This window comes from Roseibium sp. HPY-6 (assembly GCF_040530035.1).
GTDB lineage: Bacteria > Pseudomonadota > Alphaproteobacteria > Rhizobiales > Stappiaceae > Roseibium.
Map to the genome: position 1 here is coordinate 2,227,213 of NZ_JBEWCD010000001.1, position 112,439 is coordinate 2,339,651.

Sequence of the window (112,439 nt, forward strand, 5' to 3'; positions counted from 1 at the left end):
ATCTTCCCAGTGAACCCGGCCCTGTCCGGTGCGAACGTTGTCGTAAAGCACGGTTTTCGCGTCACCGAGGTCCTTGTAGCGGTAACCCGCATCAATGGAGAAGTTGTTGTTGACCGCATATTCGGCACCGGCCATCAGCGCCCACGCAAAGTTCCATTCCCCGTTCGTGCCGCGATAGACACCGTCCGCCTGGCCCGGGTTGATGGATGCGGCGTTATCGGTCCGCACGTAGGCTGCACCGATACCGGCGCCCACATATGGCGTGATCCGGTTCCAGGTTCCGATATCGATGTAGGCGTTCACCATGGTGGTCCAGACATCGATGTCGGCGAATTCTTCAGACTGCAGGTTCGTACAGGTTCCGCAATCCGCATAACCGATGGCTTCGGCCGGCGTTTCATAGTCCAGCGTGATATCAGCGCGCAGATACTGATTGAACTGGTAACCAACACCGACACCGATCATCCAGGCGTTGTCCATGCTTTCGCCATCGAACCGCAAGTCGGTAGCACCTGGCTCCTGGAAGGACCCGGTCGGGTCACCATAGATCTTGTAGCCAATGTCACCGCGAAGATAAAAACCGCCGACGGCCGGGACCTCGGGGATGTGCTCAATGACCGGAGCCGGCAGATCCGCTGCAAAACCAGCAGATGAAAGCGCGACTGCAAAGCCGGTCAAAGACAAACGCTTGAAAAATGTGTTCATGTCCTCGTCCTCTTCCAGTGAGCGTCCGCGTTTTCGGGTGCCGGACACATCAAACTTGAAAGCATATTGACGGGAATTCATTAAAGGTCGCTTAACTGTGTTCTTTAACCGAACTTTTTTACCTTAAGAGATCCTTAACAGGAGAAGAACACATCAAGCTGACGCCAAATCGCACCTTACGGAACGATATCAGCGCCACATGTCATTTGGAAAAGTCTGATCAGGCCGCGACCGAAGCGACTACACCGGCAATGTCATTCACGACTTGTTTAACAAGGTCCGCGTCGTCCCCTTCGGCCATAACGCGAATGAGCGGCTCCGTACCCGAGGCGCGAATAACCAGGCGCCCGGAATTGCCCAGACGTGCTTCTCCATCCTCGATCGCGGATTTGACCTGGTCCTGCTTCAACGGCTCACCGCCGCTGTATCGGACGTTCTTGAGGATCTGCGGGACGGGCTCGAACCGGCGGCAGACTTCGGATACAGGCCTGTCCTGATCCTTAACGCAGGCAAGAACCTGCAGCGCCGCAATCAGGCCGTCGCCTGTCGTTGCGAAATCGGAAAGAACGATATGACCAGACTGTTCGCCCCCGACATTGAAACCGTTGGCACGCATGTGTTCAACCACATATCTGTCGCCGACCTTGGTGCGGGCAAGGTCAAGACCGATGCTTCCAAGATAGCGCTCAAGTCCAAGGTTCGACATGACAGTCGCGACGATGCCAGATCCCGAAAGGCGGTCGCTCGAGTGCCATGACTGCGCAACGACGGCCATCAGCTGATCGCCGTCGACTTCCATGCCGTTTTCGTCAACGATGATTACCCGGTCCGCGTCACCGTCGAGCGCGATGCCGATATCCGCGCGGACTTCGTGTACCTTTCTGGACAGGGCATCCGTCGATGTCGAACCGCATTCCTTGTTGATGTTGTAGCCGTCCGGTGTCACGCCCATGGATATGACATCGGCGCCCAGTTCCCACAATGCTTCGGGTGCCACCTTGTAGGCAGCGCCATTGGCGCAGTCGATCACGACGCGAAGCCCTTCGAGGCTCATTTCGCGCGGCAATGTGCGTTTCGCAAATTCGATATATCGCTGCTGCGCCCCATCGATGCGTTTCGCCCTGCCAAGGTCGCCGGCACTGGCAAGCTTCGAGGTCAGGTCTCCCTCAATCAGGTCTTCAATGCGTCGTTCGATCTCATCGCTGAGCTTGAACCCGTCCGGGCCGAAGAACTTGATACCATTGTCGTGATAGGGATTGTGGGACGCTGAGATCATCACTCCGAGATCGGTCCTGAGCGACCTGGTCAACATGGCCACCGCCGGTGTCGGCATCGGTCCAAGCAGAAAGACATCCATTCCCACGGAAGTAAAGCCGGCCACAAGGGCGGTTTCAATCATGTAACCAGACAGGCGCGTATCCTTCCCGATCACGACCCGATGGCGATGGCGTCCGTTTTTGAACACGAGTCCGGCCGCCATGCCCACTTTCAGAGCCATCTCCGCAGTCATGGGATAGAGATTGGCCTTGCCGCGAATGCCGTCGGTGCCGAAAAACTTACGCATCTAAAGTGCCTGTCTAAACTGTTGTGCTGCGCTCTTTTAGCGCAAACGACATGAAGTGACGTTCAAAATATGTGAGCAAATATTACTATTCACTGACGATCCACAGCCGTCGTTGCAACAAAAAAGCCCGGCATGGCCGGGCTTTTCATTTTTTGACTGAACCAGAACCTATCAGGACTGCGGTTGAGGCTCCATACCGCCAGTCGGCTCATCGCCGCCGCGCTTTGCGCCCGCGGTCGGAACCGCCGAAGAGCGTCCGATCGGCTGATCGTCATCGGTATCGCGAACCGGCGGCTTGCCGTCCAGCAGATCCTTGATCTCGTCTCCTGACAGCGTTTCGTACTCCAGGAGGCCCTTGGCAATCGTGTGAAGCTGGTCTTCATGATCGCGCAGGATCTTGTTCGCGGTCTCATAGCCCTGATTGACGAAGGACTTGATTTCCGCGTCCACGATCTTCTGGGTTTCGTCAGACACATTCTGGTTCTTGGCAACGGAGTGACCGAGGAAGACTTCTTCCTGGTTCTCGCCGTAGAGCAGCGGCCCAAGCTTGTCGGACATGCCGAACTGGGTCGCCATCGCCCTGGCAAGTTTTGTCGCCATCTGGATATCGCCGGAAGCACCGGACGTCACCTTTTCGTAGCCGAAGATCATTTCTTCAGCGACACGCCCACCCATTGCAACGGCAAGATCGGCCTTGCACTTGGCGCGCGTGAGCGACACCTGGTCTTTTTCCGGGAGACGCATCACCATGCCGAGCGCACGTCCGCGCGGAATGATCGTCGCCTTGTGGATCGGGTCCGAGGCTTCCTGATGCAATGCCACCAGTGCGTGACCGGCCTCGTGATACGCAGTGAGTTTCTTTTCCTCTTCCGTCATCACAAGCGTACGGCGCTCGGCGCCCATCATCACCTTGTCCTTGGCGTCTTCGAATTCGGCCATGGTGACGAGGCGCTTGGACCGGCGGGCTGCCAGAAGAGCGGCTTCGTTGACAAGGTTCATCAGATCAGCGCCCGAGAAACCGGGTGTGCCGCGCGCCAGCGTCTTGACGTCGACATCCGGCGCCAACGGAACCTTGCGCATATGCACCTTGAGGATCTTCTCGCGTCCGGTGATGTCCGGGTTGGGTACGACAATCTGACGGTCGAAACGGCCTGGACGAAGCAGTGCCGGATCAAGCACGTCGGGGCGGTTGGTCGCCGCGATGATGATGATGCCTTCGTTCGGCTCAAAGCCGTCCATCTCGACGAGCAGTTGGTTCAAGGTCTGCTCGCGTTCATCGTTTCCGCCGCCGAGGCCGGCACCACGATGGCGGCCAACCGCGTCGATTTCATCGATGAAGATGATGCACGGCGCATTTTTCTTGGCCTGCTCGAACATGTCACGGACACGGGAGGCACCGACACCTACGAACATCTCGACAAAGTCTGAGCCCGAAATCGTGAAGAACGGAACGTTCGCTTCACCGGCAACCGCACGCGCAGTCAGCGTCTTACCCGTTCCCGGAGGACCAACGAGCAGCACGCCACGCGGGATTCGTCCGCCAAGCCGCTGGAACTTCTGCGGGTCGCGCAGGAATTCAACGATCTCCTGAAGATCTTCCTTGGCTTCGTCGATGCCGGCGACGTCTTCAAACGTGACGCGGCCATGCGCCTCGGTCAGCAGCTTTGCCTTGGATTTGCCGAAGCCCATCGCCTTGCCGCCGGACCCCTGCATCTGACGCATCACGAAGATCCAGATACCAAGAATGATCAGCATCGGCAGCCAGGAGAACAGCGCGCCCAGAAGCGGTGAGTTCTCAGCCGGTGGATTGGCTTTGATCAGCACGTCCTTGCTGCGGAGCTCGTCGACGTATTGCGCTCCGTCGGGTGCATATGTCTGGAATGCACCACCACTGTTGTAAAGACCGGTGATCTTCTGTTCCTGAATGGTCACAGACCTGACTTCGCCACTGTCCACCTGCCTCATGAAATCGGAGTAGGCAATGTCGTTGGTCGCACCCTGTTGTGCAGGGCTTTGAAACAGCTGAAACAATGCGATCAGAAGAAGGGCGATGATCACCCAAAGAGCAAAGTTGCGAAAATGTGCGTTCATTTCGTTCCCTTAACCGCCCTACGCGACTTAACTGCACGCGGTTACATTTCCTTAGAGCGTAGATAGGTCGCCCGAGGCCCGCTGCCAAGGCGGTGCGCCATATTGCGCATATGCGCTAACTATTTTGTTAAGCCGGGACCTCTATCAGAAGATTGAGACGAGGAAAACTCTAGATTTCGCCGCAACCGTCCCCATCGCACTCCCAACTGCCTGACAATCTACCCCGGATAGGCAATCTCTCCAAATTGAAGCTTGATCTATGGTTATTTTTGTCGAGTTTCGTTTTAACAGTGACCGGCAGATCGTAAATCTGCCCGTCGTCCGACCACACAAGGGGTGAACTATCAAATGCAGCTTTCGGCCAACCGTCGGGCCAGTCGATGTCCCTCGCGTTTACCGGGGCATTCATAAGCGGTCCGAGGTTCAACCTGTCGGCATCCGGCACCCTTTCTCCCATGGTAACAGGTTCGAACCGATAGCGATTGTCCCAGACAACGGCGTGCCTGATACCTGTGAGTGTGGCGGGTGGAACACGGCCCGGCTCGCGCCAGCACCACAAATAGGTGTTGTCCGCTTCATAGACCGCACCGGACAGCGATTGGTGGACCGGTTCTCGTTGCCCAAGGACCGCGTCCACAGCCTGCAGCTTCAAAAGTCTGGGCCGCGGGCGTTTGCCGGTCACCATGCCCGCAAGTTCTTTCAGGAGCCGCAACCGCAGATCTTCCGGCAGTTTGACAAAAGCTGCCCGGCTCAGTCTCACCGGCCCGGCGGGATGGTGTTCAAGATGCCTGGACACGAATTCACTGACCGTTTCATCCAGGGCCATGCGCGACCGCCTGAGGTGCCCGGCTGTCACTGCCAGCTTTTCTGCCGAAAGGCCCTCCTGTTCGAGGAGGTTCAAGATCCGCCGCAGGCGGCTTCGTTTGTATTTGGCGTCATGGTTTGAAGGGTCTTCACACCAGGTAAGTTGCCGGTCTCGCAAACTGGCTTCCAGTCGCTTCTTGCGCATGGCCAACAACGGCCGCAACAAACGCAGTTCAGCAGCACCGTTGGCCTCATCAGCCGACATGGCGCTCAAACCCGAAACACCACTGCCGCGAGTGAGCCTGTCCAGAAACGTTTCGGCCTGATCGTCCAGATGATGCCCCAAAACCAGCGCCTGTGCACCGGAGCCATTCATGTGCTCCGCAATCAGGCGGTAACGTGCGCTGCGGGCTGTTTCCTGAATATTGCTCAGGGGTTTTTCGCCGTGCCAGGTCAAAAGGTGCGCGGAAAGTCCGTGTGCACTTGCTGTGTCGAGCACGAACTGTGCTTCCTTGGTGCTCTCGGTTCTCAAGCCGTGATCAACGACGAGAACCTCCGCGTTTCCGGGCCATGACGTTCTGAGGCGCCATTCACTGAAAAGAACCATGAGACAAAGGGAATCCGCGCCGCCGGAAACACCAAGCGCGAGATTTGAAAACGGCTTAAGGCAAGAAAGGAGCGTATCGACTTCGTCGGCGGAAAGCCCTTGAGGCTCAGCCGGTTTGTCAGGAACACTGTGCACGCAGACGTTCATCCCGCGCTTGCGACAATACCGCCGGAGCGGCATTGGGAAATTTGTTCAAAAGTTCTGAGAAGGTCGCACAGGCGGCGTCGGCTTCACCAAGGCCCCGCAGCGAGACACCTAGTTTGAGAAGGCTGTCGGGACTTTTCGAGTTGCCCGGATGGTCCGTATAGGTCTTCAAAAACGCATCGGCCGCGCCGCGATAGTCCTGTTGTGCGAGCAGGCTTTCACCGAGCCAGTACTGGGCGTTCGCGGTCAGATCGCTATCGGGATAGGATTCGATGAAGGTGCGAAACCCGCGCTCCGCCCCGGCATAGTCTCCATTGACGGCGAGCGAATAGGCCTGGTCGTAATCGGTTCGCGGGTCGCCGCTGCCAATGATGCCTGCAATGGCATCATCATCGATTGCCAACCCCGGGTCAGGCGCAATGTCCTGACCGGTTCCAGGAAGAGTTTGCAGTCCTCTGGCCAAGTCCCCCAGGTTGATCGGACCGTCGGACGGAAGCCCGGCAGGCGCGTTGTCTTCTTCATATCCACCCGATTGCGACCAAGTACCGTCGCCGGAACCGTCCGCAGGGATCGTTGCCGTGCCACCGTTTGGAAGAGAAAGCGTCCCGCCGCGCGGTGTTCCGTCTGATTCAAGCCCGGGCGCCGTGCTGCCCGGCACGCCCCGCGGCGTCAGCTCGGATCTTTGCCCGGGCGTGCCACCTTCAAGCTGCTGGAAACGATATTCATTGTCTTCCTGCATACGGCGCATCTGGTCTTGCATCTCACGCAATTGAAACGACAATTGCTCGATCTGCCCGGTGAGCGTCCGGATCCGTTCCTCCAGTTGACCGATTCTGACAGACGAATCGTCCTTTTTCCGCCCGAACAGCTGAGCCTCGGAAGGGCTCGCTGTGGCGATCAGTACAAACGCCAGAAAAATTCCCGCAAATGCCTTGTATTTCTGCATTCAGTCCTCCGGTTCACAGATCCGATGGCAAATTGACTTTGAACGCGCCCACGGGGTGCAACATGCACCTTGGCTCAACTGCCTTTGTACATGAAAAGTCTTAGACATGCCCGGCTCTGCACTCAAGGCCACAGAGCGCCCGGACTTCGGCTAAATTTTGACGATTGACGTTCCCGCCGGCAGAAAGCGTGAATTTGACCGCTAAATGCAAGAAGGCCGGGGAAATCCCCGGCCTGACTGAGCGTTCGGCGCAGCAAAACTGAAAATCAGTTGGTCGCGTTGTTCAGCACCGTTACGGCACGTCTGTTCTGCGACCAGCAGCTGTTGTCGTTACACACAGCTACGGGGCGTTCCTTGCCATAGGAAATCGTCTTGATCCGCGAAGCACTCACGCCCTGCGAAACCAAATAGTCCCTTGCAGCCTGCGCCCGGCGCGCACCAAGTGCAATGTTGTACTGGCGCGTGCCGCGTTCGTCGGCATGACCTTCAACAGTGATCGTATACTGCGAATACCGGTTGAGCCATTTCGCCTGCCCGGCGAGGGTCGTCTGACCTTGAGAGTTCAGAACCGACTGGTCCTCTTCAAAGAAAACACGGTCACCGACATTAACGACAAAATCCTGACCCGTGCCCGGCTTCACGTTACTGGAAAGCCCGTCCGGCTTTGTCTGGGCACATGCCGCCGCGAACAAAAGCGCAAAACAGACGATGATCCATCGTGCCCCCTGCCCGGCATATTCTGTTTTAAACATTCCCGTCTCCTACATCCCCAGCCCGTCAACCCGACATCCGCTTCGCCCGGTTTTAGGTAAATGCTTTGTAGCCAAACCTGGTTAAGGCGGTCTTTTCAAACTTGGTTAACAGGACATGACCGGCGCCCGCCATTGGCAGAGCAGCCAGGTCCGATTCAGTTGATGAGCGGCGACCAGGACGGGTCCGACGCAAATGCCGGGGTGTCCACCCGCTGCTCATTGTATCCGGTCAGGTCTACGGTCCATACCTGCGGCCCGCCGTTTGCACCCGGTGTGTCGCGGAAGAATACCAGAACTCTGCCGTTCGGCGACCATGCAGGCCCCTCGTTGTGATAGCCCTCCGTCAGAATGCGCTCGCCTTTGCCGTCGGGTTTCATGACACCGATCATGAACCGCCCCTGGTGCTGCTTGGTGAAGGCGATCAAATCTCCGCGAGGTGACCAGACCGGTGTCGAATAACGGCCCGGACCAAAGGAAATACGCCGTGCTTCGCCGCCATTTGCGCTCATGACGTAGAGCTGCTGACTGCCGCCTCTGTCGGACTCAAAAACGATCTGGCGACCGTCGGGAGAAAAAGACGGGCTGGTGTCGATGGCAGCGCCATTGGTCAGACGCGTTGTGCGACGCGACCGCAAGTCCATTTTGAAAATATTGGCATTGCCGCCCTGCTGCAGGCTCATGACGACGCTTTGGCCATCGGGAGAAAAGCGCGGTGCGAATGTCATGCCTGGAAAGTTTCCGACAATCTCACGCTGGCCGGTCTCGATATTCAACAGATAGACGCTCGGATCCGTACCGCCATAGGACATGTAGGTGATTTCCTGGCTGGTCGGTGAAAAACGGGGCGTCAGCACAAGGTCGTCCCCACGCGTCAGATAGCGCACGTTCGCACCGTCCTGATCCATGATTGCCAGGCGCTTGACCCGTTTGTCTTTTGTACCGGTCTCGTCGACGAAGACGATGCGGGTATCGAAGTAACCTTTCTCGCCAGTCAGGCGCTCGTAGATCGCGTCCGAAATGATATGGGCGAGCCGGCGCCAGTTTTCCGGCGTCGTAAAGAATTGCTGGCCGAGCATCTGTTCCTGGGCGAAGACGTCCCAGAGACGGAATTCGGCCCGCAAGCGCCCGTCAGGTTGCTTCGTGACCGTTCCCGTCACCAGCGCCTGCGCGCTGATCTGGCGCCAGTCGCCAAAGCGCGGCGTGGAGTTCACGCTCATGTTCTTCTGGATGAAGCTTGCCGGATCCAGGGGATTGAACAGACCGGAGCGTTTCAGGTCGGCTGCGATGACCGACGTCATGTCGGCGGCGAGTTTATCGTCGCCACCCTCAGCCGAAAACGAAGGCAGGGCAATCGGCAGCGGCTCGATATTGCCCTGCGTGATATCGATCTCGACAAGGGCGAATGCTGGTTTTGGAGCGGAAACAGCGGCAATGGTCACAAGAACGGCAAGTCCGAGGGCCTTGAGCCCTTTCGGAACGTTAAGCGTTTTCAGTAGTCCATGCATGAGCGCTCTGCTCCCTTTTCGAACGGTCCCTTGACAGGACCCGGCTAGCCCCCGAGCATTTCCCTGGGGTCGAAATTGATGATCACTTCCTGCCAAGCTTCATACTTGGCAATTGGCAGAGAATAAGGCTGACACCGCATAACGGCGCGAACAGCGCTGCTTGACGCCGCTCCGAATGCGGGATTTCCGTTGGAATTCAAGACTTCCGGGCTGCCGGACACCTCGCCGCTTTGCGACAAGTTGAAACGCACCCGGACCTTCAGGTCTTCGGCGCCAACCGCGCCAACCGGCGGATTCCAGCATTGCGCGACCTGACCGCGCAGCGCATCAAGCTCCGACTGGCTCATGCGCACATTCTGAGCACCCTGCCGCGACCCGAGAGCTGCCTCCTGCTGAGAGGCGTTGCCTTCCTGTTTCGCCGGCTCGACCTTGTTGAGCAGGGCGGCGATCTGCGTTGAATCGAAGTCGTCCCTCGGGGGTTCCGGTGCCCGCTGTGGCGGTTGCGGCTTTGATCTCGGCGTTGCGCTGGTCACGATCGGCTGCGGTTCCGGTGCAGCCTCCTGTTGCGGTTCCGGTTCCGGCGCGGGGGCAGGCTCGGCTGTTTCGGCGGGCACGGGCTCCGGGGCCGGAGCAGGTTCAGGTTCTGGCTCTGCGACCGGAACCGGTTCAGGCTCCGGTGCAGGTGTCGGCGCGGGCGCAGGTGTGGGCGGTGTTGGCTGCTGCACGTTGCTCTCACCCGGCTTGTCGGCCGGCTGCGGTGGCTCGTCCGCTTCCGTTTCGCTCGGCTGCAGGGCGGCAACATCCCGGATCTCGGCGGTTCTCTCGCCGAGCCTGAGCTGTGTGAACTCCTCGACCGGTATCAGATCCACCGGAAGAGACTCAACTTGAGGCACAGAAAAACTCTCCGCGTCCGGAAGGGCGATCAACCCCCAGACCAGAATGACCGAATGACCGGCCAGAGACGCGATGAGACCTGCGCGCATGACGCGTTACGAGTCCCGTTCTTCCAGAGTGACAAGTCCTAGACGCTTAAAGCCGGCCGCATTGATGCGGCCCATGAGTTTCATCATTGTTCCGTAGTCGGCATCCTGATCGCCGCGCACATAAATGCGCTCTTCATACCCGTTGGCGGCAATTGCCTCGAGCTTCGGAACGACTTCATCGATCGCAATCGGTGTGTCCTGAATGAAAATCTCTCCACCCGAATTCACCGAAATCGTTATCGGCTCCGTGTCCCCTTCCAGCGCCTTTGCCTGCGTTTCCGGCAGGTCGATCGGCACACCGACGGTCAACAGCGGCGCTGCGACCATGAAGATGATCAGAAGCACGAGCATGACATCCACAAATGGCGTCACGTTGATCTCGGTCATCAGAACGGCGCGCTTGCGCCGGCGTCCCCGCCGTCCGCCGCCTGCATCTCCCGCGCCAACCTGCATGCCCATGGCTCAGCCCCTTTCGTCGATTTGACGCGAGAGGATTGCCGAAAACTCGTCGGCAAACCCTTCCATCCGGGCGACGGCCTTGCCGACGTCGGAGGCGAACTTGTTGTAGGCGATGACGGCCGGTATCGCGGCAAGCAGCCCAAGAGCCGTTGCGAACAACGCTTCAGCGATACCGGGCGCAACAACGGCCAGGTTGGTGCTTTCCGACGCGGCGATCGCCTGAAATGCCGTCATGATACCCCAGACCGTCCCGAAAAGCCCGATGAACGGCGCCGCTGAGCCAACCGTTGCCAGGATCAGCAAACGGCTTTCAAGGCGCTCCGCCTCGCGCTGTATGGTCACGTCCATGACGCGGTCAATGCGTTGCTGCAGCGAACCGATCGCGGGTTTGGCACCCTCGTGACTGCGTTTCCACTCTCGCATGGCCGCCACAAAGAGCGCCGCCATGGAGTGGTTCACCCGATTGTGCAACGTGCCGTATAATTCTTCCAGGGACTGTCCGGACCAGAACACGGTCTCAAACCGGCTCATCTGACGCCGTGTACGACCCATCAGCAAGACCTTGTCGACAATGATCGCCCAGCACCAGACCGAAGCAGCCAACAGGCCGATCATCACGATCTTGACGACGATATGCGCTTGCCAGAACAGCGAGAAGAAAGAAATGTCGCCTTCCGGCGCTGCCAATGTCGATTGGACAAGTGTTTCCATAAATTCAATGACCCCTTGGCCGTCTGACGTTATACGTGTCCCAAATTCTCCGGTGGTGCGTCGGCAGCCCGGAATCAGAACGCCAGTAATCGATAGCCAGCGCCTCTCTGACGTTTGAATTTGTCAAAACTGGGACTTTGCCGAGCAAAGCAAGCCCTTCTTAAAAGGAATCAATTAAGGTTACTGCAAGATTAACGCAGAAAACTGTTTCCCAATATTTTGATGAAATCTGATGACTTGAGAATACGGTCCGGGCGCAAACCGTTCATTCATCAAGCAATTCGCTCGGCGCGTGTTGAGCCAGTTTTTCTGAAAGATTGACCGGAAGACGCGTTGGCCGGCCTTCGCTGGTGATCACTGCGACTGTCACGGCCGCCGAAACGAGAAGTTCCTCACCCCGATACGCAAGCTGATCGAGCTTGATTCTAGCGCCCATATACTCCGACAGGCTCGTGTGGATCTCCAGAACGTCGTCAATTCGCGCCGGTTTTTGAAAATCCAGGGTCATGCCGCGAACTGCGAACGCCAGAGCCCGGCCATGCTTGCCTGCCGCCAGTTCACTGTGATGAATGCCGATGAGACGAAGAAAATCGGACCTTGCCCGTTCAAAAAAACGGACATAGGCACCGTGATATACGATGCCGGTGAAATCGGTATCTTCGTAATACACCCTCAGTGGGAGCACATGACCGCCCTTTTCAAGGCGGCCGGACAAGTCCGGCCAATCCGTCACGGAGCCATCCTTTTGTTCGAACACTCAAAGGCCGTCCGGTCAGTCGACCGGACGGCCTCTTGATTACCTAGGATCCGGCTTAGGCTGCCGCAACCTCTGACAGGAATTTCTCCACGGACGCTCGCAGATGTTCAGCCTGTTGCTTCATCTCGATCGTCGCCGTCAGCATGTCGCCCACAGCGGCAGAGTTTTCCGCAACGCCTTCGTTGAGGGAAACAACCGTAGAGGCCACACTGCGTGTCCCGTCAGCCGCTTCGGCAACGTTCCTTGAGATCTCGCTTGTGGCAGATCCCTGCTGCTGCACCGCGTCCGAGATGGTCATCGTGTAGGAATTGACTTCCTCTACCGATTCCGAGACGCGCGCAATTTCTTCAACCGCATCGGACGTCGACGCTTGAATTGCCGAGATCTGAGCGGAAATTTCCTCCGTCGCCTTGGCTGTCTGACCGGCCAGCGACTTCACTTCGGACGCGACAACGGCAAAGCCCTTGCCGGCATCTCCGGCGCGCGCCGCTTCGATCGTTGCGTTAAGTGCCAGGAGATTGGTCTGCTCCGCAATTTCGGAAATCAGCGAGAGAACATCACCAATCTTGTTGGCAGCCTCTGCGAGCCCGGAGATCTTGGAGTTGGAGCTCTGCGCAGCCGCCGTGGTCTGCTCCACAATCGACGCGGTTGTCTCTACCTGCCGGGAAATCTCCGAAATCGAAGCATTCAACTCTTCAGTTGCAGACGCAACGGCCTGAACATTCGAGGAGGCGTTTTCAGAAGTGGAAACAGCCGTTTGCCCCTGTTCGGAAGCAGACGCGGAGCGCTCGTTCAGCGCGGAGGAAACGCCTTCGACGCGTGCAATATTGGTCTCGACAAGTTCCAGAACCGACTGGGATTCGGCCCGGAAGTCGGCGATGAGAGAATCGATCAGTTTCTCTCGTTTCTCACGAGCAATGTGACCGACCTTGCGTTCAGCCGCCAACCGTTCCCGCTCAACGGAATTGTCCTTGAAGACTTCGATGCATCGCGCCATTCGACCAATTTCATCCTGCCGGTCGGTGGCGTCCACGGCAACTTCCAAGTCGCCGTCGGCAATTCTGCTCGCCGCGACCGCCAAATGTTCCATTGGCGCAAACATGCGCCGCGTGACCCACCAGATCAGACCGACGATCGGCACGAGACACAGGAAACCGGAAATGACGGCGCCATAGGTAATACGATCTGCGGCTGCCGACAATTCCGTCTGCATGACAGCTTGGACAACGCCGTAAGGAGTGGTTTCAAACGTGTTGTCGGCTTCGGCAAATCTGTAATCACTGTCATCGAGCCTGATCAGCCGGTCTCCCACAGCAATATTTGCGAGATCGTGAGCGGCTGAAGCGCTGCCGGAATCATCGAGCTTGACGATTTTGCCCAGAGCATCGACCAGGAAGATCTGCTCACTGTCGCCAATGCCGGTCGGTTCGTTCAGCAGTGTGGCCAGCCGCTTCATATCGGCGCTGAACGCGACGGCGCCGAAAAAGCGATCCAGATAATAGACAGGCGCTGCGAGCACGAGAGAAACCGTTCCGTCCTCTCCTGCTACAAATCCCGATGCGTATATCTGTCCGGCCGCAAGCGTTTCCGCTTTGGCAGCGTCATAGAGTTTGCCCATCGCGATTTGAACGGGATTGCCCTTGATGGCCTCGTCGTCGACGTGAAATGCAAACTCGGGGCCCTTCTTGTACGAATAGGTGATGAAGCCATCCGGATTTGCCAGGGCCGCATCGGAAAAGAGACCCTGCGCGATGACATCCTGATAGATCGGATGCACAACCTTGTGGTTGTTCACGTAGTAATTTGATTCCGGCGGTTCCAGAAGAAGATGACGCTCGTGCGGTGAATGCGGGTTGTCGGTCACGAAGATTTTCCGAAGGGTTTCATTCTGTCCCTCCTTCAAGTTCTTCCAGCCGACCATCGTCTTCATGAGGCTGTCTTTAGCGCCCTCAAGTGTTACGAAAAACTTCGCACTGTTGGTCACCTGGTCCAGTGCAAGCTCAAGCACTTTTTGCTTGGCCTTGGTTGCACTTTGCAGGCTGTTGTCGGCCTGGCCGTTGGCAACGTCCCTGGATAGGGTGGATGTAACTGTAACAATCGCAACGCACATTGTGAGTGCGCCCGCCAAGAACATAAGAGCCAGTTTTGATGAAAGCCGCTTACGCATAGTGTCCCCCGCATAGTTGGGGGGACAATAGGCAGGGATTCGCCAATAAATACTTAACCACAACCGCCCGTTCATCGATAAAAATACGGATGACGCAGAATCAGATTATGGAAGATTTTCAGTCCGGATCGGCAAAGAGACCCATCTGGGAGATCTCGGACCGCTCCGGTGCCGCAAGCCCGAGATGGGCAAACGCTGTTGGCGTCAGAAGCCGGCCACGAGGCGTGCGTTGCAGAAACCCGTTCTGAATCAGGTAGGGCTCCACAATTTCCTCGATCGCATCTCTCGGCTCGGAGAGTGCGGCTGCGATGGTTTCGATCCCGACCGGTCCACCGCCGAAGTTAACAGCGATTTGCCTGAGATATCTTCGATCGAGTCCATCGAGGCCGGCGCCGTCCACCTCCAGCTGCAGGAGCGCTTTGTCCGCAAGCGCTCTGTCGACCTTTTCGATGCCCTCAAAAACCGCAAAGTCGCGGACGCGGCGCAAAAGCCGCCCGGCAATGCGAGGCGTCCCGCGTGAGCGCTTGGCGATTTCGTGCGCACCGTCTTCCGCAATGCCTATTCCGAGAATGGCAGCGCCCCGCTTTACGATGTGCTCAAGCTCGTCGACCGTGTAGAACTGCAGCCGAACGGGAATGCCGAACCGGTCCCTCAGGGGCGTCGTCAGAAGCCCGAGACGGGTGGTGGCGGCAACCAGCGTAAATTTCGCAAGATCGATCTTGACCGAACGCGCTGCCGGGCCCTCGCCGATGATCAGGTCGAGCTGGTAGTCTTCCATCGCCGGGTAAAGCACTTCTTCAACCGCCGGATTGAGCCGGTGAATCTCATCGATAAACAGAACGTCACGCTCTTCCAGATTGGTCAGAAGCGCCGCCAGGTCGCCTGCCTTGGCAATGACCGGTCCTGAAGTTGCGCGAAAATTCACGCCGAGTTCCCGGGCCATGATCTGAGCCAGTGTCGTTTTGCCGAGACCGGGCGGGCCGACGAACAGAACGTGGTCAAGCGCTTCACCGCGCGCCTTGGCTGCCCCGATGAAGACTTTCAGGTTGGCACGTGCCTGCGCCTGGCCGACAAAATCATCCAGCGCCTGCGGGCGCATGGTGCTGTCGATTTCGTCACCGCGAATTTCCGGCGCGACGATACGGGTGTCATCCGACATGGCTTACCACCACAAACAGGAGCACAATGAGAAGCAGGGACCATGCGACCCTGAGTGCGTAGAACTTGCGGAACTGGCTTCTAACGAATGGATCATCCGTCTCGATGCGGCGTCCTTTAATGGCAAACTGGCGGTCGCCCACCGACTGTGAAAACCGATGATCAAGATACATGATCCCGCCAATTCCAAGGGTCACGAACACAATCGCGATAACCGTGTATGTAAACGCGATCATCCCGCCAATTCCTTCAAGCCCAATCGGATCAGCGTCTCGGTAGAGGCATCCTCGCCAGCGGTCTGAACTGCCTTGGCCACAGCCGCGCTTGCCTGCGCCTGGGCATACCCAAGGTTCGCAAGTGCCGACACGGCTTCAGCGACAGGCCGGGCTGCGACGTTTTCCGCAACGCTCTGTGAAACAGCAATCGTACCCGGATCGACACTTGCCAGAGCCGGCGCCTTGTCCTTGAGTTCGCTCAGAATACGTTCAGCGACGCGCTTGCCGACACCCGGAGCGCGCGAGATCGTGGCCTTGTCCCCCAACGCAATCGCATTGGCGACTTCGCTGGCCTTCAGGATCCCCAGAATGCCGAGCGCAACCTTGGCGCCCACCCCCTGGACGGTCATCAGGATGCGAAACCACTCCCGCTCCGCTTCCTGGCCAAATCCAAAGAGCCGGATCATGTCTTCCCGCACAATCGTCTCGATAAAAAGGACCGCCGCCTCGCCAGGACGCGGAAGTCCTTGAAGAATGCGGGAAGGACAATGCACCTGATAGCCGACCCCGTGGACGTCAAGGATCACGTGGTCTTCGCCGAAACTGTCGATCGTACCCTTGAGTTTCCCGATCATGCCGCCCCCAGAGCCGCCAGACGCGCAGCACCACTTGCGCGGTGCTGCGCGTGGCAGATGGCAATTGCCAGAGCGTCCGCGGCATCGTCCGAGTTAAATGTCGCCCGCGGCATCAGAACCTTGACCATGGCCCTTATCTGTTCCTTTTCCGCATGACCGGTGCCGACTACCGTTTTCTTCACCAGATTGGGCGCATATTCGGCGACGGGCAGTCCGGCGAGCGAAGGAACCAGCAACGCGATCCCGCGCGCCTGACCGAGTTTCAGCGTCGCGCCGGCGTCCTTGTTCACGAATGTATGCTCAACGGCTGCTTCGACAGGACTGTACGAGCGGACAATCTCGTGCAGACCATCATGGAGCTGCACGAGACGCTCCGCCAGGCTCTTCTTGTTGTCGGATGTCACCGTGCCGGACGCAATGAAAGACAGCCGGTTGCCGGCCGCTTCGATCATGCCCCAGCCGGTGCGCCGCAGACCCGGGTCAATGCCGAGCAATCGAATCGCGTGTGTCATGGAACAAATCGGTAACAAAACTTGCCCGTTGACGCCAGACAAAGCACGGCTTACCACCTCAAAGTCTGTCCAAAACCGGACTGAAACGCCTTTTGAGACCGGTGTGCGCTGCAAGTTCGTCGCATCCGCTTGCAAACCGGGACGTCTTGCGGAGGTTCGGATTGCGCCGCCGGAATACCGCCACCTGCTTGTGAACCTGCATGCCTGGAATGTTCGACGCCTTTTCACCGCACTTGCTGCTTTTGCTCGCGATCGTGCTCTTGATAGCAGGCTGCGTAAGGGGGTTTGCAGGATTCGGCGCGGGCATGATTTTCATTCCCGTTGCCACTGCATTCATTATGCCCGCCACGGCCGCGGCCACGTTCCTCTTCATCGACAGTATTGTGACCCTCCCTCTTCTCGTGAGTGCCGTTCGCAGGTGCGATTGGTCGACCGTGATACCAGCCGTCCTGGGGTCGGTGATATTCGTTCACCTGGGGGCTTGGTTGCTCGGCAATACCGACATTCTGCTCTTGCGTTGGGTGATTTTTGCGATTGTCACGGGCCTCCTGATCCTGCTGATATCCGGATGGCGCTACCAAAAGCCAGCGGCGGCACCCGTGTCTTTCGCAACGGGTGGCGTTTCGGGAGTTCTGGGCGGAATCTCGCAGGTTTCGGCGCCACCGGTCGTTGCAATGTGGCTGTCCAGTTCCAACGACCCTGAGGTTGTTCGCTCGAACCTGATTGTCTTTTTCGCCCTGGCGAGCCTCGGAACCTTTGTCGCCTATACGCTCAACGGTTTTTTCACGCGGGAGGTTTTCAGCCTGCTTGTCATGGCTGTTCCGGTGTACGGCCTCGCGATATTTGTAGGGGCACGCGGCTTCAAATCAGCTAACCCGCACGTTTACCGAAAGATCGCCTACGTGCTGATCGCGATTGCTGCGCTCACCAGCATGCCCGCACTTGATCCACTATTCCGTTGATTGCACCGGTTCGGGAAGTTTTTCGCGCCATTTGGCACATTTTTCAGCCATAAGCCGGCTCAAATGCGCCTCGAAGTCTTCCTGTGTGTCACTCACCTGTGCAAGCAGACTGAGCGCCACGATTGCAGCATCGACGGCTTCTTCGCGAACATCGTCGAGCGTATGATGTTTGTATTCACTCCCTGGTGCATTGGTGGCCGAGAGGATCGCTTGTGCAAGCTCGCCGGCTTCCTCAGACAGCTTGAGCGCCCGTTCCTGAAGGGTCTTAGGGTCGGATTGTGTCAGTTCGTAAATGCCGAACATGATTTCCTCTGCGCGGTTTGCCTGGACAGTAGAATACTGGAACGCCAACTGCGACCGCGACCCAGAAAGAAAAAACCCCGGCCTGGCCGGGGTTTCAAAGGGTGCGCGCGACTGGTCAGGATGCCAGGGCCGCCATGGTCTCTTCGTCGACGTCAAAGTTGGAATAGACATTCTGCACGTCGTCATCATCCTCAAGCATGTCGATCAGCTTCATCAAGGTCTGTGCCTTGTCCGCATCGACCGGCGTCAGGTTCTGAGGCTTCCAGATGATTTTGGTGGAGTCGGCCTCGCCCAATGTCTCTTCCAGAGCCTTGGCAACGTCGTTCAGGTCTTCAAAGGCGGCATAGATTGTATGGCCGCTCTCGTCGGACTGGACGTCTTCCGCCCCCGCTTCAATGGCGGCTTCCAGAACGGCATCGGCTTCGCCGGCTTCCGGTTTGTAGACGATCTCTCCAACCCGGTCGAACATGAAGGACACCGATCCGGTCTCTCCCAGCGAACCGCCGCACTTGGTGAAATAAGAGCGGATATTGGATGCGGAGCGGTTGCGATTGTCCGTCAGCGCCTCGACCACGACGGCAACGCCTGCCGGGCCATAGCCTTCGTACCGGATCTCTTCGTAGTTGTCGCCGTCGCCGGTCTGTGACTTGTTGATGGCCCGCTGGATATTGTCCTTGGGCATGGACTGGGCCTTGGCATTCTGCACGGCCAGTCGCAGACGCGGATTGGAGTCCGGGTCCGGATCACCCATCTTCGCCGCAACTGTGATTTCCTTGGAAAGCTTGGAGAACATCTTTGACCGGGCGGCGTCCTGACGGCCTTTGCGGTGCATGATGTTCTTGAATTTTGAATGGCCTGCCATGGCTCTTCTCGTTCTTTGCAGATGATCTCGATAAAAACTGCGCCGCTTATAGGCAAATTGCCAATGAAAATCCAGCATGCAGACGCAAGCCGTCCGGGGTTCAGCCGGAGTGGTTCCAAAACGGCGGCAGCACGGGTTCCAAACGCCCGCCAATGCGGACCGGAGCGACCCGCTGTGCAAGCCCGGTGCGATCATCCGTTTCAAGAGCAACGCCGCAGATCGTGGCAACGCCGGATGCCGGCGTGAACCTGGATCCTGGAACCTTTCGCTGGAAGCGGTTGACAGGTTCTTCCTTTTCCATCCCGAGCACACTGTCGTAGGACCCGCACATGCCGGCGTCAGACAGGTACGCTGTTCCCTGCTCCAGGATCTGGTGATCCGCGGTCGGCACATGTGTGTGCGTCCCGACAACGAGGCTGACCCGCCCATCGAGAAAGTGCCCGATCGCCTGTTTTTCGCTGGTTGCCTCTGCATGCATATCAATGATGATTGCATCGGCGACCTCGCCGAGCGGACACTCGTTGACAACCTTGTCGATTGAGGAAAACGGATCATCCATGGCGTCCATGAACACGCGGCCCATGATGTTCGCGACCATGACCTGCGCGCCGTTGCGCGCCGTATAGAGATGGGCACCGCGGCCGGGCGTCCCAGCTGGATAATTCAGGGGCCGCAGCAATCTGTCCTGCCGTTCGATGTAGACAAGCGTGTCGCGTTGGTCCCAGACGTGATTACCCGTTGTAACCACGTCAGCCCCCGCATCGAGAACATCTTGCAGGATCGCCTCGGTGATCCCGAATCCTGAGGCTGCGTTTTCACCGTTGACGACTACGAAATCGAGCTGATTGTCTTCCACGAGGCCCGGCAGTCTTTCGATAACAGCCGTGCGGCCCGTGCGGCCTACCAGATCACCAAGAAACAGAATACGCATTAACCCTCGCCAGATCAGCCAAACGACCGGTAACCGTGTTCGGTCAAAATCCCATCCAAGGGTTTGTCATGCGCTTCTGTCGGCACGCGGTCAACCTCCTGCGTGGAAAACGCAACTCCAATGCGCAGCAGCGGCCCCGTTTTCTCAAGCAGGGTGATCGTATTGTCGTAATAGGCTCTCCCATAGCCGATGCGATTGCCCACTGCGTCAAATCCGGCAAGCGGCATCAAAAGGACATCCGGGCGCAACTCTTCGGCCTCGGGCCCTGGCTCGAGACAGCCAAACCCAGCGGGTACGAGTTCCGTATCCCTTTGAAGATGCCTGAATATCAGGCTCGGCCCAACCATAACCGGGAGACCAAGGCGATGGCCGCGCTGGCGTAGTCTGTCCATAAGCGGTCTTGGATCGATTTCGTCCCGGATCGGCCAGAACCCGGCAACGACTGCGCCGGACGGCACAGGCAACACATCAAGGTGATCGACAATCTGAAGGCTTTTCTCGATCCGCTCGACTTCGTCCAATGCCCGTCTGCGGGACAGGGCTTGTTTGCGCAGCAGATCTTTTTCAGCGGCCAGGTTCGAAACTTCGGTCATGGATTTCCAGCATTTCCGACTCGAAGCCGCATTCGCTCAAAACTCTGTAAAAGCGCAGCCGTCCGACCGTTGGAATTGCAATCCCGGGAAACCTACAAAGTAGGTGGGCGCCGTGTGCAACGGACCACGGCCCGGAGCAGGGACAGCTCCCGAGGGAATGCGTAAGGCCCCGGGGATAATATCCTGACGGGTCGGGCAGCCGCAGCTACCGCATATAGACCCGATAAACGGCAATTACCAGAGCCGTAAGGGATTCATTACACACGATTTCTTGCAAGATGCCGCTGATCGAATAAACGGCTAAGACGTCTCGGACGTCCGCAAGCTTCTTGTAAGACTGTCCGCAAGGCTTTCTATGCGCGCAGCGGCCGTCGTCACGGCCCGGGAGAGCTCTTCCTCGTTCTGGCTCATGTTGTCGAGCGCAGCAACCTGCCGCTGCCGGGCGTCCTCAAGTTCACCTTCGAGCTGCTTGACCCTGCGTTCGAGTTCGGAAAGCTGATCAGTGGCCATGATACCGGCCATTACTGTCAGCCGCTGGTCGCCTATTTCACCGAAAGCGCCCTTCAGTTCGGAAATCCAACCATCAAAACGCGCGGCCAGTCCCATCAAACGGTCTTCTTCGCCGTCGTCGCACGCCATGCGGAAGGATTTGCCGTTGATTGTGACTGTTATCTGCGACATCTGCTTTCAGTCCTCCGGCACCTAGCCCCCGTGTGCATCGAGCACGCTGCGGATCGTTTCCATCGCCGAAACAAGCCGTCTGGAAACGTCCTTGTTCGCCTCTTCCAGCCTCGACGCACGCGCTTCGCTCTCGTCGAGTGAGGCTGCCAATTGGGACCTGTCCTCCCCAAGCCTCTGCAGGTCGTCTTGAAGTGCATTCAAGGACCTGTCCGCATCCATGCGCCGCTGGACCGCCGTTTCCAATTGTCCGACAGCCGCGTCCAGCCTTTTGACCGCATCGGCAAGGCTGGTTTTTTCAATGCAGTCGATTTCCGCCATTATTTTAAGTCGTCCTGATCGTTATGCGGCGGCCCGCCCAAGCTTTGCCGACCCTGGAAGTACGGATTTGACACCTTCGCTTAAAAGAACCACACGTAGATTGTCAGCCGCGCTGCCCGGCGCGTTCAATCACGCAAAATTCGGCGAAAAAGCAAATCTTTGTCAGCACGAGAAGATTAGGCAACGCATCTTGCCGCCGTCAATGGCGCCATTGGCAGAATCCTCAACTCTATAACCTGCAATATAGGAATTTTGTTCCTCCGCGCCCGGTCCGCAGCTTTATTGACTCGGTGCGCGTTCCTGATATTTGTCTGGCGCCTGAACGGAACCGGCGTCAGCCGGGCTTCGAAAATGCACTTCACAATCACTTTGCCGGAGCCTTCGTTCCGGCACTGTCGGCTTCAAAGCAAGCAACGGGATGACAATGACCGATCTTGAAAAACACCATCGCATGGCAAACGCGATCCGCTTTCTTGCAATCGACGCGGTGGAAAAGGCGAAATCCGGTCACCCCGGATTGCCCATGGGCGCAGCCGATATTGCAACGGTCCTGTTCACCGAGTTTTTGAAATTCGACCCGACTGCCCCGAACTGGGCGGATCGCGACCGGTTCGTTCTGTCGGCCGGCCATGGCTCCATGCTGCTTTACAGCCTCCTTTATCTCCTCGGCTACGAAGACTTTTCCCTGGATGAGTTGAAAAACTTCCGTCAGCTCGGATCTCGCACCGCCGGCCATCCGGAATTCGGCCATGGTGAAGGCATCGAGACGACCACGGGCCCGCTCGGCCAGGGTTTCGGCAACGCGGTCGGCATGGCAATTGCCGAGCGTCTGCAGGCGGACCGCTTCGGTGACAAGCTTGTTGACCACTACACCTACGTGCTTGCCGGAGATGGTTGCCTCATGGAGGGCATCAGCCAGGAAGCCCTGACGCTTGCCGGGCATCTGAAGCTCAACAAGCTGATCGTGTTCTGGGATGACAACGGCATTTCCATCGACGGAAAGGTCGAGATCACCGACAGCACGAACCAGCAGGCGCGCTTTGCCGCATCCGGCTGGAACACCATCGATATCGATGGCCACGATCCGGAAGCCATCGCAGATGCGATCCGTCAGGCACAGGACAGTGACCGGCCCACCCTGATTGCCGCCAAGACCACCATCGGCTTCGGTGCTCCCAACAAGGCCGGCACCGCCAAGGCCCACGGCGCACCTCTCGGAGCGGAAGAAATTGCGGGAACGCGCGAAGCGCTGAACTGGCCGCACGAACCTTTCGAGGTTCCAAGTGACATCCTCGATGCATGGCGTATCGCGGGTCTCAGATCCGCCCATGCCCACAAGGACTGGCAGAAGCGATTTGCCGAGGCGGACACCGAAACACGCGCCGATTTCGAACGCCGCACCCGCGGCGATCTGCCGGCCGGCTTCCCCCAGGCCGTTCTGGACTACAAGAAAAAGCTGGCTGAAGAACAACCAACCATGGCAACGCGCAAGGCGTCCGAAGCCGTGCTGGGTGTCATCAACGAAGTGATCCCGGAGACAATTGGCGGTTCAGCGGACCTCACCGGTTCAAACAACACAAAGACCGAGCAGACCCTGCCCGTCACCGCGGACGATTTCTCGGGCCGCTACATCCATTACGGCATTCGCGAACACGGCATGGCGGCAGCCATGAACGGCATGGCACTTCACGGCGGGGTTATCCCCTATTCCGGCGGGTTCCTGATCTTTTCAGACTACTGCCGCCCGTCGATCCGCCTTGCCGCCTTGATGAAACAGCGTGTCATTCACGTGATGACGCACGATTCCATTGGTCTTGGAGAAGACGGGCCAACGCACCAGCCGGTCGAGCATTTCGCGGCACTGCGCGCTATTCCCCAGCTCACCTTCTTCCGGCCGGCAGACATCACGGAAACGCTGGAATGCTGGCAGCTCTCCCTTGAAAACCGAGAAGGACCGTCAATCCTGGCCCTGACCCGCCAGAACCTTCCGTCCGTGCGCAAGACTTACGAGGAAAAGAACCTTTGCGCAAAAGGAGCCTACGTCCTCATTGACAGCGAAGACGATGCGGCCGTCACTATTTTCGCCTCCGGCTCGGAAGTGGAAATCGCCGTTGACGCCCACACGGAACTGACCGGGGAAGGGCTTGCAGTCCGGGTTGTTTCCGTTCCATCTTTCGAGCTGTTCGAAGCCCAGTCGGACGACTACAAGGCAGCGGTCATCGGTACAGCCGATGTCAATATCGCCGTTGAGGCCGGCATCCGCATGGGATGGGACCGCTTCATTGGCAATGACGGCCTGTTCGTCGGCATGACCGGTTTTGGCGCAAGCGGCCCTTACAAGGAACTTTACGAGCATTTCGGCATCACGAAGGACGCCGTTGTCGCTGCCGTGAAGGAAAAGCTCGAAGCTTAAGTCAGATCAATTCCCGGCGGCGCTTTCCTCCTTAAGCTGCCGGGCCCTGAGCACAGCTGTGCTCTCAATCGTTGCCACCAAAAGGTGGCGCACCAATCGGCGCCGGATCCACACACGGCGCTCAAGATTGCGGGAGTGGAAAATGGTAACCAAGGTAGCAATCAACGGCTTCGGCCGCATCGGCCGCAATGTTTTGCGTGCAATCGTCGAGAGCGGACGTACCGACATTGAAGTCGTAGCGATCAACGATCTCGGTCCGGTTGAAACAAATGCGCATCTCCTGCGCTACGATTCGGTTCATGGCCGGTTCCCTGCAGAGGTTGTCGTCGAGGGTGAGACCATCACCGTTGGTGGCGGCAAGCCGATCAAGGTGACCGCGATCCGCGACCCGAAGGAATTGCCCTGGGGTGAGCTCGGCGTTGAAGTCGCCATGGAGTGCACCGGCATCTTCACCGCCAAGGAAAAGGCATCGATGCATCTGGAAGCCGGCGCGAAACGCGTTCTGGTTTCAGCGCCTGCTGCCGGCGCAGACAAGACCATCGTCTTCGGCGTCAACGACAGTGCGCTGACCGCCGACGATCTCGTCGTGTCCAACGCATCCTGCACCACCAACTGCCTGTCGCCGGTCGCCTATGTGCTGAATGAAGCCATTGGTATCGAAAAAGGCTTCATGACGACGATCCACTCCTACACGGGCGATCAGCCGACGCTGGACACCATGCACAAGGATCTTTACCGCGCACGTGCAGCGGCCATGTCCATGATCCCGACCTCCACCGGCGCCGCCAAGGCCGTCGGCCTTGTTCTGCCGGAGCTGAACGGCAAGCTCGACGGTGTCGCGATCCGCGTCCCGACGCCGAACGTCTCTGTCGTCGACTTCAACTTCATCGCCAAGCGCGAAACAACTGTTGAGGAAATCAACAGCGCTATCCGTGAAGCCGCCGACGGCAAGCTGAAGGGTGTCCTGGGCTACACAGACGACAAGCTGGTCTCCATGGACTTCAACCATGACAGCCATTCTTCCGTCTTCCACATGGACCAGACCAAGGTGCTGGATGGCACCTTCGTTCGCATCCTGTCCTGGTACGACAACGAGTGGGGCTTCTCCTGCCGCATGTCCGACACGGCCATCGCCATGGCGAAGCTGATCTGATTTTGCGATCACATATTTAATAACAAGAGCCGGTCGATGTACCGGCTCTTTTTGTTTGATCGGTCCTCAATCACAGCAACGCACCTCAGACACGAATCTCTATTTTTTACAATTTCTACATGTATTGATAGACATTGTACAAAATGAAATGGAGGACGTGACTTGGAATCGATCCTGATAGCCGTAGCGTTTCTTTTGGTGATTGGCGTCGGATACTACTTTATCGATCGTTCGAGAGACCCTGACCGCCCCAAAAGCCACCGCCACTGGCACCCGGATGTAGACCGGGCCAAAGCAGAGACCATGAAGAACCTGGAAACACCACCTGAAAAATAGGGCTTTTGAAGTCTGTGTTCTCACAGGAAACCTGGGAGGAAGTTAGCCGACATGTGTGCTATCTCATCCCTTCTGGCACATCATTCTGCGCCAAAAGCGGATGCAACACATCACAACTACAACAATCGTATTCCATTGCCGGAGTTCGGCAGCACTTAGAAAACCCTCACCGAAAAATTGCATACCCTAGGCAGCGCATCAATCGTGCAGCCATGGTCACTGACCCCATCGCAGGCCTGAGCACCACCGGCCGCCGTCCTAAGGCACAATCTTCCAAAATACCTTTGCCTTCCATGTTGCAAGCAATGCGTTCCTTGCATTAAGTCCTGTCAACGCCGCGGCCTGGCATGTGCCGGGGCAGGCCCTTTCGACCGATGCTTTCCGCCCTGACAACAGGTGATCCCATGGCTTTCAAAACTCTCGACAACCTGTCCGACCTCACCGGCAAGCGCGTGCTTGTGCGTGTTGACCTGAACGTACCGATGGATGGCGGCAAGGTCACCGACACTACGCGCATCGAACGAGTGCTGCCGACGATCCGCGAACTCTCTGAAAAAGGCGCCAAGGTTGTTCTGCTGGCCCATTTCGGCCGCCCCAAGGGAGAGCGTGTCGCCGAGATGTCTCTCGGGCCTGTTGCACCGGCGGTCGCAGACCTTCTTGGAAAGCCGGTTGCCTTTGCGGACGACTGCATCGGTTCAGCGGCGGCCGATGCCATTGCCGCTCTGCCGGACGGCGGTGTGTTGCTTCTGGAAAACACCCGCTACCACAAGGGCGAAGAAAAGAACGACCCGGACTTTGCAAAGGCACTTGCGGAAAACGGAGACATTTACGTCAACGACGCTTTTTCAGCTGCGCACCGGGCGCACGGATCAACCGAAGGCATCGCCAAGCTTCTGCCCGCCTATGCAGGCCGCACGATGCAGGCAGAACTGGAAGCGCTCGGCTCCGCCCTTGGCGAGCCTGTCCGCCCGGTTCTGGCGGTTGTCGGCGGCGCGAAAGTATCTTCCAAGATCGACCTGCTGGAGAACCTTGTGTCCAAGGTAGACATGCTCGTCATTGGCGGCGGCATGGCCAATACCTTCCTGGCGGCAAACGGCACGGATGTCGGCAAATCGCTGTGCGAACATGACCTGGCCGATACGGCCAGGAAAATCATGGTCGCGGCCGAAGCGGCAAACTGCGAAATCGTGTTGCCCGACGATGCCGTTGTCGCCAAGGAATTCAAGGCCGGGGCGGAAAACGAAACCGTCACGCTCGATGCCATTCCCGCCGATGGCATGATCCTGGATGTGGGCGCAGCCTCCATCGAAACCGTCACCTCAAAAATCGATGCGGCCAAGACCCTGGTCTGGAATGGCCCGCTGGGTGCTTTCGAGATCGAACCCTTCGACAAGGCAACAGTTGCGGCAGCCAGGCACGCAGCTGAAAACACAAAGGCGGGAAAACTCAATTCGGTCGCCGGAGGCGGCGACACCGTGGCTGCGCTGAACCACGCTGGTGCAGCCCCGAGTTTTTCCTATGTATCCACGGCAGGCGGCGCATTTCTCGAGTGGCTCGAGGGCAAGGAATTGCCCGGCGTGAAGGCGCTTCAGGCCTGATCCGTTTTCAGAGGAGGTGAAGATGCAGCGTTGTTTTACGAATATTCTGACCGAAGAAGTGGCCGTCACTGCCGCTTTTTACGAGAAACTTTTGGGAATGACGCCGAAATTTTCCTCCGACTGGTTCGTGAACCTGGCGGATGCCGAAACGCCGGGTCTGGAACTCGGCATCCTCAGGCAATCGAGCGACATTGTTCCGGCCAGGGCCCAGCGGGCACCGGCCGGGGTTATCCTGACATTTGTCGTAGAGGACTGCGACGCTGTTCACGAGCGTGCACTTGAGCTCAACGCGGTTGTCGTTGAAGCGCCCCGGGAGATGCCGTACGGCCAGAAACGGATGATTCTCCGAGACCCTGCGGGAACATTTCTCGATATCAGCTCGCTGATCTAACAAGATTCCGCCTTCGCGGCGCCACACCCATGATTAATTTGATTGCCGAATTAATTGTGTGTGTAATTTTTCGATCAAGCGCCTCTATTTTAATTGATTTAAGCGGTCGCACTGCTCTTTCCATAACCGAAAATCTTGTTAGAACGGCCTCAGTTTGACGCATCGGCCACACGGCAAGGTCATCTTTGTTCTGCTGTGGACGGAGCACGTATCCGGATCTGGGAGACAATTGATGGCTCGTATTACCCTTCGCCAGTTGCTTGATCACGCTGCCGAGAATGACTACGGCGTTCCGGCCTTCAACATCAACAACATGGAGCAGGCGCTTGCGATCATGGCTGCGGCGGACCAGACGGATTCGCCGGTCATCATTCAGGCGTCCCGCGGTGCCCGCGCCTACGCTCACGACATCATGCTCAAGCACATGATGGACGCCGTCGTCGAGATCTACCCGCATATCCCGGTCTGCGTTCACCTGGACCACGGCAACGCGCCGCAAACCTGCATGACAGCCATCCAGGCCGGCTTTACATCCGTCATGATGGACGGCTCGCTGGAAGCGGATGGTAAGACCCCGGCAGGCTGGGATTATAACGTTGGCGTCACAAAGACGGTCACCGACATGGCGCATCTCGGCGGCATCTCGGTGGAAGGCGAACTCGGTGTTCTGGGCTCGCTGGAAACCGGCATGGGCGACAAGGAAGACGGCCATGGCGCAGAAGGAAAGCTGAGCCACGACCAACTTCTGACCGACCCCGCCGAAGCGGTGAAGTTCGTTCAGGAAACCAAGGTCGACGCCCTGGCGATCGCGATGGGCACCAGCCATGGCGCCTACAAGTTCACGCGCCAGCCGGACGGCGAAATTCTCGCAATGCATGTGATTGAGGAAATCCATCGCCGCCTGCCCGACACGCACCTGGTGATGCACGGCTCTTCTTCTGTCCCGCAGGATCTGCAGGACATCATCAACCAGTATGGCGGCGAGATGCCCCAGACCTGGGGTGTTCCGGTTGAAGAGATCCAGCGCGGCATCAAGAACGGTGTCCGAAAGATCAACATCGACACGGACAACCGCATGGCTTTGACCGGCCAGATCCGCCGCGTCCTTAGCGAAAACCCCGGCGAATTCGATCCGCGCAAATACCTGAAGCCCGCACGCGAGGCGATGCAAAAGCTTTGCGTGGAACGACTGGAGGCCTTCAACACGGCAGGCCAGGCGTCCAAGCTCTCGAAAATCGTGACGCTCGCGGACATGGCCAACCGCTACAAGGACGGCAGCCTCGACCCGAAAATCGGCTGACCTCACCCGGTCCGACCGGTCGAGACATTCACTTTGTTGAAAGAGGGGCCTTGCGTCCCTCTTTTGCCGTCTTTAGGGACAAGAACGAGAATCGAACACGCCCGTCAGTCAGGAACCCGCTTGTGAATCGTCCGCGCCTCTTTCTAGTCACGCCACCGGAATTCGATACGTCCGACCTGGCTGCAAAGCTCGAAAAGGCCTTTGCCGGAGGCGATATCGCCTGCGTCCTGATCTACATGCCCGGCGCGGCCACCAAGGATATTCAGGACGCGGCCCAAATACTGGTTCCTGTTGTTCAGGAGGGCGGGGCCGCCGCGCTTGTCTACCGCGACACGCAGGCTGCGGGAAGAAGCGGCGCCGATGGCGTCCATGTCGACACCTCGCTCGAAGACGTGAAACTCGCTGTAGAGAGCTTCCAGCCCGAAAAGATCGTTGGAACCGGGGGCACAAAGCTGAAACATGATGCGATGGAGTGGGCGGAAACGGGCGTCGACTATATCTTTTTCGGCAAGCTGGATCTGGATGAGCGCGAAGCGGCGCATGACAGGACCCTCTCGGGCGCGGCCTGGTGGGCTGAACTGTTTGAAACGCCTTGTGTTGCCTTGGCCGGGAACAGCCTGGAGACCCTGAAGGATGTTGCTGCGACAGGTGCTGATTTTGTCGCTGTGAAGGACGCCGTCTGGAAATCGGACGGCGACATCTCAAACGCGGTTGCCGCTGCGAACCGCATTTTGGAAGAACACCCGTTTCCGGAGGTGGAGTAGGCTCCCGGAAGCTGCTGATCGAATTTGGAGTAAGAGTGATGCCGACGAAAGCCGCCCGCCCTTGCCTGACGAAGATGTCCGTATTCGCCCTTGCGACAGCGTTCTTTTCAACGCTCTCAGATCCACGCGCAGCGGCTCAGGAAACGGACCTCGATGCCGTCTCCGTCGAACAAGCCAAAGTCGAGCAACCCGCCGTCATAGACGTGACGACGCGCGACAAGACACTTTTCAGCATCATTGATGCAGGGCCTCCGAAGATTGATGAGCTCAAATCTCCGTCTTCGGAATTGGCATATGCCGCCTTTCAGCGTGGATGGTTCCTGACGGCACTTGGACTTGCGACACCGCTTGCCGAACAGGGCGACAAGGCAGCCCAGGCGTTGCTTGGTGTTCTTCATGAGAAAGGTCTCGGCATCGAATTGGACAAGTCCAAGGCTGCCGACTGGTATTCCCTTGCGGCAGCGGCGGGCGACAGCGGATCAGCGCTGCAATTGGCCCAGTTCTACCTTCTCGGCACGGGTGTCGATGTCGACAAGACAAAAGCTGCAGATCTCTTTGAGCAGGCTGCAGACGCGGGAAACGCCTCGGCGCTATACAACCTGGCGATCCTCTATCAGGAGGGCGAAGGGCGCCCGTTTGACGAAGAAAAGGCGCGTCAGCTGCTGGAAGAAGCGGCGCGCAAAAACGATCCGGAAGCCCAGTACGCTTTGGGACTGTCTTTTCTGGAATCCCAGACCGGCCTGAATGATCCCGGCCAGGGCGCATTCTGGCTGGGCCGAGCTGCGCGCCGCGGTCACACGTCGGCGCAGGTCTACTATGGGATCCTGCGGCATCAGGGCAAAGGAGTAGACCCGAACGAAGCCGAGGCTGCCGACTGGTTCGAGAGAGCGGCTATCGCGGGCAATCCGGTCGCCATGAACCGTCTGGCGCGGATCTACGCGTACGGCCGTGGACGGGAGCAGGATTTCACGGCAGCGGCCGGATGGCATCTGGCGGCGCGCTCAAATGGCGTGCCCGACTTCAATCTGGACAGGATCGTCGAAACGCTCGATGAAAAGACAATCGAAGGTGCCCGTGTTCTGGCCGAGCAGCACACAACAACGCTGCTTGCGCCGACCGAAGATCCGGCTGCGGAATCTCCCTAATTCGTCCCAGAGTGGGTCAAACCTAGGAAAATTTGCCTTTTTTCCTTGAAACGCTTGCGCTTTTGTGGTGGACAGGCGCGAGCATTTTGGGCGCCCTTGCCAACGGCTGGGGACCGCTCCGCGTCAGATCCTAACAATTCATAAAGTCGGTCGTTCCATGAAAATCAACGGAAACGAAATCAAGCCCGGTAACGTGCTGCAGCATCAGGACACGCTCTGGGCCGTTGTTAAAGTCCAGCATGTGAAGCCCGGCAAGGGCGGCGCCTTCGCCCAGGTCGAAATGAAAAACCTGATCGATGGCCGCAAGCTCAACGAGCGGTTCCGCTCCGAAGACAAGGTCGAGCGCGTGCGCCTGGAGCAAAAGGACTTTCAGTACCTTTATACGCAGGATGACATGCTGATCTTCATGGACACGGAGACCTACGAACAGCTTGAGCTGCAGTCGGATTTCGTTGGCGACAGGGCAGCTTTCCTGCAGGACGGCATGATGGTCACCGTGGAACTCCACGAAGAGCGTCCGATCGGCATCACCCTCCCGCAGCACGTGACGCTTGAAATCAGTGAAGCGGACGCAGTCGTCAAGGGTCAGACACAGTCTTCTTCCTACAAGCCCGCGCTGATGGAAAACGGCGTCCGAGTCATGGTTCCTCCCTTCATCACCGCCGGTGAAAGGATCATCGTCGACACCGGCACACTGGAATATGTTCGCCGCGCGGACTGATCCTTCGGGTTGATCCCGGTATTCGATCGCCAAAATCCGGCGTGTCCGAAACAATTCGGGCTGCGCCCAACAACAAGTGACATTCAATGGCTCGCACAGCACTCCTTAACGTGATGGTTCAGGCCGCAATCAAGGCCGGACGCAGTCTGGTTCGCGATTTCGGCGAAGTGGAAAATCTCCAGGTCTCCCGCAAGGGCCCGGGAGATTTCGTTTCAGCGGCAGACCGTCGTGCAGAGGAGCTCTTGCGCGGAGAATTGACCAAGGCCCGCCCGACCTATGGGCTTGTCATGGAAGAAAGCGGGATCGTCGAAGGCACTGATGGACAGCATCGCTGGCATATCGATCCTCTCGACGGCACCACGAATTTTCTGCATGGAATTCCGATTTTCGCGACGTCCATTGCGCTGGAGAGAGCTGGTGAAATCGTTGCCGGTGTCATCTATAACCCTGTGATGGATGAGCTTTACACAGCCGAGCGTGGCCGGGGCGCTTTCCTGAACGACCGCCGTCTTCGCGTCGCAGGACGCACCGAATTACCGGAAATGCTCATCGGAACAGGTCTGCCTTTCATCGGACACGGTGACCACGGGCGCGCGCTGCGTGAACTGCGCCACGTCATGCCGGAGGTCTCGGGTGTCCGCCGCGCCGGCGCCGCCGCACTCGATCTTGCCTGGACCGCCTCCGGGCGCCTGGATGCTTACTGGGAGCACAACTTGAATTCCTGGGACATTGCCGCCGGAATTCTCATGGTCCGTGAAGCCGGCGGGTTTGTCAGCGATCTTCAGGGCAAGAACAAAATGCTGGAAACAGGCGATGTGCTCGTCGGCAACGAATTTGCCCACCGTCACATGCTCCGGTTGCTGAAACAGGCTGAAACGTCTGCGTGAATTCCGGGCGACGGCTCAAATCGATAGTCAGCTGCATCCGGTCCAAGCGTAGGGCCGCAGCCCAGTGAGCGCCAAGCGCATCCTGCCCCCTCCCCGCGTATTCCGGACACGCCGACCGCTGGCTTGTGCAAGGCGGCTCAGATACCTTCAAGAAATTGTCGCGACGACCGATATCCATCCCATCCCGGCAACGGAAGTTGATCCGGTATGTCAGAACGTGGCTTAGTTTCCGAAAGGTCCGCAGCGTCGGCGCCTGACACTCGGATTGCCCCGATTAGCAGCCGGACACTTTCAGATCACGCAGAGGAGTCTGCACTCAGCCAGGCTATGACTGCTCAAGGCGGGTCTCTTATTCTAATGGCTATGTGTTAACAGCTTTTGATTCATGCACTAAATAAGGATTGGAAAAGTTTTTCCAACGGGTCAGAGGAGGGCCCGCAAAAAATAAACGGGAGGATTTATGACTATTCGCAAGTTCGCTGCCGCGGCAGCAATCAGTATCTCTTTCACCTTGCCTGCCAGCGCGCAGGAAGCCTTTGAGATGACGTCCGCCTTCGGCAAAAACCTGCCAATTCTCGGCACAGCCGCCGTCGGCTTTACCGAAAAGATCAATTCCATCTCCAACGATGTCGAGTTCGAACACTTTGATCCGGGCGAACTGGTTCCGGCTCTGGAAGCGCTTGACGCCGTGTCCAGCGGTTCGGTTGACGCCGCTTACACGACATCCGGCTACTGGCAGGGCAAGATCCCCGCTGCTTCCCTGTTTGCAGCCGTGCCCTTTGGTCCGGAAGCCGGTGAATTCCTTGCGTGGATGCTTTATGGCGACGGTTCGGAGCTTTTCCAGCGCATGTATGACGAAAACGGCTACAACGTTCACGTCATCCCGTGCGGCATCATCGCTCCGGAAACCTCCGGCTGGTTCAAGAACGAGATCAATGGCCTTGAAGACCTTGAAGGCCTGAACATGCGCTTCTTTGGCCTCGGCGCCGAAGTGATGCAGAAACTCGGCGTGTCCACGTCGCTTCTGGCGGGTGGTGATATCTTCCCGGCGCTGGAGCGCGGTGCGATCGATGCGACCGAATTCTCCATGCCGCGGATCGATGCGCGTCTCGGCTTCCACAACATCGCGAAGTACAACTACTTCCCGGGCTGGCACCAGCCGGCAACGATGTTCGAGCTTCTGATCAACAAGGACCGTTGGGACGACCTCGACGAAGTTGCTCAGAACCAGATCGAAATCGCCTGCATGGCGAACATCACAGACAACTTCGCCGAAGGTGAAGCCACCAACTTTGATGCGATGCAGGAAAACGTCGAGAAGAACGGCGTGACCATCAAGCAATGGTCCCCGGAAATGCTTGACGCCTTCGAAGCGGCGTGGGTCGAAGTTGCTGCTGAACTGGCTGCTGAAGATGCGTTCTTCAAGGAGGTCTGGGACAATCTCCAGGAGTTCCGTGCAGGCTACAAGGTCTGGAACGACAACATTTACCTGCCGCGTCCGCGCAACTGAGCGGGCTGCACTGATCCGTCCGGAATCCCGGACGACACAATGCATACCGGGGCGACATCGCCCCGGTATTCTGCTGGGTGTGGAGGCGTCCGGCGCATCGCAGGCAAGGCGGGGAGCAGATGGATAAGCCTGAAGAAGTTATTTCAGCCGATGGAAGTGTTGCGATTACGGATCCCGGCGCCGTCGGAGCCGAGGAACAAAATCGCGGCGACCGGTTCGTCGTTTTCATTTCCAATATCTTTGCCTGGCTTTTTCCGTTCCTGATGGTCGCCATCTGCTCCCAGGTTGTCCTGCGCAGCGCCGGCATGAACCAGGCCTGGCTAGACGATTTCCAGTGGTGGCTTTACGGGTCGGCGGTGCTGGTTGGCATTGCCTATGCGGTGACAACAAACAGCCATGTGCGCGTCGATATTCTCTACGAAGGGTTCTCGAGACAGAAAAAGCTGAGGACCGATATCTTTGCGCTGACCTGGCTGTTCCTGCCTTTCATTATTCTGAGCTGGGACGTCACGCTGCACTACACGATCTCCTCCATAAAGGCTGACGAGGGGTCGGACAGTCCCAACGGGTTGCACAACCTTTGGATTCTCAAGACGCTGATGAACCTGTCGTTCATCCTCATGGCAGTGGCGGCCTGGTCTATTTACGTCCGACTGCTTGCCAAGCTGACCCAGCCCGTTCTCTGGAAGCAGCTGCTTTACGCGTTTCCCTCGACGATGTTCGCGACCAACCTTGCCACCTATTACGCGCTCTGGTGGATTGTGTGGCTCATGAGCCCACCTGATGCGACGGCGCGAGATGTCAGCCGTCACGTGATTTTCGACGAAGTCGAATTCGGAAATTACGACATCAAATACACCATCATGATCACTCTGGTCCTGACATTCGTGGTGATCGGTGCAGCCAGGCTTTTCAGCCGCAACAAGACGGCGTGAGAATTATAGATGCTTGAATTTATTGGTCAGTTTCTCACACTGAACGAAATCGCCGTCATGGTGATGTTCATCACCTTTATCTGGATGCTGTTCCGCGGCATTCCGGTCGCCATGGCGCTTGTCGGTGTCAGCCTTGTTTTCGTCCTGCTTGCCGAGTTTCTGCTGGACCCGAACCGCTCGTTTTTTCGCGATATCATTGAGTTCGATCGCACCGGTATCAGCTATCAGCGCATGCAGGCGCTCTCTGGTCGCCTCTTTGGCGGCATTGTCAAAAACCCGGTCCTTGTCGCGTTGCCCATGTTCATCTTCATGGGTCTGATGCTCGACCAGTCGGGTGTCGCTCAGCGCATGATGCATTCCATGCAGAAGCTGTTCGGTTCGCTGCGCGGGGGCCTGTCCCTGACGGTTATGCTGATCGGCATCATTCTTGCGGCATCCACCGGTGTCATCGGTGCATCGGTCACGCTTCTGGGCGTCATGGCGCTTCCAGCCATGATGAAGCAGAATTATTCAAAACCGATCGCGACTGGAACAATTGCCTCCGCCGGGACGCTCGGTATTCTGATTCCACCCTCGATCATGCTGGTGATCATGTCCGATCAGCTGGCCATCAGCCTTGGCGACCTCTTCATGGGTGCGTTGTTCCCGGGTCTGATCCTCGGTGCACTCTACATTGTCTTCATCGTCATCTATGGACTGATTAATCCCAAGGCGATGCCGGCGCCCGAAAAACCCGAAAAGGTGCAATGGGAAGACGTAAAGGAGGTTCTCCTCGCCGTCGTGCCACCCATGTTCCTGATCCTTCTTGTACTGGGATCAATTTTTGCCGGCGTCGCAACACCGACCGAGGCCTCCGGGCTCGGCGCTATGGGAGCGACGCTTCTCGCACTGGCCAACCGCAAGCTGAACTGGAAAGTGCTCAAGGACGTGAGCCGGTCCACCTTGAACACGTCCGGCTACATCGTTGGGATTTTCCTGGCAGCAAACTTCTTCGCTTTCGTGCTGCGGCGTTATGGTGGCGATGAAATCGTTCAGCACCTCGTTCTCTCGGTTTTCGAGGATCCCTACATGACTGTCGGCTTCATTTTGCTGATCGTCTTCCTGCTTGGCTTCCTGCTCGATTGGATCGAGATCACAATCATTATCATGCCGCTGATGCTGCCGATCATCGTCGGGCTCGAGTTGGCCGTGCCGGGCTTTGATCAGGTGCGGGATCCATCGGTCGTATGGTTTGCCATCCTGGTGGCGGTGACGTTGCAGACCTCATTCCTGACACCACCTGTCGGGTTTGCGCTATTCTATCTGAAGGGCGTCTGTCCACCTGGCGTGACACTTGGGCATATCTATAGAGGCGTGGTGCCCTTCGTCATTCTTCAGCTGATCGGATTGCTGATCGTGTTCTATTTCCCGGCGCTTACAACCTGGCTGCCATCGGTTGCTTACGGGAATTAGCAACGCTGATCGGAAACCCGCCTCTGGAAAATTTCCCGCTGCGCACCCAGGCATCAACAAACATGCGCAGTGGCGAATTCTGGGGCGGAAACACTGGATCACATTTGGTTCCGGCAGCGCATCGCCAATCGCTGGAACGCGGAGACACTCATGAGTGAAACTGAAAACCTGCTCACGCTCAGTGCGCCGGAACTGCGTGATCGGCTTGCCGATGGCGGTCTGTCCGCCGTTGATCTTTCAAAAGCCTGTATCGCACGGATCGAGGCGCGCGAGGATGAAGTGCAGGCCTGGACATGGTTCGATGCCGCGGCGGTCCTGCAGGAAGCGGAGCGTCTGGACGCACTCAAGGCAAGTGGAGCGCCGCTGGGTGCCCTTCACGGTTTACCCGTTGGCGTCAAGGACGTGATCGACACGGCAGGCATTCCAACCGAAAATGGATGTCCCGTCGACGCCGGCCGAGTGCCTCAGGAAGATGCGGAAGTGGTGAGACGGCTCAAGGAAGCCGGAGCCATCATGTTCGGTAAAACGGTCACGACCGAACTCGCTTTTCTGCACCCCAATAAAACAAGAAATCCGCGGAACCTGCAGCATACGCCCGGCGGATCCTCCTCGGGCTCAGCTGCGGCGGTGGCTGACAGAATGGTACCCTTGGCGATCGGTACGCAGACCGGCGGCTCCGTTGTACGCCCTGCCTCGTTTTGCGGTGTTGTCGGACTGAAGCCCAGCTTCAACGCAATCCCGCGAAAGGGGACACTGCTTCAGTCCCATTCACTCGACACGCTTGGTGTCTTTGCAAATGACCCGGCAGGGGCTGCGCTCTTGGCGGACGTCTTGAGCGAAGTAAAGATGGATCGAGTTCCAGAGGCTGCCAAGCCACCGATACTCGGCTTCGTGGCGCCCCCTGGTTGGGATCGGGCAGACCCGGCGCTTCATGCCGCATTTGACCGCTTACGCACGGCACTTTCTGATAGCGTCATCCCGCTATCGCTGCCGGACGCTTTCGATGATGCCGCACGTCTACGCGCCGTGATCAACACCGGCGAGATGGGGCATTATTTCAAGGATTATCTGGAGCGCGGTACCAATAAGCTCGGTTCACCGACACGGGCGACTATCGAGGAAGGCCTGAAGCTTCCAGCGGTCGACTATCTCGCAGCGAAAGCGTTCCAGGACAAGATGGAAGCGCTCCTCGAGCCACTCTTCGAGCGTAGCGATGCCATTCTATGTCCGGCAGCGCTCGGTCCGGCGCCCGCCGGATTGAGCTCAACGGGAGATTCGATTTTCAACGGGCTCTGGACCATGGCCGGCACTCCGGCAATCACGCTGCCTCTGCTTGAAACGGCGGGTGGATTGCCGATGGGCGTGCAGCTTGTCGGCCGAAAGGGCGACGATGCGAGCCTCCTCTCCATAGCGCATTGGATGTGGAGCTGGGCGCGGCACAATCAGTAAGGCCAAGAACGAGTTTCGCGTTGAGCCAGGACGGCACTTATCAAATCTTCGGTTCGAAACCCAGATTGGCAATGCCTCCAATCTGGACGCAGTCAGGGCCCTGTACTAGCGTGATCTCCTGACGATTCGATCATGTGTCAGGAGAAGCGGTTCGTGCCTTGCGGAAAATTCCCATTGGCCTTGACCGGCGGTCACGTTGAACAACTCTGAGCCTTTGCCCAAGCTTCCGGTCGCGATGACAGACGACATCGTTGCTTCTTCGACCGACGGCATCATCACTATTGATCCGCAGGGCATTCTGACGTCCTGCAACCCGCGCGCTGAAAAGATATTCGGGCTGCGTGCAGAAGAGGTCGTGGGAAAAACGGTTGCGGAAGTCTTCGTTCCCTTGCCGGATCTGGATGCTTTCACGGACTGCGTTCTGGAAGCGGTTCACCGGCCGGACCTGGAACACGTCGCCGCAATCAGCCTCGAACGCGAAAATACCACGCTGCATCTCAATGTTCGCGCCGTGTTGCTGAACCGGCGCGGTACGGATGAACGCCTTGGCGTCCTGGTCATGCTGGCTGATGAAAGTGAACGCGTTGAACTGTTGAAAAAGACTGCAGATCGCGAAAGGGAACGCGCGGCCACGGGGCGATTCATTGTCGCGATCCTGACGATCTTTAGTCTTTTCACATTGCTGCTTGAGCCCATTCAGAAACTGGCTCGTGCAAAATTCTACGATCTCGGACCGGTCGTGGCGTTGCTGACGCTGGTGATTATCGCCTATTTCATCGACCGGTGGGCAGCACCGAATTCAAAAGCCTTCAAGCTGAATCTCCGACCGAAACCGCGTGATGTGATCGAGAGCATCTTGTGGTCTCTTGGCTTCTGCGTCGCCATGACGCTCGGTAAGTTGGCATTGCTCAGCACACCGCAGGACGACGGCCAAGTAGCCCCGCTTTTTGCCTTTCTTGTTCTGGACGACGGAACACATGTCAGATCGCCCGGCCTCTTCCTGGCTGCGTTGTCGATCTATCTTGTCTCGGTGGTTTTTCAACAGTTCGCAATGCGGTGCGCCATCCAGGCCCCCTTGCAGAACTTCCTGACAGGCGTCATCGGACCTGCAGGCTGGGTAGCCAATCTGGTGTCAACGCTGCTTTTCGCGGTTCTGCATGCACACCTTAACCCCGTGGTCTCGCTTGCGGTGATTGCTCCCTCACTATTGTGGGGATGGCTCTTCATGCGGTCGGGAAGTGTCGTGACCCCTATCATCTCCCATGCGATCATAGGCGTCTATGCGATCTTCATTCTGGGGATTTTCGCAGGACTCGACCAGATCTGACGAAGCGATCAAGCGGCTTTGAAAAGAAAAAACGTGAAACCAAAAAGACGCCCGAAAGTTCTGATCGTTAACGCCTATGTCGATCCTTGGCGCTCTGCCGCGCCCATGCGTCTTTTCATACCGCGAGCCATGGCGCCCTACTATCTCGCGGGCCGGTTTTCTTCATCGCTTGTCGACATTCGTGTTTATGACGAAGTTCACCATGGCGCCATGCTCAATCCCCGGCATTTCGGCTGGCCTGATCTTGTGATCTTTACCGGCCTCACCGCGGCTTTTGACCGGGCGCGGCAACTCTCGGCCTACTTCCGCAATGCGAACCCCAGCGTCTGCGCTGTCATTGGAGGCCCGATCGCCCGCGCCTTTCCCAAAACATGCGCCGGAGTTTTCGATCATGTCTGCCAGGATGACGTGGAGTCGCTCGACGAACTGATTGAGGATACCCTCGGCGCTGACTACTGCGCGGATCGCCCGGCGCCGCGGTTCGATCTGGCAGGATGGTCATTTGGCCTTGGATTTGTCGAGACGACGAAGAACTGCAATTTCAGTTGCTCCTTTTGCTCCCTGACGGGAGAAGGCCGAGCCTATAAGCCTTATTCCTCTCAAGAAATTTCAGAGCAACTGGACGCCGGGGGGCGCCGATCCATGTTGATGGTGCTCGACAATAATTTCTACGGCAACAACCGGGCTGATTTTGAACGCAGGGTTGATCTGTTGGGCGAAAGGTGGCGCCGGGGCGATTTTCGTGGCTGGGGCGCGTTGGTGACCGGCGATTTCTTCAAGAGCCCGAAGAACCTTGCAAAAGTCTCCGCGAACGGCTGCAAGGCGCTCTTTTCAGGCGTTGAATCCCTAGACCCGGAGGTATTACGAAACTACAACAAGCGCCACAGCCTCAGTTCCGACCCACGGTCCCTGGCACGTTTGTGCGCCGAACACGGCGTTCTTTTCGACTATGGAATGATGCTCGATTTCAGCCGGCAGACCATAGACGAGGTAGATAGCCAGATCGACGCGATCCTGGACAGCATCGAAACGCCGCTTCCTGCTCTCCTGTCCCTGACTATTCCAATCCCCGGGACGCCGCATTTTGAGGAAACGGTGCGGGCGGGCCGACTTTTGCCCAATCTGCGTCTGAGTGATCTCGACGGGCAAAAACTTGTCGAATGGCCAAAAGAGCCCCTGGAACGTGTCGTGCCGTTCCTTACCGACCTGCTGCGGTTTCGCGGCCGAAAGACTGCACTCGCCCGGCACGCGATCAGGCACGCCTGGTCTAACAGACACGCGTTCGACCACCTCCAGACAGCCATCAGCATGCTGGGTCCGTTGGTGCGTTTTGGTGGCGGCATGCGCATCGGCAGTGTTCGCCAGATGCAGCGCACCTGGCAGGAACCGAAGCGCACCTTTTGCGCCATGAGCGACCCGCTCAGCGTCGCTTATCGTCCGTCACACCGTCTGGACGCAAAATTTGCTCCGGACTTCGAGCCGCTTTACCTCACGGACGCCGAGGGGCATCCGACTTTGGATGTCGAGATGCATATGTCGCAATCCCGTGGATCTGAGGAATTTGCAGCTTTTGTAAAGTAAGCAGCTTGAGAAGTGTGGTTCTCATTCGCGCTGTCTTTGCCGGACTTCACACGCAAGAATTGATGCGGAAACCATGTACCGGCTGATCTTCAGTTGGCCTGGGCGCCCGCGCTCATGATGGCCCTCCGTATCTCCCGGAGGGCTGCCTGAAGTTCCATGTATCTATTTCGGCACGGCAATACGTGAGAGGTTGGCGGTGTGCTGGCCGCCGCCATTTCCACGCGCATCAACTTCAAGCGACATGTATCTTCCGGTCTTGAACCTCGTTGCCTTGGTCAGCACTTCGAAGAAGGTCGTACCCTGGGGTTCTGTCAGAAAAGTGTTGAACTCGAACGCTCCACCGCCTTTGTAATAACCCGGCAGAGTTTCTGCACCGAGGCTTTGACTGGTGTCCAGGGTATACATTTCAACGGGAAAAGCTGATTGCGGAAAGCCGGAAATCGACACGATTTCAACATTCACCAGTTGGCTGCCTTTGTTCTGCGGCCCGGTGCCAGGGAAGAACGTCATATCCCTGAATCGATAGGCAAAGACTAGGGTATTGGTGTTCTTGGACCGGACCACACGGCTCTGTACTGCTCCCCTGATCCGCCCACCGGTCCCAGTCTGGCCGTTTGTTCCGTTAGGTGGGGTATAGCTACCGGCATCAAACGGAATGACCTCGTCGTAGATAACCGTTCCGCCAAGATCCGTTTGGCTGACGTCCCTGACATGCAGGACGTCGTATCCCTCTGCGTCATAAACGGTCGGTGCCGGACGTTTTGTTCCGTTAAATGTAGCGCCGCCGGATTGGCAGGCAGTAAGGGACAAGGCTCCAAAAAGAAAAGTTCTGCGTCGCATAACAGTGTCATCCAATCAAAAATCAAAAACAGACAGGCAAAATCGGCACCTGTTTCAAATAAAAACCGCAATACTTTCCAAGTGTTCGGCCCATCAAATTTACCGGGGCTGACACCAGCATCGTGGCGGTTCGATTCTACTCAAAGCAACAAGCACAAGCAAATTTCAAACTCTGATAGAGCAACCCTAACGACTGGCCATCAGACCTCGGCAATATCTGGAATGCGGCCAGCATGGTTCGTGGGTACAGGCGGCGCCAGATGCAGCGCCGCTTTTTCGCGAAAAGTCGATTTTATTTTTTCTGCATGCCTTCCACCATCTTCAGAACCTGGCGTCTCGGCATCAGCGGCGTCAGCCAGTTCAGCAGGAACGACAGCCGGGGCTCGTTGATGGCGATCAGCTCGCCCTTCATCATCGCATCATAGCCGCATTTTGCGACCGAGGCAGGCGTAGCGCCCTTTTGCCCGGCAAGACCCGTGCCTTCCAGATTGGCTGTGGCGACAAATTCCGTATTGACCAGTCCCGGACAAAGTGCGGTGGAGGTAATTCCGTAGTCCCGCATCTCCTGATCGATGGCCTGACTGAAGGACGTCACGAAGGCTTTGGTTGCGAAATAAACCGCCTGGTGAGGGCCCGGCATAAACCCGGCGGTCGATGACACGTGCAACATCCTGCCGCCGCCCCTGGTTCTCATGTCATTGCCGAAATGATGAGAGAGCGTGACCAGCGCGGAAATATTCAGATCGATCATTGCCTGATCTTTCGCAAGATCCCGGTCAAGAAAGCTGCCATGTCCGCCAAAGCCCGCGTTGTTTATCAAAACGTCGACAGCGATCTCGTCCGCCTTGACCTTTTCGAACAACTCTTTTGCCTGCGCCGGCGAACCGACATCCTGTGCAATCACGGTCACATTTACTCCGTGCGCATTTTCCAACTCGGTTTTCAGCGCATCGAGAGGTTCTTTGCGTCGTGCGACGATCACCAGATCACCGCCCTTTCGCGCATGATATCGAGCGAACTCCATGCCGATGCCCGAGGACGCACCGGTAATCAAGGCTGTGTTCGACATGTCTTTCTCCTATCAAAGTCAACAACTGTTGACGCTCAGATAGTGCACGAAAAACCGCAAGTCAACACTTGTTGACAAAAAACTGTCAAACCCTTAGGTGGAAGGCATGATCAAAGCGGTAACAACCAGAGACAAACTCATCAATGCGGCCAGAACGCTGTTCTGGACACGTGGCTACTCGAATGTTTCCGTGCGCGATATCACAGGGGCCGCAGGTGTCGACGCGGCCTTGGTCTCGCGCTACTTCGGCGGCAAGCAGGGACTCTTTGAGGCAACGCTTGCTGAAATCCCGCCCTGGGAAGCGCTGGCAGCAAATCCCGAAGACCTTTTGGCCAAAGCGGCGGAAAGCTTTGCCCACCCCTTCGATCCTGAGGCCGATGCTGCAAATGTCTTCACGATGCTGATCGCAAATGTCATCGACCCGGAAATGGGCGGGACGATACGCGAAACGGTGCAGCAACAGCTCGCAGATCCGCTTGCCGAAAAGATCGGCGGTGCGCACGCGCAAGACCGCGCGGCTGCGCTGCTAGCGGTATTGTTCGGAATGGCGCTGATGCGCAAGAATTTTCAGACCAAGGCCCTTGCACAGAAGTCGCCTGACGCTTTGCGCACTCAGATCATGCGTTTGGGGCTAGCCGCGTTGGAGACCTGAAGGCCTTAGCTTGCTCAAATTTCCGCTCCTTGGCGGTCGGTGATTCTGTGCCGACATTCACGACGGATTTGTCTGGAACCGACCTGGATGGCGTCCCCTGCCCTCCTGCGCCCAAGCTTTCCAGACATTATTGACCCCCGACCGCGATAAGAGGTTTCCAAGGTGCGAAAAATCACGCTATCAATGGGTTACCTCTGCATAAGGTGATTGATTGCGCAATATGGCCCGTGAATTCGACCCTTACAGCCTGTCCAGCCCGAGGGCTTACCTGACCTTCATGATCATCTTTCTGGTGATCGTTGCCTTCATCGCCTTCATCCTGTTCCCGCAGATCTCGACCGCCTTTTTGAGCAATCCCGGTCTCAACGGATTGATCGTCTTTGTCGGCGCATTTGGCGTTCTGTTGCTGTTCGGAAGGGTTATCCGGCTGTTTCCGGAAATCGCCTGGGTCAACAGTTTCCGCATCGGCGATCCGGCACTCGACACGCGCTCACCGGTTCTGCTGGCGCCGATGGCAGCGCTTCTCGGCAACAAGGCCGGGGACATGGCCCTGACGCCGACGACGGCAAGATCCATCCTCGATTCAATCGGCATGCGCCTTGAAGAATCGCGCGAGATGTCGCGCTACCTGACGGGTCTTCTCGTGTTTCTCGGGCTGCTCGGCACATTCTGGGGCCTGTTGCAGACGGTGAGTTCCGTTGGCGCGACGATCCAGTCGCTCGATGTCGGGTCAGGCGATGCCAATGTCATCTTCGAAGACCTGAAAGCAGGGCTCGAAGCCCCGCTCTCCGGCATGGGCACGGCGTTTTCCTCCTCCCTGTTCGGGCTGACGGGATCGCTCATTCTCGGCTTTCTCGACCTGCAGGCGGGCCAGGCCCAAAACAGGTTCTATAACGAACTCGAGGACTGGCTCTCCACTGTCACCGATATCGACCCGGAAGACGGGCTCTTTAATGCGCCGGATGCCCCAGGCGTCGAACAGATCCAGGCGTCGATCCAGTCACTGCAGAAAAGCATCGAGGATGGCGGCAGCAAGAACGCGGCTCAGGCCATGGCAAACCTTGCCGAAGGTATTCAGGGCCTGGTGAAACATGTGCGCTCCGAACAGCAGATGATGCGTGACTGGGCAGAAGCCCAGGGAGAGCAGCAGAAGCGGATTGAAGGTTTGCTGACGTCTATCTCGGCGGCCTTCGAGCGCGCAAAGGAGTAACCAGCGATGGCCGCAGGATTGCGCGCCCGCCGCCGCGCCCAGACAACGGATTACTGGCCCGGTTTCGTCGATGCGATGGCGACGCTCCTGCTCGTCATCATATTCCTCCTGTCGATTTTCATGATCGCGCAGTTCTTCTTGTCCCAGCAGCTGTCCGGGCGGGACACGGTGCTCAACCGGCTCAACGCTCAGATCAGCGAGTTGACGGAATTGCTGGCGCTGGAACGTGCTGCCTCCGGTGAGCTGGAAGACACGATCCTCGGGCTTCAGGCCAGCCTGTCCGATGCCGAAGCTGAGCAAAGCCGTCTGCTTGGTCTGCTTGACAGCAGCTCAGGTGCCGCCGATGCGGCTGGTGGCCGCGCGGCGCAATTGGAAAACCTTCTTGATGACGAACGTCAGGTCAGCCAGGAAGCGCTCGCGCAGGTCGAACTTCTCAACCAGCAGATAGCGGCACTGAGGCGCCAGATAGCCGCCGCGAATGCGGCCCTTGAAGCGTCCGAGGCAAAGGAAGAGGAAAGCCAGGCTAAAATTGCCAGCCTTGGCCGGCGCCTGAACGCGGCCCTCGTTCAGCGCGTGCAGGAACTCTCCCGCTACAGGTCCGACTTCTTTGGCCGTTTGCGTGAAATCCTCTCCCAGCGGTCCGACATCTCGGTTGTCGGCGACCGCTTCGTGTTCCAGTCCGAGGTTCTGTTCGATTCCGGTTCGGAGGACATCAATCCGGCAGGAGAACAGGAACTCGACAAACTTGCCGACGCCATTCAGGAGCTGAGCGCGCAGATCCCGGACGAGATCAACTGGGTCCTGCGCGTAGACGGCCATACCGACGCCAGGCCGCTGTCCGGCGCGGGCCGCTTGCGCAACAACTGGGAACTTTCCGCCGCCCGCGCGATTTCCGTGGTGCGCTATCTCATCGAGAAAGGCGTTGATCCGAAACGCCTTGTTGCCGCCGGTTTCGGCGAATTCCAGCCACTGGAAGAAGGCGACAGCGCGGATATCCTCGCCAAAAACCGCCGTATCGAGTTGAAGCTGACCGAGCGGTGAGCCCGCCATTCTGCGCCGTCCGTCGCCGCTTTTTCCGAACTCTCCAAACGCAGGCCAGGGTCGCCACCTAAGAGCTGCCGTCTGACAGTGTTTGTGTCTCGGCAACAATCCAGTCCGCGAACAGCCGGGCATCGGTTCGGTTCTTCGTTGTGTCGATCAGGTAGAAGAAATCCCGGTCAAGTTCCAGAAATCCATCAAGTTTCAGGAGAGATCCGTCCGCCAGATAGGCGTCCACGAGCGGATAGCCTGCAAGCGCGATACCCTGCCCTGCGATCGCAGCCTGAAGCATGTTGATGTAAGTGTTCATCACGACACCGCTTGCCTCGGAGGGCGCATGCAGTCCGTTGCGGCGAAACCAGTTTGGCCACCGGGCACCCGGGCGGTAGATCCCGGACAGGTGCAGGAGATTTTCGCTTAGAAGATCTTGCGCTGAGCTTAGACCGGTGCGCGCCACATACTTGGGACTGACCACAGGAAAGATCCGCTCGCGCATCAATCTCGTGACTTTGTCCCAGGGCGGTGGGGTCTGGGCGTAACGGATCGCGACATCGACGCCCTCGGCGGCAAGATCGAGTTTTCGATCGGAAACAACGAGATTGAGCTCAAGATCCGGATGAAGATTATTGAAATTCACCAAACGGGGCATGAGCCAGTAAGTGGAAAAGGCGGACGTCGTCGTGACCGTCAGCCGCGTGCGTCCCTTTACGGCAGACACATTGTTCAAAGCACTGGCAATCTGATGGAGAGCCGGACAGACTTCGGCTTCCAGAATGCGTCCGGGTTGCGTCAACACTACCTTGCGATGGTTTCTGTGAAACAGACGGACGCCAAGCTGCTCTTCCAGCTCGGCAATCTGCCGGCTAACGGACACTCTGGTGATGCCGAGTGCTTCAGCCGCTCGTGTAAAGTTTTCGCTTCTGCAAACAGCTTCAAACGTAATGAGATGCGGCAACTTTGCGAGAGTTTGGCGCAAATTTCCCATAACACGCAAGTTAACAGATTGAACCGGATTTTGGAACTTCACAAAGCTCACGCGCGGAACGAACATGTTGCAGATGGGCGGCTTCGTCGCATGCTTGGGAGGAAATCATGAGACAGCTTTCGCTACTGACACTCGCAACTGCACTGGTGTGCGTCTCGCCGGCTGCGGCACAGGACCTGCCTGGTAAAGGCGTCTCGGTGTCGCCCATAAAAGGTTCGCCGGCAAATGCCTGGTTTCAGCATATGGTCGTGCAGCTGGGGCTCGAGGCACTGGGCTATGAGGTCGAGGAAACCCTGGAAGCAGACTTCCCCGCGGTTCACCTGGCCGTTGCGTCAGGGGATGCGGACTATACATTCAACCACTGGAAACCGCTCCACAACGACTTCTTCGACAAGTCCGGCGGCGAAGCCGTCATGACCCGTGTGAATGCGTCGATCACAGGCGCTGGTCAGGGCTACTTTATCGACAAGAAAACAGCAGACGCGCAAGGCATCAGCGACATCGGACAGCTCAAGGATCCCGCCAAAAGCGCCATTTTCGACAGCGACGGCGACGGGCGCGCAAACCTTTCAGGCTGCAATCCGGGTTGGGGATGCGAACTGGCAATCGAGAACCACCTCGATGAATATGATCTGCGTAACACTGTCCAGCATGATCAGGGCAGCTATTTCGCCATCATGGCGGACACGATCACGCGCTACAACGAGGGCGGCTCGATCCTCTACTACACCTGGACACCCAACTGGATCAGCGATGTTCTCGTCCCCGGGACCGACGTCGTACAGATTGGTGTGCCGGCCGACGGTGCGTTTGATGCCGGTTTTGCCGTAAACGACGTCTACATCGTCGCCAACAACGAGTTCCTGGAGGACAACCCCGCTGCGGCGAAGTTCTTCGAGCTCGTTGAGATCCCCATTTCTGCTGTGAATGCAGCACAGGTCAAACTGCGGGACGGCGAAAACTCCCTTGAGGATTTCCGCCGTCATGCCGAAGACTGGGTCGCTGCGAACCAGGCGGAATTCGACGGATGGGTGCAGCAAGCGGCCGAGGCGAACTGAAGGCCCTCCCTTCCTTCATTGCGCGGCAGATGCCGCGCCATTTTTTGCCAGAGGGAATGCGTGATGAGCGAAGCGCAGATCGAATGCAGGGATTTGTGGAAGATCTACGGCAAACGCTCGGACGAGGCCATGAAAGCGGTTCTTTCCGAAGGTTTGTCCAAGGATGAGGTTCGCGACCGGTTTGGCTGCGTCCTCGGCGTGCGCAATGCGAGTTTTTCCGTCAGCAAAGGCGAAATCTTCTGCATCATGGGCCTGTCCGGGTCCGGCAAATCCACGCTGGTCCGTCACGTCAACAGACTGATCGAGCCGACTTCGGGCGAAATCCACGTCGCCGGAATGCGCGTCGACACGATGGCGGAAGCTGCCTTGCGCCAGTTGCGGGCCGAAACGATTGGAATGGTGTTCCAGCACATGGCCCTTTGGCCCCACAGGACCCTTGGCGAGAACGTCGGCTTTGGCCTCGAGGTGCGCGGTGTTGCTCTCCCGGAACGTCGAAAGTCAGCGGAGGCGGCGCTGGCGGCCATGGAGCTCAGCGGCTGGATCGACCACTATCCGGACCAGTTGTCAGGCGGTATGCAGCAGCGCGTCGGACTGGCGCGTGCGCTCGCGGCTGATCCTGAGATCCTTTTGATGGACGAACCGTTCTCTGCACTTGATCCGCTGATCCGGCGCCAGCTCCAGGACCAGTTTCTCAATCTGTCGACCCATATGGACAAGACGACACTGTTCATCACCCATGACCTCGATGAGGCAATCCGCATGGGAGACCATATCGCCATCATGAATGACGGCGAAATCGTCCAGATCGGCACTCCCGAAGAGATCGTCACGAACCCGGTCGACGACTACGTTGCGGATTTCGTTAAGGGCATAAGCCGCGTGAGTCTCGTGCGAGCGGAAACAATCATGGAGCCGATGAACGGCCGTGCACACACACCGAAACAGGTTCACACCGATGCGGAGCTCGGCGAGATTATCGACAACTTCATGGATGATCAGTCTCCGGTCACGGTTGTCGACCCGGAGAAAGCGCCTGTCGGGCTCATCACCATCAAGGCCGCGCTGACCGCGTTGCGGGGATAGGGGAACGGTCATGGATCTATGGAACATTTTTGACACGGAGTGGATACCGGTCGGCACGTGGGTGGAAAGCGCGCTGCAATGGGTGGTCGTGAATTTCCGGTTCATTTTCCAGGCCATCAAGGTGCCGTTCGACCTCGTTCTGACTGCCCTTGAGGACGGTTTGACACAAGCACCGGACCTTCTCGTTCTGGCCATCATCATCTTGATTGCCGGGCAAGCCGGTGGCCGAAAACTCGGCCTTATCGCAGCTGCCTGCATGACCGCCATCGGACTGATGGGCGCATGGGAAGAGAGCATGACAACGCTCTCCATCGTTCTGACATGCGTCGTTTTCTGCTCGTTGATCGGTATTCCCCTTGGAGTGATCGCCGCCAAGCGAGACCGGTTCTGGATGGTCCTGCAGCCGTTGCTCGATCTGATGCAGACCATTCCCTCCTTCGTCTATCTCGTGCCGATCGTAATGCTGTTTTCCATCGGCAACGTTTCCGGTGTGATCGTGACGTTCATCTATGCGCTGCCACCGGTCGTGCGCTTGACCAATCTCGGGATCAGGCAGGTCCGGCCCGATATGGTCGAGGCAGCGCGCGCCTTCGGCGCCTCAAACCGGCAGACCCTTTACAAGGTCGAACTTCCGCTCGCGATGCCGACAATCATGGCGGGCGTCAACCAGACGATCATGATGGCCCTGTCCATGGTGGTGGTGTCCTCCATGATTTCCGTTACAGGCCTCGGGCAGATGGTGCTGCGCGGGATTGGGCGTCTGGACATGGGTCTGGCAACGGTCGGCGGCCTTGGCATCGTCTTCCTGGCAATCGTGATCGATCGTGTCTCGCAGAGCTTCGGCACTTCGTCGCGCGCACGCAATCATCAGAAATGGTACGAAACCGGCCCGGTCGGCATGGTCAGAGCACTGGTTCGCAAATGAAAATGACGAAGCCCCCGAACATCCTGTTTGTCCAGGTCGACCAGCTCACGGCGTCCGCGCTTCGGGCCTATGGCGACAAGATCTGTCACGCACCAACGCTGGACGCACTCGCTGAAGAAGGTGTGGTGTTTGAAAACACGTACTGCAACTTTCCGCTTTGCGCTCCCTCGCGATTTTCCATGGCGACAGGGCAGCTTTGCTCCGCAGTCGGCGCCTATGACAACGCGGCTGAGTTTTCGGCAGAGATCCCGACTTATGCCCATTATCTGAGAGTGGCGGGCTACCAGACTGTTCTTTCCGGCAAGATGCACTTCATAGGCCCCGATCAGTTTCACGGCTTTGAAAAACGCCTGACGGCGGACCTTTACCCCGCCGATTTCGCCTGGGTACCGAACTGGAACAACGAAGGCAAACGGGACACGAACGACGATCGTGCCGTGCGGATTGCCGGCATTTGCGCGCGCTCGGTTCAGATCGATTATGACGAGGAAGTCACCTTCAAGGCGGTGCAGCACATCTTCGACATGGCGCGCTCAGACGACAAGCGCCCCTTCTTCCTGCAAGTCTCCTATACGCACCCGCATGAGCCTTATCTCTGCCGCAAGGAGTTCTGGGATCTTTACGAAGACAAAGACATTCCGATGCCGAAAGTCTCCGCGCTTTCCGCGCAGGAACATGATCCGCACTCCGCTCGGCTCTTGAAGGACTTTGGGATGCTCGGCATCCGCTTCAGCGACGCGGATGTCCGTCGTGCGATCCGCGCCTATTACGGGTCTATCAGTTACCTCGACAGCCTGATTTCAAGGCTCCTGCAGGCACTTGAGGAAACCGGTGCCAGCGAAAACACGGCTATTGTCTTTACGTCCGACCACGGCGAAATGCTCGGTGAACGCGGCATGTGGTTCAAAAAGCACTTTTTTGAAAAAGCGATGCGGGTGCCCCTCATCATCCACGCTCCCTGGATTAAGGCGCAGCGCGTTAGTGAACTGGCATCGCTTGTTGATTTGGTGCCGACATTCAACGGTCTTGCCGGGGTCCCGACTGCCGTTGAGTCCCTCGAAGGCATCGACCTGACGTCGCTTTTGGATCGTGGTGACACCGAGCCTCAGCGAACAATCTATGCGGAATACCTGGCAGAGGCGACGCCTGTGCCGATTTTCATGATCAGGCGCGGGAACTACAAGTTCATCTCTTCATCCCACGACGGAATGATGTTGTTCGACCTTGCGGACGACCCGGAAGAAAGAACAAACCTCGCCGCATCGCCAGAGCACCAAAAACTGCTGGATGGTTTTTGCGAAGAGGTGAACAGAAAGTGGGACGAGCAAGAGCTTACAAAGGCAATCCTGCTCAGCCAGAAAAGACGCGCACTGGTTCGCGACGCAATGAACACGGGTCGAACGCAGCGTTGGAATCATGACGAAAGCGAAACGGACCGCGTGCTTTGGTATCGAGGTGCGCAAGGCTACAATGAGTGGGCGTTTGACTATATCTGAGCCGACCTCCAATGCGGCTCAGTCGGCATGCGCCCGGCCTAGGACGTGTTGACGCCCGGGGCCGGACAGTTCCGTTACCTCAGGTACCGTGCGTTGCGCTCGAACCACTCTCTGGACGCGGGCTTTTCACCTGAAGAATGCACAGACCCGATTACCTCCAATTAGTCCGTTGCCATCGGGATGGGAGGGTGACCCGTCAAGCCAACGCCTGCACGAACAGCATCCGCATTTTGCGCTGTGCCGAGGAAGTTGTTCATGGCTGCCTGATACTGACCCATGTGTTCACTCAGCAAGCGCCCGATGTGCTTCCCGTTGACTTCCGTATTGGCCGCAAGTTCAGCCAGCACTGCGATCCAGGTGGTCACAATCACGCCCGCTGACGCGAGACGTGTCGTTGTCACATCCTGAATGAACGGATTGAAGTCGGCACTTGCATCCATGACCACGTAGACTTCGTATCCGTCGCGCAAGGCGGCAAGAGCCGGAAAAGCGGCACAGACTTCAGTGGCAAGCCCGGAGATGACCAGTTTTTTGCGGCCGGTTGCTTCGACCGCCTTGCGGGACGTTTCGTCGTTCCAGAAATTGACAAAAGGGCGATCGATCACACTCACTTCCGGAAAGAGCGCGGTCAGCTCCGGCATGGTTGGGCCATTCGGCCCCAAGGGCCAGCTTGTGCCCATGACGACGGGAATATCCAATGCCTTCGCGGTCTTGGCATGACCGAGAATATTGTTCTTTAGCAGCATCGGGTCGATGGACGACAGAAATTGCATTAGACCGACCTGGTGATCAATCATGACGAAAACGCAATTGTCGGGTGTCAATTCGGACGAAGGAAGGGCCATTCAGGTTCTCCTGCTTCTTGTGGGCGGGCGGGGACATGAAACCGCGCCGGATAGATGTGAGAGCCTGATTTCCCAAGACTTCATCGGCCTTGTGAAACAAGCTCAAGGCGCGATATAGATTGATGCATAGACGTGACTAGCAGTCACAAATGCATCGCATTGATGATGAAAATGGAATGATAATCGAAGACCTCGTTGACGCGCGCATTCTCGTCGAACTGCACAAGAAGCTGAGTTTCGCCGAGGCCGCAAAAACCCTCACCATTCCGCCTGCCACGGTGAGCCGACGCCTGATGCGCATGGAAGACCGGGCAGGCTTGCGATTGTTTGAGCGGACGACCCGTACGGTGCGCCCGACCGAGGCGGGTGTACTTGCCGTGAACCATGCCGAACGCATGGTTGCAGAAGTCGATGCCGTCGAACGATCATTGGCCTCGATGCGCGATGCGCCCGTTGGCACGGTCCGGATAACGACACCATCCATATTCGGACAGGCACTTTTGGGACCGATCGTGTCCGCCTTTCTCGAAAAATATGCAGACTGCGATCTGCAGATTGACCTTTCCGACGCACACGTGAACATCGTCGAGGACGGCTACGATGCGGCGATCCGAGTAGGCCCGATTGTCGATGACACTTTGGTGGCCAGGAATCTTGGTAGCGTTCGCGCGGCGCTCTATCGGCGCAGTGGTGCACCGCAGATTGGCGTGGAAGATCTGTCGGAACAATCCGTCGCCCTGCTGCACCGTGGGATGAAAGCTGAGCCGTCTTTGCAGCTGGTTTCGCACAAGGGCGAACAACGACTTTTGATGGTAAAACCACGCCTGGTTTGCATGAACCCCTGGCTGTTACGCGATGCCGCATTATCCAGTGATGTCGTCACTGTGCTTCCGGAGTTGATTGCTGCAGCGGAAGTGAAAAAAGGCCGATTGCAACGTGTCGCAACCGGCTGGTTTGCGCGACAGGTTCCGGTCAATCTCGTCTACCAGCCGCAACGTTTGATGCGCCCCGCCGTGCGCGCCTTTATCGACACGGCACTCGACAGGATCCCCTTGCTGATCGCAAGCGTGGAAGCCGACTGAGACAGTGATGCCACTCGCGCCGCGTTAACGGTGCGTTGGTGTCCACTTGTCGAGCGCTTCCAGAAACTTTTCCTCTTCGCCGGGTCGCATGCTCACATTGGTTTCGGCGTAAGGGAAGTTCCGGGCGGTGACTTCCTCGTGGAACCTGCCAAGAGCGGCGACCCGCTCTTCATGGATTTGTCTGTGCAGGCGGCCGACATTGCCGAAGGCATAAGCGTGTTTTGGAGGCGTCTCCTCTTCGCTGGTCTCGCCGCAGATGTCGGCGACAAACGAAAAGATGGCATCACCCGCTTTTCCCGACCCAAGTGAAAAGGTGACGATTGTGGTCTTTTCATTTACCGCCGCGAGGACTTCCTCGGCGATGCATTCGGCTTCCACGGCGAAGACACCTGCATCTTCCATCCGTTTAATGGTGTCGTAGATCTTCATGGCCTCATCGGCCGTCCGTCCCCAGGCGCGAAGACCACCGCAATGATGACTGAATGTTGGAATGAGGCCGATATGGCTCTGCACCGGAATGCCGTCCCGGGCCATGCGCTCCATGACATCGAAGGATCGCAGCGTATAGTACATGTCAGCGCCGTCGCGCATGGTCTCATAGGCGTGTGCGATGATTTCATCATCTGAACCGAACTGCGCCCAGGTCGACCCTGCCCCGGTGAAATGATGCGGCGCGATGCGGCGAACATCTTTCATCTGGTCGGCGCCGACGACGAAGAGGTCGATGCCTGCTTCGACGCAGGCCTGCAGTTCCTCGTTGTTCGCCGGATTGGCCCTGGTAAGGGTGCGGCCCGATCCCTTGAGCGCACGCAAATCCGCAACAGTGTAGTTGCGCTTCGCCGGGGTCCGGCTGAAGTCGTAAATCCGCTTCATGTCAGGTCAACTTTCCAGGTTGTCCGCTTGTCAATCGGCCCTGAATTTTGCCGGCAGACCCGTCACCTCGTTTTCGCGGATCACAGCGGGATCGTAGGCCTTGCGCGAAAAGACCTCCCGTACCATCGGCTCGAAAGTTTCCAGTGGCTCGCTGGCGTAATCCGGATCGAAACTCGACTGGTCCCACTGCTCGCAAAACGTGGCGCATGTGTCAAACAGCGGATGATCGCGGTAACGATCTCGCGCATTGCGGTCCCAGCCATAGTGATGGCCGAAGTAAAGCGTCTGGAAAATCCCGTGGTGTTCGACGGTCCAGGCGACCTCCCATCGCACGAAGGGGCGGATCACCTCGGCGGACATCTTGTCATGGTTTTGCGGCGCAAGGCCGTCACCGACATCATGCAGGAGCGCGCCGACAACCCAGTCGATATCGACGCCATCCCTGAGGGCGCGTGTGCCGGACTGAAGCCCGTGCTCCAGGCGGGTGATCTTGTATCCCTCAAGCGTCGCCTCCCCGGCACGCTTAAGCTCTTCAAGCACGCGGTCCGCAGTCAGTGCGAGGAAGGGCTTTTCCAGCCGTTCGAGAAGTTCGTAATCCTCGCGGGTACCGTCCTTCATGGCGGTGAAGCTGACAGTCTGGCTCACTTGGCCTCTCCTTTTACGTACATGCCGACACTCTGTTCTGCGCCTTCGGACAAAGTGGCAGCTTGCCCTGCAAGTATGCGATCGTAAAGCGCAAGATCCGTCGGGTGGAAAAGAGCCCGCGGTCCGGAAATGCAATCCCAGCCACCGGCGGGAACCTCACCACGCACAGGCATCGCCCAGTCACGCCCGGGTGCATGGTCACGTACGGCGGGTGTCACGTACCGAATGGCAAGGCCGATCCTGCGGTCGGAACCGTTGTTTACGCCGGAGGCATGAAAACATCGGCCGTGATGGAGCGACATCTCGCCCGGCCGAAGCGGTCCGGCAACAGCCTTGGTTTCGTCGACACCGGCAATCGCCTGCCCTCGCGAAAGCAGGTTTTCAGCGTCAAATGTGTCTTCATGACGCGCTATACTGCCCTTGTGGCTTCCCGGAATGAAGCGCATGCACCCGGCCTCAACCGACACGTCGGAAAGCGCAATCCACGCCGTCACCTCGTCATCGGTCTCTCCCATCCCCCAATAGGTGATGTCCTGGTGCCAGGAGACGGTCTTCGTGCTTCCCGGTTCCTTGATGAAAAGTTCAACCGACCACGCCAAAATGTCCGGTCCGAGAATTCCCTCGACAGCGTCCAGTACCAAGGGTGTGCGCGCAAGTTCGGCCAGCAGCGGGATCACCACATGCCCGTTGACCCGGAAAAACTGCGCAAGGTCGTGTCCGCCAGCACCTTCCGCGTGGTCTGCCTCGAGCACCTCGATCTGTTCCCGTATTGAGGCAGTCTCGTCTTTGCTGAAAACCGGAAGTCCGGCAACGAACCCGTTCTGGCGATAGTCGCTCAAATAGCCTGGCGCGAGATCAAGCATGAAGTCCTCCTCATTCCGGCCTCAAGCTACAGCGAATGATCGCCTTGAGAAGACAGATCTCTTGCCCATGAGAATAAGCTCAGCTTATTCTGAATTATGGCGAAACGCATTCCCTCCCTCAACTGGCTGCGCGTCTTCGAGGCTGCAGCCCGGACCGGCAGTTTTGCGCGCGCGGCGGAGCTTCTGGCGATGTCGCCACCTGCCGTAAGTCAGCAAATTCGGGCCCTTGAGGCGCATTTGGGCCGACCGCTCTTCAAACGCGCCGCAGCAGGCGTGTCTCTCACGGAAGCCGGACGCAGTCTGCTCGGTGTCGTCGGCGAGGCCTTGGGCCGGATGGAATCGGCCGCCGCCGCGCTTGCAGCGCCCGGCACCCCGCCGCTGGTGGTCGGCGTTTCCATGGCGCTTTCCGTTGGCTGGCTCGCGCCGCGACTGCCCGGGTTTTTGTCCTCAAATCCTGGCGTAACACTGGAACTCTATTCTCTGCTTGGCCGCCCGGAGACACCACCAAGGCAGGCCGTGTTGTGGATTGCGTTCGGACCCCCGCCGCCGGGAACAGAGGGTGCTGCTCTTTTTGGAGAGCAGCTTGTCCCGGTTGCCCATCCTGATATTGCGGCGCGCATTACGACGCTGGAAGACATCTTGAACCATCCGGTCATCGAGGTTGCCGATCACAGGCGAAACTGGGCGCAGGTTTTTGGGTGGGATGTCCTGCCGTCCGGCACGCGAACGTTGTTTGTCGACACGACCCTTACGGCACTTGCGGTTGCTGCAGCCGGTGAAGGTGTCGCCCTGGCCCGCCCGCCTGCAAGCGACGATCTGGTGCGGCGTTACAACCTCAAGCCATGCGTGCCCGGGCTGCACATACAAGGCGTGGAGCAATACCACCTCCTCCACCTTGCAGGCGCAGAACTTGGCCCCGAGGCAAAGGTGTTTCACGCATGGATCTGCGATGAAGCTGAAAAGACGAGGCTGGCGACGGGGCTCTAGCTGCTGCCTTCGGAAGCTTCGGGGCCGACCGGTCTCAAGGAACTTGCGACCAGGGCTGCTACGCCAATTATTACCGCGGACAGAAGAAACACCCAGGATCCGGCCCAGGTGTAAAGCAGTCCTCCGCTGATCAGTCCAACAATACTCGCAGCAGCTCCCAGGCTACTCGCAAGCCCCTGCACCGCGCCTTGCATTTGCTCACCGGCAAATTTGGAAAGAACGGCCGTGAAAGTCGGCCACATCAGACCGTTCCCGAGCGCGATGAAAAACGCGGCTCCATAGATACCGGCAGTGCCGTTCCACAATAACAGCGCAAACCCCAAACCGAGAAGAAGACCGCCTCCGGTCACAAGGGCGCGTTGCGATATTTGCCTGGACAGACACGCCAGCAGCGGACCTTGAACAAGCATCATCCAAAGGCTCAGCACCGCAAAGAAAATGCCGGTGTCGGTGACACTCCAATCCAGCTGTATCGCGGCATGAACCGGGAAGGCGATATAAAAGAAACTGAACCCCATCATGACAAGAAAGTTCACCGACATGAGTTGCGGCATGAATGGCAATTGCAGGATATCGGTCTTCGGCGTTTCAGTGCAGCCTTTCAGCCGATAGACCTCCTTCGTTTCCTGACCGAACACCTTGCATGCGTTTGAGAGCCCCGGCTTGTTCTTGAGAACTTCAGCCCGGCTCTCCGACAGACCGAATACGATCAGGACGCTGGCAACAACAGAGATCAAAAACGCGGCGATCACCGGCAGCATCTCGGCATAGACCGTGGCGCCGAGCAGTCCGGCAAGCGCCGGTCCGAGGATGAAGCCGGCATTTGTCGACATGGCCATCCGGCCGAAATTCTCGGTTCTATGTTCTTCGTCGGTGATATCGGCAAGGTAGGCATTGGCGACCGACACGTTGCCGCCGGTCAGGCCATCGGCTGCCCTTGCGACGAACAGGACAATCAACGGCAGCGTAAGCGTGAATTGCCCAAGGAGCGCGTTGTCGACGCTCATCAGCGCACCAGTCGGCAGGAAGAACGCAAGAAGAAAGATGAACCAGGACAGCATGGTGCCCAGCTGGGACAGCAAGAGCACCTTTCGGCGACCAACCTGGTCGGACCATTTCCCGAGAATGGGCGCGCCTATGAGCTGAAACGCGGAATAGGTGGCCGCCAGCGCGCCGTAGACAATCGCGTTGCCGCCCCATTTGGCAACCAGAAACACCATGAAGGGCACGACGATCGAAAACCCCAGTGTCCCGACGAAGTTCACCGACAAAATCGGGAGGATCGGCGTTCCGCGACCTGAATTTGAAATGGACACGTCAACCGCCATTACTCATTTGCTCCTGCATCATGCGAACCATGAACGGGTCTCTGCAAATCAATGGCAAAGATAGCGCGCACCTGGAAAAATCACAGCCAACCGGACCGTAAAGACCTCTAACATGAAAAGAGACCAGTTTGGCCGGCAAGGCGCGACCATTGTGCTTTTAGCGTGGCGCACAATCTGAGAACCGGCTTCAATCGGCGTCTTTGCCCTGGATGTCCAAAAAAGATAAACTGACGACCAAAAACGTTTTGCTGCGTCGACCTCTGAAAGGCAAGCTTGAAGCTGGCCCTGGGAGGTGTGCAACGTGTCCGAACAAATCGAGATTTCAGCCGGCTATGACCCTGATCCGTCCCGGTCAAATTCGCTGCTTGCGTCGGCCTATACGGATGCAGGCTGGTACGACGCAGATCTGAAGTCGATCGTCGCCAGGACGTGGCAGTGGGTCTGCCATGTGGAGAAAACGCGGGAACCCGGGTCATACGTGACAACGGAAATCGCGGGCAATCCGATTGCCGTCGTGCGCGGGAAAGACGGTGTCCTTAGGGCATTTTACAATGTGTGCAAGCACCGCGCGCATGAGCTGCTGTCAGGCGAAGGCGTGACCACCCGGATCATGTGCCCCTATCACGCCTGGGTCTACCGGCTGGACGGGCAACTCGCGCGCGCGCCGCATACGGAAACATTGAAAGATTTCGACACCAGCGCAATCTGCCTCGATGAGATCCTGGTCGAGGAATTCTGCGGCTTCGTGTTCGTCAATCTGGACCCGCAGGCCGTTTCCCTGTCGAAACAATCGGGCGATCTGGAAACAGAGATCCGCCACTGGGCACCGGACGTCGACAAGCTGACTTTCGGGCATCGCCTCACTTACGACATCAAGTCCAATTGGAAGAACGTCGTCGACAATTTCCTGGAATGCTACCACTGCCCGACGGCTCACAAGGATTTCTGCGACCTCGTCGACATGGACACCTACAAGGTGACAACGCACGGCATCTATTCCAGTCACATGGCCGATGCCGGCAACGCCGCCAACCGTGCCTACGACGTCTCGAATGCAACGGTCAGAACGCATGCCGTATGGTGGCTCTGGCCCACAACCTGCCTGATGCGCTATCCGGGCAGGTCAAGCATGATCGTTCTGAACATCGTGCCAGTTGGTCCGGACCGTACACTGGAAACTTACGATTTCTTCCTGGAAACACCCGAACCGAACGAGATGGAACGCGACGCCATTCGCTATCTAGACGAAGTCCTGCAGGTTGAGGACATCGGTTTGGTTGAAAGCGTGCAGCGGGGCATGAGCACCCCGGCGTTCACGCAAGGCCGGATCGTCCATGATCCCGGCGGTTCCGGCAAATCGGAGCATGCCGTGCACCATTTCCATGGGCTTGTTCTGGACGCATATGCGCGGGGGCCCGCGTGAGGCCGGCCAACATTGTCGTGATCATGGCGGACCAGCTGGCACCGCATTTTACGGGTGCTTACGGCCACCCGATTGCCAAAACGCCGAACCTCGACGCGCTCGCCGAACGCGGCATGCGTTTTGACGCGGCCTACTGCAATTCACCGCTTTGCGCCCCATCCCGTTTTGCCTTCATGTCCGGTCAATTGATCAGCCGTATCGCGGCCTATGACAACGCATCCGAATTCAAGGCGTCGATCCCGACCTTCGCGCATTACCTCAAGTCCCTGGGATACAGAACCTGCCTGTCGGGCAAAATGCACTTCGTCGGTCCGGACCAGATGCACGGATTTGAAGACCGGGTTACCACCGACATCTATCCGGCTGATTTTGCCTGGACCCCTGACTGGGAAGCGCCGGACGAGCGCATCGACAAATGGTATCACAACATGCAGACCGTCAAGGAAAGCGGTGTTGCGAGTGCCACGTTCCAGATCGACTATGATGACGAAGTCGGATTTGCCGCAAAGCGTTGGCTCTTTAACGTTGCACGCGACAAGGCCTCGGGAAACGACGCTCCTTTTGCTCTGGTTGCCTCTTTCATTCATCCACACGACCCTTACGTGGCGCGGCCCGAATGGTGGGATCTATACGCCGACGACAACATCCCGATGCCCCACTATGTCCCGGAGTTAGAGCAGCAGGACCCGTTTTCACGCCGGTTGCTGGATGGCATTGAGGCATCTTACGTCCCGCTCGAAGAAGAAGAGGTGCGCCGCGCACGGCACGCCTATCTTGCCAATGTCAGCTACTTCGACAGCAAAATCGGCGAGCTTGTCGAAACACTTACTGAGACCGGCGAGCTCGACAACACCGTAGTGATCGTGACCGCGGATCACGGCGACATGCTGGGCGAGCGCGGCCTCTGGTACAAAATGAACTTCTTCGAGCATTCTGCCCGCGTTCCCCTGGTTATGGCCGGTCCCGGCGTCGCCAAAGGAACAGCCGGCAACGCGTGTTCCCTTGTCGATCTGCTGCCAACTTTCATCGAGATCGGAGGCGGCTCTTCGGATATGCTCGGAGACCCCATAGACGGCCGCAGCCTCATGCCGCTGGCCAGGGGTGAAGCGGATCCGGTGGATGAGGCGATCGGTGAATACTGCGCGGAAATGACAAATTATCCCGTGATCATGATCCGCCGCGGGGCGATGAAATTCATTCATTGCGACTGTGATCCGCCGCAGCTCTATGACGTGAAGTCCGATCCTCAGGAAAGACGGAATCTTGCCGGCGACCCGAAGTACCACAACATCGTGGCGGGCTTTCAAAATGAAATCGCACGGCGCTGGAACGGCGAGGAGCTTCGCAAAAAAATCATGGCGACGCAAAAGTCGCGCCGGGCACTTCACGCGGCGATGGAAGCCGGCGCAAGTGAGCCCTGGGACTACAACCCGCCCTCTGACGCCAGCCGGCAATATGTCAGAAACCACATGGATTGGACCGTGGCCGCAAGCCGCTACCGGTACCCGCCCAGAAAGGACCCGACCGAATGATGCTGGATGGCAAGATTGCATTGGTGACCGGTGCAAGGGGCGGCATCGGCCGGGCGATTGTTGCACGGTTCGTGAAAGAAGGCGCAACGGTCTTTGCAGCCGACCTGACACCGGAAGGCTCGCTTGCGGAGCATGTCGAAGATGGTAGTCAGTTTGTGAAACTGGACGTGACACACGAGGCAGACGCGGTTGCAGCGATGGATCGCGTCCGGGAAGAACACGGACGGCTCGATATCCTTGTGAACGCTGCCGGGATCGAGATCGAGAAAACCATCGAGGAAACGTCTCTGGCGGAATGGAACCGGTCCTTTGCTGTCAATGTCACCGGCACATTCTTGACCTCGAAATATGCCCTTCCGCTTTTGCGGGAAGCCGCCAAGCTTGGAAAAAGTGCCAGCCTCATTAATTTCGGTTCCTATGACGGCTTCATCGCCGATCCCGGGCTCGCAGCCTATTGCGCGACAAAAGGCGCGGTCCACGCGCTGACCCGCGCCATGGCCTGCGATCACGGTCCGGAAGGCATTCGCGTCAATGCGATCTGCCCTGGTTACATCGACACGCCCATGCTGCAGAGTTTTTTCAACGGCGACGGATCCGGTGGCGGTGGCGGCAATATCGAAACCCTGCAGAAAGCAGTGCGTGACGTGCATCCGATGCGCACTTACGGTACGCCGGAAGACATCGCCAATCTGGTCAACTGGCTGGCATCCGACGAAGCGCGTTACGCCTCCGGGCAGCTCTGGGTTCTAGATGGCGGCCTGTCAGCCCAAGTCCAGCAAATGAGACTCTGATGCCCAAATCCGTCATCATCACCTGCGCCCCCACCGGTGGCATTCATACACCGTCCATGTCTCCCCATCTGCCCGTCACACCGGCCGAAATTGCCCGGGCCAGTATCGAAGCGGCGGAGGCCGGAGCCTCAATCATTCACCTCCACGCCCGTGACCCCGAAACCGGCAGGCCCGATCCAAGGCCAGAGATTTTCCAGCAGTTTCTGCCTGTTATCAAACAATCGACGGACGCGGTGATCAACGTCTCGACAGGCGGCGGCCTTGGCATGACGATGGACGAACGTCTCCTCGCCGCAACCACAGCCAGCCCGGAAATGGCGTCGTTGAACATGGGCTCCATGAATTTCGGCATCTTCCCGATGCTGCAGAAATACACCGAGTTTCAGCACGACTGGGAGCGCCCCTTCCTGGAGATGACCGAAGATTTCATCTTCCCCAACACCTTCAGGACGATCCGATACGCGATCGAGAAACTGTCGGGTGAGCACGGAACCCAATTCGAATTTGAGTGCTACGACCTGGGTCATCTTTATACGGTGAAATGGTTCGTCGATCAGGGACTGATAAAGCCGCCCTTCTTCATCCAGATGGTTTTTGGAATTCTCGGCGGAATGGGCGCTGACCTCGACAATCTGGTCTTTCTGCACAAGAAGGCCGACCAGCTGTTCGGACCGGAAAATTACGAATGGTCGGTACTTGCCGCCGGGCGTCACCAGATGCCGTTTGCCACGCAAAGCGCGATGCTGGGCGGCAATTTGAGGGTTGGTCTGGAAGACAGCCTTTTCATAGGCAAAGGCGAGCTGGCAACCTCAAATGCCCAACAGGTCAAACGCATCCGGGACATTCTGGAAAATCTGGGCCTTGCGGTCGCGACCCCATCGGAGGCCCGACAGAGGCTGGCCCTCAAGGGTGGCGACAGGGTCGGATTCTAGGGAGGAAAAATTGCAAACGCGCATGTTGATCAACGGGGAGCTTGTGGAGGGCACAGGCGATGCCCTGAGCGTCCTCAATCCGGTAAGCGGTGAGACCATCACTGAGGTCAGGGAAGCAGATGAAGAGCAGATAGAAGCCGCGGTCAGAAGCGCCGCCGAGGCCTTCGAAACCTTCTCGATGACATCGCCGGCCAAACGGTCCGAACTGCTCTTGCAGATAGCAGCGGTGATAGAAACCCACAGCCAGGAACTCGCCGAACTGGAAAGCCTGGATGTCGGCAAACCCTGGCCCTCCGCCCATGACGACGAGATGCCGCTGACAATCGATGTGTTCCGCTTTTTTGCCGGAGCCGCCCGGACGATGACCGGGTCCGCTGCAGGCGAATATGTTGCCGGACACACGTCGATGATCCGCCGGGACCCAATCGGTCCTGTCGCGGCCATCGCGCCCTGGAACTATCCGCTGATGATGGCCTCCTGGAAACTGGCAGCGCCAATGGCGGCAGGGTGCCCTGTTGTCCTGAAACCATCTGAAATCACGCCGTTGTCGACGCTCCATCTCGCCGGTCTTTTGCAGGATGTCGTGCCGAAAGGCGTATTGAACATCATCCACGGGCGCGGGCCGACGATCGGCGACAGGCTCATGAACAGCTCGCAGATGGAGGCAATCAGCGTCACCGGTTCTCCGGCGACCGGCATGGCGGCGATGCGCGCAGCTTCCAACAAGATCCGGCATGTGCACCTGGAGCTCGGCGGAAAGGCCCCGGTCATCGTCTTCGACGACGCCGATCTTGACGCCGTTGCCGAAACCATTCGCTACGGCAGTTTTTTCAACGCAGGCCAGGATTGCGCGCAGCCCTGCCGCGTGCTCGTGGCTGATAGTGCATACGACCGTCTCGTCTCGGCGATTGCAGACCAGGTCGGCCAGATCAAGACAGGCGCACCGAAGGATGAGGGCACCGAGATGGGGCCCCTCGTGTCAGCCGCGCAAAGGGACAGCGTCTCGGGCTTTGTCGAGCGCGCCCGGACAGGCTCCGAAATCGTGCTGGGAGGAAATGCGGGAAGCGGCCCCGGATACTTCTTTGATCCCACTGTCATCGCTAATGTCGACAATTCTTCGGAAGTTGCCTGCAACGAAGTCTTTGGCCCGGTCGTTACGATCTCGCGGTTCTCCGATGCGGATGAAGCCCTGAAAATTGCGAACACAGGACCGTACGGTCTTGCGTCCTCGGTCTGGACACGCGATGTCGGCCTTGCCATGCGCATGACCTCGCGCCTGCGCTACGGTTTCACCTGGGTAAACACCCATGGTGTTGCGACACCCGAAATGCCCTGGGCTGCCATGAAGGGATCGGGCACGGGCTGCGACATGTCCGTCTATGCGCTCGACGCTTACACCGCGATCCGCCACGTGATGGTGGCGCACTGATGCGCCTTGCCTCAAAGAAAGCCTTTGTCACCGGTGGCAGGCAAGGGATCGGCAAAGGCATCGTCGACGCGTTTCTTGCCGAGGGTGCCGACGTTGTTACCTGCGGCCGTGGTCCGAAACCGGACGACCTTGAGACGGAGTGGCTGACGCTGGATGTCTGCGATCGCAAGGCCGTCGCGGATGCAATCCGACATCTCGGTGCGTTCGATGTTTTGGTCAACAATGCCGGCGTTCAGGTAGAAAAGACGGTTGTCGACAGCACGGACGCGGACTGGGACCATGTCATCGGGACCAATGCGCGCGGTGTCTTCAATCTGTGCCGGGCAGCAATCCCTTATATGCGCGACGGCGGCTCGATCATAAATCTCGGCTCCATCTCCGGCACCGTCGCAGATCCGTCCATGGCGCTTTACAACGCGTCAAAGGCTTTCGTCCACGGCCTGACACGCTCAATTGCAGTCGACCACGGCCCGAAGATCCGCTGCAATGCGATCTGCCCGGGCTGGATTGAAACAGGGATGCTGGATGCAGGCTTCGATCTTGCGAGCGATCCGGCCAGGGCAAAGACGGATGCCATTGCCCGCCATGCGGTGAGACGGTTCGGGAAACCGGCCGACATCGCAGCTATGGCCGTCTGGCTTGCCTCGGACGAGGCCGGCTTTGCGACCGGCCAGCTCTTTACAATCGACGGCGGCATGACAGCCGCTTCCCCACTCAATCCAGGACTGTTCTGATGACGGAAATCTCTCATGTCGCGGTATTGGGCGCGGGCGTCATCGGCGCAAGCTGGACCGCGCTTTTCCTGGCGGCCGGGCGCAGCGTTTGTGTCCACGATCCGGATCCGGATGTGGAACAGAAAGTGCGCAGCTATATCGAGACAGCCTGGCCTTCCCTGGAAACGCTGGGTTTGACAAGGCGTGCCACGCCCGATGCGCTCTCGTTTGCGGATACGTCGGCAAACGCTGTTGAAGGCGCGGATTTCATTCAGGAAAACGTGCCAGAACGCCTGCCGGTCAAACACGCGACCTATCGTGATATTGAGCCAGTCCTGTCAGGGAACGCGATCGTCTCAAGTTCCACCTCAGGCCTCACGCTGGAAGACCTGCAGGCAGGCTGGAAGGACCCTGGCCGCCTGGTCCTCGGCCATCCGTTCAACCCGCCGCACCTCATTCCGCTGGTGGAACTCACCGCCAACGACAAGACAGCCGCGGATGTACTGGACAGGACCGAAGCGTTCTACGAGGACATCGGCAAAGTGACGATCCGCATCAGGAAAGGTCTGCCCGGGCATGTCGCCAACCGGCTTCAGGCGGCTGTCTGGCGGGAAGCCGTTTTCATGGCGATGGAAGGCGTTGCCAGTGTCGAAGACATCGACAAGGCAATGTGGGCAGGCCCGGGTCTAAGATGGGCCGCGATGGGACCGACCATGCTGTTTCACCTGGGCGCGGGCGATGGCGGACTTCAGGCCTTTTGCGACCATTTCAGAGAAACATTCAATGGATGGTGGGAAAACCTTGGCGATCCGCGCCTTGATGATGAGGTCATCAAACAACTCGTTGCAGGCATGAACGATCAGGCGAAAGGCCGGGACCCCCGCGAACTTGCCAAGATCCGCGACGAGATGCTCGTGGCCCTGCAGGCGGCTAGTCGTCCATATCGGACCTAGATTTCGGGCTGTACATCGGCCAGGCGCGAAACTCGAACGGCACCCTGCCTTCGATGCGGTCGGCACCGGGTGCCAGCCCGAAACGCTGCTTGTAGGCCCGGCTGAAATGCACCTGGCTGTTGAAGCCCGACGCCGCGGCGACCTCACTCAGTTTCATTTCGGTTTGCGTCACCAGCCCGCGCGCCCTGTCCAGTCGTATGTCGCGGTAATACTCGACCGGTGAACGACGCACATATTGTCCGAAGAGCCGGCTGAGTTGTCGCTGGGAAACGCCGAGCCGTTGACAGAGAACCGGTATCGGCAACGGTTCCTCCAGATGCGCTTCCATCAGATCGATCGCATTCCTGACCGTTCCCGGCGTTGCATATCCGGTCGGCTCCGTCCCTTTCGGATTTTGAGTGCTCCCCTCTCCTCGCACGTCATGATGAAAGAGATAGCGCGAAGCGGCGTTCGCAAGACTGACCCCGCAATAAGAACGCAGGAAATGCAGCGCAACATCGGTGGCAGCCGAGCCGCCGCAGCAGGTAAACACCCTGTCGTCCAATGTGAAAAGGTCCTCCGAAACCGTCGTTTTGGGAGCAACCTCAATCAGCGCATCGATGTGTTCGTAATGCACGGTGGCGGTTTTCCCCGACAGGAGACCGGCTTTTGCAAGCACAAATGCCCCCGTATCGAGCGCACCGACGGTCACACCCGCGCGCATCCATTTCTTGAGTGTTCCAACAATCAGGTCTGTATAATGGCGCTCGGGCGTCCAGCTTGTGCTGACAACAACCAACGCCGGATTACGGTTTCCAATTTCAGGCAGGGATTTTGTCTGAACCGAAAAGCCGCTGCTTGAGGGGATCAGCCCACCGCTTTCGGACACAAGGTCCCAGGAAAACATGGTGGTAGCTGTCAGATAGTTGGCGACCCGGAAGGGATCGATGAACGACGTTGTCGCCGACACATTGAAGTGCGGCGTCACCAGCAAAACGATGTGTAGCGGGTCATCCCTTTCGTCCGTCATGGCGAAATTTGTAAAGAAACGACTTAAAAAATCAATGCACCGGCAGCGTCTAGCCGGCGCTCAGATACCGGCCCGGGGAAAGACCGAATTGCCGTTTGAACGCACGTGTCATATGGCTCTGGTCGGAAAATCCGGCAGCAGCAGCAGCTTCCGCCAATCCCTTGCCTTCAACCATCATTTCCCGCGCCCGGTTCAGACGGTATTGCACCAGATAGGCATAGGGAGTCGCGCCGATCTCGCGCGCGAACGCCCGGACTGTCTGGTATTTATTCATGCCCGCTGTTTCGGCGAGTTCGTCAAGCGTAAGCGGGTCGGACCAGCAAGAATGGATTTGGTCGACAACCCGTAAGATGGCGTCCGGCGACCTGATCTCTTCCTGCCGGGTATCGAGCGACCTCAACATGCGGCCGAGGGCGATGCGCAGCAATTCTTCCAGCTCTGAAGCATGGGCATGTGGTTGCATGGCGACATCGATGACCGAGCGCACGATTTCAGTCGCATCATCACTGAAAACCGGCGCGCTGAATTCGAGCTGATCCGGCTTTTGATCCATGAGTTCGGCAACGGTTTCAACCGGCAGATTGATCATGCACCAGGCCCTGGGTTCGCCCTTTCGGCCGAGGCCGTCATGAATTTCTTCCGGGCTGATCGCAATGACCTCCCCGGCGTCGACACCAACGAGACCGCGGCAACACCAGCTTTCATGCCCACGCGTCAACATGTAGCCGAACGCAAAATCGTCATGAGCGTGACGCGGAAAACTTCGATCCGAGGTGATCGAAGTAGCGCTCACACCTGCAGTGGCTGTGTGATATCGCTTGGCTTTATGCATACCTACGGCATTAGATCACTCGCATGATCAGCGCAAGTAAATTTACCTAGGGTCAGGAAATGCAACCGGCTGGCAAGTTGACCCCATCGGTGGAAGTGGCATTCGCCCCAGCATCAGGCAACCAACACCAAACCATTGATCTATAGACACAAAAGTCTGCAAATTCCGTTTCATGGTCGCTACAGACGTGTCCTGTGCATCGTCTGCACCCCACATGCGCGCACACCGATCACCCGCATGCCGCCACGCGGCTCTCCTCCTCATAGTTCGCAGGTGAAAACAGAGAGCCGGCATTTTCGCGCAGTTTCCGGATGACAGTCTGCACTCTCATTGACTGCACCGTGTCTGGATGTGCGTGAATATGAAGCGTCCGCGCAACCTCCGCTTCGCCGCCGCCCACACGCTTCAGATTTGGGAGTGCCTCACCCAGGCAAACCGGCAATAGCCCTTTGCCCATGCCACTTTCGATCGCAGCGGACAGCAATCCCGGATCGTTTGCCGTCATGTGGAGGGGCTCACCCCGTCTCCGGTACTTTTCAAGAAATTTTGCCGGCGGACGCCTTGTCGTACAAGCGTCGAGCAGTGAAACCCAGCCGGTCTCGTCAAACCGGCTGTCACGATGCGTGTAGAGCGCAAACGGGACGTCGACCAGTCTGATCGCAAATTCTCCCATCTGCGGCGGATCTTCGAACCACAGGGAAACGGTTGCCGCGCTCCAGAATGAAGGCGAGGGTGCTCCGGAGTTCAAGCGCAACGACAATTTGGGAAATTCATCGATCAGCGATGGAAAAAACGTATTGGCGAGATGCTGCAATACCCAATGGTCTCCCATGACACGGAGTTCGCCCACTGGTTCATTTTCGGGCGAGGCCGCTTCCAGCATGTTTTCTGTGCGCCGTTCGATTTCCAGGGCATCCGATACCAGTTTCTCGCCGAGTTCGGTCGGGATGATCCCGGATTTCGATCTCAGAAACAACGGTGCACCGAGAGCTGCCTCAAGCGAGGAAAGCCGCCGGCCGACCGTCGATTGATCTATGCCCAGCATTTGCGAAGCGCGGGTCAGCGACCCCGCTCTCACCAATGCCAGCAAAATGCGTATATCGTCCCAATTCACTTTGAAATACCTCGTGAAATCAGTCGAAATTTGCGCGAGCCACCGAAAGAAATGGCAGCTCCATTCAGCCCGGACGCGTTCACCCGCCAGGCATTCGAATGTGCATTTTTTCAAGGCTAGTCTTTTCAATGACGTCCGGTCTTGAACATTATTGCTGATCTCAAAGATTTTTGCGTTGCAGGGAAATTGTCTTCAAACGTCGCATACATTGTGGGAGTCTGAAGCCGCCGTTGCCGATCGGCGGCAAACGCATATCGGCAGAACGCCAGGTCCGGAGCAGGAATAGTTATGACGAGATCCGCCGCAAACATCCCCGGCCTTACGATCACAAGCGACCGTCTGGACGAAATCACCGAACGAAATATTGTTTTGCTTCAACGGGGCCTGGAATTGCATGACAAGTATTGCGATGCAGCTGAAGCGCAGGAAACGGAGCGCGAGCAGGCTGAAAAGGCTGCAAGAGAAAGAGGTGAAACGCTCCCCTTCAGCGCACCCGAAGAGGAAGAAGCCTGGGACGCGTTTCATGATCGCGGTCTGACGGCCATCGCGATCGACAATCGTCATGTGCTTGAACAACTTGGTCTTGATCCGCGCAGGTCCGTTTTGTTCGAAAGGTTTCCTGAACTTCTTCAAAAGGCCTGCGACCCACAGGTACCGGTGCTGTACGACCCATCCATTCGCCGCTTCGCGCTCAAGGAGACCTGGGGACCGGCAATGCGTGTTATAAGTCACTGTCCCTGGACCGGCAAAGAGCTCCCTCCCGACCTTGCCGACAAATGGTTTGACCTGATGGACGAACTCATCGGCACGGAGGATTGGACGACTGACGAAGCTCGTAACCGTCTTGGAGCAGAATATTTCTGCGAGGAATGGTGGATCGCGCGGGATCTGTAAGACCGCGCTTCCAATCCCTGGCAAGTCAGCCAAAATCAACGCAAAGAAAAGCGCTCCCTCTCGCCATTCAAACCCGCTTGACTTCGCGCCTGCGGCATGTCCTTTCAGATACATGCAGCTGCTCAAAGGCCACTGGCAACTTATTGCGATCACGGTAGTGTTGTTCCTCCTTTGGAACACACCTGTCGTAATACCCTTGAAGATACTGGTCGTTTTCCTGCACGAACTCGCGCACGCAATTGCCACCGTCTTGACCGGCGGTTCGGTCGTGGATCTTTCGGTTTCACCGCAACAGGGCGGCCACGTGATCTCACGCGGCGGGAACAGGTTCATTACATTGTCGGCCGGCTACCTCGGCTCGCTGCTGATCGGCATTACCCTTTTGATGATTGCATTGCGCACCAAGGCCGATCGCACCGTCCTGGCCCTGTTCGGATGCCTGACGTTATTGGTCACCCTCCTTTATGTGCGCGACTGGTTCGCCATTCTGTTTTGCGCGGCAACCGGTATCGGCATGCTGGCAATCGCCCGCTTTCTCAGCCGCCCCATCAATGACATGGTCCTTCGCGTCATCGGGTTGTCGAGCATCATCTATGTGCCCTACGACATTTTCGACGACACGATCCGCCGGTCAGGCGCTCGGTCGGACGCATATATGCTCGCGGAAGAGTTTGGTGGCCCGACCGTCTTCTGGGGCGGTCTCTGGCTGGTCCTCAGTCTCGCGGCAATCTATTGCTGCGTCCGGTATGGACTGGGCGAAAAAAGCAATCTGTCGTTTCGCGAAGAAGCCCGGCACTGAAGCCCTTGTTTCATTGGACTTCAGTGCGCACCACGTGTCGTTCTTGGAACCCTTGAGAGCGGTCTCTCCAATCAATCGGACCCTAGGCAAATCCTGACCAGAATAAAGATGACAGTGCGACCAGAAACCAGCCACTGATCGTCAACCAGTAGCCGACCGGTTCGGTTTTTCGTTTGAAGCTGCGATGCAGCCAGACTTCTCCGGCGTAAAGATCATACGCAACCCAGACCAGGAGCATGATGCCAAGGATGGTCGTTAAAGCCATCTCAAAGAACCTCCTTCCGGTCCAGGTTCATGTGCCGACACAGACTGTTGTGAAACCAGCGAATGGGGTCTTCAGCCCCCGGACCTTCCGAAAGCGGACCGAATTCGAACCCCGGCATCTCCACACCGCGCTGAACTTTTTCGCAGATCCAAATGTCTTCGGTTTGAAAATCACCCGTTTCCAAAGCTGGTTTCGTCCAGTTGTCCGACGAAATGATACCGGTTTTCTTGTCATAGCCTGGTATGTACTTGCGCTCGTCCCTCCATTGCCAGGGACCGACCCACTGGCGCACATCAAGCTGCGTTCTGCCCGGTGCTAACGGTCGCAGTGAGGTGATTGAAAGCCCATACGGGGTTGGAACGACGAGCGTGGCAGGAAAGAGAAAGTAGACGCCGCCATATCCTGGCTCGGACGCGCTGCTGATCACGCCTGCTGAACCCGTCTCCTCCCGGATCTTCAGCGGGAGGCGGTGCCGGATCCCGTCCTCATTCGCATACCAGATCATATGGTCTCCGGTGTTTTCCCAGACATTTTTGTCAGGTGTCGGGCCACCGAGCGTCTGCTCATGGAGATAGGCCAAGTGGTATCCGTCGATGGCATTTTCGACGAAAACCTTCCAATTGCATTTGACGTCATAGACCAGCGGTGCTGCTTCCTTGACATCACTGGCGAAGATGTCATGCGGCCAGACCTTTTCCGCGATCGGCGCGATCCAGTCATCGAACTGCGCCCGCCCGTTCGGGTTCACAAAAACGAATTCCTTGAAGATCCCGATTGCGGCCGGTTTGAGGGCGAGACTTGCACGGTCGATATCGGCGAAACAGCTCTGTCTGTCCGGGACACCCCGCAACTCACCACCAAGACCATAGGTCCAGCGGTGGTAGGGGCAAACGATCGTACTGCCTGTGTTTCCTTCGGCCGCATCGAGCAAGGTTGCCCCGCGATGCCGGCAAAAATTGTGAAAGGCGTTCAGAGTGCCGGACTTGTCTCGGACAACGATGATGGTCACCGCTCCAATAGTGACAAGGCGGTAATCCCCCCGCTCGCTGAAGTCAGCGATCGTTCCGGCAAAACTCCAGGCATCACGGAACAGGGTCTGCTGCTCCAGTTTGAGCCAATCATCGTGGAAATAGGCATCGGGCTGCAGGCGGAAAGCGTTACTCATTGCCGGTCTCCAGTGCTGAAACGAGCAGGCCGGCAGCCCGCCGCGATGATGTCACGAAATGGTTGGAAATGCCGATCGGATAAAGCGCTTCGACGTTGAAATAGATCCCGGAAATCCCGGCCGCAGCTGCTTCGACCTGCGAAGCGGAGGTCTCCGGATAAGCGCGTATGATTTCTGCCTCCAATTGCTCCACAAAATCCGCGAGCCACTGCTGAAGCTGCGCCGCTAACCCAGCATTGTCCGGGGCAGCCGCGCTCAAGGCGTTGAAAACCAAAACGAGTTGCGGATTTGCGTTTCGACGATCGAACAACACGTCAAGAAGGGTTTCGAGACGATCTATATCCGGAAGCGACGCCAGCAACTGTTCCATGGCAACCCGGCTTCGTACCAGGAACCGTTCGACAAGGGCTTTTTGAAGATCTTCCCTGTTGCCGACATTGTGACGGATGAGCGGGCGCGCGAGACCGGCGAACTCTGCTGTCTTGCCGAGGGTTGCTCCCTCAAGCCCATAGCGCGCAACACACAGTTCGAACGCATCCAGGATCTGCTCGCGGCGATCGTCCTTGATTTCAGGGCGTGCCAAACTTCGCCTCCAGTTAATTATCAAGAGTGACAATCAATTTAGGAAAATGCACTTAATTGTCAAGTTTGATAATTTACTGGCTCAGCACTGGGGACGCGCTTCTTTCCGGTTTCGAGGGGGTCTTCGCGCTCATCGAACAGCATACCGGCAACAAAAAACCGCCGGCTGAAGCCAGCCGGCGGTCGAACACAAACGTGGACAAACCCTGGTGCTACTTAGGGTCGTCTTCGCCTTCGGCGTCTTCGACGTCATCACCCTTCAAGGAATTGAGCTTCGCAAAGACAGCGTCCGCGTCGATTTCCTCTTCTTCTTCACGCTTCACAGGCTGACTGGGGTCCAGCGAGAAAGCGGCGGCAATGGCGTCTTCGCTCGTGCTGTCCTCAACAGGCATCAGCGTTGCAACCGGTTCACCGGCAACAGGTTGCGGTGCATTCTTCGCCGCCTTTTCAACTTCCATGTCCAGTTCGAGCTGGCTGCAAAGACCGAGTGTAACCGGATCGGACGGTGTCAGGTTTGCGGAATTCCAGTGCGTCCGGTCGCGGATTGCCGCAATCGTCGGCTTGGTGGTGCCGACGAGGCGCATGATCTGCGCATCTTTCATTTCCGGATGGTTGCGCACCAGCCACAGGATCGCATTCGGACGATCCTGGCGGCGGGAGACAGGCGTATAACGCGGTCCCTTGCGCTTGGATTCCGGCACGACCACCTTTGAGCCCTGAAGCTTCAGATGATAGTTGGGATCGTTTTGTGCCTTTTCGACTTCTTCACGCGTCAACTGGCCGGTCAGTATAGGATCCAATCCCTTGATACCCTGCGCAGCTTCACCATCAGCGATAGCCTTGACCTCCAACGGATGCAGTTTGCAGAACGTCGCGATCTGGGTGAAGCTCAGAGCCGTGTTGTCCACGAGCCAGACGGCGGTGGCCTTCGGCATTAGCGGCGTGTTCGCCATCGGATAAATTCCTCTCGTGTGCTCCCCCGCCCGGCAAGGCGAAAAAGCGGTGTTCTCTTTGTATTTCATGGAAAGTGGCGGGAATATATGCTGAACGCAGCGGAAACGCAAATACTGTCATTCAATCTGCGTTTCCATGTGCTAAGCGCGGAGATCAGTCGCTCGCGGTCAGGACGATTTTCCCAATATGTCCAGAACCTTCCATCCGCCGATGGGCCTCGGCGGCCTGCGCGAGCGGGTAGGTCGAATCCATAACCGGCTTCACTTTTCCCGACTCGATCAACGGCCAGACCTTCGCCTCCAGGTTTTCTGCAATCGCAGTTTTGAAGGCGTCGCTGCGCGGGCGCAGTGTCGATCCGGTATGCGTCAGCCGCTTGACCATCAGGCGCGAAAAATTGGCGTTTTCCGCAACGCCGTTCAGCGTCGCGATCTGGCAGATCCGCCCCTCGACCGCCGCGGCTTTCCAGTTCCGCTCGACATAGTCGCCACCGACCATGTCGAGAATCACGTTGACACCTTCACCGCCGGTAATCTCGTGAATGACTTTCTCAAAGACATCCGTGCGGTAGTTGATCACGTGATCCGCGCCAAGTTTTCGAACAGCATCGGCCTTCTCGTTGGAGCCAACAGTTGTGAACACTTCTGCCCCGAAGACCTTCGCCAATTGGATCGCTGTGGTGCCTATGCCCGACGTACCACCGTGAACGAGAAACCGTTCGCCAGCAGCAAGAGCACAGCGGTCAAAAACATTCGTCCAGACGGTGAAAAAGGTCTCAGGCAGCGCTGCGGCTTCGATGATTGACAGACCTGCGGGCACTGGCAGCGCATGTCCGGCCGGAACCTTGCAGTATTCGGCATAGCCACCACCGGGAGCGAGCGCCGTGACCTTGTCACCTGTCGTGTAGCGCTTGACCTCATCACCGCAGGCAACGATCTCACCGGCAACCTCAAGCCCCGGCAGGTCAGACGCGCTTTTCGGCGGCGGGTAAGCCCCTTTTCGCTGAAGGACATCCGGACGGTTGACCCCGGCGGCCTCGACCCGGATCAGGATCTCGTGCGGGCCCGGAACAGGCAACGGCCGCTCTTCGGCAACGAGCACTTCCGGCCCTCCCGGCTCGCTAATCGCAATTGCGGTCATGGTGTCCGGCAAATTTTGCATATGGGCCATTCCTCTGGTTCATTTTGGGACTGGTGGGTCGATCCGAGACTGTCTTATGGTAAACTTGAGAAGAGTGTGTCGAAAGGAAAGATCGACACGCGAACAGGTCGCGGGAATGTGAGTGCCACGCTTCAGGGAGCCAGACAATGAGCCTTTTTGACGAAGATGTCCCCAAAAAGTTGGAGACCGGAAAAATTACCGTTGGGGAAGAACTTGCCCGTCTGTCGGAGGAAGAACTTTCCGAGCGCATTTCGGCCCTTGAGGCTGAAATTAACCGTACGCAGCAGGAGTTGGAACAACGCAGTACTATTCGCGATGCTGCGAACTCGGTTTTTCGGTGAAACTCATGTAATTTGTGCCAAAATTGTGAAATAATTTCAGGTATTTGCCGCTTTCACGGTAAATCAGGTAGGTAAATTTTTACTCGTTTACCTCTCATTAATCTTTCCAAAGTATAAATAAACCCATCCAGTCATCTGGATTTGAGTGGCTCCTGTCCACTCTGTTTGACGCCTCCCTGTTAAAGACTCAGAGCCGCAACCGTGCGGCTCTTTTTTTTGTCTCCTCCCCATAGTATCGTGTGTTCGTTCTGGTTAATCGCCGTCGGGAACACGTTTGGCACGGCGCTTGCTCCATAATTGGCATGAAAGCGCGCAGCGTTTCGAAACGGAACATCCTGCCATGGGATGTTTCGGGCCGGGACAACAAAACAAGGGCGCGGCGAACCGGAAGAGTAGTTGAGGCGTAGAATCCTATGACGGAAGACATGAAAAAAGCCGGTGGTCCTGCAAGTGCGGTACACATTGCACATCACCTAGCCAACTCGGACAACTTCCAGAACCTGTTTCAGGAAGGCATGTCTCTCGTTGAAGAAACCGCCATGTATCTGGATGGAGAGGGCCGCGAGGAAGCCAAGCAGCTGCCGCGCCCCGCTTCACTCGCTTACGCGACAGAATCCATGCGGCTGACAACCCGGCTGATGCAACTTGCTTCGTGGCTCCTGCTTCAGCGCGCAGTCAACGAAGGCGAAATGTCCCGTGAGCAGGCAGGCAGCGAGAAAAATAAGGTCCGTCTGGATAAGCTCAGCAGCACAACCGGTGGCCCGTCCTGGGAAGATCTTCCGCAAACATTGCGCGATCTGATCGAGCGCTCCACGCGTCTTCAGGAACGCGTCGTTCACCTCGACAAGATGCTCTATCGCAAAGGCGTCGAAGAGCACCACGAGGAAGAAGCGATCAACGACAACCCGGTCGCATCTCAACTGAACCAGCTGCACGCGGCCTTCGCGAAGCTTGGCTGACCAGGCGCTCAATCCGCTTCAATGAAAAGCCGCCATCTGGCGGCTTTTTTCATGCCGTCCCGACTGCTCGGACACTACGTTCAGGATCCCGACCGTTCATCCGTCGACAGATTTCAAGATGGCTCGATCACGCGGGTCAATATTTCCAGCAGGGACGCTCTAATCTCTTTTTGAGATGCCGCAGTTGTTCCGACAGCGCTTTGCCCTGCTCTTTCGATCAGGTCGAGAACAAGCCCCGCGGTCGCCGTTCGGCTTGAATAGACATCGGGGATGTGCCGTTCGAGCGCCCCGATCAGGCGCGCCCTTGTCTTCAGGAACGCGCCGCCGGCCTCCGGATTTCGAAAGATCTCAGCAACGATTTCGGCACTGAGCGCCGCATTTTCCGGCGACGAACAGATTGCAAAATAGGCCTCGGCAAACTCGGCCAGCGCGGCACTGCCATCAGCCGACACCGAATCCAGAAGGTTGAGCAGCGGCTCCATCTCCGAGGCCTCGATTTCCGCGATGGCCGCAATGATCTCATGTTTGCCGTTGAAGTGATTGTAGAGATTTCCAAGGCTGATACCGGCCTCGCCCGCAATGTCGCGCATGCCGGTCTGATGAAACCCTTTGAGAATGAAGAGCTTCGCCGCGGCTTCGACGATCAGCTGACGGCGCTGTGCAGTCTTGTCCGCACGCGTCGATTTCTCTGGTCTATGTTCCGCCATCTGCTTTTCTTGCCCGTTCAGGATTCCCTGCCACGTTTGTGAGTGTTTCTCATTTCAGGTTTTGACCCGACTTGCAATTCGGCCTGCACGATATTAGTTAAATGAACGAACGTTCGTTCTAATGAGGTATCTGATGTTCGACAATATAGAAGCACGTTTGTCACTGGCGGACCCTGTGTTCGCGGCCGTGGAAATGATCGGCCTGGTCTTCCTGCTGCTGCTGGTTTCCGAAACGGCCTGGGATGTCTTTTCCGGTTACCGGAAGTCACTTCGGGAGACTGGCGCGAACATTCTGATTTCAATCGTCAACAATGTTCTGGAACGGCTTGCATTTGGCGCGATCTTTGTTGTCGGGATCTTCGCGGCGGAGTATCTGGCGATTGCCACAATTCCGTTGTCCTGGTGGTCCTGGCCGCTCGCGGTCCTACTGGCAGACCTGACCTATTACTGGATGCACAGGTGCGAACACCGTGTCCGCCTGCTTTGGACCTATCACAGCGTCCACCACTCATCGCCGGAATTCAATTTCAGCACCGCCTTGCGCCTGGCCTGGATCGAAGCCCTGTTTACCTGGATTTTCTTCGTTCCGATGGTGATGATTGGTTTCGATCCTGCCCAGGTGATCGCCGCCTTCGCCGTTGTGATCGCTTACCAATCCTGGATCCACACTGAAAAGCTCGGAAAACTCGGTTTTCTCGACGGGGTATTGAACACCCCCTCCAACCATCGCGTACACCATGGCAGGAATTCGATCTATCTGGACAAGAATTACGGCGGCATCCTGATCGTCTGGGACAGGTTTTTCGGAACCTATGAGCCGGAAACCGAGCAGGTCCTGTACGGGATAACCGAACCGGTAATGTCGTCAAATCCCTTCATCATCAACTTTCGCGAGACAACGCTTCTCTTGAAGGATGTGCTTCGGCCCGGACCACTGAAATCCCGGCTCGCGACAATCGTCATGCCCCCGGGCTGGCGTAAGGAAAAGAGAGCAAACAACCAGGCCGAAACCCTCGACCAGACACCGCAGCGTCAGGACACGTGATGAAACTCGACGTCATTGCAGCAACCTTTGCAGGCTATATTGCGGCGTTCGGTCTGACCGAACGCCCGCAAACCCCAGGTGAACGGGACTACATCATCGAGCATCATAGACTTCCGGGTGGCAGTCCTGGCGTGATACTGGATGCGGAACTGACGGTTCCATACGGCGAAGCGCGTGTTCCAGGCGTCATTCTTATCACCGGATCCGGACCTCAGAACAAAGACGAGGAGATGGCGGGCCACAAGCCCTTTTTGGTTCTCTCTGACCACCTGACGAAGCATGGCTTTGCGGTCCTGCGATACGATGACCGCGGCGTCGGCAAAAGCACCGGCGATTTTTCTTCCGTCACACCAATGGAACTGGCTGCCGACGCGGCAGCTGCAATGCGGTTCCTGAAAACGCATCCCCGCATTGCAGGCGGCAAGACCGGATACATCGGACACTCGGAAGGTGGTTATCTTGCGCCGATTGCACATAAGCAAAACGCGGCGGACTTTCAGATATTACTCGCAGCGCCTGCGCTTCGATTGCTTCCCGACGTCATGGCAACACAGGTTGCAGACGTTGCAAGAGCGCAGGGAGTTTCAGAAAGTGAGATCGATCGGCAACTTCGGGCAGTCGACGAGGTGGTGTCATTACTCCGCTCACCAGACACCCCACAGGACATGCGAAAGATACTGGCCGCCATATTCAAGCGGGCGGGCGCAAATCGCAGCCAGATCAAGGAGAACGTGGACCTTTGGTCATCACCCTGGGCGATCGCTTATGCCAAGCATGATCCCCGGCCTTACCTTGAAACCCTCAAGGTGCCTGTCCTTGCCGTTTTTGGCGAACACGATCTGCAGGTCTCTCCCCGGCAGAATGCGCCGGTGATGGAGGGGTTGTTGCGTCATCCCCAATCCAGGACACTCGTTCTGGCGGGACTGAATCACCTTCTTCAGCCGACTGAGACCGGCAAGGTCTCCGAATATGTCCGCATTCCCACGACAATTGACCCAATTGCGCTGCGCACTATGGAAAAGTGGATGTCTGCCGTTACTGCCGACTGAACAAACGATTGTCTACGTTGTTGATCGGCCGGGCTGGAAACCCGCGGGAACGTATTAAGCACACAATAAAAAACCCGGCCATTGGCCGGGTTTTCAATGTCGAGAATTTCGGGGCGCTTAAGAGCCGAGGAAGCCTGCGAACTTGTTCTTGAAGCGGGACACACGGCCGCCGCGGTCCATCAGCTGACGGTCGCCGCCGGTCCACGCCGGGTGGGACGTCGGGTCGATGTCGAGCTGCAGGGTGTCGCCTTCCGCGCCATATGTAGAGCGGGTGGTGAATTCGGTACCATCGGTCATGACGACCTTAATGGTGTGATAGTCGGGATGAATATCCGCTTTCATGACCGGTCCTTTCAAGCGCCGTCCAAGGCTTATGCCGCAAGCGATGGATAAAGGCGCAAAACGAGATAAAGGGCCGCCGATCCGGATGCGGACGCCGCCCTCAGAAACATGAGGCGGGGATATACCCCAAGCAAGCAGTCAAGACAAGGGACAATTTCCTGCGATACGCATTTGGCCTTGATCAAGGAATACGGCGCGTTTTTCTGTCACATCACATTCGGGCGGCGATCGGGATCAAGGCATTGTTCCAGCGCCGGAACATGATAAAGACGAGACATACCGGGCGTATAGACCCGGACAAGAAGGAGAGCCCATTTGGCGAATGCAAGCGCAACAGACCCTCAGGGCGGAGAGGACAGATCCCGCAGGTCCTTGAAGCCGCTGACACGCCTTCTGCCATATCTTTTGAAGCACCGTGGGATGGTTCTGGCGGCTGTTGCAGCGCTTTTTTCCGCTGCCGTCATTACACTTGTCCTGCCCGCGGCGGTTCGTAGAATGATCGACTACGGGTTCGGAGCTGACGATCCAGCACTTGTAAATTCCTATTTTGCGGTTCTGATCGGCGTCGTCTGTGCCTTGGCGATGGCGAGTTCCATCCGCTACTTCCTTGTGATGTGGTTGGGAGAACGCGTTGTGGCAGAGATCCGCTCCGACGTCTTCGACCACATGACACGCCTCAGCCCGTCCTTCTATGACAGTGCCAAATCAGGCGAGATCCTGTCGCGGCTTACAGCCGACACCACTCAGATCAAGGCGGCCTTCGGCGCCAGCGCGTCACTGGCCATGCGGAACCTGATCATGTTCGCAGGTGCCGCGGTCATGATGGTCGTCACAAGCCCGCGCCTGTCCGTTTTTGTTCTCGCAGCGATCCCGGTGATCCTTGTCCCTGTCCTGGGTTTCGGCCGCAAGGTGCGCAAGAGGTCCCGGTTCGCGCAGGACACACTTGCTGATGCGTCCGCTTATGCCAGCGAAATGCTCGGTTCTGTGCGCACACTGCAGGCCTTTACACACGAAGGCCGTAGCGCCGATCGCTATGGATCCGCCGTCGAAACGGCATTTCAAGCCGCGCGGCAAGCGATCATGGCCCGGGCCGCGCTGACCGGTTTTGCGATTTTCGTTATTGGCTCCAGCATCGTGGCGGTTCTTTGGATCGGAGCAAGCGATGTCTTTGCCGGTCGGATCACCGGCGGCGAGCTGAGCCAGTTTCTGCTCTATTCGATACTTGCCGCCGGGTCCCTGGCTGCACTCTCCGAAGTCTGGGGCGAACTCTCTCAGGCTGCCGGAGCTGCCGAACGGTTGTCCGAACTCCTCGAAATCGAGCCAGAGATAAAAGCCCCCGCCAACCCGGTCAAATTGCCGGAAAATCATCTTGGGGCAATATCCTATGACCGCGTCTCCTTCGCCTATGGCAACAGCAAGGACATGCCGGTTGTAAGGAACCTTACTCTGGAAGTTTCGCCCGGAGAAACGGTCGCTGTGGTCGGGCCGTCGGGTGCCGGAAAGTCAACACTGTTCAGTCTTCTGATGCGTTACTACGATCCGGGCGCGGGTTCGATCCGCCTTAATGGCGTCGAGTTGAAACAGCTCGACCCCACGGATCTGCGCGGTCACATAGCCCTTGTTCCGCAGGATACGGCAATTTTCGGCGCCACGATTGCCGAGAACATTGCCTATGGGCGCCCGGATGCCTCGCGCGAGGAAATTGTCGCGGCGGCGCAGGCCGCGCTGGCAGCACCCTTTATCGAGAACATGACAGATGGCTATGACACGCTTGTCGGCGAGCGCGGGATCACGCTTTCAGGCGGCCAGCGTCAGCGGATTGCGATTGCCCGTGCGGTCCTTCGCAATGCTCCTGTCCTTCTTCTCGATGAGGCGACCAGCGCGCTCGATGCGGAAAGCGAAAACCTGGTCCAAAAGGCGCTCGACAGACTGATGGCCGGCCGTACGACCCTTGTCATTGCACACCGGCTCGCGACCGTCCTCAAAGCGGACAGGATTGTCGTCATGGAAGACGGCCAAATTGTAGAGACAGGTACGCACGCCGAGTTGAGCGCCGCGGGTGGTCTTTACGCCAAACTGGCACGCCTGCAGTTCGGCGCGGAAAAGCAGAAAGAAACCGCTTAAATCTGCCGGTTTCAACGAAGCAAGGCGTGACGAGCGTTCCAGAACGACGCTGCGCACCCGCGACAGTCGCTGGGTGGCTGACGTTTTCCTCAGGACGCTGCGCGTGCCTTCTTGGCTTGCCCTCTGCCTTCTGCTGCGGCCAGCGCAGCACCGGCCAGCACGAGCGGAGCCGCCAGCAGAAAAGACGTGGAAAGCGGCAGCCTGAAGATCAGGAGGTCGGCGGCGATCGGCCAGAGCAGCGCGACATACTCGAAAGGTGCGAGGCGCGACGCCTCCGCGTAGCGAAACGCGAGCGTCATCGCGATATGTGTGAAACCGCCAAACAGCCCCGCACTGATGAGAAGAACCAGGGTCATTCCATCCGGCATGATCCACCCCGAAGGCAGCGTGAACAACGCACCGATCATCGACGCAATGACGAAGTAAAGGGCGATAGCTCCCGGGCTCTCTGTGCGGTTCAAGCTCCTCACCATGATAAGGGCGAGCGCGGTCAGAACAGCGGACACCAGACCGAGGATATAGCCCATAAGGCGTCCCTCACCCGCGGCGCCCGCATTCAATTCCGGCCAGACCAGAACAACAACGCCGGCAAAACCCAGCCCAACGCCCCCGACACGCCAGACGGTTATTCTCTCCGACAACAGGAAAACGGCAGCCACAGCCATAAGCACCGGGGAAAGCTGCGCGATCAGGATGGCCTCAGCCACATTCAGCCTAGCGATTGCTGCAAACGAAGTGAACAGGGCTAAAGCTCCGAAAGCTGACCGTATGAGGTGATCAATCGGTCTTTTTGTTGCCAGGCCCTGGGGAAACTCGTTTCTCAGCCATAGGAAAATGATCAGGGGTATCAGTGCAAAAAAGGCCCGAAAGAAAACGATCTCGCCGAGAGGCACATCCTCGCTTACAGCCTTGACGCTGACGAACATGCCGGCACCCAGAAAGCCCGACAGAATGCGCAGCCCTATGCCAAGTCCAGGACGATCCATGCTGCTCATGTTTCATTTCCTTGAGCCAAAGCATCACGGAGTGCATCTCCGGCAAGGTTGATCGCAAGGACACAGCCGACAACCGTCAATCCGGGCCAGATCATCTGGAGCGGGCTGGAGCGCATGTGAATGCGCGCATCAAGCAGCATCGTACCCCATTCTGGCAAAGGCGGTTGCACACCGAACCCTAAAAAGCCCAAGGCTGAAATGCCCAGGATGGCTCGGGCGAACATTCCGGTCCAGACCACGGTAAGCGAAGGCATCAAAGAAGGCAGATAGTGCCAGCGGGCGATAGACGGCAAGGAGACCCCGGCAAGCTTTGCCTGAACCACGTAGCCGCGTGTCGCGAGCGAGAGGCCGATCCCGCGCGCAACCCGCGCGTAGCGCATCCATCCGGTGACGCTCAGCGCAAAAATCAGACTGCCCGTACCGGCCCCCAGAACACCAGCAATCACGACGGCGGCAACGAGTTCGGGAAATGCGAGAAACGTGTCCGTCGTCCGCATCATCAGCCAGTCGGCAGTCTTCCCTCCGAGCGCAGCAATCAGGCCGACAAGCGTTCCGGCCGCAAGTCCGATAACCGACACGAGAAATGCCAGACCCAAAGACCAGCGGGCTCCATAGAGCAGGCGTGACAGGATATCCCGCCCAAGGGCATCCGTTCCAAGAAGCCATTGACCGCCAGGCGGCTGCAGGCGGTTGGGAATGTCGATCGCGGTCGGATCATAAGGCGCGAGCATTGGCCCAAAGACCGTGAGAAGGACCAGGCAGATAATCAGGACAATGACGCTACGCATCCCGTTCTCCAATGCGCGGGTCGATCACGCGGTAGAACAGATCGATAAGCAGGTTCACGATGACAAACAACAGGGCAGCGAGAAGCACGACAGCTTGCACTTTGGGAAAGTCCCGGGCCTCGATCGCACTCACGAGAAAGCTGCCAAGGCCGGGACGCGCAAAAATCACCTCCACCATGACCGCGCCTTCCAGGAGAAAGGCCAGTTCCAGGCCGAAAACAGTCACCACCGGAATAGCGGCATGGGGTGCAATGTGATCGCGGCCGATGGCTTTGTCCGGGATGCCACGCCGCCTGAAAGCAGGCAGGAAGGGCTGTCCGCGCGCTTCCAGGATGCCGGAACGGATGATCCGGGTGAGAGATGCCGCCACACCAAGGCCGAGCGTCATTGCGGGCAGGATTGCATGGGCGGGCGTGCGCGCGCCCATGGCCGGCAGCCAGGCCAGATTGACCGCAAAAAGGAGAATGAGCAGAAGCCCCAGCCAGTATGCAGGTATGGCTGCGCCGAGCGAAGCGATGGCAACCGCACCACGATCGATCCAGCTTCCCGGCCGTTTGGCGGCAAAGATCGCAAGCGGAATGGAAAGCGCCAGACCGATTGCCAGGCCCGCGAGTGCGAGCGGCACAGTATAAAAGGTGGCCGCCGCAAGTTCTGGCAATACGGGCCGTCCGCTCACGGATGAATTGCCGAAATCACCCTGCAGGATCGGGCCTATCCATGATTGAAATGCGGTCCAAAAACCTGCATTGAGCCCTGCTTCAACCCGGATCTTGTCGATGATCTCCGGTGATACCACGGAATGGTAACGCGCGATCGCAATCGCCAGAGCGGGATCTCCAGGCGCGTTCCAGAGCAAGGCAAAGGTGGCCAGAGCAGTCCCGGCCAGCACGACCGCGGCGCGCAAAAGAAGTCCGAACAACGCTTGTGTCACGCAGCCCCCTCCAGCGCACCCAGCGAGAAGGCTGCATCGCGAAGCGTCCGGCCATAGTCGGTCTGAGGGCGCGCGACAAAGGCTTCGGCCGTTGCGATTTCTTCGATGCGGCCACTGCGAAGCACCGCAATTTCATCGCTATGCGCGGCTGCATATCCAAGATCGTGTGTAACAATCAGTGCCGCGAATTTCTCTTCGACCTGCAATTCGCTGATCAGACGGGCCGTATGCTTCTGCGTCACCGCATCCAGGGCGGAGAGCGGTTCGTCGAAGAGCACCAGGGCCGGAGCAGCAATAAGAGCACGCAGGATCCCGACCCGCTGTGCCTGACCGATCGATACTTCGCTCGGTCGGCGATCCAGTAGATCCGGAGAGAGTTCGAGGCCTCGGCAAAGCCTTTCCAGCCGCGCCTTGTCCAATGTCAGCTTGCGCGCCTTGAGTGGCTCGGCAACAGACCGGCGCAAACTCAACGCAGGATTGAAAGCGGCACGCGGTTCCTGCATAACCAGCGCAGGATGGCAGCGGTGCACGCTGTCGTCCATCCAGGTGACGCTGCCTTTCGAAAGCCTGACAAGACCCAATACAGCGGCAAGAAGTGTTGATTTTCCTGCACCGCTTTCCCCGACGACAGCGAGCGTTTTGGCAGGTGCAAGTGTCAGGGAGACGTCATGCAATGTCACGACTTTGCCACGCGTGACGGACACATCTTCGAGCTTCAGCATGGCAATGACAGCCAGTTTCGATGCGCGGACAAGGACCGTGCTGTTGGCGTTTTGGGGGCATTGAGCAAGGTTTGCGTCGGGGCGTCCTCGGCGATTTTCCCGTCGTCCATCACAATCAATCGATCCACCCTACGGGCTGCGAGGCCGAGGTCATGGGTTATCAGCAGCATTGCGGTTCTGCCGCCCGACAGGTGATCATCCAGCAAATCCATGGTTCGTGCGGCCACTACCGGGTCCAGAGCGGATGTCGGTTCATCAAGGACCAGAAGATCGGGTGCGCCCATCAAGGCCATCGCGATGACAAAGCGTTGTTGCATCCCGCGACTCCAGCCCCAAGGCCTTTTGCGAAGATCACCGTCCTCGATCCGAAGCGCCTTGAAAATCAATTGCTGACGCGCTGTATCGGGCGCGAGACCGAGCGCGCGCTCGGCTTCGGCCCAGTGAAATTTCAGGCTGCGCAGCGGATCAAGCGCCTCATCCGGACTTTGCGGAACATGAGCGACACTTTGGCCTCTTCGACGCAAATCATCGACCAGAGCGTTTCCAAGCGTGGACTTGCCGGAGCCGGAGGCGCCGACCAATCCAATTCTCTCGCCAGATTCGATGCTCAGGGATGTTGGATGCAGAATGGTTCGGCCTGAGCGACTGGCGCTCAGGCCACTGACTGAAAGGGTCATTCCTCGAGCGTAGTCTCGTGCGTTACCCAATATGTCTCAGTCGGGTGCACCTTGTATCCTTTAAGACCGGGACGGGCGACATTGACCTGGCTGACGTGGAAAACGGGTATCAGCGCGGCATCTTCAGCAATCGCCTTTTGAACGTCGTCGTAGATCGCTGCGCGCTTTTCCTCGTCGAAGGTCAAACGGCCATCTTCAAGCAGCTTGTCCAGGTCAGCGTTGGAGTAGCCACCAGCATTGGATCCAGCGCCGGTCTTCACCAAAGCTTCGGGAAACGCGCCGGGATCACCCTGCGGAGTGCTGACCCAGGCTTGCAGGAAAAGATCTGCCGTACCGGCGGCGATCGCATCGTTGCTGGCACCGTATTCGCCAACGCGCACGTTTGCAGTGATGCCAATCGCTTGCAGGAATGCCTGCGTCAGTTCTGCTGTCGGCGAAAGAGCCGCCCGCGAGGAGTAGGTAACGATGTCGATTTCCAAAGGAGACCCGTCCAGCATCCAGCGCCCGCCTTCTTTGACGGCCCCCGCCTCGGCGAGCAGTTCTTCTGCCGCAGCCGGGTCATAGGAAGGCGCGATATCGGCTGCCCACCCCAGTCCGGCCGGAAAGATCGTACCGGCCGGAATACCGCCGACACCGGCAAGAGTGGCATCAACAACACCCTGGCGATCGATCGCCAGCGAAACGGCGCGCCGGATCAACGGGTTGGCCATCGGGCCGTCGGCCGCATTGACGGAGTAGAAATAAAGACGCGTCGTCGGTGCGGAAAAACCTTGTGCGCCTGTGCTCTGGATACGTTCGAAATCAGACTCAGGATAATTGATCACCATGTCGACTTCGCCCGCTTCAAAGGCCAGAGCAGCGGTCGCCGGATCATCAGCCGCGACAACACGGACTTCCGCCAGTCCGGGTGTACCAAGCCGGTAATTCGGGTTGGCCTCTGCACGGTAGAGCTGGCCCGGGATCGCTTCCTTGAAAACATAAGGTCCGGTGGCATTGATCGGGAACGCATCTGAAGCCGGTCCAAGCACCGCAATGCCGGGCTCAGACAAAGTCCAGGGGAATGCCGCATTTGGCGAATTCGTTTCAAAAACAATCACCCGGTCGCCATTTGCCGTCATACCCGCCAGATCCAGAAGACTGGCGATCCGTGCATTGTAACCGCCGTGATCTTCCTGCGAGATCGGCGCGATCGCGTCGATAACGGCCTGTGCCGTGACAGGCGAACCGTCATGGAACATCACGCCTTCACGCAGGGTGACGCGCCAGGTGGTCGGGGCTGTCTGCTCGATGGATTCCGCAACCCGAGGGTAAAGGGTCAGATCGTAGTCGATGCCCATAAGTGTTTCCGTGACACCTGTCTGGTTGGACATCCAACCGTTATAGCGTGCACGCGGATCGGGCGTTTCAGTGGTCGGTCCGCCAGAAGCGATCGTAAGACTTCCTTGTTGCGCGCTAGCGGGTAGTGCGCCGGCAAAAATCAAAGCGACGGCAAAGGCAAGCCTTGCTAAAATGGACATGGTCGTTTTCCCCGTATTCCGCAAACCAACAGGCTGTGTAAGGATTTTCAGACGATCGATCTCAGCCGAAATCGAGGTCGTTCGTCCATTCGGGTTAGCGTAGAAAAAAAACTTCCGCAAGGAATTTGTTACTTTATAACATTTCAAAACTATGCCTGTGCATACAGGTAGTTTTGACAAGTCAGCCGAACCGGCTAGGGCAGCCGCCGAAAGCACTTCGCAACCTGGCGACCGAAGGGCTTGATGTCTCGAGCGGAAACCTGGTGTTGCAAGCGCCCGACAGTTTGATGACCGGCAGATCGGACGCTGATTGTGTTTCCGCTAACCTTAGATGGGAAGGTCGAAACCGGCGCTCACACGCCTGGCAGGCGAAGCATTGAGCGTCTCGTCCTGCACATGCTTTTCGTCGTGATCTGCAAGGCCTTCCTTCAATTCGGCAAGACGTTCAACAACGGCTGAGCGACGTTGGTCGAGCTCCGCCCTCAGCCTGTCGATATGCTCAAGCTTTTCCATCAGGCGCTTGATACCGCCCCGGCAGGGTCCGGCTCCTTCATCGGAGAGGCAAGCGCTCATGGCCCGGATTTCACGTATTGAAAAACCGGTCGCAATGAAATCGCGAATGCGGGCAGCCCGGCGCAAATCAGTCTCGCTGTAGACGCGGTAGCCGCTTGCAGTCCGGCCAATGTCCAGCAACCCGGATTTCTCATAGTGACGCAGCATGCGCTGCGTAAGTCCCAGCCTGTCGGCAGCTTCCTTGGCTTGCATTCCATTCCCTTTCCGCTTGGCGCTCTATGTATGTACTCTGATCGAAGGTCAAAGATCGCGGGCGGGGATTTAGCCCGCCCGGCAGTACCCAGGAAGTCAGGTGCGTAGCGTCCAGCCGCCGTCCACGGTCAGAACCTGCCCCGTCAGCCATTCATTCTCCGGGCTGCCTAACCGCAGAACCCACGCCACGATATCCGCCGGAATCCCACGCCGTCCCAGCGGAATTTGCCTTGTTTCCTGTGCTTCAATCTGCTGCGCGACCTCGTCCGGCAATCCCATCATACCCGTCAAGGCACCGCTCTTGACCGGTCCGGGAGCAATCGCGTTCACCCGGATACCGTCGCTTGCCAACGCGACGGCCCAAGAGCGGGTCAGATGTTCCAGCGCGGCTTTTGTGGCCGCATAATGGGCGACCATCGGTACCGCGTTTCTGGACACCGCGGATCCGACATTGACAATTGCACCTTGGCTCGCCCGCAGCGCTGCATGGCCTTCCTTTAATAACAGCGAAGGCCCGATAATGTTCACCGCTGCCATCTTCGCAATCAGGCCGGCGTCGTAGTCGGCAATCTGAAGCGGTTGACCAGCGCCTGCATTGTTGACGATCAGGTCGAGCCGCCCCCACCTGTCCGTCGCCGATTCGATGATCCGTTTGGCGCTTGCCGGTTCGCAGCTGTCGGCCTTGAGCGTCTCAATCGACCCATGGCTGTCGGACATATCTGCGAGTCGTGCCTCGTTGCGCCCGGTGACAAGCACTTTGGCCCCATTGCTTGCCAGAGCGAGTGCGAGGGCCCTGCCAATGCCAGAGCTGCCTCCGGTAATGATCGCGACTTTGTCCTGCCAGTTGTTTGTTCGTGTCATTGCGCTTCTAATCCTGTTTGCCATTGCTGCAATTTTGGTGTGCGCAAAGGCTTATCGGATTGACACTAGTGTCAGGGTCAAGTCGCTGTTTCGCCGGAAAGTAACAGTATCTTGTACACTTGCGCCGCAAATCCGTGCGGAAGGCGGGCCTAGACTCCAGCAAAGCGTTAGACAGCCGGCATTTCAAGACCGAACGGGTTCAGGAACTCAAGGTGCTTGCGGATAAGTATCCGGGCCGCCGCGCACTCCTGCTCTAAGGCTGGGAAAAGGCAACACGTAGACGCTAGAAGACATAACGAATCGTGTGTGGTTCCGACTTGAATTTTCTCATCGGAAGCGTGGATTGAGAGGCCTGACAATGCGCACCCGATCAGTCGTCTTCAGGCACCGCAACAGTATAGTTCAGCGCCATCCTTCCGCCGTCGGCGAATATTGTCTGGCCGGTCACGTAGCCGGCGTCATCCGATGCAAGGAACGCGGCGACGCCCGCCACTTCGGACGGCTCGCCGATGCGCAGCAAAGGCGTGCGGGACATGAGCCGCTGCTTTGCTTCAGGATCGTTGTTCACCGAGGAAAGAAGATCGGTCATGATCGATCCCGGTCCGACGGCATTCACACGGATGCCGTGAGGAGCAAGCGCAAGCGCTGTTGTTTTGGTCAGCTGTGACAGACCACCTTTGGACACGCAATAGGGGATCTGGTTGGGGATGGCGAGCACGGAGTTGACCGACGTCATATTGATAATGCAGCCAGGGTCTCCGCCGCCTTCGACCTTCTCCACCATATGACGGGCAACAGCCTGCGAGCACAGGAATGCGCCCTTCAGATTGACCGACAGGATCCTGTCGAAGTCGTCTGCTTCCAGCTCGAGAAACTCAGCGCCGACCACAATACCGGCATTGTTGACCAGAACATCAATGTCACCATACGCATTGAGCGTTTCGGCAACCATGTTGCGCACGTCCAGACGCTCTGCCACGTTGCAGTGTATGTACATGACCTCGCCGAGGCTGCCGAGATCCTCGACCGCTTCTTCCCCGGCTGCGTCATCGATATCCGCGACGACGACCTTGGCCCCATCGCTCAAGAAGCGTTTGGCGACGGCAAAGCCAATACCCTTGGCTCCGCCTGTGACGATCGCAACCTTATTCTCCAACGACACGAAAAACCTCACGGTTGACACATTACAATCCGCGTCGATTGTCACGCGGGCCGCTAGACGGCGGCCCGACCTTAAGCGTCAATAACGGCGGTGTCGATGGCTGATCCCGGCCTCCAGTTACGGAAGCCCTGACGCCTAAGCGGAAATCCCGTGCGATTTCAGTGCGTCGGTGATTTCATCCAAGATCGCCGGGTCATCGATGGTCGCTGGCATCTTGTAACTCTCGCCATCGGCAATCTGACGCATTGTGCCGCGCAGGATCTTGCCGGAGCGGGTTTTCGGCAAGCGGTCGACCGTGATCGCTATCTTGAAAGCGGCAACAGGACCGATTTTCTCCCGCACCAGCTTCACCAGTTCCTTTTCGATCTCGTCATGCGCCCTCTCGACACCGGACTTAAGGACCACAAAACCGCACGGCAGCTGTCCCTTGAGCTTGTCCGCAATGCCGATGACCGCGCATTCCGCGACGTCCTGATGCGCTGCCAGAACCTCTTCCATGCCACCGGTTGAGAGCCTGTGACCGGCCACATTGATGATATCGTCCGTTCTGGCCATGATCGACAGATAGCCATCGTCATCGATGATCCCGGCATCGGATGTCTTGTAGTAGCCGGGAAACTCGGCGAGATAGGCATCGAAGAAGCGCTGGTCGGCGTTCCACAACGTCGGCAGGACACTTGGCGGCAACGGCAGTTTCACCACAATGTTGCCAAGCGTATTGGCGCCGAGCGGATGACCGGCGTCATCCAGAACCTGGACGTCGTAACCCGGCATGGGCACTGTTGGAGAACCGGGTTTGACCGGCAATTGTCCAAGTCCGAGCGGATTGCCGACGATGCACCAGCCCGTTTCCGTTTGCCACCAATGGTCGATAACCGGTACTTGCAGCTGTTCGATCGCCCAGTTGACCGTTTCCGGGTCGGCCCGCTCTCCCGCCAGAAACAGGGACCGGTATTGGGAGAGGTCGTATTTCTTGATCAGCTCCCCCTCCGGATCTTCCTTGCGAATGGCCCGAAAGGCAGTCGGAGCAGTGAACAGCGACACGACATTGTGTTCGGAAATCACGCGCCAGAAAACGCCGGCATCCGGTGTTCCGACAGGTTTTCCCTCGAACAGCACCGTCGTGCAACCATGCAGGAGCGGTGCGTAGCAGATATAGGAGTGCCCCACCACCCAGCCGACATCGGACGCGGCCCAGAAGACTTCGCCCGGCTGAACGTCATAGAGATTGCTCATGGACCATTTGAGCGCCACCATGTGTCCGCCATTGTCTCGAATGACGCCCTTTGGCTGCCCGGTTGTGCCCGATGTGTAGAGGATATAAAGCGGGTCTGTTGCCTTGACCGCAACAGGCTCGATGGTTCGCCCGGCTGCAATCGCATCGCCTACCAGGCTGCCAAGATCATGATCCCGCCCATCGACCATCTCCGCGGCCAGTTCCTCGCGCTGAAACACAAAACAGGCTTCAGGCTTATGGTCGGAGAGTTCTATCGCCTTGTCGACAAGCGGCTTGTAGGCAATGACACGGCCCGGCTCGATGCCGCAGGAGGCTGCGATGATCGCCTTGGGGGTGGCATCGTCGATCCGCGTCGCCAGTTCGTTTGCAGCAAATCCGCCGAACACCACGGAGTGTATGACGCCGAGGCGCGCGCAGGCGAGCATTGCCATCACCGCCTGGGGAATCATTGGCATATAGATGATCGCACGATCGCCTTTCGTGAGCCCCTTGTCGCTGAGGACCGCAGCAAACGCCTCTACTTCTTCAAGAAGCTCGGCGTAGGTGTAAGTCGCGCTTTTTCCGGTAATCGGGCTGTCGTATATGAGTGCCGGTTGTCCGGGGCGTCCGCGTTCCACGTGCCGGTCGAGACAATTGTAACAGGTGTTGCACTCCCAATCCGGATACCAGCGACCGTATTGGCCCTGGTCGGGATCGAACACCTTCTCGCTTTTTGAGATCCAGTCGATTTCCGCCGCTGCCGATTTCCAGAAACCCAGCGGATCCTCTTTCCAGCCCTGATAGACCTCTTGATACCGGCTCGCCATCTCATAATCCTCCCAAAAGCCGCCTCGGCATTTTGGTGACAGAGTGCTGTAAGGGAAGCAGGAAATGCAAGTGTCGAAGTGTAGGCAATTAGACGGTCGGGGCTTTACGTAAGCACTTTGGTATGCTTGTTTCCGCGTCCAACGGCTCTACCCAAACGACTCCCGCCACATATGATCCCGATCGTCGATTTCTGGTTTTACGCTGCTGCAATACCGGCGGTCATCCTCGTTGGCCTGTCCAAGGGTGGCTTCGGCGGCACGCTGGCCATGCTGGCGGTACCGATCCTGACCCTGGTGATTTCCCCTATTCAGGCGGCCGGGATCATGTTGCCGATCCTCTTATTGATGGATGTCGTTGCGCTGTTTGCCTATCGGGGCCGCGCGGACTGGACCTGTCTCGCGATCATGTTGCCGGCCGCCGTCGTAGGCATCATCGTCGGCTGGGCAGCGGCGGCTTATGTCAACGACAATTTCATCACACTCCTGGTAGGCGTGACCTCGCTTGCCTTCGTTGCGGACTATGTTTTCAAACGGCGCAAGCAGAAAACGGCAAGCGGGCACAAGCCGTTCTGGGGCTTCTTCTGGGGCGGCATCGCAGGGTTCACCAGCTTCATCAGTCACACCGGCGGGCCGCCCTACCAGATGTACACGGTTCCGCTCAGAATGCCGAAGCTGCTGTTCGCTGGTACAGCCGTTATCTTCTTTGCGACCGTCAATGCCATCAAGGTTGTGCCCTATTTCTTTCTCGGTCAGTTCGACACGACGAATCTCGCAACGTCGTTCGTTCTGATGCCCTTGGCCCTGGTCGCGACCCTCGCGGGCGTTCGCCTGATCAGGATCATCAATGCCGACACGTTCTACAAACTCATCTACGTGTTCATGGGTCTGATTGGTGCGAAGTTGACCTATGACGGTCTAACGAACCTGCTCGCCTAGCCTGCATCGATGTCACATGGGAGATTGCGCGGCACGGCGTTTCCGGATTTGATATCCAAAACAGACCGATACCGTGGGAGGAAGGCAATGAATGCCGGCACGAGCCCCTTTGAACAGGGGCTAGAGAAGAACACCGCCAACTATGCAGCGCTCAGCCCGCTCAGTTTCCTGGCGCGTGCAGCCGATGTCTTTCCGGAAAAGACGGCCATTGTCCACGGCAAGCAGCGGACCGATTACCGGACTTTCTACCGCCGCGCCCGCCAGCTCGCATCTGCACTCGCGTCCCTCGGCATCTCCAAAAACGACACTGTCAGCGTGATGCTATCCAACGTACCGCCAATGCTCGAAGCCCACTACGGCGTTCCGATGACAAAGGCCGTGCTGCATTCCATGAACACGCGTCTCGACGCCAAAGTCATTGCCTTCCAGCTCGATCACGCGAATTGCAAGGTACTGATTACGGACCGCGAATATGCGCCTGTCGTTAAGGAAGCCCTTTCACTCGCGACAGTGACCCCAACCGTGATCGACTATTCCGATCCGGAATTCCCACAAGAGGGCGAGCGTCTTGGAACGCTTGATTATGAGGCCTTCCTGCAGTCGGGCGCCCCTGACTACGATTGGTCGTTGCCGGATGACGAATGGGATGCGATCACGCTGAACTACACGTCCGGCACGACAGGAAATCCCAAAGGTGTGGTTTATCATCACCGCGGCGCATATTTGCTGGCGCAGGCCAATGTGATCACCGCGTCAATGGCTAAGCACCCGGTCTATCTCTGGACGCTGCCGATGTTTCACTGCAACGGTTGGTGTTTTCCCTGGTCGATCTCCATTGTTGCCGGCACGCATGTGTGCCTGCGTTGGGTCAGGCCGGATGCCATGTGGAGCCTGATCGCCGATGAAAATGTGACCCACCTGTGCGGTGCCCCGATCATCATGTCGACGCTCCTGAACGCGTCAGCCGATCAAAAACGGGATCTTGACCGCGAAATCGAATTCTTCACAGCTGCCGCACCACCCCCCGAAAGCGTGCTTGCGGCGATGAAAACCGCCGGCTTCAACGTTACGCATCTCTATGGTTTGACCGAAGTTTACGGACCGGCGGTGGTCAATGACTGGCAGCAGGAGTGGGACGCTCTCTCGCTGGAACAGCAGGCTCAGAAAAAAGCGCGGCAGGGTGTCCGCTATGTCGCTCTGGAGGATCTGACGGTCCTGGACCCGGAAACGCTCGCGCCTGTGCCTGCTGACGGAGAAACCCTCGGGGAAGTCATGTTCCGCGGCAACGTGGTCATGAAGGGGTATCTGAAGAACCCTGACGCTACGGCGAAGGCCTTTGAGGGAGGCTGGTTTCACTCCGGCGATCTCGGCGTCATGCATCCGGACGGATACATCCAGCTGAAAGACCGCTCCAAGGACATCATTATCTCCGGCGGAGAAAACATTTCGTCGATCGAGGTCGAGGACGTGCTCTACAAGCACAAGGACGTTCAGGCGGCAGCCGTCGTTGCACGTCCCGACGAGAAATGGGGTGAAACACCTTGTGCCTTTGTGGAAATCAGAGACGGTGCGGATGTTGGCGAGGCGGACCTGATCGCCTTTTGCCGGCAGCACCTTGCGGGCTTTAAAACACCGAAGACAGTTATCTTTTGCGACTTGCCCAAGACGTCGACCGGGAAAATCCAGAAGTTTGCCCTGCGTGAAGAAGCTAAGAAGCTCTGACGTAAAACAAAAACGCCGCACAAAGCGCGGCGTTCCGGTTCTCTCTCGACAGTAAAACCGTCTAGTGAAGAGTTTTATCGTGCCTTATTCGCTCAATCTCATCCTTGATCTTGAGCTTCTGTCGTTTCATGTCAGCCAATTCCAGTGAGTCTGTACTCGGATGCATCAGAGCGTCTTCGATTTTGCGTTTCATTTCCGCGTGACGGCGCTCAAGTTCTTCGAGATGCGACTGCATTGACATGGATAAACCTCCTGTCTGTTGGCTCAACGTTAACATCGTGCCACAGGAAATCTGGCCTTGTCGATTGCAGATTCTGCATATCTTACGCATTTCGCCGTCAAATTATGCATTCATGCCGATATGCTTAGAAAACTCTAAAAAACCGGGCGCAATTAACTGCTTCAAAACGCTCGAAAAATAACTCCAATTCATTTGCCGGATCAGGACTTCACGCTGTGAACAAATATTGGACAGTCGTTTGATGACTTTCCCCTGTCCAACCCCATATGAGACGGCTCAGCCGCGAAAGATGCTATCTTGCCCGCAGGTGACAAAATGGACTAGGACTTGTCTCCTGAGTACTGGGGGAATCGAGGGCCAAATGGACACGGATGCTTTGCGAATGGAGCTGGCACAGCTTCGTCAGGAACACAGAGATCTTGACGTCGCAGTGGAGGCACTTGCAGGGACATCAAACCATGACGTCCTTCAGCTGCAGCGCTTGAAGAAGAAAAAACTCATGATCAAGGACCGGATAACAGCTCTGGAAGATCAGCTTTTTCCCGACATTATCGCCTGAAAACATGCCCGGCAGTGCAGCGAATGCGCTCACAGGCTGCAAATTTGCGCCAAGGTACGGTTTCCTGCTTGCGATGCGCCGCACTGTGCATATACTCCGCGCCTTTCTGAGCCCGCCGGACTTTGGAGCTAATAATGGCAAACGCGGATGTCGCGATCATCATGGGCAGTCAGTCCGACTGGCCGACAATGAAACATGCGGCGGATACGCTCGATCAGCTGGGCGTCACCTATCAGGCCCGCATTGTCTCCGCCCATCGCACGCCCGAGCGAATGTATGAATTTGCCAAGGGAGCCAAGGCGGAAGGGTTCAAGGTTATCATTGCAGGCGCCGGCGGCGCCGCACACCTGCCCGGGATGACCGCCTCGCTGACGCCATTGCCGGTTTTTGGAGTGCCGGTGGAAAGCCGGGCTCTTTCCGGTGAAGACAGCCTTCTGTCGATCGTACAGATGCCTGGAGGAATACCCGTGGGCACGCTTGCGATCGGGAAAGCCGGTGCGACCAACGCCGCCCTTCTTGCGGCAGCGGTTCTGGCACTCGGTAATCCATCGGTCGAGGCAGCTCTCGACACCTACCGCGCGGAACGGACCGCCGCTGTGGCGGAATTTCCAACCAACGACACTCCTTAGGTTTCTGCAACGCGGAACAGTGTGATGACGACAAAAGAACGGCTAAAGCCCGGCGACACGATAGGCATTCTCGGAGGCGGTCAACTTGGCAGGATGCTCGCACAGTCGGCGGCGAGCCTGGGCCTGAAAACACACATTTTCTGCCCTGATCCAAACAGTCCGGCCTTCGACGTCAGCGCAAGTTACACCGTTGCGCCATATGATGACATCGACGCGCTCAACCGCTTTGCCAACACGGTTTCGGTCGTCACGTATGAATTCGAGAATGTGCCCGGCCCGACAGCTGCGCATCTCGATGAACGGGTGCCGGTGCGCCCGGGCGTGCGTGCGCTGGAAGTTTCGCAGGACAGGCTCTTTGAGAAAGAGTTCCTGTCGGGTGCCGGTGTGGCCATTGCCGGATATGCGGAAGTCAACTCGCAGGAAGATCTTGAAAACGCGGTTGAGGGATTTGGCGGGGCTGGCGTCTTGAAGACCAGACGCTTCGGATATGACGGCAAGGGCCAACTCATGATCCGCGACAATGAAACGGTGCCTGGAGCCTACGAGGCCATTGGTGCTGTTCCAGCCGTTCTGGAGGAGTTGGTCCCATTTGAATGCGAGGTTTCGGTCATCGTTGCACGGACCCTCGACGGGACGGTTCGCAGCTACGACGTCGCCCGCAACCACCATGAAAATCATATATTAAAATCCTCAACAGTGCCTGCGGGCGTCAGCCCCGAAACCGTTGAAACGGCATGCCGCATGGCCGAGCAGATCGTTGCCGGCCTTGAGTACGTCGGAGTCATGGGCGTCGAGATGTTTCTGGTGCGCGATGAGACAGGCGAAAGGTTGCTGGTCAACGAGGTCGCGCCACGTGTTCACAATTCCGGACACTGGACACAGGATGCCTGCCTGACATCGCAGTTCGACCAGCATATTCGCGCCGTCGCAGGCTGGTCCCTCGGCTCATCGGACCGCCATTCTGACGTTGTGATGGAAAACCTTATCGGATTTGACGTCGACGCCTGGAGCGACGTTCTGAACGACCCGGCAGCGCAGCTCCACCTTTACGGAAAGGCCGAAACGCGAGAGGGCCGAAAGATGGGGCACGTCAACAGAATTGGTCCGAAGTCCGGTTAAGCGCCACCCTGGCGTCAGCCTCTGACCAGTCCGAGTTCCTCGCGGCGTGCAAATCGAAAATTGGCGAGAAGTGCGACGCATGCCAGTCCACCAGCCAATCCGATCCACACGCCGACACCGCCCCACCCGGCCAGAAATCCCAGTCCGAGCGACAGGCTGAGACCGACGATCCAATAGCCAAACAGGGCATAGAAAAGTGGTATGGTGGTATCGCCAAGTCCACGCAGATTGTTCACGCCGATAATCTGTCCGCCGTCCGCGAGCTGAAACAGCGCCGCAACCAGCAGGAATGAGACACCATAGGCGAGCACGTCACTCGCTTCCGGATCGTTGAGGTCGAGATAAAGCCCCACAAGCGTTTCCGGAATTGTCCAGAACAGCACGGCGAAGCAGCCCATGAAAAACGTGGTCACGCCGAGTGACGTCCACCCTGCCCGGCCGATACCCTCATGATCTCCGCGTCCTGCGGCAAGACTGACCCGGGTCATCGCGGCCATTGACAGGCCCACGGGAACCATGAAGGTGAGTGAGGCGATCTGGAGCGCGATACCATGGGCTGCCAGTGGGATCGTGCCAAGCCAACCGATCATGATGGCCGAAGCCGTGAACAGCGACCCTTCGGCAACGATTGTCAGGCCGATCGGCGTTCCAAGGCGCACAATTTGAAAAAAGACTGGCCAATCGGATCGCCAGATACGCCCAAGCAGATTGTAGCGGCGCAGTTTCGGGTGCAGCAGCGAATAGGCAAGCAGGAACAGGAACGTCGTCGATGCACTGAAGACCGAGGCGATGCCGGCGCCGACAAGTTCCAGGCGCGGAAATCCGAAATGGCCGAATATAAGCACATAATCCAGAATTGCGTTCACGACTGCGCCGGCAATCGTTGCCCAAAGGACCACCTGCGTGCGTTCCATAACGGTCAGAAAGCCCCGGATGGCCATGATCAGCAACGCAGGCAGCATGGTCCACTGGAGGACGCGCATGTAAAGCCCCGCAAGCTGCGCCAGCTCAGGTTCCTGCCCAAGCCTTAGCAGAATCGATTCGGTGAAAAAGAGAACAACCCAGACGGGGATACTGAACAGCACCGAAACCCAGAAACCCATTCGTACGGCCCGGCGAAGGTCGCGCGGCCTGCGTTGACCACGTGCGCGCGCTGCCAGAGGTATGACGGCCTGCAGCACGCCCATGCCGAAGAACCACAACAGCATGTAGAAATTGAACGCCAGCACGGAGGCTGCGAGTTCCACCGCACCAAGGCGCCCGATCATCAGGACATCGGTTGTGTTGATCGCCATTTGCGCCAGTTGCGCCCCGGCCAGCGGCATTCCGAGCGACAGCGTCGGTAGAATATCGCTTTGCCACAAAGTCGCGCTTTTGGACGACTCGGGATCCCGTGACGCAGGGTGCGCCATTGCTTCCTCCAACAATCGGGGCTATGAACCGCCTTCTTGAACGAGGCATTTGGGTTCTGGTGAGAAACTCACCTCTAGTCCTGAAAGCGCATTCTGTCCATGGTTGTCATGCCGTGGTTCCATACCGCACGCGGGAATTTGGCCGCAATATTTGCGAATGACTGTGGACACACGCGTGTCCCTCTGGTATTAACCCGCCTCATGTGAGCGACGCGTCAGCGGCGATCAGGCTTCTGTACACAAGTGAATGCATCGCAGCCATTTGCTGCAATGGTACATCGCGGCGTGGTGACAGAACGATCGATTGGAGAGCTGGCAAAGCGTCTTTAATCAAGGTCCAATTTGTCTGCGGTTGTCCGCAGGGCATCGAGAACAGGAAAAAACGCGTGCAGGTTTTGGTTCGCGACAACAATGTCGATCAGGCGCTCAAGGCGCTGAAGAAAAAGATGCAGCGCGAAGGCATCTTCCGTGAAATGAAACTTCGCGGCCACTTTGAAAAGCCGTCAGAAAAAAAGGCGCGCGAAAAGGCTGAAGCCGTCCGCCGCGCACGCAAGCTGGCTCGCAAGCGGGCACAGCGCGAAGGTCTTCTTCCGGGCAAGTCTGCTCGCCGCTAAAGCGGCTGGAGTACGCCCGGCGGTTTGAACCGTCCTTATCAAGAAAATCTGCCGTGAGGCCGACCGAAATACGGTCGGCTTTTTGGCGTTTTCAAAAAGAATCTTCTGGACGTAAGTAAGCATAAATAAGCGCAGCCACATTACCGCCCTATTGGAGGCTGATGTACGGCATGTTCAAACGCTAGACTGTAAGAAAGCAAATGTGCCGCATGCGCAAATTTCTGCCTCACGCGACTGTTTTCAGCCTTGCCGCACTACTCGCTGCGTGCAACACGTCTGGCGTTTATGATGACGTCCCGGTCAACAGGTCTGCCGGTTCATCCACGAACATTGCTTCGCTCACCGCCGTGATCGATTCGAATCCGTCCGATGCGACTGCCTATAGCACGCGCGGCATTGCCTATGGCCAGGCCGGCAAACTTGACCAGTCGATTGAAGATTTCAACCGGGCGATCCAGCTCAATCCACAGTCCTACCAGACCTATGCGAACCGGGCGCTGGTGCTGCGCCGGCAAGGCAAGACCGACCTTGCCGTTTCGGACTACACGCGCGCGATCAACATCAAGCCGGATTACGACGTCGCCTATGTTGGTCGTGGCAATATTTATCGCCAGCAGGGCAACTACAACGCTGCGCTGGCCGATTTTAACTCCGTTATCGCCCGTGACAGCAGTGATGCCCGCGCATTCTACAATCGTGGTCTGATTTATCAGGCGCAAAAGCAGGACAATCTCGCGATCGAGGACTTTGCAACTGCGATCGGCCTCAACCCGAAAGCCAGCGCACCATATATCGCCCGCGGCATCTCCTACCTCGCGATCAACGATCCGGACGCCGCGTTCGAGGATTTGTCCATGGCGGTTAACCTGGACCGGGAATCATCCGTTGCCTGGGCAAATCGCGGGCTCGCACTCGAATTGCTCGGCAAACCGCAGGACGCTCGCCGCAATTATTCCCGCGCAATGTCACTGGACAATTCCAACAAGATCGCGCGTGAAGGTCTCGGCCGGGTCGGTCAGGGCTAACGATCACTGCAAGCACAAACCGCGTGCCCTCTGATCTGAATCAACGTGAAAAAAATAGTCTCAGTTTACATTGGAACCTTCCAGCATCTGTTCTGACACCGATGGAAGGCGCCGTGAAAACCATCCTGATACTGGACGGCCACCCGGACCCGGACAACGAGCACCTTTGTCACGCGCTCGCCAAAGCATACTCAGTTGGCGCGGAGCGGGCGGCACATCGCCCGAAGCTGGTCCGTGTCGCGGATCTTGACTTTCCCATTCTCCGCAAACCATCGGATTTCACCAGCGAGCCGAGCCCGGAAACCATCAGGCCCGTGCGTGACGCCCTGCTGGAAGCAGATCACCTGGTGCTGATCTATCCCCTCTGGCTCGGCACGCTGCCGGCCTATACCAAGGCCTTTCTTGAACAGCTTCTTCACTATGACACCGCATTCGAACGCTCAGTGGGCGACCGCTGGCCAAAAGGCAAGATGCGCGGAAAGTCGGCACGGATCGTCCTGACCACCGGCATGCCCGCCCTTGCCTACAAACTCTGGTATGGCGCACACAGTCTGAAAAGCCTGAAGCGCAATATCCTTGGCTTCGTCGGGTTCAAACCTGTCAGGTCCACGGTCTTCGGCATGGTAGAACACGCCGAACCGGCACAAGTCGGCCGCTGGCTGAAAACGATGGAGAAACTTGGAAGTAGGTCAGCCTGAGTGCGACGGCCGGGAAACGTCTAGAACGGACATCGTGAGTGGAACGTCACCCGTTCACCACCGGTCGGGTGATGCAGCTCGAGGCTCTCTGCATGAAGCGCCAGTCGGCCCGACGCTGCCAACGCCTCCCCCTCGGCATAAAAGCGGTCACCCAGAATCGGATGCCCAAGCGCGAGCATATGCACCCTCAATTGATGTGAGCGACCGGTATGGGGAAAAAGCCTGACGCGTGTCGTCTTGTCGAACCGGCTGATCACCTGCCAGTTCGTGAGCGCCTCCTTGCCGTTTTCGTGGCAGACCATTTGCCTCGGCCGGTTCGGCCAGTCGCAAATCAACGGCAAGTCCACCTCGCCGCTGTCCTCTTTAACCAGTCCCCAGACGTCAGCGATGTAAGTCTTCCTGGTCTTGCGTCGTTCGAATTGCAGACCGAGATGCCGATGCGCACCGGCATTCATCGCGAGCACCATGACGCCGGAAGTGTCCATGTCGAGCCGATGAACAATACGCGCTTGCGGATAAATGCTCTGCGCCCGGGCTTCAAGACAGTCTGAATGCTCCGGAGCCTTGCCGGGCACACTCAGCAATCCACTCGGCTTGCCCACGACCAGCAAATCGCTGTCGGCATGAAGAACCGGCAGGAACGGCTCCTGTGGCGGACTGTAGACAAACGAATCGGGTGCAATCGTGGACATATGATCCGTATCGGATTTACTGGCAAAAACAAAAAGCGCGGCTGTAGGCCGCGCTCTTTCAAAGTGTTTCCACGATCAGTGAACCGTTACCCTTCGCGGGTTAGACGGTGAGGATCGCCAGCACACCGGTCAGCACGAAGATAGCCGTTGGCGGGATCCAACCTGAGTCCCCCAGCGCCAGTCCGATCGCGGACGCCACAAGCGTGGCAATCAGCATCAGCCACCCGAACACAACCGCTGTCGTACCGCCGAAAGCGAACAGGATCAGGCAAAGCACAATGTTGAGAACTGCAATGGTGCCCACTTTGGAGAAGTTGATGAAACCCTCGTAAGTCCGCTCGTGAGAGTCATAGTCCATCGCGGGTGCATTTTCGTCAGACATGAAGTTCCCCAGAAAAAATCACTGTTGGCAGCCTTCATACAATAAAGAACGCCGGTTCGGCAATGAGGCGTATTGCATTATAAGGCCGGTTTGACGCGACTTTTTGCCCGCCTCATGCCAGGGCTGGGCTCGGGGACGGTATTGGGCTCAAAAAGCAGCCTCACGCCGCATGAGATGCGCCGCGAAGTCCTGCTGCCTGTAGAACGTCATCCTGACGGCGCCGAACGGTTGCCGCTTCGAAGGCGTCAATCTGCTCGTTGAACAATTGATAGAAATTCAGCTGGGCGCGCAGATGCAAAAACACGCCGCCAAGGCCGATGGCCGCGCGATCCATGAAGACAAATTCCTGCGGCACGGTGACCGGACCGAGCTGTTTGAGCGCGGAATGGACCTTGAAGGCTTCCTTGCGGCCGTATTCTGCTGCGGATACGCCATCGGCAATTGATCGCACGCGGTCGCTCAACAGCGGCCCATAGATGAAGCGCGCCCAGATATTCAGGACTTCGACGACTTCCTTCTTGAGGTTCTTGAAGCCCCAGCGTTCATAGGCCGACACCACACGGTCATTGTCCTCTTCCAGGAGACCCCGATAGAGGTCAACCACGCCTTCGACAAAGGAATCGGGGAATACACGAATGCAGCCATAGTCGAGCAGATTGATCCCGGCCGGCTGTCCTTCCTGCTCGAACACAGTGTAGTTGCCCAGATGCGGGTCACCATGAATCACGCCGAAATGACTGAACGGATGCCACCACGCATGGAACATGGTCTTCGCGAGATGGTTCCGGTCTTCCTGGCTGTGCTCCTTGTAGTCAAGCAGCGGTTTTCCGGTGAGCCATCCCATTGTCAGCAAGCGACGTGTCGACAATTCGTCAACGACACTCGGCACGCGGACATTGTCATAGTCGGTGAGAATTTCCTGGTAGACCGCGATGTGAGCCGCCTCGCGGGTGTAATCGAGCTCCTCCCGGACCCTTGCGCTGATTTCCTTGGCGATTTCCCGCGTGTCGATCGCAGGGCTCATGCGCCTGTGCAGCGAAAAAAGCATCTGCAGTTGCTTGAGATCGGCCTCAACCGCGGACGCCATGTCGGGGTATTGAAGTTTGCAGGCCAGGACGCGCCCGTCATGCGCCGTTGCCCGGTGCACCTGCCCGAGCGAAGCGGCGGCAGCAGGTTCCCGACCGAATTCTGCGAACCGGCCTTGCCAGTCGGCACCCAGTTCCGCTCGCATGCGCCGCTTGACGAAAGCCCAGCCCATTGGTGGTGCGCTTGCCTGCAGTTTGGCAAGTTCGGTCGTATATTCGGGCGGGAGTGCATCGGGAATAGTCGACAAGAGCTGCGCGACCTTCATCAGCGGCCCTTTCAGCCCACCAAGGGCTTCCGCAAGTTCTGCGGCATTTTTGGCGTTGTCGAGGTTCATGCCGAACAGCCGCGCACCGGCGAATTTCGCCGCAATGCCGCTCATGTTCGTGCCGACCTTGGCATAACGCCCCATTCTGGCACTGAAACGATTGCTTTCACGGTCTTTGGACTGTGCCATTCGGCAAGCTACTCCCTGCGGCAGATCTGAAACTATGCATTCCTGACAGAATTCACTGTCACATCAAATATGAACTACGGCAAAGAAATCCAGCTGGACCAGTCGACAATTCGTCGCCATCCATATTCACATGCGGTGCAGAACCGCGGCAATCTCGTCCCGCGCCTTGGTCAAACCCTTGTAGGTCAACTGGTCGTTACGCAGCGCGAGCAGCTGCGCTCTCAGGTTCGAGGCGATGGCCGCTCGATCTTCCTGGCGGGAGAGAAGAGAAAGCGGGTCGTGGTGGATCTTGATGGTGAAGAGGATGTCGCCGTTTTCAGGCAGCCTGCGCAGGGTCTGCCTTTCAACCCGCAGAAACAGCCTGGCAAATGTCCTGCTGTCGACATCGAAAGGAATTCCTTCGGGCATCGGATGGTGCAATTTGTCGTCCGGGTAGATCGACCAGTTAAACCGGCAGAGAAGTTGACCGACTTTGAGGTTGTCGAAGAGCCGGGCAACCACCTGTCCCATGCGTGACCCGTTAAAGCCCGGCACGCCGTCGTGGATCCCCGTCATGGTGAGACCGATTTTTTCCGACAGGCGCCAGGAGGACGGAAAGCACAGCGACGCTGAAACCAGCCGGTAGCCTTCCGGGCTTGGTCGCATGATAACCAGATCTTCCTGCACCAGACGGGATGCCGTCAGCAGAAACGGGGCGGTTTTGACCGGAATTTTGCGGCCCGGTCGTCCGACCGTCGCGGTATCGCCCTTAAATGAATATGTCGCGCCATGAAAACGCGACAAGTTTTCGATGACGAGCCCGAGAACCTCGCCCTGGCTTTTTTCTGTGTTGTCTTCTTCCCGAAACACTGCTGAAAGATCATGCGCGAACAAGCGTTCTTTTTCGTTCAGATGCTCTTCCAGCAATGGGTCAGGTTCAAGCCAGTCTTCCTCACCAATGGGCCGCAACCCGACCGTGAACGGCTGCGTGGAACCGTCGTAGGGCCTGTGGCGGAACGGCTGGCTCGCAGGTGAAGGCATTCAGACTTCTTCCGCGCCCCTCATTCCGCATCCAGCTCTTCGAGTTCATCAATGATGCGTTCGATTACAGAAAGGCCCTTCTTCCAGAAATCCGGGTCGGTCGCGCTCAAACCGAAAGGTGCCAGAAGCTCTGAGTGATGCTTGGTGCCGCCTGCCTTGAGCAGATCGAAATACTTTTCCTGGAACCCTGTTTCGGCATCCTCGTAGACCGCGAAAAGCGAGTTCACCAGGCAATCGCCAAACGCATAGGCATAGACGTAGAACGGCGAATGAATGAAGTGTGGAATGTAGGTCCAGAAGGCTTCGTAGCCGTCATTGAGCTTGATCGCCGGCCCTAAGCTTTCGCCCTGAACAGACATCCAGAGTTCACCGATCTTGTCCGATGTGAGTTCGCCATTGCGGCGCTCGGTGTGGACCTTGCGCTCGAATGTGTAAAACGCGATCTGGCGGACCACGGTATTGATCATGTCCTCGGCCTTGGACGCCAGCATGATCTTGCGCGTCTTCGGGTTTTCGGCCTTTGCAAGCAGTGACTTGAACGTAAGCATTTCGCCGAAGACGCTCGCCGTTTCCGCAAGTGTCAGCGGGGTCGGTGCCATGAGCGGCCCGTTGTGCCCGGCAAGAACCTGATGAACACCATGCCCAAGCTCATGTGCGAGCGTCATCACGTCCCGGATTTTACCCTGGTAGTTCAGTAGGACATAAGGATGCGCGCTCGGAACAGTCGGGTGCGCGAACGCACCTGGTGCCTTGCCGGACCGCGCAGGCGCATCGATCCAGCCCTTTTCGAAGAACCGTCCAGCAATTTCGGCCATGTCGGGCGAGAAGGCGTCATAGGCCGACAGGACGGTTTGCCTGGCCTCGTCCCAGGGAATAACCCGTGTGTCCGCGTCCGGTAGCGGTGCATTGCGATCCCAGCTGTTGAGCTGTTCCACGCCGAGCCATTTCGCTTTCAGTTTGTAGTATCGGTGCGACAGCCGCGGATAAGCATCGCGGACGGCCGCGACAAGGGCATCGACGACCTCGCGTTCAACCCGGTTGGCGAGATGGCGGCTGTCAGCGATGTCCTTGAAGTTGCGCCAGCGGTCGGAAATCTCCTTGTCCTTGGCCAGCGTGTTCGTGATCAGTGCGAAAGTCCTGAGATTTTCCGAGAAAGTCTCTTTTAGAGCACCGAAAGCGAGTTCCCGCTTTTCCGGCGAGGGATCGACAAGCAGATTGAGCGCGGGTTCGATCGGAAGCTTTTCGCCCTCTATGTCGAAGGTCAAGGACGCCATGGTCTCGTCGAACAAACGGTTCCAGGCATTGCTGCCGGTAACCGATTTTTCATGGAAAAGCTGTTCGACGCGATCTTCCAGCTGATAGGGCTTGCCTTTGCGCAGATCTTCGATCCAGGGGCGGAAATGAGCTAGCTGCTCGTCCTTAAGGGCCGTTTCGACGATGGCATCGTCAATGGTGTTCAATTCCAGCGTGAAGAACAGGAGATGTGAACTTGCGGTGGTGATTTGCTCCTGAACGTCGCCATAGAACTTCTGTGCGACGGGGTCGATCGTGTTGCCGGCATAAACAAGCCCTGCAAACGAGATCAGCCTGCCCATCAGGTCTTCCAGGTCCTCGTAAGCCCTGATGGCCGTAATCAGTGCCGGAATGTTTTCCTGAGCCAACTCGCTCAAGCGGCCCTTATACGAGGTTTCGAATGTTTTGGCGCGTTCAAGCGCTTCTTTCAGATCCTGAGTCACCTCGGGTGCTTCCACGGACGGATAAAGATCCGACAGATCCCATTCCGGCAGGTTCGTGAGTGCGACGGATTCTGCCGCCTGGGCTGCGTGGACTGCGTACGGTAGAGGCATTTTTCACTCCGGTGCGCGCCGGCTGCTTCAAGAGCCGGCTCCTGTCTGTTTCCCGATTAGTAGGCCGGACGACCATCGCGGCGCAATTCGGCTCGCAGATTTTTTTTGAATGTGCTTGGACGATTTATTTACCCAATTGCGACCACAATGGTTCGAAACGAGACAAGATGAAGTGAACTGATCCAGGCCATGCAAGCAACAAGTGGAAAGATTCTCATCGTCGACGACGATCCGATTCAGCGCAGGCTCCTTGAAGAAGCCGTCAAGAAATTCGGATACCGGTCCAAGACGGCGGAAAACGGCATCGAAGCCATGCGGATCCTCAGCGGTCCGGAAGCAGGCGAGATCGATCTTGTGATTCTGGACATGGTTATGCCGGAATTGGACGGGCTGGGCGTGCTGGAGCAACTGCGCGCCAACAAGAACGCCACGCCGGTTATTGTGCAGACCGCGCACGGTGGAATCGATACGGTTGTCAGCGTCATGAACGCGGGTGCTCAGGATTTCGTCGTCAAGCCTGTTGCCCCTGAACGGCTGAACGTATCTATCCGCAACCTCCTGAAAACCTCGGCCCTGGAAGACGAAATCACCAGATTCCGGAAGCAGGCCTCCGGTACGCTGACGTTTGCCGATATCATCACGCATTCCGCAGCGATGGAACGTGTGATCAGTCTGGGCAAGCGGGCGGCAGCATCCAACATTCCGATCCTGATCGAGGGCGAGAGCGGCGTCGGCAAGGAAATGATCGCAAGTGCCATTCAAGGCTCGAGTGATCGCAAATCCAAGCCTCTGGTTGCCGTCAACTGCGGCGCGATCCCAGAGAACCTGGTCGAATCCATTCTGTTCGGTCACGAAAAGGGCGCGTTTACCGGTGCTGTCGACAAACATGTCGGCAAATTCCAGGAAGCGCATGGCGGGACGCTGTTTCTGGACGAGGTCGGCGAATTGCCGCAGGACGTGCAGGTCAAATTGCTGCGCGCGATCCAGGAGAACGAAATTGACCCGATTGGTGCACGCCGTCCGGTGAAAGTGGATTTCCGCCTGATTTCCGCGACGAACCGGCGCCTGATCGATCAGGTGAAGGAAGGCCTGTTCCGGGAAGACCTTTACTATCGTCTCAACGTGTTTCCGATCTGGATTCCGCCCTTGCGCGACCGGCGCGAGGACATTCCGGCGCTCACGCGCCACTTTCTTGCAAGGTTTGCGGCGGAAGAGGGTAAACCTCACGTCGCCGGTGTCGCACCCGACACGGTGGCAATGCTGCAGGATTACCATTGGCCGGGAAACATCCGTCAGCTGGAAAACGCAGTCTTCAGGGCAGTTGTCTTGTGTGATGGCGCTCAATTGACAATCAATGACTTCCCCCAGATCGCGGCCGCCGTCGATCAACCGGTTGTCGAAGCGTCGTTGACGCCGCGGCCATCGGCCGCAAGCGAAGCTTCGCCACCCGAGTTTGCATCATCAACGCCTCATGGCGATCCGCAGCCTGCTCCCGCACATGCTGCACCACCGGCGCAATCGGGCTTTGAATTCGCCGCGCCTTTCGGCTTCATGCGAAACCTGGACCACGAGGGACATGTCCGGAAACTCACTGAAATCGAAGAAGAATTGATTCGTGCGGCTATCAATCACTATTCAGGCCGCATGACGGAGGTCGCCAAGCGACTGGGCATTGGTCGGTCCACACTTTATCGAAAGCTCAAGGAATACGGCTTGGAAGACAACGACAAGAATGCCGCTGCCTGAATAACGACAAGAATCTGGCAAAGACAGGCAAATGGACGATTTTTTGACGCATTCTGTCACTATCCAGCCTGCAGGCGGGGTTTTTTCCAAATTGCGGGCTTGCCGTTGCATTTATGCTACGATTATCACGCAAGCGAAATTAGGGTAAAAACTTCTTAACTAGCAGCGGTTATTGTTTGGCTCCTGCTGGGGAGCATGGGACGGGCACGAGCCCTCAAAAACGGCGAGATAGAGATTGCGTAACCGATTTGTTGATTTCGGCGCCGTCGGTTGGCTGAAGCGGGCTGCGAAGGTTGCAGGTGCGTTTTTGATAGCGTCTGCATGCTTCGCTGGCGGTGCATCTGCGGAAACCAGAACGCTCAAGCTTTACAACACACACACCAAGGAACGGGTTTCCATAACGTTCAAAAGAAACGGCCGTTATCTTCCTGCCGGTCTGCGGGAAGCGAACCGTTTCTTGCGTGACTGGCGCCGCAACGAAATCACCAAGATTGATCCCGAGCTCCTCGACCTGATCTGGGAAGTTTACCGGGAAGTACGCGGCAGAGATCACATTTATGTTGTCTCCAGCTACCGTTCGCCTGCGACCAACAATATGTTGCGCAAACGGTCTTCCGGCGTCGCCAGGAACAGCCAGCACACGCTTGGCAAGGCCATGGATTTTTACATTCCAGGTGTCAATCTTGCCAGGCTGAGAGCGGCAGGTTTGCGTAAGGAAGTTGGCGGCGTCGGCTACTACCCGCGCTCCGGATCTCCCTTCGTGCACATGGACACCGGCCGCGTGCGCCACTGGCCGAAGATGAGCCGTTCTCAACTGGCAAAAGTCTTCCCGAACGGAAAGACCTTGCATATTCCATCGGACGGAAAACCGTTGAAGGGTTACAAGCTCGCACTCGCGGAATCCAAATCCGGCAAGCGCAAGTCAACCTCGCGGCCGACCCTTGTTGCGTCGAACAGAAGCAGTGAACCGGGTGCACGCGCACCGACAACACGTGATCAGAACCTGACCGCTCCTGGCAAACCGATCCCCAATGCGGAAGCCAATGATCAGCCGGCCAGAGAAGGAAGCGGTAACCTGTTCGCCGGTCTTTTCGGCGGCGGCAACACCAAAGACAACGACCAGGCCAACCGGTCCGGTGCTGTCGGCAACAGAACCTCTACGCGCACAGCAAGCGTTTCGCCGGTTCTCAAAAACCCGCCGGTCCCATCGCGTAAGGTTCTTCAGTCAGAGCCGGAGCCGCAAACCGCCGAACCCATTGTCGTCGCCAGCATCGCCCCGGGCGACAAGCCGCTGATATCCGGGCCGGTACCGCCGCAACCGGTTGGACCAGCGCCAGCCGCCAACACTCTGGATGCCCAGCGGGTTGCTCTGGAGAGCGGTCAGGCAACGGCGAGCAACGAAGCCATTGGCTCCAGGTTCCAGATCGCTGCATCTCCAGCGCAAAAGCCTGATAGAGGCTTGAGCGATGCGGCGAGGGTGGCTGCCGCTGAACTCGGCCTCAGCGACACAGGCGCTGTTGGTTCCGACGTAGCGGCTTCTGATGATCCGGTCGCGGCGATTGCGGCCGCTACGGGAACCGCATTGCCCTTCCCGGCACCGGCACCACGGCCCGAAACAACCTTGGCCTACGCGTCGCCGACCGTAACGCCGCCAAGCTTAAAGCGGTCCCTGCGCCCGTCGGTTTCTTCGGGTGATGAAGCCGGTCTTGCGCGCGCTGAGCCTGCAAGGTCCACCAGCGCAACCCGGGCGCAACCCTCGCTTTCAGGCCGTATTCCACGTGATCAGATTATTGATCCGATGGCGGGGTTTGCCAGCTTGCCGGACAAATCGGAGCCGACGCTCTTGTCCGGCAATGGCACAACACGCTATCAGACTTTCGCGTCGCTGATCCATCCCAATCAGCGCAAGCTCAAAACTGTAATGATGCCGGCCAATCGCTTCGTATCCGGAGGCTTTGACCGAGCGCCTTACGGAGCGCTCAGGACAGATCGCTTTGACGGAGGTCCGGCGGTCGTAGTTTTGCCGGTCCAGTACGCCAGATAACAATCGCATACGCGAAGAGATCAAAAAAGAGCGGCACCCTTGCCGCTCTTATTGTTTGCACAAAGCTTGTTTGCATAAAGCTTCTAGCTTTAGCCCTCCGGCGCAGCAGGGCCGGCCATTCCAAGGGCATGCATGTAGAGATCGAGAACCGCCTCTTCCTCTTCGCGCTCATGAGGCTGTTTCTTGCGCAGCGACACGACCTTGCGCAGGATCTTGACGTCGTAGCCGTTGCCCTTGGCTTCCGCATAGACATCCTTGATGTCGTCAGCGATCACCTTCTTTTCTTCTTCCAGTCGTTCAATGCGTTCAACAAATGCCCGCAGCTGGTCTGCTGCAACTCCACCCGGATCGGACATGAAACATTTTCTCCTTATTCGTTCTTCTTGATCGGCCAGTGGCCGGTGTCAGGTGACGTCTGTTTCACCCGAAAGACAATTCCGTTGCGTGCTGTGCCGTGCCAGACTCGAGATCTGGCGTCAACCACGCACCGGTACGGTTCAGTTCAATGATTGGGTTTGTTCTTTTCAAACGCCGCTTTCTGTTCCGCCGAAGCCTCGGTCTGGTACTTGTCTTTCCATTCCCCGTAGGGCATTCCGTAGACGATTTCACGCGCATCGGCCTTTTCAAGATCGAGGCCTTTGTCCCGCGCAGCATCCTGATACCAGTTCGACAGACAGTTCCGGCAGAAGCCTGTCAGGTTCATCATGTCAATATTTTGCACGTCGGTCCGGTTGCGCAAATGATCTACAAGGCGCTTGAACACCGCGGCTTCTAATTCCTGTTTCGTCTGATCGTCCATCGCAACGAAATCTCCCTCGCTTTTTTCAGTGCCATTCAACACGCGTCTGTGCGGGATTTGAAGTGTTTGATTTTCCGGCAATCCGGCTGGTCGGCGATCCGACGCAGCAGCGGTGCAAGTCTATGCGCCCACTCTGATTGTCCACGGTCGGTCGCGATCAGATCCTGCCGCAATTCAAGCAGGACATGTGCCAACCCGCGGCGTGTTGCATGTCGGTACATCGTGTCGTTTTTAAGAGCGCCGTCGTAGGGCTCATTGTCACCGATGACCAGGTCGCCCTGGGCCCGCAGCCCATCCAGCATCGGTGTTACCGCCCTTGGGTCGCTGTCCCACAGAACCGTTGCATGCCAGGGACGCGGCACACCGCGCCAGGACGGGGTAAAGCTGTGTATGGACACCAGGACCGGTGGCGCGGAGACCTTCATCATTCTGTCGATCGTCTGATCGATCAGGCCATGGTAAGGCTGGTAGAACTGTTCGATGCGAAAGGCACGTTCGCTCGCATCCACCCTTGCATTGCCGGGAACGACGGCTCCGTCGGAAAGCCGCATGATCAACGTCGGATCGTCTTCACCCCGGTTCGGATCGATAAACAGACGGGAAAAGGTCGTCAAACAGGCAGGCGCATCAAGTTGTTTCGCCAACTCCAGCGTCACAGCGCGCGCTCCGATATCGTAACCGATATGCCGCTGAAACTGTTCGGGTGCAACGCCCAGGTCACCATAGCCGGCCGGGACGGCATTGGAGGCATGATCGCAAAGGAGCAGGACCCCGGACGTAAGGTCTCCGGCAATATTTTCGGTCGGCTGAAAGATCTCGCCAGCCTTTGCTGCTGTCTGGGTCATGTCAGGCTTCATGGAAATTGCAGACGCTGGATGCGCAGGCCGAAAGGTTTACGGCAATCCGCGCAAAGAACCAAGCCTGAATGCGCAAATTGCCCAAGTTCGGCCTCACGATTCGACCGATGGCTCCGATTTGATGCCTTATTGGGAAAACTCTGTGAATTCAGAGGCCTTTTGCACCGCAAAGACTGGCATCTATACGCTTTATTGACGGCTAAACACTATCAGCGGTGAAACTGCCTTGTTCCCGCCCCAATTCTGGCCACATAGGTGTCTTTATCGTTCTTGCGGGCAGAATTTTTTGAACGGATTTTGGAAACATCATTGGGTGGGTGCCTGCACTAAAACCCGTTAACGACGTTGACAAGACCCTGTTGTCGACGCAAAAAGCGAATGTCAGTAAAGCAGCAAAGTGAACGACTGCAAATGTTTGAGGTTGGGGAACGGTACCACGGTTGGTCTCGGGCGCGCGTCGGCACGCCCTTGAGGGCAGTTGTCGTTGGTTTCCTCGCATTGCTGTTTTTCTCAACATCCAGTGACGAAGCCAGGGCAGATCTCAGGCTTTGCAACAAGACAGACAGTCAGGTCGGTGTCGCCATTGGCTACAAGGACAAGACTGACTGGGTCACTGAGGGCTGGTGGAACCTTGCTTCAAATTCTTGCGAGACTTTGGTGCCGGGCGCCCTGGTGTCACGATACTATTACATCTACGCAGTTGATTACGACCAGTTTGGCGAATGGGGCGGCCGTGCATTCATGTGCACCCGCGAAAAGGAATTCACCATCCGCGGGATTGAAGACTGCGTTGCTCGTGGCTTTGAGCGGACAGGCTTTTTTGAAATCGACACGGGTGAACAAAGCAGTTGGACGGTCCAGCTGACCGAACCCGTGCAACAAGGGACAGGTGGGCGATGAGGCGAAACCGGCGAGTCAAGATACTAGCAACTCTCGGACCCTCTTCCTCAGAACAAGACATCATAGAAAATCTTTATCGCTCGGGTGCGGACGTGTTCCGCATCAACATGAGCCATTCAGATCATGATCGTCTCAAACTGCTCGTCGAGCGTATCCGTTCTGTAGAGGGAAAAGTTGGGCGCCCAATCGGCATTCTTGCCGATTTGCAGGGCCCGAAACTGAGAGTAGGCGCGTTCTCTGACGGGCCCGTAATGCTTGAAAATGGCGCAACCTTCACTCTAGACGCCGACACGTCCGGCGGAGATATCAATCGCGTACATCTGCCGCATCCGGAAATTCTTCAGGCGCTGGAGCCGGGTCACCGGCTGCTTCTTGACGACGGCAAGATCCAGTTGAAGGTGATGGAGGCAAGTCCGACCAAAGCGGTCACCGAAGTCATTGTCGGCGGTAAACTCTCCGACCGAAAAGGCGTTAGTGTTCCAGATTCCGAAATTGCGACCAGCGCCATGACGGAAAAGGACCATAAGGACCTCATTGCGGCGCTCGACCAGAATGTCGACTGGGTCGCGCTGTCATTCGTTCAACGACCAGACGACATTGCGGAAGTCCGCAAAATTACCCGCGGCCGCGCCGGCGTCTTGGCAAAAATCGAAAAGCCGCAGGCGATTGGCCGTCTCGACGAAATTATCGAACTTTCAGATGCGATTATGGTCGCCCGCGGCGATCTCGGCGTTGAGATGCCGCTGGAGCAGGTTCCCGGCCTTCAGAAGCGCATCAC

112 protein-coding genes and 1 other RNA gene (2 of these 113 only partly in view) are annotated in these 112,439 nt (G+C 57.6%); 52 read left to right on the top strand and 61 right to left on the bottom strand.

What is annotated here, in order from left to right:
* The 16 genes from ABVF61_RS10300 to ruvC form a co-directional block, all read right to left on the bottom strand.
* Window positions 1-786, bottom strand: partial view of an outer membrane protein gene (locus ABVF61_RS10300; protein WP_353993422.1) — the 5' portion only. The gene continues 111 nt to the left of window position 1, outside the view; only the first 786 of its 897 coding nucleotides appear in the window; it begins with the start codon at window positions 784-786; the stop codon falls past the left edge of the window.
* A 139-nt stretch (window positions 787-925) separates the two neighbouring features.
* Window positions 926-2,269, bottom strand: coding sequence for a phosphoglucosamine mutase (glmM, locus tag ABVF61_RS10305; RefSeq protein WP_353993423.1), 1,344 nt, complete (start codon window positions 2,267-2,269; stop codon window positions 926-928).
* Window positions 2,270-2,440: 171 nt separating this feature from the next.
* Window positions 2,441-4,360 carry an ATP-dependent zinc metalloprotease FtsH gene (gene ftsH, locus ABVF61_RS10310; RefSeq protein ID WP_353993424.1) on the bottom strand — a complete coding sequence of 640 codons (1,920 nt, stop codon included), beginning with the start codon at window positions 4,358-4,360 and terminating at the stop codon, window positions 2,441-2,443.
* A gap of 169 nt (window positions 4,361-4,529) precedes the next feature.
* The gene (gene tilS / locus ABVF61_RS10315) at window positions 4,530-5,906 is read right to left on the bottom strand and encodes a tRNA lysidine(34) synthetase TilS (RefSeq protein ID WP_353993425.1); all 1,377 of its coding nucleotides are present in this window, start codon (window positions 5,904-5,906) and stop codon (window positions 4,530-4,532) included.
* On the bottom strand, window positions 5,890-6,861 hold the full coding sequence (ybgF, locus tag ABVF61_RS10320) for a tol-pal system protein YbgF (protein ID WP_353993426.1): 972 nt from the start codon (window positions 6,859-6,861) through the stop codon (window positions 5,890-5,892). The genes tilS and ybgF overlap by 17 nt, the downstream gene beginning before the upstream one ends.
* Window positions 6,862-7,127: 266 nt before the next feature.
* Window positions 7,128-7,613, bottom strand: coding sequence for a peptidoglycan-associated lipoprotein Pal (gene pal / locus ABVF61_RS10325; RefSeq protein ID WP_353993427.1), 486 nt, complete (start codon window positions 7,611-7,613; stop codon window positions 7,128-7,130).
* Between the two features lie 155 nt (window positions 7,614-7,768).
* Complete coding sequence (gene tolB / locus ABVF61_RS10330) at window positions 7,769-9,118, bottom strand: Tol-Pal system beta propeller repeat protein TolB (RefSeq protein ID WP_353993428.1); 1,350 nt, start codon at window positions 9,116-9,118, stop codon at window positions 7,769-7,771.
* Window positions 9,119-9,162: 44 nt separating this feature from the next.
* Complete coding sequence (gene tolA, locus ABVF61_RS10335) at window positions 9,163-10,101, bottom strand: cell envelope integrity protein TolA (RefSeq protein ID WP_353993429.1); 939 nt, start codon at window positions 10,099-10,101, stop codon at window positions 9,163-9,165.
* Between the two features lie 6 nt (window positions 10,102-10,107).
* Window positions 10,108-10,560, bottom strand: a complete 453-nt coding sequence (gene tolR / locus ABVF61_RS10340) for a protein TolR (protein WP_353993430.1) — start codon at window positions 10,558-10,560, stop codon at window positions 10,108-10,110.
* A gap of 3 nt (window positions 10,561-10,563) precedes the next feature.
* Window positions 10,564-11,271: a protein TolQ gene (gene tolQ, locus ABVF61_RS10345; RefSeq protein ID WP_353993431.1), complete on the bottom strand. Its 708-nt coding sequence runs from the start codon at window positions 11,269-11,271 to the stop codon at window positions 10,564-10,566.
* A gap of 265 nt (window positions 11,272-11,536) precedes the next feature.
* Entirely contained in the window at window positions 11,537-12,004 is a 468-nt protein-coding gene (ybgC, locus tag ABVF61_RS10350) for a tol-pal system-associated acyl-CoA thioesterase (RefSeq protein ID WP_353993432.1), read from the bottom strand.
* 79 nt (window positions 12,005-12,083) lie between these two features.
* Window positions 12,084-14,195, bottom strand: coding sequence for a methyl-accepting chemotaxis protein (locus tag ABVF61_RS10355; protein ID WP_353993433.1), 2,112 nt, complete (start codon window positions 14,193-14,195; stop codon window positions 12,084-12,086).
* A 118-nt stretch (window positions 14,196-14,313) separates the two neighbouring features.
* Complete coding sequence (gene ruvB, locus ABVF61_RS10360) at window positions 14,314-15,354, bottom strand: Holliday junction branch migration DNA helicase RuvB (protein WP_353993434.1); 1,041 nt, start codon at window positions 15,352-15,354, stop codon at window positions 14,314-14,316.
* The gene (locus ABVF61_RS10365) at window positions 15,344-15,589 is read right to left on the bottom strand and encodes an endonuclease (protein WP_353993435.1); all 246 of its coding nucleotides are present in this window, start codon (window positions 15,587-15,589) and stop codon (window positions 15,344-15,346) included. Before ABVF61_RS10365 ends, ruvB begins: the two co-directional genes overlap by 11 nt.
* Window positions 15,586-16,203, bottom strand: a complete 618-nt coding sequence (gene ruvA / locus ABVF61_RS10370) for a Holliday junction branch migration protein RuvA (protein WP_353993436.1) — start codon at window positions 16,201-16,203, stop codon at window positions 15,586-15,588. Before ruvA ends, ABVF61_RS10365 begins: the two co-directional genes overlap by 4 nt.
* A complete protein-coding gene (ruvC, locus tag ABVF61_RS10375; RefSeq protein ID WP_353993437.1) occupies window positions 16,200-16,715 on the bottom strand; it encodes a crossover junction endodeoxyribonuclease RuvC in 516 nt (171 codons plus the stop codon). Before ruvC ends, ruvA begins: the two co-directional genes overlap by 4 nt.
* 200 nt (window positions 16,716-16,915) lie before the next feature.
* On the opposite strand from ruvC, the gene ABVF61_RS10380 reads away from it, so the two are divergent.
* The gene (locus ABVF61_RS10380) at window positions 16,916-17,677 is read left to right on the top strand and encodes a sulfite exporter TauE/SafE family protein (RefSeq protein ID WP_353993438.1); all 762 of its coding nucleotides are present in this window, start codon (window positions 16,916-16,918) and stop codon (window positions 17,675-17,677) included.
* Here the strand turns inward: ABVF61_RS10380 and ABVF61_RS10385 are convergent.
* The 7 genes from ABVF61_RS10385 to ABVF61_RS10415 form a co-directional block, all read right to left on the bottom strand.
* A complete protein-coding gene (locus tag ABVF61_RS10385) occupies window positions 17,666-17,980 on the bottom strand; it encodes a MazG-like family protein (protein WP_353993439.1) in 315 nt (104 codons plus the stop codon). The two genes, ABVF61_RS10380 and ABVF61_RS10385, sit on opposite strands and share 12 nt — an antisense overlap.
* 115 nt (window positions 17,981-18,095) lie before the next feature.
* On the bottom strand, window positions 18,096-18,842 hold the full coding sequence (locus tag ABVF61_RS10390; protein WP_353993440.1) for a YebC/PmpR family DNA-binding transcriptional regulator: 747 nt from the start codon (window positions 18,840-18,842) through the stop codon (window positions 18,096-18,098).
* A gap of 100 nt (window positions 18,843-18,942) precedes the next feature.
* Window positions 18,943-19,773: a TIGR00282 family metallophosphoesterase gene (locus ABVF61_RS10395; protein WP_353993441.1), complete on the bottom strand. Its 831-nt coding sequence runs from the start codon at window positions 19,771-19,773 to the stop codon at window positions 18,943-18,945.
* 14 nt (window positions 19,774-19,787) lie between these two features.
* Entirely contained in the window at window positions 19,788-20,366 is a 579-nt protein-coding gene (locus ABVF61_RS10400; protein WP_353993442.1) for a 5-formyltetrahydrofolate cyclo-ligase, read from the bottom strand.
* Window positions 20,367-20,417: 51 nt separating this feature from the next.
* Window positions 20,418-20,571, bottom strand: a non-coding RNA gene (gene ssrS, locus ABVF61_RS10405) — 6S RNA.
* Window positions 20,572-20,666: 95 nt separating this feature from the next.
* The gene (locus ABVF61_RS10410; RefSeq protein ID WP_353993443.1) at window positions 20,667-21,047 is read right to left on the bottom strand and encodes a cell division protein ZapA; all 381 of its coding nucleotides are present in this window, start codon (window positions 21,045-21,047) and stop codon (window positions 20,667-20,669) included.
* A 21-nt stretch (window positions 21,048-21,068) separates the two neighbouring features.
* Entirely contained in the window at window positions 21,069-21,365 is a 297-nt protein-coding gene (locus ABVF61_RS10415) for a DUF4164 domain-containing protein (RefSeq protein ID WP_353993444.1), read from the bottom strand.
* A 424-nt stretch (window positions 21,366-21,789) separates the two neighbouring features.
* On the opposite strand from ABVF61_RS10415, the gene tkt reads away from it, so the two are divergent.
* The 16 genes from tkt (at window position 21,790) to ABVF61_RS10495 (ending at window position 40,327) form a co-directional block, all read left to right on the top strand.
* Window positions 21,790-23,778 (top strand): transketolase, encoded by a 1,989-nt coding sequence (tkt, locus tag ABVF61_RS10420; protein ID WP_353993445.1) that lies wholly within the window; start codon window positions 21,790-21,792, stop codon window positions 23,776-23,778.
* Between the two features lie 142 nt (window positions 23,779-23,920).
* Complete coding sequence (gene gap, locus ABVF61_RS10425) at window positions 23,921-24,931, top strand: type I glyceraldehyde-3-phosphate dehydrogenase (protein WP_353993446.1); 1,011 nt, start codon at window positions 23,921-23,923, stop codon at window positions 24,929-24,931.
* 162 nt (window positions 24,932-25,093) lie between these two features.
* The gene (locus ABVF61_RS10430; RefSeq protein ID WP_353993447.1) at window positions 25,094-25,267 is read left to right on the top strand and encodes a hypothetical protein; all 174 of its coding nucleotides are present in this window, start codon (window positions 25,094-25,096) and stop codon (window positions 25,265-25,267) included.
* A gap of 404 nt (window positions 25,268-25,671) precedes the next feature.
* Complete coding sequence (locus ABVF61_RS10435; RefSeq protein ID WP_353993448.1) at window positions 25,672-26,865, top strand: phosphoglycerate kinase; 1,194 nt, start codon at window positions 25,672-25,674, stop codon at window positions 26,863-26,865.
* Window positions 26,866-26,887: 22 nt separating this feature from the next.
* Window positions 26,888-27,256, top strand: a complete 369-nt coding sequence (locus ABVF61_RS10440; RefSeq protein ID WP_353993449.1) for a VOC family protein — start codon at window positions 26,888-26,890, stop codon at window positions 27,254-27,256.
* A 232-nt stretch (window positions 27,257-27,488) separates the two neighbouring features.
* A complete protein-coding gene (gene fba, locus ABVF61_RS10445) occupies window positions 27,489-28,556 on the top strand; it encodes a class II fructose-bisphosphate aldolase (protein ID WP_353993450.1) in 1,068 nt (355 codons plus the stop codon).
* A gap of 122 nt (window positions 28,557-28,678) precedes the next feature.
* The gene (locus tag ABVF61_RS10450) at window positions 28,679-29,320 is read left to right on the top strand and encodes a thiamine phosphate synthase (protein WP_353993451.1); all 642 of its coding nucleotides are present in this window, start codon (window positions 28,679-28,681) and stop codon (window positions 29,318-29,320) included.
* A gap of 38 nt (window positions 29,321-29,358) precedes the next feature.
* The gene (locus ABVF61_RS10455) at window positions 29,359-30,465 is read left to right on the top strand and encodes a tetratricopeptide repeat protein (RefSeq protein ID WP_353993452.1); all 1,107 of its coding nucleotides are present in this window, start codon (window positions 29,359-29,361) and stop codon (window positions 30,463-30,465) included.
* Between the two features lie 157 nt (window positions 30,466-30,622).
* Window positions 30,623-31,186 carry an elongation factor P gene (gene efp, locus ABVF61_RS10460; protein WP_353993453.1) on the top strand — a complete coding sequence of 188 codons (564 nt, stop codon included), beginning with the start codon at window positions 30,623-30,625 and terminating at the stop codon, window positions 31,184-31,186.
* A gap of 86 nt (window positions 31,187-31,272) precedes the next feature.
* Entirely contained in the window at window positions 31,273-32,073 is an 801-nt protein-coding gene (locus ABVF61_RS10465) for an inositol monophosphatase family protein (RefSeq protein WP_353993454.1), read from the top strand.
* Between the two features lie 460 nt (window positions 32,074-32,533).
* Window positions 32,534-33,583, top strand: a complete 1,050-nt coding sequence (locus ABVF61_RS10470) for a TRAP transporter substrate-binding protein (RefSeq protein WP_353993455.1) — start codon at window positions 32,534-32,536, stop codon at window positions 33,581-33,583.
* Between the two features lie 119 nt (window positions 33,584-33,702).
* Window positions 33,703-34,518, top strand: coding sequence for a TRAP transporter small permease subunit (locus ABVF61_RS10475; RefSeq protein WP_353993456.1), 816 nt, complete (start codon window positions 33,703-33,705; stop codon window positions 34,516-34,518).
* Window positions 34,519-34,527: 9 nt separating this feature from the next.
* Window positions 34,528-35,970, top strand: coding sequence for a TRAP transporter large permease (locus ABVF61_RS10480; RefSeq protein WP_353993457.1), 1,443 nt, complete (start codon window positions 34,528-34,530; stop codon window positions 35,968-35,970).
* A gap of 150 nt (window positions 35,971-36,120) precedes the next feature.
* Window positions 36,121-37,419: an amidase gene (locus ABVF61_RS10485; RefSeq protein WP_353993458.1), complete on the top strand. Its 1,299-nt coding sequence runs from the start codon at window positions 36,121-36,123 to the stop codon at window positions 37,417-37,419.
* A gap of 196 nt (window positions 37,420-37,615) precedes the next feature.
* Entirely contained in the window at window positions 37,616-38,746 is a 1,131-nt protein-coding gene (locus tag ABVF61_RS10490) for a PAS domain S-box protein (protein ID WP_353993459.1), read from the top strand.
* A gap of 33 nt (window positions 38,747-38,779) precedes the next feature.
* Entirely contained in the window at window positions 38,780-40,327 is a 1,548-nt protein-coding gene (locus tag ABVF61_RS10495; RefSeq protein WP_353993460.1) for a B12-binding domain-containing radical SAM protein, read from the top strand.
* 162 nt (window positions 40,328-40,489) lie between these two features.
* Here ABVF61_RS10495 and ABVF61_RS10500 read toward each other — a convergent pair whose 3' ends face one another.
* Window positions 40,490-41,167: a hypothetical protein gene (locus ABVF61_RS10500; RefSeq protein WP_353993461.1), complete on the bottom strand. Its 678-nt coding sequence runs from the start codon at window positions 41,165-41,167 to the stop codon at window positions 40,490-40,492.
* Between the two features lie 292 nt (window positions 41,168-41,459).
* Complete coding sequence (locus ABVF61_RS10505; protein ID WP_353993462.1) at window positions 41,460-42,236, bottom strand: SDR family NAD(P)-dependent oxidoreductase; 777 nt, start codon at window positions 42,234-42,236, stop codon at window positions 41,460-41,462.
* A gap of 106 nt (window positions 42,237-42,342) precedes the next feature.
* Here ABVF61_RS10505 and ABVF61_RS10510 point away from each other — a divergent pair, with 106 nt between their 5' ends.
* From ABVF61_RS10510 to ABVF61_RS10520, 3 genes are all read left to right on the top strand, one after another.
* Window positions 42,343-42,888 carry a TetR/AcrR family transcriptional regulator gene (locus ABVF61_RS10510; protein WP_353993463.1) on the top strand — a complete coding sequence of 182 codons (546 nt, stop codon included), beginning with the start codon at window positions 42,343-42,345 and terminating at the stop codon, window positions 42,886-42,888.
* A 220-nt stretch (window positions 42,889-43,108) separates the two neighbouring features.
* A complete protein-coding gene (locus ABVF61_RS10515) occupies window positions 43,109-44,098 on the top strand; it encodes a flagellar motor protein MotA (RefSeq protein WP_353993697.1) in 990 nt (329 codons plus the stop codon).
* Between the two features lie 6 nt (window positions 44,099-44,104).
* A complete protein-coding gene (locus tag ABVF61_RS10520; RefSeq protein WP_353993464.1) occupies window positions 44,105-45,139 on the top strand; it encodes a peptidoglycan -binding protein in 1,035 nt (344 codons plus the stop codon).
* 67 nt (window positions 45,140-45,206) lie between these two features.
* Here the strand turns inward: ABVF61_RS10520 and ABVF61_RS10525 are convergent, their stop codons facing one another.
* Window positions 45,207-46,121 (bottom strand): LysR substrate-binding domain-containing protein, encoded by a 915-nt coding sequence (locus tag ABVF61_RS10525; RefSeq protein ID WP_353993465.1) that lies wholly within the window; start codon window positions 46,119-46,121, stop codon window positions 45,207-45,209.
* A gap of 107 nt (window positions 46,122-46,228) precedes the next feature.
* On the opposite strand from ABVF61_RS10525, the gene proX reads away from it, so the two are divergent.
* The 4 genes from proX (at window position 46,229) to betC (ABVF61_RS10545) (ending at window position 50,683) form a co-directional block, all read left to right on the top strand.
* Complete coding sequence (gene proX, locus ABVF61_RS10530) at window positions 46,229-47,179, top strand: glycine betaine/L-proline ABC transporter substrate-binding protein ProX (RefSeq protein ID WP_353993466.1); 951 nt, start codon at window positions 46,229-46,231, stop codon at window positions 47,177-47,179.
* A 63-nt stretch (window positions 47,180-47,242) separates the two neighbouring features.
* Complete coding sequence (locus ABVF61_RS10535; protein ID WP_353993467.1) at window positions 47,243-48,262, top strand: quaternary amine ABC transporter ATP-binding protein; 1,020 nt, start codon at window positions 47,243-47,245, stop codon at window positions 48,260-48,262.
* A 10-nt stretch (window positions 48,263-48,272) separates the two neighbouring features.
* On the top strand, window positions 48,273-49,187 hold the full coding sequence (locus ABVF61_RS10540) for an ABC transporter permease (protein ID WP_353993468.1): 915 nt from the start codon (window positions 48,273-48,275) through the stop codon (window positions 49,185-49,187).
* A gap of 2 nt (window positions 49,188-49,189) precedes the next feature.
* The gene (betC, locus tag ABVF61_RS10545; RefSeq protein WP_353993469.1) at window positions 49,190-50,683 is read left to right on the top strand and encodes a choline-sulfatase; all 1,494 of its coding nucleotides are present in this window, start codon (window positions 49,190-49,192) and stop codon (window positions 50,681-50,683) included.
* A 161-nt stretch (window positions 50,684-50,844) separates the two neighbouring features.
* On the opposite strand, the gene ABVF61_RS10550 is transcribed toward betC (ABVF61_RS10545), so the two are convergent.
* Window positions 50,845-51,528 carry an isochorismatase family protein gene (locus ABVF61_RS10550; protein WP_353993470.1) on the bottom strand — a complete coding sequence of 228 codons (684 nt, stop codon included), beginning with the start codon at window positions 51,526-51,528 and terminating at the stop codon, window positions 50,845-50,847.
* Window positions 51,529-51,677: 149 nt separating this feature from the next.
* Between ABVF61_RS10550 and ABVF61_RS10555 the strand changes: the two genes are divergently transcribed.
* On the top strand, window positions 51,678-52,610 hold the full coding sequence (locus ABVF61_RS10555; RefSeq protein WP_353993471.1) for a LysR family transcriptional regulator: 933 nt from the start codon (window positions 51,678-51,680) through the stop codon (window positions 52,608-52,610).
* A 24-nt stretch (window positions 52,611-52,634) separates the two neighbouring features.
* Here the strand turns inward: ABVF61_RS10555 and ABVF61_RS10560 are convergent, their stop codons facing one another.
* Genes ABVF61_RS10560 through ABVF61_RS10570 form a run of 3 tightly spaced genes read right to left on the bottom strand, consistent with a single transcriptional unit; the run spans window position 52,635 to window position 54,991 of the window.
* On the bottom strand, window positions 52,635-53,483 hold the full coding sequence (locus ABVF61_RS10560; protein ID WP_353993472.1) for a 3-methyl-2-oxobutanoate hydroxymethyltransferase: 849 nt from the start codon (window positions 53,481-53,483) through the stop codon (window positions 52,635-52,637).
* A 30-nt stretch (window positions 53,484-53,513) separates the two neighbouring features.
* Window positions 53,514-54,101 (bottom strand): HD domain-containing protein, encoded by a 588-nt coding sequence (locus tag ABVF61_RS10565; RefSeq protein WP_502949952.1) that lies wholly within the window; start codon window positions 54,099-54,101, stop codon window positions 53,514-53,516.
* 23 nt (window positions 54,102-54,124) lie between these two features.
* On the bottom strand, window positions 54,125-54,991 hold the full coding sequence (locus ABVF61_RS10570) for a phytanoyl-CoA dioxygenase family protein (RefSeq protein ID WP_353993474.1): 867 nt from the start codon (window positions 54,989-54,991) through the stop codon (window positions 54,125-54,127).
* Between the two features lie 96 nt (window positions 54,992-55,087).
* Between ABVF61_RS10570 and ABVF61_RS10575 the strand changes: the two genes are divergently transcribed.
* A complete protein-coding gene (locus ABVF61_RS10575; protein ID WP_353993475.1) occupies window positions 55,088-55,978 on the top strand; it encodes a LysR family transcriptional regulator in 891 nt (296 codons plus the stop codon).
* Here ABVF61_RS10575 and ABVF61_RS10580 read toward each other — a convergent pair.
* On the bottom strand, window positions 55,975-57,306 hold the full coding sequence (locus ABVF61_RS10580) for an MFS transporter (RefSeq protein ID WP_353993476.1): 1,332 nt from the start codon (window positions 57,304-57,306) through the stop codon (window positions 55,975-55,977). The two genes, ABVF61_RS10575 and ABVF61_RS10580, sit on opposite strands and share 4 nt — an antisense overlap.
* A 301-nt stretch (window positions 57,307-57,607) precedes the next feature.
* On the opposite strand from ABVF61_RS10580, the gene ABVF61_RS10585 reads away from it, so the two are divergent.
* From ABVF61_RS10585 to ABVF61_RS10615, 7 genes are read left to right on the top strand one after another with little or no spacing between them, the layout of a single operon-like run.
* Window positions 57,608-58,729, top strand: a complete 1,122-nt coding sequence (locus ABVF61_RS10585; RefSeq protein WP_353993477.1) for an aromatic ring-hydroxylating oxygenase subunit alpha — start codon at window positions 57,608-57,610, stop codon at window positions 58,727-58,729.
* Window positions 58,726-60,261: a choline-sulfatase gene (gene betC, locus ABVF61_RS10590; RefSeq protein WP_353993478.1), complete on the top strand. Its 1,536-nt coding sequence runs from the start codon at window positions 58,726-58,728 to the stop codon at window positions 60,259-60,261. The genes ABVF61_RS10585 and betC (ABVF61_RS10590) overlap by 4 nt, the downstream gene beginning before the upstream one ends.
* Window positions 60,258-61,052: an SDR family NAD(P)-dependent oxidoreductase gene (locus ABVF61_RS10595; protein WP_353993479.1), complete on the top strand. Its 795-nt coding sequence runs from the start codon at window positions 60,258-60,260 to the stop codon at window positions 61,050-61,052. The genes betC (ABVF61_RS10590) and ABVF61_RS10595 overlap by 4 nt, the downstream gene beginning before the upstream one ends.
* A complete protein-coding gene (kce, locus tag ABVF61_RS10600) occupies window positions 61,049-61,984 on the top strand; it encodes a 3,5-dioxohexanoate:acetyl-CoA acetone transferase (RefSeq protein WP_353993698.1) in 936 nt (311 codons plus the stop codon). The genes ABVF61_RS10595 and kce overlap by 4 nt, the downstream gene beginning before the upstream one ends.
* A gap of 10 nt (window positions 61,985-61,994) precedes the next feature.
* Window positions 61,995-63,413: an aminobutyraldehyde dehydrogenase gene (locus ABVF61_RS10605; RefSeq protein WP_502949939.1), complete on the top strand. Its 1,419-nt coding sequence runs from the start codon at window positions 61,995-61,997 to the stop codon at window positions 63,411-63,413.
* Window positions 63,413-64,147, top strand: coding sequence for an SDR family NAD(P)-dependent oxidoreductase (locus ABVF61_RS10610; RefSeq protein WP_353993481.1), 735 nt, complete (start codon window positions 63,413-63,415; stop codon window positions 64,145-64,147). The genes ABVF61_RS10605 and ABVF61_RS10610 overlap by 1 nt, the downstream gene beginning before the upstream one ends.
* Entirely contained in the window at window positions 64,147-65,079 is a 933-nt protein-coding gene (locus ABVF61_RS10615; protein WP_353993482.1) for a 3-hydroxyacyl-CoA dehydrogenase NAD-binding domain-containing protein, read from the top strand. Before ABVF61_RS10610 ends, ABVF61_RS10615 begins: the two co-directional genes overlap by 1 nt.
* Here ABVF61_RS10615 and ABVF61_RS10620 read toward each other — a convergent pair.
* The 3 genes from ABVF61_RS10620 to ABVF61_RS10630 form a co-directional block, all read right to left on the bottom strand.
* Window positions 65,057-66,088: a GlxA family transcriptional regulator gene (locus ABVF61_RS10620; RefSeq protein WP_353993483.1), complete on the bottom strand. Its 1,032-nt coding sequence runs from the start codon at window positions 66,086-66,088 to the stop codon at window positions 65,057-65,059. The two genes, ABVF61_RS10615 and ABVF61_RS10620, sit on opposite strands and share 23 nt — an antisense overlap.
* Before the next feature lie 49 nt (window positions 66,089-66,137).
* Window positions 66,138-66,920, bottom strand: a complete 783-nt coding sequence (locus ABVF61_RS10625) for a helix-turn-helix transcriptional regulator (protein ID WP_353993484.1) — start codon at window positions 66,918-66,920, stop codon at window positions 66,138-66,140.
* A gap of 229 nt (window positions 66,921-67,149) precedes the next feature.
* Window positions 67,150-68,034, bottom strand: coding sequence for a LysR family transcriptional regulator (locus ABVF61_RS10630; RefSeq protein WP_353993485.1), 885 nt, complete (start codon window positions 68,032-68,034; stop codon window positions 67,150-67,152).
* Between the two features lie 288 nt (window positions 68,035-68,322).
* Here ABVF61_RS10630 and ABVF61_RS10635 point away from each other — a divergent pair, with 288 nt between their 5' ends.
* The gene (locus tag ABVF61_RS10635; protein WP_353993486.1) at window positions 68,323-68,928 is read left to right on the top strand and encodes a DUF6980 family protein; all 606 of its coding nucleotides are present in this window, start codon (window positions 68,323-68,325) and stop codon (window positions 68,926-68,928) included.
* A gap of 112 nt (window positions 68,929-69,040) precedes the next feature.
* Window positions 69,041-69,727 (top strand): M50 family metallopeptidase, encoded by a 687-nt coding sequence (locus ABVF61_RS10640; RefSeq protein ID WP_353993487.1) that lies wholly within the window; start codon window positions 69,041-69,043, stop codon window positions 69,725-69,727.
* An 82-nt stretch (window positions 69,728-69,809) separates the two neighbouring features.
* Here ABVF61_RS10640 and ABVF61_RS10645 read toward each other — a convergent pair whose 3' ends face one another.
* From ABVF61_RS10645 to ABVF61_RS10665, 5 genes are all read right to left on the bottom strand, one after another.
* On the bottom strand, window positions 69,810-69,992 hold the full coding sequence (locus ABVF61_RS10645; protein WP_353993488.1) for a hypothetical protein: 183 nt from the start codon (window positions 69,990-69,992) through the stop codon (window positions 69,810-69,812).
* A gap of 1 nt (window position 69,993) precedes the next feature.
* Entirely contained in the window at window positions 69,994-71,157 is a 1,164-nt protein-coding gene (locus tag ABVF61_RS10650) for an aromatic ring-hydroxylating oxygenase subunit alpha (RefSeq protein ID WP_353993489.1), read from the bottom strand.
* Window positions 71,150-71,740, bottom strand: coding sequence for a TetR/AcrR family transcriptional regulator (locus ABVF61_RS10655; protein ID WP_353993490.1), 591 nt, complete (start codon window positions 71,738-71,740; stop codon window positions 71,150-71,152). Before ABVF61_RS10655 ends, ABVF61_RS10650 begins: the two co-directional genes overlap by 8 nt.
* A 211-nt stretch (window positions 71,741-71,951) precedes the next feature.
* On the bottom strand, window positions 71,952-72,692 hold the full coding sequence (locus tag ABVF61_RS10660) for a DUF1013 domain-containing protein (protein WP_353993491.1): 741 nt from the start codon (window positions 72,690-72,692) through the stop codon (window positions 71,952-71,954).
* Window positions 72,693-72,846: 154 nt separating this feature from the next.
* Window positions 72,847-73,860 carry an NAD(P)H-quinone oxidoreductase gene (locus ABVF61_RS10665; protein WP_353993492.1) on the bottom strand — a complete coding sequence of 338 codons (1,014 nt, stop codon included), beginning with the start codon at window positions 73,858-73,860 and terminating at the stop codon, window positions 72,847-72,849.
* A 137-nt stretch (window positions 73,861-73,997) separates the two neighbouring features.
* On the opposite strand from ABVF61_RS10665, the gene ABVF61_RS10670 reads away from it, so the two are divergent.
* Both ABVF61_RS10670 and rcdA read left to right on the top strand, forming a co-directional pair.
* Window positions 73,998-74,192: a DUF1192 domain-containing protein gene (locus ABVF61_RS10670; protein ID WP_353993493.1), complete on the top strand. Its 195-nt coding sequence runs from the start codon at window positions 73,998-74,000 to the stop codon at window positions 74,190-74,192.
* A gap of 413 nt (window positions 74,193-74,605) precedes the next feature.
* Window positions 74,606-75,151, top strand: coding sequence for a protease adaptor protein RcdA (rcdA, locus tag ABVF61_RS10675; RefSeq protein WP_502949940.1), 546 nt, complete (start codon window positions 74,606-74,608; stop codon window positions 75,149-75,151).
* Between the two features lie 113 nt (window positions 75,152-75,264).
* Here rcdA and ABVF61_RS10680 read toward each other — a convergent pair whose 3' ends face one another.
* On the bottom strand, window positions 75,265-75,858 hold the full coding sequence (locus ABVF61_RS10680) for a TetR/AcrR family transcriptional regulator (protein WP_353993494.1): 594 nt from the start codon (window positions 75,856-75,858) through the stop codon (window positions 75,265-75,267).
* Between the two features lie 133 nt (window positions 75,859-75,991).
* Between ABVF61_RS10680 and ABVF61_RS10685 the strand changes: the two genes are divergently transcribed.
* Together ABVF61_RS10685 and ABVF61_RS10690 are read left to right on the top strand one after the other, a co-directional pair.
* Window positions 75,992-76,903 carry a sterol desaturase family protein gene (locus tag ABVF61_RS10685; protein ID WP_353993495.1) on the top strand — a complete coding sequence of 304 codons (912 nt, stop codon included), beginning with the start codon at window positions 75,992-75,994 and terminating at the stop codon, window positions 76,901-76,903.
* Entirely contained in the window at window positions 76,903-77,952 is a 1,050-nt protein-coding gene (locus tag ABVF61_RS10690; RefSeq protein WP_353993496.1) for an alpha/beta hydrolase family protein, read from the top strand. The genes ABVF61_RS10685 and ABVF61_RS10690 overlap by 1 nt, the downstream gene beginning before the upstream one ends.
* Before the next feature lie 117 nt (window positions 77,953-78,069).
* On the opposite strand, the gene rpmE is transcribed toward ABVF61_RS10690, so the two are convergent.
* Complete coding sequence (gene rpmE, locus ABVF61_RS10695) at window positions 78,070-78,294, bottom strand: 50S ribosomal protein L31 (protein ID WP_008196026.1); 225 nt, start codon at window positions 78,292-78,294, stop codon at window positions 78,070-78,072.
* Between the two features lie 315 nt (window positions 78,295-78,609).
* Between rpmE and ABVF61_RS10700 the strand changes: the two genes are divergently transcribed.
* On the top strand, window positions 78,610-80,418 hold the full coding sequence (locus ABVF61_RS10700) for an ABC transporter transmembrane domain-containing protein (RefSeq protein ID WP_353993497.1): 1,809 nt from the start codon (window positions 78,610-78,612) through the stop codon (window positions 80,416-80,418).
* Between the two features lie 89 nt (window positions 80,419-80,507).
* Here the strand turns inward: ABVF61_RS10700 and ABVF61_RS10705 are convergent, their stop codons facing one another.
* The 10 genes from ABVF61_RS10705 to ABVF61_RS10750 form a co-directional block, all read right to left on the bottom strand.
* The gene (locus ABVF61_RS10705; protein ID WP_353993498.1) at window positions 80,508-81,413 is read right to left on the bottom strand and encodes a DMT family transporter; all 906 of its coding nucleotides are present in this window, start codon (window positions 81,411-81,413) and stop codon (window positions 80,508-80,510) included.
* Window positions 81,410-82,201, bottom strand: a complete 792-nt coding sequence (locus ABVF61_RS10710) for an ABC transporter permease (protein WP_353993499.1) — start codon at window positions 82,199-82,201, stop codon at window positions 81,410-81,412. The genes ABVF61_RS10705 and ABVF61_RS10710 overlap by 4 nt, the downstream gene beginning before the upstream one ends.
* Window positions 82,194-83,132, bottom strand: a complete 939-nt coding sequence (locus ABVF61_RS10715) for an ABC transporter permease (protein WP_353993500.1) — start codon at window positions 83,130-83,132, stop codon at window positions 82,194-82,196. Before ABVF61_RS10715 ends, ABVF61_RS10710 begins: the two co-directional genes overlap by 8 nt.
* Complete coding sequence (locus ABVF61_RS10720) at window positions 83,129-83,854, bottom strand: ABC transporter ATP-binding protein (RefSeq protein ID WP_353993501.1); 726 nt, start codon at window positions 83,852-83,854, stop codon at window positions 83,129-83,131. Before ABVF61_RS10720 ends, ABVF61_RS10715 begins: the two co-directional genes overlap by 4 nt.
* Window positions 83,848-84,531 carry an ATP-binding cassette domain-containing protein gene (locus tag ABVF61_RS10725; protein ID WP_353993502.1) on the bottom strand — a complete coding sequence of 228 codons (684 nt, stop codon included), beginning with the start codon at window positions 84,529-84,531 and terminating at the stop codon, window positions 83,848-83,850. Before ABVF61_RS10725 ends, ABVF61_RS10720 begins: the two co-directional genes overlap by 7 nt.
* Window positions 84,528-86,048, bottom strand: coding sequence for an ABC transporter substrate-binding protein (locus tag ABVF61_RS10730; RefSeq protein WP_353993503.1), 1,521 nt, complete (start codon window positions 86,046-86,048; stop codon window positions 84,528-84,530). The genes ABVF61_RS10725 and ABVF61_RS10730 overlap by 4 nt, the downstream gene beginning before the upstream one ends.
* 327 nt (window positions 86,049-86,375) lie before the next feature.
* Window positions 86,376-86,813 carry a MerR family transcriptional regulator gene (locus ABVF61_RS10735; RefSeq protein WP_353993504.1) on the bottom strand — a complete coding sequence of 146 codons (438 nt, stop codon included), beginning with the start codon at window positions 86,811-86,813 and terminating at the stop codon, window positions 86,376-86,378.
* A 96-nt stretch (window positions 86,814-86,909) separates the two neighbouring features.
* The gene (locus ABVF61_RS10740) at window positions 86,910-87,674 is read right to left on the bottom strand and encodes an SDR family NAD(P)-dependent oxidoreductase (RefSeq protein ID WP_353993505.1); all 765 of its coding nucleotides are present in this window, start codon (window positions 87,672-87,674) and stop codon (window positions 86,910-86,912) included.
* Window positions 87,675-88,044: 370 nt separating this feature from the next.
* Entirely contained in the window at window positions 88,045-88,836 is a 792-nt protein-coding gene (locus ABVF61_RS10745) for an SDR family NAD(P)-dependent oxidoreductase (RefSeq protein WP_353993506.1), read from the bottom strand.
* Window positions 88,837-88,971: 135 nt separating this feature from the next.
* The gene (locus tag ABVF61_RS10750) at window positions 88,972-90,879 is read right to left on the bottom strand and encodes a propionyl-CoA synthetase (RefSeq protein WP_353993507.1); all 1,908 of its coding nucleotides are present in this window, start codon (window positions 90,877-90,879) and stop codon (window positions 88,972-88,974) included.
* Window positions 90,880-91,050: 171 nt separating this feature from the next.
* Between ABVF61_RS10750 and ABVF61_RS10755 the strand changes: the two genes are divergently transcribed.
* Together ABVF61_RS10755 and ABVF61_RS10760 are read left to right on the top strand one after the other, a co-directional pair.
* Window positions 91,051-91,815 carry a sulfite exporter TauE/SafE family protein gene (locus tag ABVF61_RS10755; RefSeq protein ID WP_353993508.1) on the top strand — a complete coding sequence of 255 codons (765 nt, stop codon included), beginning with the start codon at window positions 91,051-91,053 and terminating at the stop codon, window positions 91,813-91,815.
* 87 nt (window positions 91,816-91,902) lie between these two features.
* On the top strand, window positions 91,903-93,537 hold the full coding sequence (locus ABVF61_RS10760; protein ID WP_353993509.1) for an acyl-CoA synthetase: 1,635 nt from the start codon (window positions 91,903-91,905) through the stop codon (window positions 93,535-93,537).
* A gap of 61 nt (window positions 93,538-93,598) precedes the next feature.
* Here the strand turns inward: ABVF61_RS10760 and ABVF61_RS10765 are convergent, their stop codons facing one another.
* On the bottom strand, window positions 93,599-93,778 hold the full coding sequence (locus ABVF61_RS10765) for a YdcH family protein (protein ID WP_306144297.1): 180 nt from the start codon (window positions 93,776-93,778) through the stop codon (window positions 93,599-93,601).
* A gap of 361 nt (window positions 93,779-94,139) precedes the next feature.
* On the opposite strand from ABVF61_RS10765, the gene ABVF61_RS10770 reads away from it, so the two are divergent.
* From ABVF61_RS10770 to ABVF61_RS10780, 3 genes are all read left to right on the top strand, one after another.
* Entirely contained in the window at window positions 94,140-94,337 is a 198-nt protein-coding gene (locus ABVF61_RS10770) for a YdcH family protein (protein WP_353993510.1), read from the top strand.
* Between the two features lie 134 nt (window positions 94,338-94,471).
* A complete protein-coding gene (gene purE / locus ABVF61_RS10775) occupies window positions 94,472-94,966 on the top strand; it encodes a 5-(carboxyamino)imidazole ribonucleotide mutase (RefSeq protein WP_353993511.1) in 495 nt (164 codons plus the stop codon).
* A gap of 24 nt (window positions 94,967-94,990) precedes the next feature.
* Entirely contained in the window at window positions 94,991-96,085 is a 1,095-nt protein-coding gene (locus ABVF61_RS10780) for a 5-(carboxyamino)imidazole ribonucleotide synthase (protein WP_353993512.1), read from the top strand.
* A gap of 14 nt (window positions 96,086-96,099) precedes the next feature.
* On the opposite strand, the gene ABVF61_RS10785 is transcribed toward ABVF61_RS10780, so the two are convergent.
* Complete coding sequence (locus ABVF61_RS10785) at window positions 96,100-97,497, bottom strand: MATE family efflux transporter (protein ID WP_353993513.1); 1,398 nt, start codon at window positions 97,495-97,497, stop codon at window positions 96,100-96,102.
* 386 nt (window positions 97,498-97,883) lie between these two features.
* Here ABVF61_RS10785 and rpsU point away from each other — a divergent pair, with 386 nt between their 5' ends.
* The 3 genes from rpsU (at window position 97,884) to ABVF61_RS10800 (ending at window position 99,834) form a co-directional block, all read left to right on the top strand.
* Complete coding sequence (gene rpsU, locus ABVF61_RS10790) at window positions 97,884-98,111, top strand: 30S ribosomal protein S21 (RefSeq protein WP_306144344.1); 228 nt, start codon at window positions 97,884-97,886, stop codon at window positions 98,109-98,111.
* A 209-nt stretch (window positions 98,112-98,320) separates the two neighbouring features.
* A complete protein-coding gene (locus ABVF61_RS10795) occupies window positions 98,321-99,136 on the top strand; it encodes a tetratricopeptide repeat protein (protein WP_353993514.1) in 816 nt (271 codons plus the stop codon).
* Window positions 99,137-99,249: 113 nt separating this feature from the next.
* Window positions 99,250-99,834 (top strand): NAD(P)H-dependent oxidoreductase, encoded by a 585-nt coding sequence (locus ABVF61_RS10800; RefSeq protein WP_353993515.1) that lies wholly within the window; start codon window positions 99,250-99,252, stop codon window positions 99,832-99,834.
* 20 nt (window positions 99,835-99,854) lie between these two features.
* On the opposite strand, the gene ABVF61_RS10805 is transcribed toward ABVF61_RS10800, so the two are convergent.
* The 5 genes from ABVF61_RS10805 to ABVF61_RS10825 all read right to left on the bottom strand — a co-directional run bounded on the left by ABVF61_RS10805 (window position 99,855) and on the right by ABVF61_RS10825 (window position 105,315).
* The gene (locus ABVF61_RS10805) at window positions 99,855-100,526 is read right to left on the bottom strand and encodes a pseudouridine synthase (protein WP_353993516.1); all 672 of its coding nucleotides are present in this window, start codon (window positions 100,524-100,526) and stop codon (window positions 99,855-99,857) included.
* Window positions 100,527-100,626: 100 nt separating this feature from the next.
* Window positions 100,627-100,908: an aa3-type cytochrome c oxidase subunit IV gene (locus tag ABVF61_RS10810; RefSeq protein WP_353993517.1), complete on the bottom strand. Its 282-nt coding sequence runs from the start codon at window positions 100,906-100,908 to the stop codon at window positions 100,627-100,629.
* Window positions 100,909-101,068: 160 nt separating this feature from the next.
* Entirely contained in the window at window positions 101,069-102,448 is a 1,380-nt protein-coding gene (locus ABVF61_RS10815; RefSeq protein ID WP_353993518.1) for an ABC1 kinase family protein, read from the bottom strand.
* 126 nt (window positions 102,449-102,574) lie between these two features.
* Window positions 102,575-103,468 carry a heme-dependent oxidative N-demethylase family protein gene (locus ABVF61_RS10820; RefSeq protein WP_353993519.1) on the bottom strand — a complete coding sequence of 298 codons (894 nt, stop codon included), beginning with the start codon at window positions 103,466-103,468 and terminating at the stop codon, window positions 102,575-102,577.
* A 20-nt stretch (window positions 103,469-103,488) separates the two neighbouring features.
* Window positions 103,489-105,315: a M3 family oligoendopeptidase gene (locus ABVF61_RS10825; protein WP_353993520.1), complete on the bottom strand. Its 1,827-nt coding sequence runs from the start codon at window positions 105,313-105,315 to the stop codon at window positions 103,489-103,491.
* 189 nt (window positions 105,316-105,504) lie between these two features.
* Here ABVF61_RS10825 and ABVF61_RS10830 point away from each other — a divergent pair, with 189 nt between their 5' ends.
* The gene (locus ABVF61_RS10830) at window positions 105,505-107,061 is read left to right on the top strand and encodes a sigma-54-dependent transcriptional regulator (RefSeq protein ID WP_353993521.1); all 1,557 of its coding nucleotides are present in this window, start codon (window positions 105,505-105,507) and stop codon (window positions 107,059-107,061) included.
* A 235-nt stretch (window positions 107,062-107,296) separates the two neighbouring features.
* Window positions 107,297-109,105, top strand: coding sequence for a peptidoglycan L,D-endopeptidase MepK (gene mepK / locus ABVF61_RS10835; protein WP_353993522.1), 1,809 nt, complete (start codon window positions 107,297-107,299; stop codon window positions 109,103-109,105).
* Window positions 109,106-109,194: 89 nt separating this feature from the next.
* Here the strand turns inward: mepK and ABVF61_RS10840 are convergent, their stop codons facing one another.
* From ABVF61_RS10840 to ABVF61_RS10850, 3 genes are all read right to left on the bottom strand, one after another.
* Window positions 109,195-109,461, bottom strand: coding sequence for a DUF2312 domain-containing protein (locus ABVF61_RS10840; RefSeq protein WP_353993523.1), 267 nt, complete (start codon window positions 109,459-109,461; stop codon window positions 109,195-109,197).
* Window positions 109,462-109,607: 146 nt separating this feature from the next.
* Window positions 109,608-109,904, bottom strand: a complete 297-nt coding sequence (locus ABVF61_RS10845) for a DUF1244 domain-containing protein (RefSeq protein ID WP_353993524.1) — start codon at window positions 109,902-109,904, stop codon at window positions 109,608-109,610.
* 35 nt (window positions 109,905-109,939) lie between these two features.
* Window positions 109,940-110,749 (bottom strand): N-formylglutamate amidohydrolase, encoded by an 810-nt coding sequence (locus ABVF61_RS10850; RefSeq protein WP_353993525.1) that lies wholly within the window; start codon window positions 110,747-110,749, stop codon window positions 109,940-109,942.
* Between the two features lie 423 nt (window positions 110,750-111,172).
* Between ABVF61_RS10850 and ABVF61_RS10855 the strand changes: the two genes are divergently transcribed.
* Both ABVF61_RS10855 and pyk read left to right on the top strand, forming a co-directional pair.
* Window positions 111,173-111,661 carry a DUF1036 domain-containing protein gene (locus ABVF61_RS10855; RefSeq protein ID WP_353993526.1) on the top strand — a complete coding sequence of 163 codons (489 nt, stop codon included), beginning with the start codon at window positions 111,173-111,175 and terminating at the stop codon, window positions 111,659-111,661.
* On the top strand, window positions 111,658-112,439 hold the 5' portion of the coding sequence (gene pyk, locus ABVF61_RS10860) for a pyruvate kinase (RefSeq protein WP_353993527.1). The gene runs 655 nt beyond the window's last position; 782 of the gene's 1,437 nt are visible here — the first part of the coding sequence; it begins with the start codon at window positions 111,658-111,660; its stop codon lies off the right edge, out of view. Before ABVF61_RS10855 ends, pyk begins: the two co-directional genes overlap by 4 nt.

Excerpts from the sequence above, each read along its gene's own strand:
- glmM (WP_353993423.1), bottom strand. The coding sequence starts at position 2,269 with ATGCGTAAGTTTTTCGGCACCGACGGCATTCGCGGCAAGGCCAATCTC.
- ftsH (WP_353993424.1), bottom strand. The coding sequence starts at position 4,360 with ATGAACGCACATTTTCGCAACTTTGCTCTTTGGGTGATCATCGCCCTT.
- ybgF (WP_353993426.1), bottom strand. The coding sequence starts at position 6,861 with ATGCAGAAATACAAGGCATTTGCGGGAATTTTTCTGGCGTTTGTACTG.
- pal (WP_353993427.1), bottom strand. The coding sequence starts at position 7,613 with ATGTTTAAAACAGAATATGCCGGGCAGGGGGCACGATGGATCATCGTC.
- tolB (WP_353993428.1), bottom strand. The coding sequence starts at position 9,118 with ATGCATGGACTACTGAAAACGCTTAACGTTCCGAAAGGGCTCAAGGCC.
- tolA (WP_353993429.1), bottom strand. The coding sequence starts at position 10,101 with ATGCGCGCAGGTCTCATCGCGTCTCTGGCCGGTCATTCGGTCATTCTG.
- tolR (WP_353993430.1), bottom strand. The coding sequence starts at position 10,560 with ATGGGCATGCAGGTTGGCGCGGGAGATGCAGGCGGCGGACGGCGGGGA.
- tolQ (WP_353993431.1), bottom strand. The coding sequence starts at position 11,271 with ATGGAAACACTTGTCCAATCGACATTGGCAGCGCCGGAAGGCGACATT.
- ABVF61_RS10355 (WP_353993433.1), bottom strand. The coding sequence starts at position 14,195 with ATGCGTAAGCGGCTTTCATCAAAACTGGCTCTTATGTTCTTGGCGGGC.
- ruvB (WP_353993434.1), bottom strand. The coding sequence starts at position 15,354 with ATGTCGGATGACACCCGTATCGTCGCGCCGGAAATTCGCGGTGACGAA.
- ABVF61_RS10365 (WP_353993435.1), bottom strand. The coding sequence starts at position 15,589 with ATGATCGCGTTTACATACACGGTTATCGCGATTGTGTTCGTGACCCTT.
- ruvA (WP_353993436.1), bottom strand. The coding sequence starts at position 16,203 with ATGATCGGGAAACTCAAGGGTACGATCGACAGTTTCGGCGAAGACCAC.
- ruvC (WP_353993437.1), bottom strand. The coding sequence starts at position 16,715 with ATGACACACGCGATTCGATTGCTCGGCATTGACCCGGGTCTGCGGCGC.
- ABVF61_RS10380 (WP_353993438.1), top strand. The coding sequence starts at position 16,916 with ATGCCTGGAATGTTCGACGCCTTTTCACCGCACTTGCTGCTTTTGCTC.
- ABVF61_RS10385 (WP_353993439.1), bottom strand. The coding sequence starts at position 17,980 with ATGTTCGGCATTTACGAACTGACACAATCCGACCCTAAGACCCTTCAG.
- ABVF61_RS10390 (WP_353993440.1), bottom strand. The coding sequence starts at position 18,842 with ATGGCAGGCCATTCAAAATTCAAGAACATCATGCACCGCAAAGGCCGT.
- ABVF61_RS10395 (WP_353993441.1), bottom strand. The coding sequence starts at position 19,773 with ATGCGTATTCTGTTTCTTGGTGATCTGGTAGGCCGCACGGGCCGCACG.
- ABVF61_RS10400 (WP_353993442.1), bottom strand. The coding sequence starts at position 20,366 with ATGACCGAAGTTTCGAACCTGGCCGCTGAAAAAGATCTGCTGCGCAAA.
- ABVF61_RS10410 (WP_353993443.1), bottom strand. The coding sequence starts at position 21,047 with ATGTCGCAGATAACAGTCACAATCAACGGCAAATCCTTCCGCATGGCG.
- ABVF61_RS10415 (WP_353993444.1), bottom strand. The coding sequence starts at position 21,365 with ATGGCGGAAATCGACTGCATTGAAAAAACCAGCCTTGCCGATGCGGTC.
- tkt (WP_353993445.1), top strand. The coding sequence starts at position 21,790 with ATGACCGATCTTGAAAAACACCATCGCATGGCAAACGCGATCCGCTTT.
- gap (WP_353993446.1), top strand. The coding sequence starts at position 23,921 with ATGGTAACCAAGGTAGCAATCAACGGCTTCGGCCGCATCGGCCGCAAT.
- ABVF61_RS10435 (WP_353993448.1), top strand. The coding sequence starts at position 25,672 with ATGGCTTTCAAAACTCTCGACAACCTGTCCGACCTCACCGGCAAGCGC.
- ABVF61_RS10440 (WP_353993449.1), top strand. The coding sequence starts at position 26,888 with ATGCAGCGTTGTTTTACGAATATTCTGACCGAAGAAGTGGCCGTCACT.
- fba (WP_353993450.1), top strand. The coding sequence starts at position 27,489 with ATGGCTCGTATTACCCTTCGCCAGTTGCTTGATCACGCTGCCGAGAAT.
- ABVF61_RS10455 (WP_353993452.1), top strand. The coding sequence starts at position 29,359 with ATGCCGACGAAAGCCGCCCGCCCTTGCCTGACGAAGATGTCCGTATTC.
- efp (WP_353993453.1), top strand. The coding sequence starts at position 30,623 with ATGAAAATCAACGGAAACGAAATCAAGCCCGGTAACGTGCTGCAGCAT.
- ABVF61_RS10465 (WP_353993454.1), top strand. The coding sequence starts at position 31,273 with ATGGCTCGCACAGCACTCCTTAACGTGATGGTTCAGGCCGCAATCAAG.
- ABVF61_RS10470 (WP_353993455.1), top strand. The coding sequence starts at position 32,534 with ATGACTATTCGCAAGTTCGCTGCCGCGGCAGCAATCAGTATCTCTTTC.
- ABVF61_RS10475 (WP_353993456.1), top strand. The coding sequence starts at position 33,703 with ATGGATAAGCCTGAAGAAGTTATTTCAGCCGATGGAAGTGTTGCGATT.
- ABVF61_RS10480 (WP_353993457.1), top strand. The coding sequence starts at position 34,528 with ATGCTTGAATTTATTGGTCAGTTTCTCACACTGAACGAAATCGCCGTC.
- ABVF61_RS10485 (WP_353993458.1), top strand. The coding sequence starts at position 36,121 with ATGAGTGAAACTGAAAACCTGCTCACGCTCAGTGCGCCGGAACTGCGT.
- ABVF61_RS10500 (WP_353993461.1), bottom strand. The coding sequence starts at position 41,167 with ATGCGACGCAGAACTTTTCTTTTTGGAGCCTTGTCCCTTACTGCCTGC.
- ABVF61_RS10505 (WP_353993462.1), bottom strand. The coding sequence starts at position 42,236 with ATGTCGAACACAGCCTTGATTACCGGTGCGTCCTCGGGCATCGGCATG.
- ABVF61_RS10510 (WP_353993463.1), top strand. The coding sequence starts at position 42,343 with ATGATCAAAGCGGTAACAACCAGAGACAAACTCATCAATGCGGCCAGA.
- ABVF61_RS10515 (WP_353993697.1), top strand. The coding sequence starts at position 43,109 with ATGGCCCGTGAATTCGACCCTTACAGCCTGTCCAGCCCGAGGGCTTAC.
- ABVF61_RS10520 (WP_353993464.1), top strand. The coding sequence starts at position 44,105 with ATGGCCGCAGGATTGCGCGCCCGCCGCCGCGCCCAGACAACGGATTAC.
- ABVF61_RS10525 (WP_353993465.1), bottom strand. The coding sequence starts at position 46,121 with ATGGGAAATTTGCGCCAAACTCTCGCAAAGTTGCCGCATCTCATTACG.
- proX (WP_353993466.1), top strand. The coding sequence starts at position 46,229 with ATGAGACAGCTTTCGCTACTGACACTCGCAACTGCACTGGTGTGCGTC.
- ABVF61_RS10535 (WP_353993467.1), top strand. The coding sequence starts at position 47,243 with ATGAGCGAAGCGCAGATCGAATGCAGGGATTTGTGGAAGATCTACGGC.
- ABVF61_RS10540 (WP_353993468.1), top strand. The coding sequence starts at position 48,273 with ATGGATCTATGGAACATTTTTGACACGGAGTGGATACCGGTCGGCACG.
- betC (WP_353993469.1), top strand. The coding sequence starts at position 49,190 with ATGACGAAGCCCCCGAACATCCTGTTTGTCCAGGTCGACCAGCTCACG.
- ABVF61_RS10550 (WP_353993470.1), bottom strand. The coding sequence starts at position 51,528 with ATGGCCCTTCCTTCGTCCGAATTGACACCCGACAATTGCGTTTTCGTC.
- ABVF61_RS10555 (WP_353993471.1), top strand. The coding sequence starts at position 51,678 with ATGCATCGCATTGATGATGAAAATGGAATGATAATCGAAGACCTCGTT.
- ABVF61_RS10560 (WP_353993472.1), bottom strand. The coding sequence starts at position 53,483 with ATGAAGCGGATTTACGACTTCAGCCGGACCCCGGCGAAGCGCAACTAC.
- ABVF61_RS10565 (WP_502949952.1), bottom strand. The coding sequence starts at position 54,101 with ATGAAGGACGGTACCCGCGAGGATTACGAACTTCTCGAACGGCTGGAA.
- ABVF61_RS10570 (WP_353993474.1), bottom strand. The coding sequence starts at position 54,991 with ATGCTTGATCTCGCGCCAGGCTATTTGAGCGACTATCGCCAGAACGGG.
- ABVF61_RS10575 (WP_353993475.1), top strand. The coding sequence starts at position 55,088 with ATGGCGAAACGCATTCCCTCCCTCAACTGGCTGCGCGTCTTCGAGGCT.
- ABVF61_RS10580 (WP_353993476.1), bottom strand. The coding sequence starts at position 57,306 with ATGGCGGTTGACGTGTCCATTTCAAATTCAGGTCGCGGAACGCCGATC.
- ABVF61_RS10595 (WP_353993479.1), top strand. The coding sequence starts at position 60,258 with ATGATGCTGGATGGCAAGATTGCATTGGTGACCGGTGCAAGGGGCGGC.
- ABVF61_RS10610 (WP_353993481.1), top strand. The coding sequence starts at position 63,413 with ATGCGCCTTGCCTCAAAGAAAGCCTTTGTCACCGGTGGCAGGCAAGGG.
- ABVF61_RS10615 (WP_353993482.1), top strand. The coding sequence starts at position 64,147 with ATGACGGAAATCTCTCATGTCGCGGTATTGGGCGCGGGCGTCATCGGC.
- ABVF61_RS10620 (WP_353993483.1), bottom strand. The coding sequence starts at position 66,088 with ATGACGGACGAAAGGGATGACCCGCTACACATCGTTTTGCTGGTGACG.
- ABVF61_RS10625 (WP_353993484.1), bottom strand. The coding sequence starts at position 66,920 with ATGCATAAAGCCAAGCGATATCACACAGCCACTGCAGGTGTGAGCGCT.
- ABVF61_RS10635 (WP_353993486.1), top strand. The coding sequence starts at position 68,323 with ATGACGAGATCCGCCGCAAACATCCCCGGCCTTACGATCACAAGCGAC.
- ABVF61_RS10640 (WP_353993487.1), top strand. The coding sequence starts at position 69,041 with ATGCAGCTGCTCAAAGGCCACTGGCAACTTATTGCGATCACGGTAGTG.
- ABVF61_RS10645 (WP_353993488.1), bottom strand. The coding sequence starts at position 69,992 with ATGGCTTTAACGACCATCCTTGGCATCATGCTCCTGGTCTGGGTTGCG.
- ABVF61_RS10650 (WP_353993489.1), bottom strand. The coding sequence starts at position 71,157 with ATGAGTAACGCTTTCCGCCTGCAGCCCGATGCCTATTTCCACGATGAT.
- ABVF61_RS10660 (WP_353993491.1), bottom strand. The coding sequence starts at position 72,692 with ATGGCGAACACGCCGCTAATGCCGAAGGCCACCGCCGTCTGGCTCGTG.
- ABVF61_RS10665 (WP_353993492.1), bottom strand. The coding sequence starts at position 73,860 with ATGGCCCATATGCAAAATTTGCCGGACACCATGACCGCAATTGCGATT.
- ABVF61_RS10670 (WP_353993493.1), top strand. The coding sequence starts at position 73,998 with ATGAGCCTTTTTGACGAAGATGTCCCCAAAAAGTTGGAGACCGGAAAA.
- rcdA (WP_502949940.1), top strand. The coding sequence starts at position 74,606 with ATGACGGAAGACATGAAAAAAGCCGGTGGTCCTGCAAGTGCGGTACAC.
- ABVF61_RS10680 (WP_353993494.1), bottom strand. The coding sequence starts at position 75,858 with ATGGCGGAACATAGACCAGAGAAATCGACGCGTGCGGACAAGACTGCA.
- ABVF61_RS10685 (WP_353993495.1), top strand. The coding sequence starts at position 75,992 with ATGTTCGACAATATAGAAGCACGTTTGTCACTGGCGGACCCTGTGTTC.
- ABVF61_RS10690 (WP_353993496.1), top strand. The coding sequence starts at position 76,903 with ATGAAACTCGACGTCATTGCAGCAACCTTTGCAGGCTATATTGCGGCG.
- rpmE (WP_008196026.1), bottom strand. The coding sequence starts at position 78,294 with ATGAAAGCGGATATTCATCCCGACTATCACACCATTAAGGTCGTCATG.
- ABVF61_RS10705 (WP_353993498.1), bottom strand. The coding sequence starts at position 81,413 with ATGAGCAGCATGGATCGTCCTGGACTTGGCATAGGGCTGCGCATTCTG.
- ABVF61_RS10710 (WP_353993499.1), bottom strand. The coding sequence starts at position 82,201 with ATGCGTAGCGTCATTGTCCTGATTATCTGCCTGGTCCTTCTCACGGTC.
- ABVF61_RS10720 (WP_353993501.1), bottom strand. The coding sequence starts at position 83,854 with ATGCTGAAGCTCGAAGATGTGTCCGTCACGCGTGGCAAAGTCGTGACA.
- ABVF61_RS10725 (WP_353993502.1), bottom strand. The coding sequence starts at position 84,531 with ATGACCCTTTCAGTCAGTGGCCTGAGCGCCAGTCGCTCAGGCCGAACC.
- ABVF61_RS10730 (WP_353993503.1), bottom strand. The coding sequence starts at position 86,048 with ATGTCCATTTTAGCAAGGCTTGCCTTTGCCGTCGCTTTGATTTTTGCC.
- ABVF61_RS10735 (WP_353993504.1), bottom strand. The coding sequence starts at position 86,813 with ATGCAAGCCAAGGAAGCTGCCGACAGGCTGGGACTTACGCAGCGCATG.
- ABVF61_RS10740 (WP_353993505.1), bottom strand. The coding sequence starts at position 87,674 with ATGACACGAACAAACAACTGGCAGGACAAAGTCGCGATCATTACCGGA.
- ABVF61_RS10750 (WP_353993507.1), bottom strand. The coding sequence starts at position 90,879 with ATGGCGAGCCGGTATCAAGAGGTCTATCAGGGCTGGAAAGAGGATCCG.
- ABVF61_RS10755 (WP_353993508.1), top strand. The coding sequence starts at position 91,051 with ATGATCCCGATCGTCGATTTCTGGTTTTACGCTGCTGCAATACCGGCG.
- ABVF61_RS10760 (WP_353993509.1), top strand. The coding sequence starts at position 91,903 with ATGAATGCCGGCACGAGCCCCTTTGAACAGGGGCTAGAGAAGAACACC.
- ABVF61_RS10765 (WP_306144297.1), bottom strand. The coding sequence starts at position 93,778 with ATGTCAATGCAGTCGCATCTCGAAGAACTTGAGCGCCGTCACGCGGAA.
- ABVF61_RS10770 (WP_353993510.1), top strand. The coding sequence starts at position 94,140 with ATGGACACGGATGCTTTGCGAATGGAGCTGGCACAGCTTCGTCAGGAA.
- purE (WP_353993511.1), top strand. The coding sequence starts at position 94,472 with ATGGCAAACGCGGATGTCGCGATCATCATGGGCAGTCAGTCCGACTGG.
- ABVF61_RS10780 (WP_353993512.1), top strand. The coding sequence starts at position 94,991 with ATGACGACAAAAGAACGGCTAAAGCCCGGCGACACGATAGGCATTCTC.
- ABVF61_RS10785 (WP_353993513.1), bottom strand. The coding sequence starts at position 97,497 with ATGGCGCACCCTGCGTCACGGGATCCCGAGTCGTCCAAAAGCGCGACT.
- ABVF61_RS10795 (WP_353993514.1), top strand. The coding sequence starts at position 98,321 with ATGCGCAAATTTCTGCCTCACGCGACTGTTTTCAGCCTTGCCGCACTA.
- ABVF61_RS10805 (WP_353993516.1), bottom strand. The coding sequence starts at position 100,526 with ATGTCCACGATTGCACCCGATTCGTTTGTCTACAGTCCGCCACAGGAG.
- ABVF61_RS10810 (WP_353993517.1), bottom strand. The coding sequence starts at position 100,908 with ATGTCTGACGAAAATGCACCCGCGATGGACTATGACTCTCACGAGCGG.
- ABVF61_RS10815 (WP_353993518.1), bottom strand. The coding sequence starts at position 102,448 with ATGGCACAGTCCAAAGACCGTGAAAGCAATCGTTTCAGTGCCAGAATG.
- ABVF61_RS10820 (WP_353993519.1), bottom strand. The coding sequence starts at position 103,468 with ATGCCTTCACCTGCGAGCCAGCCGTTCCGCCACAGGCCCTACGACGGT.
- ABVF61_RS10825 (WP_353993520.1), bottom strand. The coding sequence starts at position 105,315 with ATGCCTCTACCGTACGCAGTCCACGCAGCCCAGGCGGCAGAATCCGTC.
- ABVF61_RS10830 (WP_353993521.1), top strand. The coding sequence starts at position 105,505 with ATGCAAGCAACAAGTGGAAAGATTCTCATCGTCGACGACGATCCGATT.
- ABVF61_RS10840 (WP_353993523.1), bottom strand. The coding sequence starts at position 109,461 with ATGTCCGATCCGGGTGGAGTTGCAGCAGACCAGCTGCGGGCATTTGTT.
- ABVF61_RS10845 (WP_353993524.1), bottom strand. The coding sequence starts at position 109,904 with ATGGACGATCAGACGAAACAGGAATTAGAAGCCGCGGTGTTCAAGCGC.
- ABVF61_RS10850 (WP_353993525.1), bottom strand. The coding sequence starts at position 110,749 with ATGACCCAGACAGCAGCAAAGGCTGGCGAGATCTTTCAGCCGACCGAA.
- ABVF61_RS10855 (WP_353993526.1), top strand. The coding sequence starts at position 111,173 with ATGTTTGAGGTTGGGGAACGGTACCACGGTTGGTCTCGGGCGCGCGTC.